Origin of the sequence: Brevibacillus ginsengisoli, from assembly GCF_050113715.1 — a bacterium.
Lineage (GTDB): Bacteria > Bacillota > Bacilli > Brevibacillales > Brevibacillaceae > Brevibacillus_H > Brevibacillus_H ginsengisoli.
Genome location: NZ_JBNJQR010000001.1, coordinates 343,314 through 458,656, shown reverse-complemented (window position 1 = coordinate 458,656; position 115,343 = coordinate 343,314). Strand labels below are relative to the sequence as shown.

The 115,343-nt window shown below is 46.2% G+C and carries 97 protein-coding genes, 2 riboswitches and 1 other annotated feature (2 of these 100 cut by a window edge); of the genes, 26 read left to right on the top strand and 71 right to left on the bottom strand.

Annotated features, from left to right (window positions below):
* From ACQCN2_RS02290 to ACQCN2_RS02270, 5 genes are all read right to left on the bottom strand, one after another.
* Positions 1–467 carry the 5' end (the start) of a type II secretion system F family protein gene (locus ACQCN2_RS02290; protein WP_426927265.1) on the bottom strand. Its footprint begins 742 nt before the window's first position, so 467 of the gene's 1,209 nt are visible here — the first part of the coding sequence; the start codon lies at positions 465–467; the stop codon falls past the left edge of the window.
* A gap of 62 nt (positions 468–529) precedes the next feature.
* Positions 530–1,579, bottom strand: a complete 1,050-nt coding sequence (locus tag ACQCN2_RS02285; RefSeq protein ID WP_426927264.1) for a type IV pilus twitching motility protein PilT — start codon at positions 1,577–1,579, stop codon at positions 530–532.
* A 12-nt stretch (positions 1,580–1,591) separates the two neighbouring features.
* On the bottom strand, positions 1,592–3,250 hold the full coding sequence (locus tag ACQCN2_RS02280) for a GspE/PulE family protein (protein WP_426927263.1): 1,659 nt from the start codon (positions 3,248–3,250) through the stop codon (positions 1,592–1,594).
* 45 nt (positions 3,251–3,295) lie between these two features.
* Positions 3,296–4,921 (bottom strand): VanW family protein, encoded by a 1,626-nt coding sequence (locus tag ACQCN2_RS02275; protein ID WP_426927262.1) that lies wholly within the window; start codon positions 4,919–4,921, stop codon positions 3,296–3,298.
* Positions 4,922–4,970: 49 nt separating this feature from the next.
* Positions 4,971–5,960 carry a hypothetical protein gene (locus ACQCN2_RS02270; RefSeq protein WP_426927261.1) on the bottom strand — a complete coding sequence of 330 codons (990 nt, stop codon included), beginning with the start codon at positions 5,958–5,960 and terminating at the stop codon, positions 4,971–4,973.
* 273 nt (positions 5,961–6,233) lie between these two features.
* Between ACQCN2_RS02270 and ACQCN2_RS02265 the strand changes: the two genes are divergently transcribed.
* The 3 genes from ACQCN2_RS02265 to ACQCN2_RS02255 are packed head-to-tail and all read left to right on the top strand — an operon-like array spanning position 6,234 to position 9,439.
* On the top strand, positions 6,234–6,710 hold the full coding sequence (locus ACQCN2_RS02265) for a type IV pilus modification PilV family protein (RefSeq protein WP_426927260.1): 477 nt from the start codon (positions 6,234–6,236) through the stop codon (positions 6,708–6,710).
* Complete coding sequence (locus ACQCN2_RS02260) at positions 6,707–7,459, top strand: PulJ/GspJ family protein (RefSeq protein ID WP_426927259.1); 753 nt, start codon at positions 6,707–6,709, stop codon at positions 7,457–7,459. The genes ACQCN2_RS02265 and ACQCN2_RS02260 overlap by 4 nt, the downstream gene beginning before the upstream one ends.
* Before the next feature lie 18 nt (positions 7,460–7,477).
* A complete protein-coding gene (locus ACQCN2_RS02255; RefSeq protein ID WP_426927258.1) occupies positions 7,478–9,439 on the top strand; it encodes a hypothetical protein in 1,962 nt (653 codons plus the stop codon).
* A 96-nt stretch (positions 9,440–9,535) separates the two neighbouring features.
* On the opposite strand, the gene ACQCN2_RS02250 is transcribed toward ACQCN2_RS02255, so the two are convergent.
* Positions 9,536–14,647 carry an Ig-like domain-containing protein gene (locus ACQCN2_RS02250; protein ID WP_426927257.1) on the bottom strand — a complete coding sequence of 1,704 codons (5,112 nt, stop codon included), beginning with the start codon at positions 14,645–14,647 and terminating at the stop codon, positions 9,536–9,538.
* Between the two features lie 243 nt (positions 14,648–14,890).
* On the opposite strand from ACQCN2_RS02250, the gene ACQCN2_RS02245 reads away from it, so the two are divergent.
* A complete protein-coding gene (locus tag ACQCN2_RS02245) occupies positions 14,891–15,214 on the top strand; it encodes a hypothetical protein (protein ID WP_426927256.1) in 324 nt (107 codons plus the stop codon).
* A gap of 81 nt (positions 15,215–15,295) precedes the next feature.
* Here the strand turns inward: ACQCN2_RS02245 and murC are convergent, their stop codons facing one another.
* From murC to ACQCN2_RS02170, 15 genes are all read right to left on the bottom strand, one after another.
* Entirely contained in the window at positions 15,296–16,684 is a 1,389-nt protein-coding gene (murC, locus tag ACQCN2_RS02240; protein ID WP_426927255.1) for a UDP-N-acetylmuramate--L-alanine ligase, read from the bottom strand.
* Between the two features lie 16 nt (positions 16,685–16,700).
* Positions 16,701–18,053 carry a bifunctional folylpolyglutamate synthase/dihydrofolate synthase gene (locus tag ACQCN2_RS02235; RefSeq protein ID WP_426927254.1) on the bottom strand — a complete coding sequence of 451 codons (1,353 nt, stop codon included), beginning with the start codon at positions 18,051–18,053 and terminating at the stop codon, positions 16,701–16,703.
* 49 nt (positions 18,054–18,102) lie between these two features.
* Positions 18,103–20,772, bottom strand: coding sequence for a valine--tRNA ligase (locus tag ACQCN2_RS02230; protein ID WP_426927253.1), 2,670 nt, complete (start codon positions 20,770–20,772; stop codon positions 18,103–18,105).
* Positions 20,773–20,824: 52 nt separating this feature from the next.
* Positions 20,825–21,077 (bottom strand) — a binding site (T-box leader).
* A gap of 58 nt (positions 21,078–21,135) precedes the next feature.
* Entirely contained in the window at positions 21,136–21,465 is a 330-nt protein-coding gene (locus tag ACQCN2_RS02225; protein WP_426927252.1) for an STAS domain-containing protein, read from the bottom strand.
* A gap of 126 nt (positions 21,466–21,591) precedes the next feature.
* Positions 21,592–22,818, bottom strand: a complete 1,227-nt coding sequence (locus ACQCN2_RS02220; protein ID WP_426927251.1) for an ATP-binding protein — start codon at positions 22,816–22,818, stop codon at positions 21,592–21,594.
* The gene (locus tag ACQCN2_RS02215; RefSeq protein ID WP_426927250.1) at positions 22,805–24,928 is read right to left on the bottom strand and encodes a PP2C family protein-serine/threonine phosphatase; all 2,124 of its coding nucleotides are present in this window, start codon (positions 24,926–24,928) and stop codon (positions 22,805–22,807) included. Before ACQCN2_RS02215 ends, ACQCN2_RS02220 begins: the two co-directional genes overlap by 14 nt.
* Before the next feature lie 167 nt (positions 24,929–25,095).
* On the bottom strand, positions 25,096–25,767 hold the full coding sequence (locus ACQCN2_RS02210; RefSeq protein WP_426927249.1) for an ABC transporter ATP-binding protein: 672 nt from the start codon (positions 25,765–25,767) through the stop codon (positions 25,096–25,098).
* Positions 25,768–25,770: 3 nt separating this feature from the next.
* Entirely contained in the window at positions 25,771–26,979 is a 1,209-nt protein-coding gene (locus ACQCN2_RS02205) for an ABC transporter permease (RefSeq protein ID WP_426927248.1), read from the bottom strand.
* 262 nt (positions 26,980–27,241) lie between these two features.
* Complete coding sequence (locus ACQCN2_RS02200) at positions 27,242–27,631, bottom strand: c-type cytochrome (RefSeq protein WP_426927247.1); 390 nt, start codon at positions 27,629–27,631, stop codon at positions 27,242–27,244.
* A gap of 13 nt (positions 27,632–27,644) precedes the next feature.
* Positions 27,645–28,133 (bottom strand): cbb3-type cytochrome c oxidase subunit II, encoded by a 489-nt coding sequence (locus ACQCN2_RS02195; protein WP_426927246.1) that lies wholly within the window; start codon positions 28,131–28,133, stop codon positions 27,645–27,647.
* 27 nt (positions 28,134–28,160) lie between these two features.
* Complete coding sequence (locus tag ACQCN2_RS02190) at positions 28,161–29,522, bottom strand: cbb3-type cytochrome c oxidase subunit I (protein ID WP_426927245.1); 1,362 nt, start codon at positions 29,520–29,522, stop codon at positions 28,161–28,163.
* Between the two features lie 566 nt (positions 29,523–30,088).
* The gene (locus ACQCN2_RS02185) at positions 30,089–31,084 is read right to left on the bottom strand and encodes a phosphotransferase (RefSeq protein WP_426927244.1); all 996 of its coding nucleotides are present in this window, start codon (positions 31,082–31,084) and stop codon (positions 30,089–30,091) included.
* On the bottom strand, positions 31,071–32,081 hold the full coding sequence (locus ACQCN2_RS02180; RefSeq protein ID WP_426927243.1) for a phosphotransferase: 1,011 nt from the start codon (positions 32,079–32,081) through the stop codon (positions 31,071–31,073). Before ACQCN2_RS02180 ends, ACQCN2_RS02185 begins: the two co-directional genes overlap by 14 nt.
* Before the next feature lie 12 nt (positions 32,082–32,093).
* A complete protein-coding gene (locus ACQCN2_RS02175; RefSeq protein WP_426927242.1) occupies positions 32,094–33,770 on the bottom strand; it encodes a LysM peptidoglycan-binding domain-containing protein in 1,677 nt (558 codons plus the stop codon).
* A gap of 86 nt (positions 33,771–33,856) precedes the next feature.
* Positions 33,857–34,294, bottom strand: coding sequence for an NUDIX hydrolase (locus tag ACQCN2_RS02170; protein WP_426927241.1), 438 nt, complete (start codon positions 34,292–34,294; stop codon positions 33,857–33,859).
* Between the two features lie 240 nt (positions 34,295–34,534).
* Here ACQCN2_RS02170 and ACQCN2_RS02165 point away from each other — a divergent pair, with 240 nt between their 5' ends.
* Positions 34,535–35,767: an MDR family MFS transporter gene (locus ACQCN2_RS02165; protein WP_426927240.1), complete on the top strand. Its 1,233-nt coding sequence runs from the start codon at positions 34,535–34,537 to the stop codon at positions 35,765–35,767.
* A gap of 255 nt (positions 35,768–36,022) precedes the next feature.
* Here the strand turns inward: ACQCN2_RS02165 and hemL are convergent, their stop codons facing one another.
* The 8 genes from hemL to hemA all read right to left on the bottom strand — a co-directional run bounded on the left by hemL (position 36,023) and on the right by hemA (position 45,194).
* On the bottom strand, positions 36,023–37,312 hold the full coding sequence (gene hemL, locus ACQCN2_RS02160; RefSeq protein ID WP_426927239.1) for a glutamate-1-semialdehyde 2,1-aminomutase: 1,290 nt from the start codon (positions 37,310–37,312) through the stop codon (positions 36,023–36,025).
* Between the two features lie 452 nt (positions 37,313–37,764).
* The gene (ahbA, locus tag ACQCN2_RS02155) at positions 37,765–38,823 is read right to left on the bottom strand and encodes a siroheme decarboxylase subunit alpha (protein ID WP_426927238.1); all 1,059 of its coding nucleotides are present in this window, start codon (positions 38,821–38,823) and stop codon (positions 37,765–37,767) included.
* A 1-nt stretch (position 38,824) separates the two neighbouring features.
* A complete protein-coding gene (gene hemB / locus ACQCN2_RS02150) occupies positions 38,825–39,805 on the bottom strand; it encodes a porphobilinogen synthase (RefSeq protein WP_426927237.1) in 981 nt (326 codons plus the stop codon).
* Between the two features lie 12 nt (positions 39,806–39,817).
* Positions 39,818–41,326: a uroporphyrinogen-III C-methyltransferase gene (gene cobA, locus ACQCN2_RS02145; RefSeq protein WP_426927236.1), complete on the bottom strand. Its 1,509-nt coding sequence runs from the start codon at positions 41,324–41,326 to the stop codon at positions 39,818–39,820.
* Positions 41,323–42,267, bottom strand: a complete 945-nt coding sequence (hemC, locus tag ACQCN2_RS02140) for a hydroxymethylbilane synthase (RefSeq protein ID WP_426927235.1) — start codon at positions 42,265–42,267, stop codon at positions 41,323–41,325. Before hemC ends, cobA begins: the two co-directional genes overlap by 4 nt.
* Entirely contained in the window at positions 42,264–42,917 is a 654-nt protein-coding gene (locus ACQCN2_RS02135) for a precorrin-2 dehydrogenase/sirohydrochlorin ferrochelatase family protein (RefSeq protein WP_426927234.1), read from the bottom strand. Before ACQCN2_RS02135 ends, hemC begins: the two co-directional genes overlap by 4 nt.
* Before the next feature lie 12 nt (positions 42,918–42,929).
* Positions 42,930–43,754 (bottom strand): cytochrome C assembly family protein, encoded by an 825-nt coding sequence (locus ACQCN2_RS02130; protein WP_426927233.1) that lies wholly within the window; start codon positions 43,752–43,754, stop codon positions 42,930–42,932.
* Positions 43,755–43,820: 66 nt separating this feature from the next.
* Positions 43,821–45,194, bottom strand: a complete 1,374-nt coding sequence (gene hemA / locus ACQCN2_RS02125) for a glutamyl-tRNA reductase (protein ID WP_426927232.1) — start codon at positions 45,192–45,194, stop codon at positions 43,821–43,823.
* A gap of 384 nt (positions 45,195–45,578) precedes the next feature.
* On the opposite strand from hemA, the gene ACQCN2_RS02120 reads away from it, so the two are divergent.
* A complete protein-coding gene (locus ACQCN2_RS02120) occupies positions 45,579–46,517 on the top strand; it encodes a DMT family transporter (protein WP_426927231.1) in 939 nt (312 codons plus the stop codon).
* 60 nt (positions 46,518–46,577) lie between these two features.
* Here the strand turns inward: ACQCN2_RS02120 and ACQCN2_RS02115 are convergent, their stop codons facing one another.
* From ACQCN2_RS02115 to racE, 13 genes are all read right to left on the bottom strand, one after another.
* A complete protein-coding gene (locus tag ACQCN2_RS02115; RefSeq protein ID WP_426927230.1) occupies positions 46,578–47,042 on the bottom strand; it encodes an SgcJ/EcaC family oxidoreductase in 465 nt (154 codons plus the stop codon).
* An 84-nt stretch (positions 47,043–47,126) separates the two neighbouring features.
* Positions 47,127–48,500, bottom strand: a complete 1,374-nt coding sequence (locus ACQCN2_RS02110; protein WP_426927229.1) for a protein O-GlcNAcase — start codon at positions 48,498–48,500, stop codon at positions 47,127–47,129.
* A 39-nt stretch (positions 48,501–48,539) separates the two neighbouring features.
* Positions 48,540–49,211, bottom strand: coding sequence for a ribosome biogenesis GTP-binding protein YihA/YsxC (yihA, locus tag ACQCN2_RS02105; RefSeq protein WP_426927228.1), 672 nt, complete (start codon positions 49,209–49,211; stop codon positions 48,540–48,542).
* The gene (gene lon, locus ACQCN2_RS02100; protein ID WP_426927227.1) at positions 49,192–51,546 is read right to left on the bottom strand and encodes an endopeptidase La; all 2,355 of its coding nucleotides are present in this window, start codon (positions 51,544–51,546) and stop codon (positions 49,192–49,194) included. Before lon ends, yihA begins: the two co-directional genes overlap by 20 nt.
* 169 nt (positions 51,547–51,715) lie before the next feature.
* Entirely contained in the window at positions 51,716–53,428 is a 1,713-nt protein-coding gene (gene lonB, locus ACQCN2_RS02095; protein WP_426927226.1) for an ATP-dependent protease LonB, read from the bottom strand.
* Positions 53,429–53,692: 264 nt separating this feature from the next.
* Entirely contained in the window at positions 53,693–54,958 is a 1,266-nt protein-coding gene (gene clpX / locus ACQCN2_RS02090; RefSeq protein ID WP_426927225.1) for an ATP-dependent protease ATP-binding subunit ClpX, read from the bottom strand.
* A gap of 20 nt (positions 54,959–54,978) precedes the next feature.
* A complete protein-coding gene (gene clpP / locus ACQCN2_RS02085) occupies positions 54,979–55,563 on the bottom strand; it encodes an ATP-dependent Clp endopeptidase proteolytic subunit ClpP (RefSeq protein WP_426927224.1) in 585 nt (194 codons plus the stop codon).
* 91 nt (positions 55,564–55,654) lie between these two features.
* On the bottom strand, positions 55,655–56,947 hold the full coding sequence (gene tig / locus ACQCN2_RS02080) for a trigger factor (protein WP_426927223.1): 1,293 nt from the start codon (positions 56,945–56,947) through the stop codon (positions 55,655–55,657).
* Between the two features lie 128 nt (positions 56,948–57,075).
* Positions 57,076–57,600: a metallophosphoesterase family protein gene (locus ACQCN2_RS02075; RefSeq protein ID WP_426927222.1), complete on the bottom strand. Its 525-nt coding sequence runs from the start codon at positions 57,598–57,600 to the stop codon at positions 57,076–57,078.
* Positions 57,597–58,217, bottom strand: a complete 621-nt coding sequence (locus ACQCN2_RS02070) for an XTP/dITP diphosphatase (RefSeq protein ID WP_426927221.1) — start codon at positions 58,215–58,217, stop codon at positions 57,597–57,599. The genes ACQCN2_RS02075 and ACQCN2_RS02070 overlap by 4 nt, the downstream gene beginning before the upstream one ends.
* Entirely contained in the window at positions 58,210–59,016 is an 807-nt protein-coding gene (gene rph, locus ACQCN2_RS02065; RefSeq protein WP_426927220.1) for a ribonuclease PH, read from the bottom strand. Before rph ends, ACQCN2_RS02070 begins: the two co-directional genes overlap by 8 nt.
* A gap of 173 nt (positions 59,017–59,189) precedes the next feature.
* Complete coding sequence (locus ACQCN2_RS02060) at positions 59,190–60,251, bottom strand: GerMN domain-containing protein (protein ID WP_426927219.1); 1,062 nt, start codon at positions 60,249–60,251, stop codon at positions 59,190–59,192.
* Positions 60,252–60,351: 100 nt separating this feature from the next.
* Positions 60,352–61,167: a glutamate racemase gene (gene racE / locus ACQCN2_RS02055; protein ID WP_426927218.1), complete on the bottom strand. Its 816-nt coding sequence runs from the start codon at positions 61,165–61,167 to the stop codon at positions 60,352–60,354.
* A gap of 151 nt (positions 61,168–61,318) precedes the next feature.
* Between racE and ACQCN2_RS02050 the strand changes: the two genes are divergently transcribed.
* The 3 genes from ACQCN2_RS02050 to ACQCN2_RS02040 all read left to right on the top strand — a co-directional run bounded on the left by ACQCN2_RS02050 (position 61,319) and on the right by ACQCN2_RS02040 (position 64,565).
* Complete coding sequence (locus tag ACQCN2_RS02050; RefSeq protein WP_426927217.1) at positions 61,319–62,248, top strand: superoxide dismutase; 930 nt, start codon at positions 61,319–61,321, stop codon at positions 62,246–62,248.
* A gap of 171 nt (positions 62,249–62,419) precedes the next feature.
* Complete coding sequence (locus tag ACQCN2_RS02045) at positions 62,420–63,607, top strand: aminotransferase class V-fold PLP-dependent enzyme (RefSeq protein ID WP_426927216.1); 1,188 nt, start codon at positions 62,420–62,422, stop codon at positions 63,605–63,607.
* Between the two features lie 211 nt (positions 63,608–63,818).
* Entirely contained in the window at positions 63,819–64,565 is a 747-nt protein-coding gene (locus ACQCN2_RS02040) for a glucose 1-dehydrogenase (protein WP_426927215.1), read from the top strand.
* Between the two features lie 72 nt (positions 64,566–64,637).
* On the opposite strand, the gene ACQCN2_RS02035 is transcribed toward ACQCN2_RS02040, so the two are convergent.
* A complete protein-coding gene (locus ACQCN2_RS02035; RefSeq protein WP_426927214.1) occupies positions 64,638–65,642 on the bottom strand; it encodes a copper amine oxidase N-terminal domain-containing protein in 1,005 nt (334 codons plus the stop codon).
* 151 nt (positions 65,643–65,793) lie between these two features.
* Between ACQCN2_RS02035 and ACQCN2_RS02030 the strand changes: the two genes are divergently transcribed.
* A complete protein-coding gene (locus tag ACQCN2_RS02030) occupies positions 65,794–65,958 on the top strand; it encodes a hypothetical protein (protein WP_426927213.1) in 165 nt (54 codons plus the stop codon).
* Between the two features lie 131 nt (positions 65,959–66,089).
* Here ACQCN2_RS02030 and yunB read toward each other — a convergent pair whose 3' ends face one another.
* From yunB to ACQCN2_RS02005, 5 genes are all read right to left on the bottom strand, one after another.
* The gene (gene yunB, locus ACQCN2_RS02025) at positions 66,090–66,728 is read right to left on the bottom strand and encodes a sporulation protein YunB (RefSeq protein ID WP_426927212.1); all 639 of its coding nucleotides are present in this window, start codon (positions 66,726–66,728) and stop codon (positions 66,090–66,092) included.
* 115 nt (positions 66,729–66,843) lie between these two features.
* Positions 66,844–67,713: an alkaline phosphatase family protein gene (locus ACQCN2_RS02020; RefSeq protein WP_426927211.1), complete on the bottom strand. Its 870-nt coding sequence runs from the start codon at positions 67,711–67,713 to the stop codon at positions 66,844–66,846.
* A 164-nt stretch (positions 67,714–67,877) separates the two neighbouring features.
* Entirely contained in the window at positions 67,878–68,795 is a 918-nt protein-coding gene (locus tag ACQCN2_RS02015) for a C40 family peptidase (RefSeq protein WP_426927210.1), read from the bottom strand.
* 235 nt (positions 68,796–69,030) lie between these two features.
* Positions 69,031–69,252, bottom strand: a complete 222-nt coding sequence (locus tag ACQCN2_RS02010; protein ID WP_019120228.1) for a helix-turn-helix domain-containing protein — start codon at positions 69,250–69,252, stop codon at positions 69,031–69,033.
* A gap of 149 nt (positions 69,253–69,401) precedes the next feature.
* Positions 69,402–69,917, bottom strand: coding sequence for a hypothetical protein (locus tag ACQCN2_RS02005; RefSeq protein WP_426927209.1), 516 nt, complete (start codon positions 69,915–69,917; stop codon positions 69,402–69,404).
* A gap of 412 nt (positions 69,918–70,329) precedes the next feature.
* Here ACQCN2_RS02005 and ACQCN2_RS02000 point away from each other — a divergent pair, with 412 nt between their 5' ends.
* A complete protein-coding gene (locus ACQCN2_RS02000) occupies positions 70,330–72,282 on the top strand; it encodes an acyltransferase family protein (protein ID WP_426927208.1) in 1,953 nt (650 codons plus the stop codon).
* A gap of 17 nt (positions 72,283–72,299) precedes the next feature.
* Here the strand turns inward: ACQCN2_RS02000 and ACQCN2_RS01995 are convergent, their stop codons facing one another.
* From ACQCN2_RS01995 to ACQCN2_RS01975, 5 genes are all read right to left on the bottom strand, one after another.
* Complete coding sequence (locus ACQCN2_RS01995; protein WP_426927207.1) at positions 72,300–73,223, bottom strand: ABC transporter permease; 924 nt, start codon at positions 73,221–73,223, stop codon at positions 72,300–72,302.
* On the bottom strand, positions 73,216–74,082 hold the full coding sequence (locus ACQCN2_RS01990; RefSeq protein WP_426927206.1) for an ABC transporter permease subunit: 867 nt from the start codon (positions 74,080–74,082) through the stop codon (positions 73,216–73,218). Before ACQCN2_RS01990 ends, ACQCN2_RS01995 begins: the two co-directional genes overlap by 8 nt.
* A 128-nt stretch (positions 74,083–74,210) precedes the next feature.
* Positions 74,211–74,669, bottom strand: coding sequence for a chemotaxis protein CheX (locus ACQCN2_RS01985; RefSeq protein ID WP_426927205.1), 459 nt, complete (start codon positions 74,667–74,669; stop codon positions 74,211–74,213).
* Positions 74,670–74,751: 82 nt separating this feature from the next.
* On the bottom strand, positions 74,752–75,138 hold the full coding sequence (locus ACQCN2_RS01980; RefSeq protein ID WP_426927204.1) for a hypothetical protein: 387 nt from the start codon (positions 75,136–75,138) through the stop codon (positions 74,752–74,754).
* A 40-nt stretch (positions 75,139–75,178) separates the two neighbouring features.
* Complete coding sequence (locus tag ACQCN2_RS01975; protein ID WP_426927203.1) at positions 75,179–78,988, bottom strand: S8 family serine peptidase; 3,810 nt, start codon at positions 78,986–78,988, stop codon at positions 75,179–75,181.
* A gap of 339 nt (positions 78,989–79,327) precedes the next feature.
* Between ACQCN2_RS01975 and ACQCN2_RS01970 the strand changes: the two genes are divergently transcribed.
* The gene (locus ACQCN2_RS01970; protein ID WP_426927202.1) at positions 79,328–79,876 is read left to right on the top strand and encodes a sigma-70 family RNA polymerase sigma factor; all 549 of its coding nucleotides are present in this window, start codon (positions 79,328–79,330) and stop codon (positions 79,874–79,876) included.
* A complete protein-coding gene (locus ACQCN2_RS01965; RefSeq protein WP_426927201.1) occupies positions 79,851–80,906 on the top strand; it encodes a DUF4179 domain-containing protein in 1,056 nt (351 codons plus the stop codon). Before ACQCN2_RS01970 ends, ACQCN2_RS01965 begins: the two co-directional genes overlap by 26 nt.
* A 117-nt stretch (positions 80,907–81,023) precedes the next feature.
* On the opposite strand, the gene sdhB is transcribed toward ACQCN2_RS01965, so the two are convergent.
* From sdhB to ACQCN2_RS01950, 3 genes are read right to left on the bottom strand one after another with little or no spacing between them, the layout of a single operon-like run.
* Complete coding sequence (gene sdhB, locus ACQCN2_RS01960; protein WP_426927200.1) at positions 81,024–81,773, bottom strand: succinate dehydrogenase iron-sulfur subunit; 750 nt, start codon at positions 81,771–81,773, stop codon at positions 81,024–81,026.
* A gap of 2 nt (positions 81,774–81,775) precedes the next feature.
* Positions 81,776–83,539, bottom strand: a complete 1,764-nt coding sequence (gene sdhA, locus ACQCN2_RS01955; protein ID WP_426927199.1) for a succinate dehydrogenase flavoprotein subunit — start codon at positions 83,537–83,539, stop codon at positions 81,776–81,778.
* 21 nt (positions 83,540–83,560) lie between these two features.
* The gene (locus tag ACQCN2_RS01950; protein WP_426927198.1) at positions 83,561–84,169 is read right to left on the bottom strand and encodes a succinate dehydrogenase cytochrome b558 subunit; all 609 of its coding nucleotides are present in this window, start codon (positions 84,167–84,169) and stop codon (positions 83,561–83,563) included.
* A gap of 486 nt (positions 84,170–84,655) precedes the next feature.
* Between ACQCN2_RS01950 and ACQCN2_RS01945 the strand changes: the two genes are divergently transcribed.
* Positions 84,656–85,120, top strand: coding sequence for a DUF2507 domain-containing protein (locus ACQCN2_RS01945; RefSeq protein ID WP_426927197.1), 465 nt, complete (start codon positions 84,656–84,658; stop codon positions 85,118–85,120).
* Here ACQCN2_RS01945 and metX read toward each other — a convergent pair.
* The 9 genes from metX to fadR form a co-directional block, all read right to left on the bottom strand.
* The gene (gene metX / locus ACQCN2_RS01940; RefSeq protein ID WP_426927196.1) at positions 85,101–86,174 is read right to left on the bottom strand and encodes a homoserine O-acetyltransferase MetX; all 1,074 of its coding nucleotides are present in this window, start codon (positions 86,172–86,174) and stop codon (positions 85,101–85,103) included. The two genes, ACQCN2_RS01945 and metX, sit on opposite strands and share 20 nt — an antisense overlap.
* Positions 86,175–86,299: 125 nt before the next feature.
* Positions 86,300–86,426, bottom strand: a riboswitch (SAM riboswitch).
* A 92-nt stretch (positions 86,427–86,518) separates the two neighbouring features.
* Entirely contained in the window at positions 86,519–87,760 is a 1,242-nt protein-coding gene (locus tag ACQCN2_RS01935) for an aspartate kinase (protein WP_426927195.1), read from the bottom strand.
* Positions 87,761–87,998: 238 nt separating this feature from the next.
* A riboswitch (Lysine riboswitch) is annotated at positions 87,999–88,188 on the bottom strand.
* A gap of 154 nt (positions 88,189–88,342) precedes the next feature.
* Complete coding sequence (gene uvrC, locus ACQCN2_RS01930; RefSeq protein WP_426927194.1) at positions 88,343–90,121, bottom strand: excinuclease ABC subunit UvrC; 1,779 nt, start codon at positions 90,119–90,121, stop codon at positions 88,343–88,345.
* A 148-nt stretch (positions 90,122–90,269) separates the two neighbouring features.
* Positions 90,270–90,590: a thioredoxin gene (gene trxA / locus ACQCN2_RS01925; RefSeq protein ID WP_426927193.1), complete on the bottom strand. Its 321-nt coding sequence runs from the start codon at positions 90,588–90,590 to the stop codon at positions 90,270–90,272.
* Between the two features lie 161 nt (positions 90,591–90,751).
* Positions 90,752–91,171, bottom strand: a complete 420-nt coding sequence (locus ACQCN2_RS01920) for a YfmQ family protein (RefSeq protein ID WP_426927192.1) — start codon at positions 91,169–91,171, stop codon at positions 90,752–90,754.
* A gap of 155 nt (positions 91,172–91,326) precedes the next feature.
* Positions 91,327–92,289, bottom strand: coding sequence for an electron transfer flavoprotein subunit alpha/FixB family protein (locus ACQCN2_RS01915; RefSeq protein WP_426927509.1), 963 nt, complete (start codon positions 92,287–92,289; stop codon positions 91,327–91,329).
* A gap of 16 nt (positions 92,290–92,305) precedes the next feature.
* A complete protein-coding gene (locus ACQCN2_RS01910; RefSeq protein ID WP_426927191.1) occupies positions 92,306–93,073 on the bottom strand; it encodes an electron transfer flavoprotein subunit beta/FixA family protein in 768 nt (255 codons plus the stop codon).
* A gap of 12 nt (positions 93,074–93,085) precedes the next feature.
* Positions 93,086–93,862: an enoyl-CoA hydratase gene (locus tag ACQCN2_RS01905; protein ID WP_426927190.1), complete on the bottom strand. Its 777-nt coding sequence runs from the start codon at positions 93,860–93,862 to the stop codon at positions 93,086–93,088.
* A 112-nt stretch (positions 93,863–93,974) separates the two neighbouring features.
* Positions 93,975–94,562 (bottom strand): fatty acid metabolism transcriptional regulator FadR, encoded by a 588-nt coding sequence (gene fadR, locus ACQCN2_RS01900; protein WP_426927189.1) that lies wholly within the window; start codon positions 94,560–94,562, stop codon positions 93,975–93,977.
* A gap of 167 nt (positions 94,563–94,729) precedes the next feature.
* Here fadR and ACQCN2_RS01895 point away from each other — a divergent pair, with 167 nt between their 5' ends.
* From ACQCN2_RS01895 to ACQCN2_RS01875, 5 genes are all read left to right on the top strand, one after another.
* A complete protein-coding gene (locus ACQCN2_RS01895; protein WP_426927188.1) occupies positions 94,730–96,118 on the top strand; it encodes a cbb3-type cytochrome c oxidase subunit I in 1,389 nt (462 codons plus the stop codon).
* A gap of 37 nt (positions 96,119–96,155) precedes the next feature.
* Complete coding sequence (locus ACQCN2_RS01890; RefSeq protein WP_426927187.1) at positions 96,156–96,686, top strand: cbb3-type cytochrome c oxidase subunit II; 531 nt, start codon at positions 96,156–96,158, stop codon at positions 96,684–96,686.
* 6 nt (positions 96,687–96,692) lie between these two features.
* Positions 96,693–97,133: a c-type cytochrome gene (locus ACQCN2_RS01885; protein ID WP_426927186.1), complete on the top strand. Its 441-nt coding sequence runs from the start codon at positions 96,693–96,695 to the stop codon at positions 97,131–97,133.
* 14 nt (positions 97,134–97,147) lie between these two features.
* Positions 97,148–97,660: a hypothetical protein gene (locus ACQCN2_RS01880; protein WP_426927185.1), complete on the top strand. Its 513-nt coding sequence runs from the start codon at positions 97,148–97,150 to the stop codon at positions 97,658–97,660.
* 385 nt (positions 97,661–98,045) lie between these two features.
* A complete protein-coding gene (locus ACQCN2_RS01875) occupies positions 98,046–98,201 on the top strand; it encodes a hypothetical protein (protein WP_426927184.1) in 156 nt (51 codons plus the stop codon).
* Positions 98,202–98,879: 678 nt separating this feature from the next.
* Here the strand turns inward: ACQCN2_RS01875 and ACQCN2_RS01870 are convergent.
* From ACQCN2_RS01870 to ACQCN2_RS01855, 4 genes are all read right to left on the bottom strand, one after another.
* A complete protein-coding gene (locus ACQCN2_RS01870; protein WP_426927508.1) occupies positions 98,880–100,604 on the bottom strand; it encodes a long-chain-fatty-acid--CoA ligase in 1,725 nt (574 codons plus the stop codon).
* 158 nt (positions 100,605–100,762) lie between these two features.
* Positions 100,763–101,770 carry an LCP family protein gene (locus ACQCN2_RS01865; RefSeq protein WP_426927183.1) on the bottom strand — a complete coding sequence of 336 codons (1,008 nt, stop codon included), beginning with the start codon at positions 101,768–101,770 and terminating at the stop codon, positions 100,763–100,765.
* Positions 101,771–101,873: 103 nt separating this feature from the next.
* Positions 101,874–103,046: a thiolase family protein gene (locus ACQCN2_RS01860; protein WP_426927182.1), complete on the bottom strand. Its 1,173-nt coding sequence runs from the start codon at positions 103,044–103,046 to the stop codon at positions 101,874–101,876.
* Between the two features lie 98 nt (positions 103,047–103,144).
* Positions 103,145–104,074, bottom strand: a complete 930-nt coding sequence (locus ACQCN2_RS01855; protein WP_426927181.1) for a 50S ribosomal protein L11 methyltransferase — start codon at positions 104,072–104,074, stop codon at positions 103,145–103,147.
* Positions 104,075–104,247: 173 nt separating this feature from the next.
* Between ACQCN2_RS01855 and csaB the strand changes: the two genes are divergently transcribed.
* Together csaB and ACQCN2_RS01845 are read left to right on the top strand one after the other, a co-directional pair.
* The gene (csaB, locus tag ACQCN2_RS01850) at positions 104,248–105,360 is read left to right on the top strand and encodes a polysaccharide pyruvyl transferase CsaB (RefSeq protein WP_426927180.1); all 1,113 of its coding nucleotides are present in this window, start codon (positions 104,248–104,250) and stop codon (positions 105,358–105,360) included.
* A 23-nt stretch (positions 105,361–105,383) separates the two neighbouring features.
* On the top strand, positions 105,384–106,232 hold the full coding sequence (locus tag ACQCN2_RS01845) for a class I SAM-dependent methyltransferase (protein WP_426927179.1): 849 nt from the start codon (positions 105,384–105,386) through the stop codon (positions 106,230–106,232).
* Between the two features lie 99 nt (positions 106,233–106,331).
* Here ACQCN2_RS01845 and ACQCN2_RS01840 read toward each other — a convergent pair whose 3' ends face one another.
* Positions 106,332–107,957: a putative polysaccharide biosynthesis protein gene (locus tag ACQCN2_RS01840; RefSeq protein WP_426927178.1), complete on the bottom strand. Its 1,626-nt coding sequence runs from the start codon at positions 107,955–107,957 to the stop codon at positions 106,332–106,334.
* 101 nt (positions 107,958–108,058) lie between these two features.
* Between ACQCN2_RS01840 and ACQCN2_RS01835 the strand changes: the two genes are divergently transcribed.
* Positions 108,059–109,438 carry a phenylacetate--CoA ligase family protein gene (locus ACQCN2_RS01835; protein WP_426927177.1) on the top strand — a complete coding sequence of 460 codons (1,380 nt, stop codon included), beginning with the start codon at positions 108,059–108,061 and terminating at the stop codon, positions 109,436–109,438.
* Positions 109,439–109,462: 24 nt separating this feature from the next.
* Here ACQCN2_RS01835 and murJ read toward each other — a convergent pair whose 3' ends face one another.
* The gene (gene murJ, locus ACQCN2_RS01830; protein ID WP_426927176.1) at positions 109,463–110,998 is read right to left on the bottom strand and encodes a murein biosynthesis integral membrane protein MurJ; all 1,536 of its coding nucleotides are present in this window, start codon (positions 110,996–110,998) and stop codon (positions 109,463–109,465) included.
* Positions 110,999–111,157: 159 nt separating this feature from the next.
* Here murJ and ACQCN2_RS01825 point away from each other — a divergent pair, with 159 nt between their 5' ends.
* The 4 genes from ACQCN2_RS01825 to ACQCN2_RS01810 form a co-directional block, all read left to right on the top strand.
* Positions 111,158–112,435, top strand: coding sequence for an O-antigen ligase family protein (locus tag ACQCN2_RS01825; RefSeq protein WP_426927175.1), 1,278 nt, complete (start codon positions 111,158–111,160; stop codon positions 112,433–112,435).
* Between the two features lie 50 nt (positions 112,436–112,485).
* Positions 112,486–114,132 carry a hypothetical protein gene (locus tag ACQCN2_RS01820; RefSeq protein WP_426927174.1) on the top strand — a complete coding sequence of 549 codons (1,647 nt, stop codon included), beginning with the start codon at positions 112,486–112,488 and terminating at the stop codon, positions 114,130–114,132.
* Positions 114,125–114,943 carry a hypothetical protein gene (locus ACQCN2_RS01815; RefSeq protein ID WP_426927173.1) on the top strand — a complete coding sequence of 273 codons (819 nt, stop codon included), beginning with the start codon at positions 114,125–114,127 and terminating at the stop codon, positions 114,941–114,943. Before ACQCN2_RS01820 ends, ACQCN2_RS01815 begins: the two co-directional genes overlap by 8 nt.
* Positions 114,944–115,160: 217 nt before the next feature.
* A protein-coding gene (locus ACQCN2_RS01810) for an HAD family hydrolase (RefSeq protein WP_426927172.1) crosses the window boundary here: on the top strand, positions 115,161–115,343 show its 5' end (the start). The gene runs 609 nt beyond the window's last position; 183 of the gene's 792 nt are visible here — the first part of the coding sequence; it begins with the start codon at positions 115,161–115,163; its stop codon lies beyond the right edge, outside the window.

The window sequence follows — 115,343 nt, the reverse complement described above, 5'->3', positions numbered from 1 at the left end:
TTCTCAAATTGATGAGCCAGCTTATCCAGCACCTCGTCCAAATTCCCCGCTGTTTCACCAGCCTTCACCATGTTGATGAAAATCGCCGGAAAAATCTTGGGATAGTCTCCTACGGCTGAGGATAAAGCCAAACCTTTGCGCAGCTTATCCGTTACTTCAACCAGTACCTGCCGAAGCGCCTTGCTGTCGGATTGGTTACTCAAGATTTGGGTAGCGTCCACAATGGATACCCCTGCTCGAATCAAAGTGGCAAACTGTCGGAGGTAGACGACGAAATCTTCCATCTTGACTGGCTTCCCAAGTGTGATCTCCATCTGCCAAACGGATTTCTGCTTCTCCTCAATGGTCTTGACCACATACCCCTTCTTCTTCAATTCCGCTATAGCTTGTGATTTGTTCGAAGCGCCCAGCATTCCCTTCTGAAGCTTGCCGCGTTCATCTATGACTTGGTAGGCATAGTTGGGCATTCTATCACTCTCCTTTCCAGTTTGAAGCAATCGAGCGAACTGCCATTTTCTTCAAACAAAAATTATAGGTCCGCATCTCCCAAGTAAAGCTTGGCTTTTTCTGGCGAGATCAGTCCCTGTTGCATGAGTTCCGTGATGGACATTTCCAGTGTGTGCATGCCGGATGCTTTGCCTGTCTGCATGACGCTCTTGATCTGATGCACTTTTTCCTGACGAATCAAGTTGGACACAGCTGGGGTGTTTACAAGGATCTCTGTGGCAGCTACCCTGCCTCGTCCCTCTGCTTTGGGGAAAAGCCGCTGAGAAACGACTCCCACCAAAACGGCTGCCAGCTGTATGCGGATTTGCGGTTGTTGATGTGCCGGAAACACGTCGATTATTCGATCAATCGTCTGAGCAGCATCCGAAGTATGTAAGGTAGCTAATACAAGATGTCCTGTTTCTGCCGCGGTAATTGCCGTATGTATGGTCTCCAGGTCACGCATCTCTCCGACGAGAATGACATCTGGGTCTTGTCGCAGGGCAGCTCGTAGCCCATTGGCAAAATTATTGGTGTCAAAGCCTACCTCACGCTGATTGATAATCGATCGTCCATGGCGATGCAAATACTCAATCGGGTCTTCGAGCGTGATGATATGGCGAGACATATTGCGATTAATAAAGTCGATCACAGCCGCTAGAGTCGTTGACTTCCCGCTGCCTGTAGGCCCTGTAACGAGCAGCAATCCCTGGGGCTTCTCAGCAAATCTGGTCAGCATCTCTGGCATACGGAGCGATTCCAGAGTAGGGATGGTCGTCGGAATGACCCTCGCGACGAGGCCGATGCAAGAACGCTGCATATAGGCATTAATCCGAAAGCGACTGACGCCCGGCACTCCATAGGAAAAGTCCAGCTCTCCCCGCTCGATAAAGTGTTCGTATTGATCCGGCTTTATCAACGTTTTTGCCATCTGCTCCGTATTTGCCGGAGTTAACAGCGTCTGTCCATATCTCTTCAAATCTCCGTCTACACGGAAGATCGGTGGGGCTCCGACGGTTATGTGAAGGTCAGAAGCATGTGAAGAGAATGCCAATTTTAACAAGTGGATAATATCAAGTGATTGCTCTTCCATCTAACCGCCCCCCTAATCATTTACCGCCACACGCAATACTTCATCAATCGTGGTTTGTCCCTGCAACACTTTTAACAAACCGTCATCCATGAGAAGAATCATCCCGTTTTTCACTGCATGGACGCGGTATTCACGCGCTGGGCGATTCTCCAAAATCATCCGACGCAAGCTATCATCTATCAACAGAACTTCCTGGATCGCAATACGTCCACGAAAACCTGTCATATTGCAATTACCGCATCCCTCGCCCTTAACCAACTTCTCTACCTTCAGCCCTCGACGTTCAAGCAAGGTTCGTTCGTACTCTGTAGGATGCACCTCTTTTTTGCACTCATTACATACACGCCTTACCAGCCGTTGAGACACGACTCCCGTCAATGCTGAAGCTATTAGAAACGGATGAATACCCATATCAACCAAACGTGTAATGGTGCTTACCGCATCATTGGTATGAAGAGTGCTAAGCACGAGGTGACCAGTCAGGGAGGCTCGAATGGCAATCTCGGCAGTCTCTATATCACGAATCTCCCCTACCATCACAATGTCCGGGTCTTGCCGCAAAATGGAACGCAATCCCTTAGCGAAGGTTAAACCAGCGGCTGTATTGACCTGTACCTGATTAATTCCGTCCAACTGATATTCCACCGGGTCTTCAACCGTAATAATGTTAACGTCGTCTGAATTCAGATAGTTCAGTCCAGCATACAGTGTCGACGATTTACCACTTCCTGTTGGTCCTGTAATGAGCACCATGCCATTCGGGTTATCCAACATTCGTTTGAACCACTGAAGGTTGCGCTTATTAAAACTCAGCTTGTCCACATCATTAATCGCTGTCGACAGATCAAGCAGACGAAGCACTACTTTCTCTCCATAAACAATCGGGAGAGTAGAGACGCGAATATCAATTTCCCGATGGTTAAACTCGATCTTCATCCGGCCATCTTGGGGGATACGCCGTTCGGCGATGTTGAGGTTGGCCATGATTTTGAGTCGGGCGCTCACAATTCCGATCATGTGTCTCGGCAAAGTACGCTCTGTCCGAAGTACACCATCCACCCGAAACCGTACTCGAAGAGAATCCTCCTGAGGATCGAAGTGAATATCACTTGCTCTCGTCTGAACAGCTTGCTGAATCAATTGATTGACCAGTCGAACGATCGGAGAATCCTCGTCGACAAGTTCTGTCTCCATCGTGGCCTGATCTTCTACCAGATCCTCCATTAGTTCAGAAATGGATTCAGTTACGCTATAGTAGCGGATGATGGAACGTTGAATCTCATCCTTTGAAGCGATCGCTGGTTCAATCTGAAATCCGGTAGACATCCGTAAATCATCAATCGCGAAGTAATCCAGTGGATCGACCATGGCTACCATGAGTTTATTCCCGTCTTTTTTGAGCGGAATACACTGATAGCGCTTCGCCATTGATTCATTGATGACACTGGTTAAGGATTGATCAAACTTGTATTTGAAAAGGCTGACGTGAGGGATTCCCAGTTGAAACTCCAACACTTCTATCAGCTGATTTTCTGTGATATATCCCTGTTGAAGCAGGACATCACCCAGTTTTTGTTTACTTACCTTTTGTTCTTGCAGGGCTTCTTGCAATTCTTCGTCCGTGATGAGACCGCTTTCTACCAGTAAGTCACCAAGACGTTTACGAATCATGGGCTCTCCTCCTTCCGGTCATATTCTCACTTGCCCACCACGAGGCTATGGTTGTAACACCGGAATATCCGCAGGTGCTCCACTATGGTTAGGAGTAGATTGTTCAGATGGTATGTCAGGTGGAGCAGATGAATTGCTTGGCGCCATGTTCGGATCATCAGCGAACCCACTTCCGCCTTGATTGTCCTTACTTCCCGTGTCACCTGAACTGTTACCGGAATTTGCCTGATCGTTTCCAAAGATATTCGCTCCGCTATTCCCACTTTGAATTAACTGAGGCGGAGGACCTATATATACAACTCGAGAGGTAGGTCTATAGTAGTCCTTCGACAAAAATATCTTGTTTTCCTTTTTACCTAAAAGGTTCTGTTGATTTGCAGGAGCTTGCGGTACAAGATCAGCCCGATACACCTCAACAAGCACACCTTCCTCTCCTGCTTGTCCCTCGCGACTTTCACCAGTCTGCAGGTTCCCATCAATCATGTACACAGTCTTCGGTTGAAACTTCTCCGGCGTTGTGACCACAATTTGCTGCTGCTTTTTATCCTCATGGTTGCCATAGAACCGAATCGAAAGCATGTTACCATTCACACGAGCATCCACATATACAGGTTGTTTGAAAGAATTCTGCAAACGTAAATCCAGCTTCTCATCCCACACAGCCGCATCCAGGCCTGGCGAGATATAGGCTTGAGGATGCAAATGCGGATGTCTTTCATTCACCTGAAGGTTAGAGCGTAAAGCCGCCCAGTACAAGGTAGAAGCGGTCTGTCCAATTCCAAACTGAACCCCACCTTGCTCGTTCAGAGGATGAGTGTCTGTTTGTGTCAAATACTCCTGATTCCCTGTAAAAGGCCCCGCTTTATGTACAAAAGAAAATTCCTCTTCTGGTTGAATAATCATGCCATTCAGCTTATTCACCAGCTTCATTACATTCTTCCTGACGGTTTCAAAATCATTCGGTAAGACCGTGGTCGCTTCCCCTAACAAGGTATCAATCGGTTGTAACTGGTCACTTACAATTGATGGTTGCTCCTCTTTTACAGTTATTGGAACAGTACGCTCCGCCTGAAAAGTGGCGAAGGAATTGTCAATCTGCTTGAGAGATTCTTCGATGAGGACCGTTTTCCCAACCTGGTGTGGTGTAAAATGCACCTGATCCCCTTGAATCTCTACACGCGCATTGGCACTTGGCTGATCCACTTCTCGCTTGATCTTCTCCAAAAGGCTTACGGCTGCTTTTTGATCCCAGCTATACTTGATTTCAACGACTGATTCAACCTGCTGGCCCATTAGTTCGTCCCAGATTTTGCGAATTCCCTGGCTTCGGTTGGAATGATAAAGAAGAGACTGATAGGTTGCTTCCAGATCATAGGTCAGGTGCAAATCCTGCTCAGTAAGTGTCCATTCTTTTTCTCCAATGACCAGACGAGTCGGTTTGGTTTCTGCCGCCTTCAACAATAGTTGCAATCGTTTATGTGCTTCCGCTGGTGTAAGACCGCCTAAAGATAGTCCCCCCAGCTGCACATCCTTGGATAAAGTGGTTGGCAAAATTACTTTTTGGACGATTTCTCCTACACTAAAAGTTAGTACAATGGATAGGATGACAATCACGAGGTAAAGGATTGGCATGTATGCTTTTTCTGGTATGTAAGAACGCGCAAAATTCATTTTCCTTCACCTCGGTTTCTATCCATCAATTACAATTTTTTTGAGCACTTCATCCGCTTTTTGGGTCATTCACAGCAACGTCCAGCAACTCGTTTAATTCAAAAAGTTGCCCTGACGGTTTCTCGTTGCTCACCGATGGTTGTGGATGAATTTCCACAGGGATGACTAACTCTTCCATTTTGAGAACTATCGAGCTTGGGGTTTCATTTGCTAGACTATTTTGATGAACAGGAGGCTGATAGGCTTCTCCTTTAGTTTCTGGTCTAGTCGGATCCTTCGTTGATTGTACAGCTATTTGCTCAACAGAAGCTCCTAGCTCTTCACGTAGCAAGCTGGACAAATCCGAGACAAGAATCTCCTCGTCCAGCTCAGATACTGCCTGTCGCCACGAATCACTCAGCAGAAGCTCGTCCTCTTCCAGGTTGGTATTCGCATTACGGGCCGATTGGTTCCCTTGCTCCCGATTCTCTTGGTTTATAAAAGACTGGACGATTTCTTCAATCTCTTCTTCTGTGACAGACGATGGAGTGCCTGACTGTACTTGCGAGGGGGTTGGATGGTCCTGTTCTGTATGTCGATAAAACTCCTGGATCATGGCATCAATCGCTTCCTGATCACTAGAATAACTCCATCCCTGTTCTTCTTCGTTGGAATCAGTCTTTTCCTCTATTAGCTCACTTACGACTTTCTCAGCTACCATTTCTTGTTGGTGTTCAACAGGTAGTTCCCTATGAACTTCCTCTTCTACAAGTCCCTCTAAACTCTCCACAATAACGGATTGCTCATCCAGATATTGACGATGTTGTCGAAGCATGAAGAGAACAATTAAACATCCACATACGACCAAAAGACCTAGTCCATACGTCGGATAAAGGAATCCATACTCATCGGTCACCCAAAAATAAAGCGCGACGGTCGCAAAGGCTAGAAGTATAGTAGAAGTGAACTTTTTATTTCTGCCAACTGTTATTGGCCACAGTCTCCTTGCTAATGCTGCGAGGCAAAAACTGATGAATAATCCAATGATGACGTGCATCATACTTGGGCACCTACCTTTTTCCGTTGAAAAGGATGTACCTTCCAATCTCAACTTCTACTAAACTATATTTTACATAAAATCACAGCAAACACGAACTAGAAAATCCGGAAATTGTGACAAAAATCCTCCAAATTCACAATTTAGTAGTATTTGCTATTCTCATCTACCATCATCTCATCATACAATAGTCCTAGCAATACTAAATATGAGAATGTTCAATCTTACATAGATATTGGGTGAGGTTATGTTTGGTGAGGAAAAGGGAGGTAAAAAATGAATGATTTCATAAAGTGGCGTTCAGAGAGAGGCTCCTCCCTCGTTGAGATCATCGCATCTATTCTGATTATTTCTGTTCTCTCTCTGTTTTTTATGAAGATGTTTTATCAGGCTGAGCAAACTTCTGCAACCTCGGATCGGAAGTTGATAGCGGCTAATCTGGCTAGGCAGATTGCAGTACAATATGAAAAAGTCGACTTTCAAACAACCCTTGGCAAATTGAATTCCGGTACTTTAACAGTGACGAGAGATTCTACTGATCCTACTCTGCCTATTCCGACTGATTCAGAAATTAATGGCACAACTTTTCATTCCCAAGTAGAGCTAGTCTCACTTGCAACTGACTCTCGTCTATCTTCCTATTCCGATCGAATGTTTAAGGCAAGGGTTACGGTATTCTGGGATGACGCTACAAACAAACGTACTTCCTCAACGGTTGAAACCTTCGTAACGAGGGAGGATATCCGCAGATGATGAAGAAGATCAGGCAGCTGTATAAGCGTATACATACACATGAAGAGGGCTTAACTCTCGTAGAACTACTTGCAGGTCTCTTCCTGTTTTCAACCGTCATCACCATGCTTTATGGAGTCTTGCACTCTGGTTATTCCCTCAAAAATAAAGTGACCCAACAGACAACCATCCTAAATAATGCGGATGTTCTGGTTAATTCCGTCTTACTCTCGCTACGCAATGTAGACGAAGTGATTGATGTGAAGCCGTTTTTTGATGCGGGGAAAACAATATTCAAATCAAATGAAATTACTGATTCTATTGATTCTAGCAAAATGCCTATCAGCGCAATTTGGACGACCCAGATTGTGAATGGCGGAACTAGAGATCAGACTCGTGTTAGTTATTTATATACGATAGTTCCAGATGGTACAGCTATCCCCCCAGCGCATCAGCATTATAAGTTAATGAGAGAGCGTTATAACGCTGATCGAGGCACTTACCTCGCTTTTCTGGATACGAATTATGGCAGCAGCTCAGGGAAACCACCTGACGAAACCCGACAGATTAGCGATCCAAGATTTCCGATTCTTGGTCCATTTACAGGCGGGAGTGTCAATTCTAACGGCTCCGGGTTTCTCTTAAATTATAAGCACGGCTATGACACTGAACATATGATCGATATTACCTTCACATTATGTGAGTACAACGCCGACATGAATACGGAATCCGCTCCATTCGAATTCCGTAGCCGCGTCAGCATCAACTAGCAAAGGGGTGGCAGAAAGATGAGAGTAAAAGAAGAACAAGGCTACGCTGCCCTCGTTGCGATTATGGTGATGCTCGTTCTCACAATCATTGGGACAAATCTGTTGAGTGTCGTCATGACAAGCCTTAATCAGGTACGAAAAACGGAGACACGCGGAGAGGCGGAATACTTCGCCAGAATGGGTATGAATGAAGCGATGGCAAGGTTATCGAAGACCATCGATGACGCCAATGCCCAAAAAGATGGCTCGACCTACGCTCAGATTCAGTCTAATCTTATGAATCGATTGAAGGAAAACTTCCACAATTTCACTCAACCCGTAAAAGACACTTCAGGTAATGCTACTGCTTGGGTGACGGACGGTCTTGTTCCGGTTACTTCTAGCGGGATTAACGGTTCCTATCAGATCATGATCAGAACTACTAAGATCAGAGACATCAAGGAAGATCAACCCTATGTAAATAAAGTAGAGATACGTGTCATCGGGAAATCAACTTCCCTTGCGGAAGAGCCTCGAACACTTGAAGCAGTCACTTATATCAACACTTATCCCGAAGAATTTCGATATGTTTTATCCACACCAGGCTCTATCCATTTGAACGGTTCTCCTTATGTGGAGGGAGATACGTTTGCAAGCTCTTACTACTTTCACAACTATGCGAATTACTATCTTGGAGTAACGGATTCACAACAAATAGCACCAAGCCAATATCCTGCGATGATTGGACAGTTGTGCATACCCTTTAATGGTAGTGAAACAGACAAAAATGCCATCAAGACGTCTCGTTTTTTTTACAAACCAAGTGAGCCAGGAACCTATGAAGCATTTGACCCGAATATCCATGACATCAGCAGCAAATCTTTATGGTACAAGGTTTTCACTTTGACTCCGTTCATCAATCTGACGGAAAAACCTGCGTTCTATCCATTAGGCACCTCGGATATTGATGATATTCCTACAATTATCGCTACCAAGAAGCCTGCCTATCCTCCAGTAGGCTATAAAGAGCTGGGGGATTCAATTCCAGGCACACCGTTAACGCTTCCTGTTAGCTGTCCGGATTGTGATACCAATCTACTGATTAAGGATGGTGTCAAGATAGAGTCTGGTTCTACTGTCGAAACCAAAGGTGATCTGTTTATCGATGGAACCATGTACATGGAGACCAGCTCTACTTCACAATTAATCTTAAATGGCACTATGTACGTAGACGGAAAAAGCAATCTTTCACAAAAGAATGATTCGACTTCAGATACCAAAAATACAGATTCAAACAATAACGTTAACCAAGAAGATTCGTATGCAACTGCAACGTTAAGTGGTGAAATCATCACAAATAAAGACGACTCGATCATCTTTATTAACGGTAACGCTGTTTTTGACCGTTTGACCATGTTAAAAGGTAAAATTTATGTCAACGGCAACTTAAGGATTCAAGGAAATTTCAAAATGAATGCTACTGTCTTCGTAAAAGGGAATGTTCAGTTTACCGAGGATGACGCACAAGCCGATTTTGATCCGGGAGAAAATACACTGGTCATTCTGGCCGGCGGTAAGGTAGAAGCATACAATTTGAATTTGGGTAAGGATACGCCACAAAAACTACATACGTTTATCTACAGTCAATATTTGGATAACACCCCAAACGATCCAGCAGATACTGGGATCGTTTTGTATGGAGTAGGCTCCAACTATCAAATAGTGGGGGGTATTTATTCCAAGCAAAACATTACGCTTAACGCGATAAAAGGGACAATTTCTTTAGACACGAACAGTAAACCCGTCAGTTTTAAGGATACCACTGCAATGAAGCCTGATACCGCTCGATTAAGTGTCCTGTTCAACAAAGAATTATTTGAAAATCCTCCACCTGGGGTCCCTAGTGCTAAAACAGGACATCTGAAAGTAACACAATATCAGCTGGATACTTTCAAGGCCGATGACCCAACAGCTGAAACTGCCAAAAAGTCTTCTCCCTAAGAAATTAAAATAAGACTAAAACAAAATCTGAAACTGAACCAAAACAGAGCCCTTTGGACTTCAAATCCAAAGGGCTTTATCGTTTACTCTGATCTTTTACAGCTTTTTCAAGTTCGTTTTAATTTGGACAGGTTGTGAAACTTGAGAATTTGTAACTGCCTTTGCTCCCCAATTGGTATAGTTGTCGGTTACCCTAAAGTAGATCTCCCATTCACCCTCATTTTGAATGACAATGTCTGAGGTTTGGAGCCGTTTCCATACGCTAGGCGCTTCCCCCTTCTTCACAATCGAATACTCAATCAAACTCACTTTCAGATCAAAGTTCGCCAAGCTGTTTAGTAAATCTTTTCGACTTTTTGCATCAAGTACTCGAACAACAGCTACTTGATCAGCAATCGCGGTCTTAAATGCTGAGTTGGTCGAACTGTCTTTTGCAAAAGATACTTTAATTGGCTTCGCAGAAAGAATAGGCTGATTAGAATTAATTGTTTCATTCGTTCCAAGCACGGTATACGTAATTCCTGCAAGCGTATATCCAGGGCTTACCATGAAAACGTCCCATTGTTCATCGACCTGCTTGGTCTTATTCCCAACTTTATCTGTCGCCGTAATAATCACTTTGTAATAGCCGGCTGCAGTCCGTGCAGTCCCTACATCCTCGGTTGCATACCAGTATCCATCTTTGCTCTGAAGGGAACCGCTAAATGAGGTTTTCTCGAATTTTAGCGTTGCTCCAGAAACAACAGCCTTTTCAATACGATAGGATACATCCAACACGCCACTTACATCATCCGTAACACTCGTCTTAATCGTAATGGCCCCACGATCACCGTTTGGTTGATGAATGAAACCTGGACCGATTGTTACTGTTGGCGGCTTTGAATCAAACACATAGGTCTGAGTTGCTATTGGACTCTCTTTCCCTGATTTACTTACCGCTTGTGCATAAACCGTTACACTAAGGTTAGTTGTTGCTGATGTGTTATAGATTACGGTTGATTGATTGTATTTGGCAGGAGGATTGTTATCCGTCCAAACAAGGATATAATCCAAACCGCTGGAACCATTCCCTTTTACTGAGGAATCCTTAGCAGTAATTGAGATATCCGTTACAACCCGGTCCGTCTGATTCACAGTACCACCAGTAATAGTGACCGCCAGGCTGATAAGATCCAGTTTAATCAATTGCTGCTTCATGCTAGAAGAACTTGGTTTCTCATAGTATTCAATTTCGTTGATTCCATTTTTATCGACGAGAAACAGTCCTGAGTAGGTTTTCTCTTCCACAGCACCCGTCTCTCTGTTCGTTACGCGATAGGTTTTGTTCGTTTCATCAGAATAAGTCAGTTTGACGTATACTGGACGATCCAGCCAAGTGTTATCATTTGGAACCGGTTTTGTTCCATTGACATCATAGAACACCTCATACAGTGTCTTATCTATGACTTTGACTGAGCACGTCGCTTTAAAATTACCGTCATCCGTGGAAACCGTGATGGTGGCAGTTCCAGCTTTTACTCCTGTTACATTTCCATTCTGGTCAACGGTCACAACCTGATCATTACTCGACGACCAGCTCACGTCTTGATTGGTCGCATCAGCTGGCTGGATGACTGCCGTCAAGTGCTTCGGATCGTCACCAACTACGAGTGTAATTGTGCTTGGATCAATTGACACTCCTGTAACGGGCTGCTTCACGGTAATCGTTGCTTGCCCCGTTTTCTTGCCATCCGCACTGGTGGCGGTGATAATTACTTTCCCGGGTTTCAGGCCAGTTACCAAGCCCGTATTTGAAACAGAGGCAATCGTTGAATTTGCGCTGCTCCAAGTTACATTCTTGTTCGTTGAATTAACAGGCAGAACTGTTGCCGTCAATTGAACCTTTTCTCCCACGTTGATAATCTTTTCGTTTGGTGAGACTTGTACTTGATCAACTGACTCTTCTACTGTGACCTTACATGTAGCGGTTTGTTGACTATCTACAGACGTTACTGTAATTGTTGCTTCCCCAGATTTCAATGCACGTATGGTTGACGAAAGTCCATTTGGCGTGATGGATAAAATACTGGAATCAGAAGAGCTCCATACTACATCTTTATTGGTCGCATTGGCAGGCATAATGGTAGCAGTTAGCGTATCTGTCTCTCCTACCCGAAGTACCACTCCTGTTTTATCAAGCGAAATACTGGTGACAGGAACTTTAACGGTAATGTTGCTCGTCGCTTTAATGGATGAATTCTCTGCGGAAGCAGCTGTAATAACGGCATTGCCCGCTGTAATCCCTGTCACGATGCCATTCTCATCTACAGTTGCCACAGATGGATTACTGCTCGTCCAGATTATCGCTTTATTACTCGCCGTATCAGGAGTGACAGTTGAAATCAGCTTGAACGTCTCTCCCACATTCAATGTTTTAGAGGATGGGCTAACTTGAATCGAAGTTACCCTTGTTTCCGCACGCAATGTGATCGGATTAAATTGGTCTCGAATCGTAGAACCGTTCAATCCCGTGAACGTGACATTCGACTGATCCAATACATAAACACCATTCTCTGTCGGATTCACTTGTACAGTAAACGTCAACGGTTGACTCGTGTATTGGGTACCGTTCTTGGTATACGTGATTTCACTTAATTTGCCGTTTAAAGTATAGCCAGTTCCTATCGTTCCGCTCTTGGTAAAGGATGCTGGAATCTGTGCCAGTTCAACTTTAGCCGGAAATTTCTCAGCTATCGCCAAATTGGCTACTTTATACACCGAAGCGGTTTGATAACTAAGTAACTGAGTTCGAATATGGAGATTGTCATCTATTTCAGTTACCTTCAAAATCGCGAAGCCGCGTACTTCAAGATCATAGCGCCCGTTGGATTTATCGTTGAGTTGTCTAACAATTGGTACTGAGATCACTTTGTCTTGCAATCCCTTAATTTGAGTTTGGGCACTATTGGCTTTATTACCCGGCTCTGTTTGAATGGGGTCACCGATCTTAATTTCATATTGGTAACCTGTTTCAATATCATTCCTGAAATTTTTGGCCCCATTCTTATCGAAAGCGACCGCTCCAAAGTTACCATGATCCTTCGTGTCCATCAAAACAATCTCTTGACCGATTGTATACGTTCCTTCCTCCAAGGAGAATGGACGCAATCCGGTCATCGTACTGATATCTGACGCTGCAAATGGTTGCGGTGTAATGGTATAGGTCAAGGTTGCAACACTGTTAGGTGCTACTATCCCAGATACAGGTGCAACGGTTCTGCTTAAACCCAAATTCGTTGCTGCGGGAGTGATTACTTCCACTTTGGTTTCTTTAATCACCTTGGCCCCTTTGTTGTCTTCAACCTCAATCCGAACAGTGATTGTTCCAGGGTTTGCTGTAACGTTCGGGATGCTTTGCTGAATAACATCTCCATTGTGGACAGTAGAATTGTTGTATTTTTCCACACCGTTGACAATAATCCTGGTTTTTAAGACATTATCCTTCAAATCCAAATCGTGAACTTGATACACCACATCCATATTCTGACCTTGCTTGATCTTGGTTGATTCTGTTGGTGTATACACCGTTACCAAAGGCGCGTGATTCGACCCAATGAACGCTCGGTACATGGTGTTGACAAACAGTCGCTGCTCTTCATCCGGAAAGGCATTGCTTGTATGACCTGTACCAGAATAGGTCACGTTACCCTTCGAATATGTGTAGTAGTGATACCAGCTATCGTTGGGATCCCGTGTCCCGCCCGTAATGTTGTACCACGGGATAATCGAGCTATCTTCCAGATCAAGACGATAATATTGGTCATGCGTAGTGGCAATGGAAACTTTATCACTGAGCAAGAACGGGAACTGATTCATGAGACCACTGTTCACTTTTAACGTGGTTTTAGAGGTTTGAGGCGCCCCTAGGCCCAAATCGTGCTTCTCGGTATTCAACTGTCCTGTATCATTCATGAAGTACTTCACCCAGTTGTTCCCCGATTCAAAAATCGTATCGTGGGTGAACATGACACTCTGTCCAGTTGCAATGAACTGCTCTACAGCTTTGGCTGCATCATCTGTAATTTTGGCATTGTTGTACACATCCGCAAATCCAAAAATGATCATGTCATATTTTCCATTAATGGTTGAATATACGGAAGAGTTAAACTGGGTCATATTCACTATATCGATGGTGATATCGTAATCGTCGGAATGAAGATAGCTTTGATTCATTCTTAAAGGATCTGCACTGAGCTCACTAGATACCCCTGGTTTCATTACTTGTAAAACCTTAACGGCTACCTTATGATCGCGAATTCGCAAAATACCTGTCTGATAATCTTTCAAGCCCGTTGCAGAATCTACTACTTCCAATTTCCAATACCGAAGACCCGAAAAACCTGGTGGGAGCACGTAACTAATTGATCCAGTACTTCCTGAAACAGGCGCTGATTTCATGATTTCGACTGTTTCATATTTGTGATTGTAATCCGTGTCAAAATATAAGTTTGCCGTTAATCGATTGCTGTTAAATGAAGCTAAATTGTTTACATTGTATTGGAATTTAACCAGATCGCCAGCATTGTATATGTATGACTGGTTAGACAGATACGATATAGGCGATTCAGTCAATTCAAACCGCGGTCGTTTGCTCGTGTAAGCGGATGAATTGGTGATTGCTTCTACGGCATCCTTAACACTTGAAACAACCTTGACGTTCTGTTTGGAATTGTTACGATACGTCTGAAATTTTTGATATAAGTTACTGGAGGACTGAGAAAATACGTCATTCTCAAGGACTACCAGTTGACCTTTGTTAATAAAGTCGTTGATGATCTCATTCGCTTTCAGCTGAGTAATGTCATTCATTTTGAGCGTGGTATCGTGGGCGGTGCTTCTGTCCGTTGTGTACGGAGATGCAGTTGCAGTAGAGTACATAGGGGATCGATTACTGGAACCAATATAGATCAGATCGTACTTTCCGTCCAGCTCTTCACGCAATGCAACGAATTTTTTCATACTATAGGTAGTAAGTTGATAATTGTGATTAGTACCGAGACTAGATTGAAGATCTGAAGCACCGCTGTCGGTAATCTCAAGAATTTTAGTCGGGGAAGTTTGTTCAGTTTGACTTGAAGTACTTGCTGATACTGCTTGATTGGGAAACCATGTCCCAAGAACTAATTGTAAAATAAGTAATTGATAGATGAAAACCTTACAATACCGCAATTGCATCCCTCCTTAATCCACTTCCCTATCTTTTATACAACACCTATACAGATCGAAAATGGACTACTTTTTACCCACTCCAATTGTACCATGATTTTCGTCACAGAAAATAAGAAACTCGTCCAAAAATTAGGCGAGATGGCAACATTTTTTCACATTTCTGCGTAAACGATTTTTCTGAAAGATGGCTCTATCATGTGCTAAACTAGAAATATGAGTAACGAAAGAGATGGAGTGATGCTAATGGAAGAAATGAAGCTTATGCTAAAAGCTTTAATCGAACGTGTAGACATCATGTCTGAAAAGTTAGCTCCGGTACCCGATAAAATTGATACTCTGACCGAGCGTGTCGATAACCTAACCGAACGAGTCGATACACTGACCGAGCATGTCGATGTTCTAACCGAGCGTGTCGATGTTCTTACCTTGGACGTAAAGGAGATCAAAGTGGACGTAAAGGAAATCAATCAAAAGTTTGATATCATGGAACGCCGGCAAGATAAGATGACTATACAGCTGGCAAAAATAGAAGCTGAAGTTGATCAGCTTAAAGAGCATACCAGGTAGACATATTGCCCTACATGAAGAAAAATCCCTCCAGAAAGCATTCTGAGAGGGATTTTTTATCTGTCCGTGATGATTCTTACCTTACTTCTCCAATCTTTCAGCCAGCCAATACGCCGACTTCCAGATATCTCCCGCTCCCATTGTCAGCACTAGGTCTCCTGGCTTAATTTCCTTGACCAAAATCTCCTGTACTTCCTCTTTGGTCGGGATGTACTTAGCTCGCGGATGGCTGTTCACGCGAATTTTATCCACTAGGATGCTTGAACTTACGCCTTCGATCCGTTTCTCACCAGCCGGAGAGAAGATATCGGTGATGATTACCTCATCCGCGTCTCCGAAAGCTCGGCTGAACTCTTCCATTAGGTAGTAAGTACGCGTGTAACGCTGCGGCTGGAAGATCGCAATGACGCGACGTCCAGACGCTTTGGCTCCGTTGAGTGTCGCCATAATCTCCGTCGGATGATGGGCGTAGTCGTCTACCACGAGGATATCGCGCGCCTCTCCAATGATTTGGAAGCGTCGTTTGGCACCACGGAAGGTTACCAGCGCTTGTGCAATCTGTTCAAACGTAAGTTCAGCGCGCAGACTGATAATAATAGCAGCAAGCGCATTGGCGATGTTATGCTTCCCTGGCAAGGTTAAGACCAACTCACCAAGCAGCTCATCACTATGCCAGATCTTGCACTTGGTTTGACGATCGTTGCACTCAATATCGGTTGCGTAATAATCTGCCTGATCACGGTAGGCTGGATCGATGCTATAGGCAATATGGTTACGTTCAATTTTTGGCAAAAGTTCACGAACATATTGATCGTCTACACACACGATTGCGCTGCCATCTGATTTGAGATGACCCAGGAATTCGACATAGGCCTTTTTCAGATTGGCGAAATCTCCGCCAAAATGCTCCAGATGGTCTGGTTCAATATTGGTAACGATAGCATAGGACGGACGATATTCAAGGAAAGAGCCGTCACTCTCATCCGCTTCAGCAACGACAAAATCACTCTTGCCCGCTTTGGCGTTGGTGCCTGCATTCATCAGCTCGCCGCCAATGATATAGGTTGGGTCAACACCGCACTCTTCCAAAACGTGCGCGATCATGGAGGTCGTGGTTGTTTTGCCATGCGCGCCTGCTACCGCTACTCCGGTACGTTCATTTAAAATACGCGCAAGCATCTGCGATCTGTGCAATAGCGGGATGCCTTTTGCTCGTGACGCGATAAGCTCCGGATTATCATCTGGAATGCTGGTTGAGTAGACGACGATGTCCGCTCCTTCAATATGTGCTGCCTCATGTCCGATTTGAATAACGGCACCTTTAGCTTCTAGTTTCTTCGCCAGTTCACTCATGGCTACATCGGAACCAGTTACGTGATATCCAAGGTCGACGAGAACTCGCGCAATCGCGCTCATTCCGTAGCCGCCAATGCCAATAAAGTGGACGTGATGGAATTTCTCCACCTTCATTCACCTGCCTCTTTTATTATGAAGATACGGAAAACAACGCGCGAACCTGAGCAATAAAATACAATGAGCCGCAAACGATTAACAGATCGTCTTCGTGCTCTTGTAAATGATTGCTCCACTCACGCAGGAAGGAACGCCAATCAGGAATGACTGTGATCCGATCTGATCCTGATTCTCCTGTGAGCCAAGCATCTTGAAGATACTCAATGGATGCAGCCCGTGGGAAATCAAAGGTAGTCAAGTAATACTGCTGAACGGGAATTTTGGCCCACTCTGAAGCCATCTTCGAGAGTGGTTTGTCGACGAGTGCTGCGATCAGTACATGAATTTTCTTGGGTTTAGGAACGAGTTTCGCAATACTTGCAGTCAACGCTTGCATACCTTCTGCATTATGTGCTCCATCAAGAAGAATGGCAGGATTGATCTGAATCATTTCAAGTCTTCCTGACCACGTTGTTGACTCCAACCCTCTGCTGATATCTTCATCCGTCAGGTGATAGGCATAATACTCACGAAGTAGATCCGTTACCATGAGTGCAACTGCCGCATTTTGTAATTGATGCTCGCCGTTCATGCGAATTGTAAAGCTTTGAGAGTCTCTGTGAAAAACACTTTGATACGAAAAATGCTGTTCTCCCAGTTGAACGCTCTCCTGTGACGCATACACGTCAAACTCATGCCCTGCTTGATACAGATTCGCATTCTTCTGATCCGCTATCTCTTTGACCACTTTTAACGCTTCATCGGTAAGCTTGCCGATCACAACCGGAACCCCTGATTTGATGATTCCGGCTTTTTCATAGGCAATCTGCTCATGCGTATCACCCAAAATATCGGTGTGATCCAACCCGACGTTGGTAATGACAGAGACCAGCGGGTGGACGACATTGGTTGAATCCAAGCGTCCACCAAGCCCTGTTTCCCACACCACAACAGATGGGCGAACTACCTCGGCAAAATAGAGAATGGCCAGTACCGTGATAACCTCAAACTCTGTTGGAGAACCGAACTCTGTAGTATCCGCACAACGCTGCACAAGTTGCTTCAACTGATTGACGAGTCGGAGAAGGTGATCGGGTGCAATCATCTCCTTATTGTGGCAAATACGTTCACGGAAATCGACTAAATATGGAGAAGTGAATGTCCCGACACTATATCCTGCTTCCATTAACATATGGGTCAAATAGGCGCATGTAGAACCTTTTCCATTGGTTCCTGCTACGTGGATAAATGCCAGCCTACGCTCTGGATTACCCAGCTCCTGTAAGAGCCACTCTACCCGCTCCAGACCTGGTTTCTGTCCAAATTTATGAAAACTGTGAAGCCAATCGATTGCTTCCTCATAGGAATGAAAATCTTCAGCCTTCATACGGTATGACTCCAATCTCAGAAATATGCCTGCCCACTATATTTGAGCCTTAATTTTTTAATTCTGCTAAACGAGCGACTACTTTTTCTCGTTTATCCATGTAATCGGCCATTTTCGCTCTTTCTTCCTCAACCACTTTCTCAGGAGCTTTGGCCATGAAACCTGGATTGTTCAGCTTCTTCTCGATACGCTCTACTTCACCGTTCAAGGTTTCCACTTCTTTTTCCAAGCGTTTCAATTCCTGCTCGATATCAATTAAACCAGCCAGCGGCAGGAAGAGTTCAGCCCCTGTGATCACGGCGGACATCGCTTTATCTGGTGTTACCAGATCCGCGCTGATGACCAAGTTCTCAGGGTTGCAGAAACGGCTGATTAAATCTTGGCCGCGTGTGAGACGCTCCAAGGAAGTCGCGTCGCTCGCTTTGATCAGAAGTTCGATCTTCTTGGACATCGGCACATTCACTTCAGCGCGAATGTTACGAACGCTTCGGATAATCTCCATCAACAGCGCCATCTCTGCTTCCGATTCTGTGTTTACCCATGCCTGATGAACAGTCGGCCAGCTTGCTACGGTAATGCTTTGGCCTTTATGCGGCAACGCCTGCCAGATTTCTTCTGTAATGAACGGCATGAACGGATGTAATAGACGAAGCGTTTGATCTAAGACGGTTACGAGAACAGATTGTGTGGTCTTCTTCGCTTTGGCGTCTTCTCCGTACAACGGAAGCTTCGCCATTTCGATGTACCAGTCACACAGATCATCCCAGATGAAGTTGTAGAGAATGCGGCCTGTTTCACCGAATTCGAACTGATCCATCAAGCGGGTCACGTCCGCAATGGTTGCCTGCAAGCGAGAGAGAATCCATTTGTCAGGAGCAGATAATTCACCGCTGAGATCGATATCGTCATACGTGAAGCCTTCCAGGTTCATGAGGGCGAAGCGAGACGCGTTCCAAATCTTGTTAGCGAAGTTGCGGTTAGCTTCAACTTTCTCCCAGTAGAAACGCTGGTCGTTTCCTGGAGAGTTACCCGTCGCTAATGTATAGCGAAGAGCATCCGCTCCATACTTCTCAATGACTTCCATTGGATCGACGCCATTGCCCAGAGACTTGGACATTTTACGTCCTTCCGAGTCGCGAATAATTCCGTGAATCAAGACATTCTCGAACGGAATTTGGTTCGTGAACTCCAAGCCGCTGAAGATCATGCGAGCAACCCAGAAGAAGATAATGTCGTAACCGGTAACCAACACATTGGTTGGGTAGAAATATTTCATATCCTCTGTCTCATCAGGCCAGCCCAAAGTCGAGAACGGCCAGAGTGCGGAGCTGAACCACGTATCCAATACGTCATTTTCTTGTTCCAAGCGATGGCTCTTGCAGGATGGACATTCCGTTACGTCCTCACGAGAAACAATCTCTTCCTGACAGTCTTGGCAGTACCAAGCTGGAATGCGATGACCCCACCAAAGCTGACGGGAAATACACCAGTCGCGAATGTTTTCAATCCAGCGCAAATAGGTATTCTTAAAGCGGTCAGGCACGAATTTTACGCCTTCTTCACTTGCTGCACTAGCCAAGGCTGAGTCAGCAAGCGGCTGCATTTTGACAAACCACTGGGTAGAAAGATACGGTTCAACAACCGCATCGCTTCGTTCACTGTGACCTACCTGGTGAATATGTTCCTCAATTTTGAACATAACCCCTTGTTCACTCAGGTCTTTGATGATCTGCTTGCGGCAATCGAAACGATCCAAGCCTTTGTATCCCGCTGCTTGCTCGTTCATGGTTCCTGTCTCATCCATGACAATAATTTGCGGCAGGTTATGGCGAAGTCCCAACTCAAAGTCGTTTGGATCATGTGCTGGCGTGATTTTTACCGCACCAGAACCGAATTCCGGATCCACATAATCATCGGCAACGATTGGGATCTCACGTCCAACAATTGGGAGAATCACCGTTTTGCCTACCAGATGCTTATAGCGCTCGTCTTCCGGATGCACAGCTACTGCGGTATCACCCAGCATCGTTTCAGGACGGGTGGTTGCCACTTCAATATAGCCACTGCCGTCTTTTAGCGGGTAGCGCATGTGATGGAGGGCACCCTTCACTTCTTTGTAAATGACTTCAATATCAGAGAGCGCCGTACGAGCTGCCGGGTCCCAGTTGATAATGCGGTTGCCGCGGTAGATCAAGCCTTTTTCATATAAACGAACAAACACTTCCCGAACAGCGCGTGAAAGTCCTTCGTCCATCGTGAATCGCTCACGAGAGTAATCAAGCGCAAGCCCCAGCTTCTCCCACTGTTCACGGATGTGATGGGCGTAGATGTGCTTCCATTCCCATACCTTCTCGATGAATTTGTCACGGCCCAAGTCGTGGCGGGAGATTCCCTCTTGACGCAGGTTAGCTTCTACACGAGCTTGTGTGGCGATACCGGCATGGTCCATACCAGGCAAGAATAAGGTGCTGTAGCCTTGCATTCTTTTGGCGCGGGTAATGATGTCCTGCAGGGTCGTATCCAGCGCGTGACCCAAGTGAAGCTTACCCGTTACGTTCGGAGGTGGAATCACAATCGTAAAAGGCTTCTTCTCAGGATCACGTTCCGCTTTGAAGAAATTGTTTTCGATCCAGTACGGGTACCACTTGCTTTCTGCAGCTTTTGGATCGTAGTTTTTCGGTAATTGGTTCTCCAACTTGTTGGTCGAATCTGTCGACATAATCCTCTGGCCTCCTTGGCAACATGAAAATAAATAAAAAAACCCTTCTCATCCAAAGGACGAAAAGGGCTTATTTTTCGCGGTACCACCTTTGTTAGTCTGAAGAAAACTCGCCTGACCACCAGGCGTAAGTTCCTCACACTCACTCCAACAAGATAACGGCTTGTGCCGATTCCGCCTACTTCATTCAACGGAATAACTCCTGGGCGACCTTCAACGTCTCCACCTTAGAGAATCTCGCAGCGACTGATTCTCCCTCTCTGATAAGGCGTATAACATTTACTCTTCCCATTCATCGTCGGTAATTTATGAACGTTGTGTAGAATACCTGTTGTCCATTATAGCGAAGAAAACGCTGGAAAGTCAAATTCCCGGGCTGTTGTCAAGTGATTTAATTTCAACGCCCAATGCGTCAGTGAATCCCAATACACGCAGTATATCAAGAATTTCTTCCAGTATATTCACAATCTCTACTTGTTTCCCCAAACTGAGCAAATCTTTTGTCGTGAAAAAAAGACTTCCAATCCCCGCCGAATCCACGAAGGTAACCTGACGGAAATCAAGCGAAAGTGTATCGTTACGTTCTCCTACCTCTCGGATCAAACGGCCAATCTTTTCACCGACTAACATATCCAATTCACCAGAGAGAAAAATCGTGGCATTCTGTTGCGCTTCAATTACCTGGTAGTCCATTGTTAACGTTCTCCTTTCTATCTGGTGAAAGTTTGCGGTCACTGAGTACTTACCTAATACATTCCCGCTCAAATCTACTATAAAACATTTTTTTATCAAAATAACTAATGTTTATTTCACCCTATTTTACGTTTGGATCTCGAGAACAATTTTGGTCCCTTCCGAGGAACTGTTAATGAGCACTTTATCCGCAAAAGTAAGCATGGCATGAAATCCTCTGCCTAATGAATCCCGTGTGGAATATCCTTGAATTAAAGCTGCCTTGGGAAGCTCGTAAAGCACAATTCCTTGGCCATGATCACAGATGACTATCCGGCATATCCCCGTTTCTTTGGCAAGATAATAGTCGATTTGTCCACCCTTACAATGACTTAGGCAATTAGACGCGGCTTCGTTGACCGCCACGGTATAGCGCAGAATCTGGGTTCTGCTTAGGCCACAGGGTTCAAGAATTTTGCACAGTTCATCTCTTATCCGCTTTAAATCATACACAGTGGTTATCGACTGTGCATACAGCTTTTCACTGTTCAGTAGAAGTCCATACAGTTCAAAATCTTGAATAAGTTCAAGCTTTCCATTGGTAAACAGCTGCAAGAGGACCTTGTAAGAATCCCATTCCTGTCGCTTGCGTTCATGTTCCTTCGCAATCACGCCGGTAAGGTTAATCATTCCGATTCCACACACTTCAGTTCCCAGCGGAAGGATATGGACATCATAAATCTGCTTGGTGCTAGGGGCATATAATTGCTCTCGGAGGGGTTTTCCACTTGTGAGGACCAATTGAATTAGCCGTCTTAGTTCAACCTCCTCCACTTCTCCAAGCACAAACTCATTCAAGTGGCGCAGTTTGCCGGCTTCATACATTAACATATACATTTCCTGCATTTGATGAATGATCGTAAGCTTTTCCAATTCTTGTTTCATTAACAATTGCTGTTCAGAGGTTGTGTCATTGGGCATGACACTGCCCGGCTCCAATTCGGATGAAAGATGCCAGGACTGGAACTCTTCCAGTTTTAAACGTGCGGAATACGTATCCTTCCGCAGGACTTTTTCAATATCAAGTACATGAAATGTAGCATCGCACAAACCTCCTGCTGTACTGACGATAATCCGAAAATCAGCAGCCAGCTCCACTTCATAGCGTCCTTGCGCAAGAGGTTCGTCCATGATAATTCCAATGGAAAGACGACTGACAGCGCACAACTCGGCTTGAACTGACTTCCGTGTATTCAGATGAATCAGGTTAACGCTACGTGGAGGTATCACTTTTTTAGCCGTACTGCCTGTTCCTAGCTGATCTAGGCAATTGGTGCAGTTTGGATCGGACGGACATCGCTCACATGGTTTCAAGCAAGTCTCCTCCTTTTTGTCCAAAGAATTGATCTTTCATCTCGATAATTAGAACTGTAATATCATCCGTTTGTTCACTCTGCTTCGTCTCCTCGAAGATCAGTTGTTCAACCGCAGAGATGCGATCCTGTGCTTGATTCAGCTCAGCGGTTTGTTGTATTTTTTTAAACCATTCGTCGATCCCGCTTACGCCTCGCTTCCGATACAAATCGGTTAAACCATCCGTGTATAAAAGTAACAGAAACTCTTCCTCAATGGATACTTCTTCCTCCTCGAAGATGGCGTCTTCCATAAGCCCCAGACCCATTCCACGTTTACAGGGCAAAGTCAACTGTTTGGTTGGAGATACATAAAGTGGACAAGGATGCCCGGCCCTGCTCACTCGCAGCACCTGATCCACCTGATCGATTACCACAACGAACATAGTGACATAGGACCTGGCGGCAGACAAATCTTCATAGAGAAGACGATTCAGTCGTGTCAATATAGCTGATGGGGAATGGGTTGTCTGAAGAACAGCCCGAAATAAAATCCGGATCCCTGTGGTTAACAGGCTGGCAGGCACCCCGTGTCCCGAAATATCAGCGATTAAAAAACAGCTGAACCGTTCATTCACCTTGACAAAGTCGACGTAATCTCCTCCCACGTAATCCATTGGAAGATAAACGGCTTTGGCTTGAACCATTCCCGTGCGCAGTCGTTCCATAGGGATGAGTGAGGACTGAATACGAGAGGCTATCGCCATCTCCTGCTCCATCAGACGAAGCTCAAGCGACTGCTGCGTCTGGATACAACGCTGGAACAGCCTCCTGACATGAACAGCCAGTTGCTGAACAAAAATTCGTTGCCCCTCGACGATTCCCCCTTCTACTTCTACCTCAACCATGACATATCGGGGATTACGGTGAGAGTCTCCCTTCTCATCAACAATTAGCCGCTCTACGATAAAATTGTGATTTCCTATCCCGCGTTTCCCCTGAGAGGTATCATAATACACCTCATGATCCGCGGATTCAAAAGTAAGTCGAACATAGTTAAACCCGACCATAATGGAGTACCAGACGTGGACATATTCTTCAATCAGCTGATAGATATTGTCGTAGTTAATTTGCTGGACATTCTGTTCATTGCTTAATTGCAAGACCTTCTCATATCGTTGTTTGACGTCGAGTAGATTGGTTAACGCCGTGTTTTGACTTTGGAGCTGTTCAAGATTCTGCGCAAAGTGATTTTCCAGATTTGACGAAATCGCAAGGAGATCGGAAAGAATATGTCTGTTTTGACGTCTTGTAATCAAACAGCGAATAAGAATTAACCCCCCAAACGCCATCATCCCGACCAAATATAGGAGGCAATATTCTTCCTTTTCAAGAAACACGATCAATATGCCAAATAAATACAACCAATGAACTCGCTCGTCACGAAGGATAAAAGTGAATCTCTGGTAGAGATATCGACTGTCATCGGCAAGGATTACCTTCTCGCACATGGTTCTCATTCGATTATGGCTGATAAGAATCATGGCAAACGTACACAAGGTCAAGCTAAACATGAGCACTGGCGGCAGTTTCGTACCTACCGCATCGATCAGCATAAACAGCATACAACCAATGAGAAGCAGATTATTCGGTTGATATCGTCCAATATTCCAGCTTGCCCGCAAAACCGTAAAGCACGTGCCTAGAATATACATACCTGTCTGAAAATGAAGAATCCAGTCAAGCCGTTCGTCCAGCTGCGGATTCCAATAAACCGCTAGAAAAATGAATACATGCAGCACAGTAATCACTGCTATATCCAGATTGTTTTTCCAACGATCGTAGTAAATGTGCGGCGGTAAAGGAAACGACCTAAATGCCAGCAGCAAAAACACATAGTAACCATAGGTAGCGAAGTGAGAAGTCAACTGATACCAAAAGTCAGGGTGCAAATCAAGTATATGGCTCAAACCCCAGAGCAGGAAGGCATTCCCTAAAATAAATGAAAAATCATACCATCGTTTGGACGTAACCAAGTGGCGCGAAGACAAGAGGAAATAGAGTGAAAAAATTAGCGCGATAATATAAACGATCGTGTACCAAACCACCGGATCACCCCATTCGAGCAGCAAGAAACTCTTCAGCTTACATTCCCTTAAATGACTCTCGTTAAACAAAACCACAGAATTTGCGGTTTAGCCTGTCCGATCATTTTCATTGGAATCATATTCTAAAATTTGTGACATGTCGAGCCAATCACCGAAAAAACCCCGCACTCGGCGGGATTTGGCTGTTTTCTCTACGATTTGGTGAGTATCTTTCCTTGATGAATGTGAATCATTCGTTGGGTCCTTGAAGCCAGCTGTAGGTCGTGTGTGACCATGACGACCGTGCAGCCCTCCCGGTGGATATCACGGAACAGCTCCATGATCATATCGGCGTTCTCTTGATCGAGAGCACCAGTAGGTTCGTCAGCCAATAACACTTGCGGATGATTAATCAACGCTCGGGCAAGAGCAATTCGACGCTGTTCCCCTCCACTTAGCTGAAAGGGAAGGTGATCTTTTTTATCGTTTAGCCCAATCCTTTCCATCAGTTCATTTACTCGTTTATGGTCTTCTTTGGAATAATTGCCTTGTACCGTCTTTGGCAAAATGATATTCTCCCACGCGGTCAAGGTAGGAACCAGACTCGGGAATTGATAGATGAACCCGCACTTCTCGGCTCGAAATCGAGTTCGCTCCTTGTCCGAGGTATTCGCAATCGCCATTCCATCCAACCACAGCTCTCCTGACGTTGATCGATCCAGCAGCCCGGCAATCGCTAAAAATGTGGATTTGCCGCTGCCAGAAGGCCCCACAACCGACACAAACTCGCCGCGCTCGATCGTGACATGAATGTCCTCCAGAGCCGAGACGTATTGATCATGGGCAATCTGATATTTCTTGTTGATCCCTTCCATTCTGATCATCGGTTACTCTCCTTCACGAATCGCTTCATAGGGCTCTACTTTAAGAGCGCTGCGCACCGGGAAATAGGCTGCGCAGATGGCGATGAGCACCGTTACGGCACTCACGATCAACCCGATCCCAACTCCGGAAGATACATTGGGAAACAAGAGCGGCAGCTTCACCAGCTGAAGGATTAACGCTCGATTATCGTACAGCATAGCGGCGCTCAAAACCGATCCGACCACTCCTCCGATCATGGAGGCAAGTCCCGCTTCCCAGAGAAGCAGCTTGTAGGTCGTCCCTTTCGTAGCGCCCATGGCACGAATCATCCCAATCTCTTTGCGGCGCTCACTGATAATTGCGGAAAACATCGTGGCTACCTGCATCGCGCTCATGATAATCATCAGGACAATCATGGTATAGCTTAAGAATTTGACAGGAAACAACTGATTGGTTAACGCTTCTCTAAGTCCGCTTCCTTTGACGACATCTATCGGAAGATTCATTCTCTCAATTTGGCGTTTGACAAACTCTTCCGTATTCGGCTTGGTTTTAATCAATAACACGGAGATGTCATGTGGTCCCACATTCAACTCGCTTTTTTGTTTGCTGGCTATCTCTCTCGCTGTAGCCAGGTTCATAAATATCGTATGATCCGTTCCCATTCCTGTTGGAAACAACACGTTCTGGACGAGAAATGTCTCATTAAACAAGACAACTTTTTCTTGAACCGCTTGATAGTCCAAATGATAGATAAAGTTCTTGCCTCCCGCGTTGGAACCAATTAACAGGTCGTACGGCTTAAATTCACGGTTAGAAGCCATCCAGGCTTTCAAAGTAAAATCTTTAGTTGGATCAAACGCAACAATCGGGAAGTCCCCTTCTACTCGACAGCAGACGGTTTTGACCGTTTCCAAATAGAGTTGCGGAGCTACTTGTTCCACCTCAGGCAATTGTTCAATCTTTGGTATGATATCATCTTTCATGTAAAATTTCGTAGGGTTACCAGAAATCATCATCTCGCCGGCTTGTGAGCCGAAGCCATCTGGCACAACCAACAAATCTGCTCCAAGTCTTGCACTGGAAGCTGTCACGCTTTGTTCCATCGAATACAGAAAAAAATAGCTAGCGAACAACAAAAATGCCGTCATTGCAGCACTACCCGCAAGAAGCACGGTTCGAGCGGGTTTTCTCTTTAAGTTGCGCCAAGCAACCGTTGTAACCTTTTGCATGTGTTTGTCCTCCACCAGTACAATGAACGGCTATTTTCTAGTAACGACGCATGAGAATACGCAAAATCCAAATCCCTAATCCCGCCAAACATAGAAACCACAAAATGTGATAAATTGCTTCAGGAGTACTAAGCACAGTCTCATCTCCAATTTCACTGATGTTTTCCTTATTCTAGCCAATATGAGACAGAAAGTACATCTTCTGGAATGAAGATGTACTTTTGATTCACCCATACGAATCCCTGGCTGGCAGATGATCCGCTTATTGTAAAGTTTTTAAGAACTCAACGACGGCTTTACGTTGATCTTCCGTTAGGTTGGCTTCAAAAGAAGGCATCGCATTGCGGCCCTTGGTAATGACCTCCATTACCTTATCTTCTCCGCCCAGTTTACCTATTACACCGTGAAGATTTGGACCCATTCCGCCTTTAAAGTCTTGACCGTGACAAGCCGTACACTGTTGACTCATCACTTTTTTGCCTGATTCCGCGTCCACTTTAACCGCAGCTCCTGCTACTGTTTTGGTGTCATCAATTCGTTCTGCTAGAAAAGCATATGACACAGCCCAAACCGCGAGAGCCACGTAGACAACAATTAGAAATTTAGGAATCGGTGCATGGCCAGCTGCTTGATCGTGGTCATGGTTACTCATGTCGCTCTCCTCCTTATTGTTTTGCCGGTTTAAGGCTCATCAGATATGCTACCAAGCTATCAACGTCTTCTTCAGACAAATACGTGTATTTCGGCATGATCGAACCTGGAACCATTCCTTGTGGATCACGCAAATGCTTTTTGTTCCATTCTGCACTTGTCCGCATACCTACCCACATCAAGTCTGGGCCTGTACGGTTAGAACCGAACAAGTGTGGTTTGTCATTAATGTAGTCCCCTGGCACAGTTACTGGACCAAGTGGTTGATTCAAATCAGCCGCAACAGAACGAACGACTTGTGTATGACAGGTGTTGCAACCTTCACGAATATAAATTTGACGCCCTTTTGCTTCAGGAGAATCTGGCGCATATGCGCGTGCCTCCGCGTTAGCCGTAGGTTTTACCATCGCATCATCGAAGAACGGCAGGATAATGGTGGCAAATACGCCTACGATGAAAAGGAAGAGGGACGCAAGAAAGATGCGCAGAGCACTGTGTTCCATGATCTTTCCTCCTAGCCGACAACCCGATTAGGCTGCCACCGTATTAGATTTGGAAACTGGTTGACCTTTTTTCACAGTTAACCAGAGATTTGCTGCAAAGAAGAACTGTCCAAGAATCATCATTGTACCGCCAACAATACGAACGAGAAGGAGTGATTTCACTTCACGAACAGTGTCAATGAATGGTACGCCTGCGATCCAATCGAATCCTTGCATGATACCTGCTGTCCATAATGAGAACGCAAATGTCAAGAAACCGATTACAGACAAATAGTAATGCCATTCGCACATAGCCTTGCTGTACAATTGACGACCAGACATGCGAGGAATCGCATAGTACATGAACGCAAAACCTACGAACGAGAAGGTAGCGAACGGCGCCATGTGCGCGTGACCTACTACCCATTGCGTGAACTTAACAACCGCACTTACGGCCATCAAGGATTGGAATGGACCTTGCAAACAAGTCAGTACATAGAAAATTGAAGCGGTTGCAATAAATTTGAGAGCGATGTCGTTTTTCATCTTTCCCCAAGAACCTTTTAACGTTCCGAAGATGTTGGCAACTACTGTCCACACTGGAATGATCAACAGAAGGGAAGGAATAATACCAGCTTTCATCAGCCAGGTAGGGATCGGACCGTTAACCAAGTGGTGAGGACCGTTCCATACGTAGAACGTGGCAATTGTCCAGAAGCCGATAAGTGAAAGCTTGTGGCTATACAGCGGTCTGCCAGTCAATTTAGGCAAGAGATAATAGATTTGGGCAATACCGAGAGTCGTGAACCAAAGACCAAGCGCATTATGGCCGTAGAACCAGTTCATGTTGGCTTGAGCAGCTCCACCAATATATTGAGATGGGATATTTCCTACGATGTATAAGAGCGGTAACCAAACAAGAGAACCTACTGTATACCAAATGGATACATACAACTGTTTTTCCTGACGACGATTAATCGTTGCAAAAACATTAAAAGCTACCAGAATAACCGTAACTGCAACTAAAATATCAATTGGAAGAATTAATTCGGCATACTCTACACCAGATGTTATCCCCATAGCCAGGGTAACAACAGCGAGAACAATAACAATATTCCAGAGGATACCAGTGATATGGCCAAGCTTCTCGCTATAAAGCGGAACGCGGCACAAGCGTGGGATCATGTAGTACATCCCACCGATAAAATTGGTGGTCAACCATGCAAATAGCACGCCATTGGTATGAATTGGTTTAAGATGACCGTAACTAAGGAAACTAACGCCACCCATAAAATCAGGGAAACTTTGCTTCATAGCTACGATTAATCCTACAAGCATCGAGATCAGCAGCCATACAACTGAGGAGTACCAGAAGTGCTTCACTGCACTATCAGGTGCTTTGCTGAACATAAACAAATCCCTCCTTTGATTGTTTGTAAAAACGGAATAATGCAAATCTTCATGTCGAATTTTGTCGTTCATCCCTCCTTAACAAACCAAACACCCTTAACACTATTGGCATGTTTTTTATGTTTGGCACACTGCATTTGTTTGTTTGTGATTTTTTTCACATACCACAAACTCAGAATAAAGGGAGTTCATGGAAAAATCAACTCCCAGACTATGTATGAAATGTGACGATTATGTATAATCTTATTAAAATTGTGAATCACCTCCCACTATTTTTCGGCATATTCTAGCAAGAGGTGATACAGAATGCGACATCGTTGGAGGTACAACCCCACTTACATCAGAATCAAATGTAACTGTAAGAATATTCTCTTGCCGTTAATCATTTTTCAATTTATCCGAGCCATCCTTCTTCCGGCATCCTTTGATATATTTCTCCTCGGATTGCTTGCTCTTTGTTTCGTGGCGATTACACTTGACTGGATATAAACCCCATCGAGAATCTTTAACCATACACTCATACTTTTCCACGAAAAAAAGGCCCCTTTACTTGAAAGGTGCCTCCGTTAAAAAGCCCGTTGTGTCCAGCGGCTCAAGCGAATAAAACGATCTAAATCCTTTTCCAGCCTTCTGACCGCGGTAAGCTCATTCCAGTTTTTGGATCCCGTGTAGTAGATCTCAATATCTCGCATAATTCTTTCCGGATACTGGAGAAAGGAAGCCAATAACTCAACTTCATCTGAACGAAGCGGAAAAATATCCACATACTGATGATAAAGCGACGATGCTGCCACTTCATCTCCCATCGCATAAAAGAAGCTGCGATAGAACATGGTCAAATCTCGAACTGGCGTATCATATACAGCCCGATCAAAATTAACGAGCTTCGCTTTCCCCTGACTGTTCATTAAGGAATGCGACGGATGAGGATACCCATGAATGAGCGAGAGCCTGAAATGGGCATAGGTCTGGTGCTTTTCTTGCCAGACTTTTAGCGACTCTATCGCCGACTTTGCCATTTCCTTGATATAAGAATAATTAGCCAAAAAGACTACATCGAACGGAGATGGATAGGTAAGAGATTCGGCGTGTTTCTTTTGTTGCTCCATAAGATTCACCCACATGGTCCATTTTCCAATGAGTGAATCAATGAGTGGTTCTACCTGCCTTGGATCCTCGTAACGATAGTTCTGTGTATAAAGGTGAAGCTCCCCTAGTCTTTCAATAGTAGAACCCGCCCACTTCACCAATCCTGCCTGATCGAACGGATTAGCCGATAGCCAAGGTGTCAGATAATACGATGACTCCCCATGTTTGACACAGGGTTCATCGTATTTGGTGTATAGAACCGGCACAGCTCCATCCCAACCGCGATGCTGCAAGTGGCGCAGTATCCCTGTCACAAACCTTAGTCTCCCTTGCGGCGCCTCGGTTTTTTTGCAGGCAAAGGCTCCATATGGAGTGTTGATTTTATACACATTGGGTTCCTTCACTATCTCAATGGACTGGGCGAACATATCATATTCGGGAAGAATGGGATAGATTCCGTCAAATCGGCTCATATACTTGGCCTCTTCCCAAACATTCTGCACGTACCGCGATATGCTGAAGCAGACGATCAAGAGCTTGCTGTTCCTGCAGGGAATTCTTTATCTGCAAAACGGCCTCGTCTGTTCTCATCTCTGTTGGCAACGAAAAGAATTGTTCGATCTTTTTCCAGGAATCTCCCGGGAAGAGAATAAAGGAAAGCAGCAGCACATAATCTTGATACTTGATCTCCTTCTGCTTCTCGTAACCATTCAATACCTCTTCCACTGCATCCAGACTTCCTGTTGTCAGAAAAATCTGTTTGATGAAATCGGCTGTATCCCGATGTTGGATGGACAAGACTGGTCGGTAAAATCCTTTCAAAAAGAGTCTGCCGCCATCTATTAAACAAAAATTATCGGGCTTCAGACTGCGATGGGAGACAGCCAGCAGCGATTCGTCAGAGACTGCGCCTTCCAAAAGCTCTAGGCTTTTTCTCATTCGCTCAAGAAGAGGATTAAATTGACAGAATACCCATTTTTCACCGTCTGTCAATTCTTCGTATTGATTGTGCAGAACTTGGAGGTGTTCGTAGGCCCGGTTTTCCTCTAGCGAAAACAACGCCATTTCCTTTTGAAACAGTTCAATAGCAACAGGAAATCTCTGCGACAGTTGAGCTTGATGCATCCTGGCCACGATTGTCCCGCACTCCACAAGCTGCCCCTCGACTGGACTAAACTCCTGCTGTTTATGCAAATGATCGGTTAACGTGTACCCTTTCCGACCAGCTACAACATATGCCTTGGCGTCTCTTGTGCGAAGAAACCGCTCAACATCCCGAAACCCTTGTCTGGCAAGCTGTTCACGCCAAGCAAATGACCAGCGCATCACATCGACACGCGGCCATTCTCTTAATTCCTTGGTTCCCCGATTGGTTTCCACAAGGTAGTAGTCATGAACAGGTTTAATTTGGAAAACGCGCGCTTTGTAGCGCCCGCATATCTGTCGAAAGTCTGCACGTTGCTGGTTCAACCCGCTCACCCCTTACTGGGGAATATAAAGCACTTGCCCTGCAGCGATTCGATCCGTGGATAATCGATTCACTTCTAACAATCGCGAAACAGGCAGCGCATATCGATCAGCAATCACCTGAATGGTCTCTTCTTTTTGGATAATACACATTTTTAATCGACTAAATTGTTGATCGTTCTCCCGTACAAACGAACTTAAGCCGCTTTTTAACTCTGAGGCTGCTGACTGGACTGATTCGTTTACATACCGGCCTTGGGCGCCTAAAGACTCGCGTTGTCTTTCTTCAACAGCTTGTTCTGCCTTCGATCGATCTGTTTGGGTAATCAAGGATTTGATACTGACTCCCGTTTCTTTATCTGTCGATGGCTTGGAACTGATCGCCACCTTCATCTCTTTCATTTCTGCTTGGGCGGTTGTTTGCTCAAGCGGTTCGGCTAGCGCTTCTATTTTCGCTACCTCAGCAGTTTCCATTTCCGATGCCAATTCCTGCGCGTCATCGAACGTCTGGTGCTCCTGGTGCTCCTCCTGCTCCGCTTGGCGTTCATCGTAGGCCTGTTGAAAATCGATTAAATTGTCCTGTGAGGAATATTGTGCTTCAATATGCTCGGGTACTGCCTGCGTAGACACATCAGGTTCCTCATGGGCTTCTTCATGGTCTTCAGCCAGAACGTTGTTTTCGGCACCCGTTTGAACCGCTTCAACCGTTTGATATGGGTAATCCGCATTCACCTCTTGGTAAGCTGTTCCTTGTTGGTCGTACTGGTGTTGGGCAAATGATGGGGGATTTTGGTGATAGCTCCATTGGTACTGATTTTGCCATTGTTCCTGAGATTGCCATTGTTCCTGAGATTGCCATTGTTCCTGAGATTGAACTTGATCGCCTTCATAGGGAGAAGGACTTAACTGTTTGGGGGAGTATGATTCCTCGTTATACGTTAAGGGCGTTGGAGTGAATGGCGATTGTGAGTAGGGTGCGTATTGTCCTGAATTATAAGCTTGGAATTCGTAGGGCGATTGCGGGACAAGCGGCTGTTCAAACATTTGATACTGCTGTTCCCTTGCTTCCACTTCGCGCTCCAGCTCTCCGAGTTTCCGCTCGATCTCCTCGAGGCTAGCCGGCTGATCGCCTTCTTGAAGATTGTTCGAAATATGGACAAACTCCCAGGATTCTTCTTCAACTCCCCCGGCAGGAGCAACATCCTCGGCAGGCTGTGCTCTCTCCATATTTTTGAGATGAATTCCGGAGATTTTAAGATCGGCCTGGATTTGTAATTGATGCGGCGTTTTCACTTCGTAATCAAAGCTGTCCACAATCGCATAAATTTCGCTTAACTCCGAAATCCGGGAGAGGGGAATGGAGACATTGAGCGGTATCCGATGAACCAGTTCCGCATCCTGAGCGTACAAGTGGTGTTTCGCTTCCTCATCCTGCAGATGAAAAGGGGTAAACTTCATCGCTTCCAATAAGGAGTCCGTTCCGCCCGCCTCACTTACTTGGGGCTCCCTTATCGGTTCGTAGCGTCCATGCAGGTGCAAGCAACCCGTGATGGATATCTCATTACTGTTTTCCAGAATTTCCACATCGGGAACAAGCGCTAACTCTTTCATTTCGCCTATATTCGCTTTATCCGATGAGAGGAAAATTGTCTCCTTAATCTGAAATGAAAGCAAATCATCTTGTAATGACACGTGTGCTCCTCCTTTCAAGTGCAAGACATTTCCCTACACTATATGGACAGAAAGAAGAATATAGACCTGAAAAATCCACGTGGTGCCTACTTCCACCCGAAGCTGTCAAACCATTTGCCGCTGTTCGTGTAGTTCTCGATGGCCTGTCTTACATACGGTATGGTGTTAACGGGCAATGCATGAAGAGGAAACCAGGACAAATCATCGCATTTGTTGGGTTCCCGATTGATAATCTCTCCACGCCATTTGCTAGCCATCACAAAAAAGTCTATTCTCTCATCAGATGATTTGCGATGCATTAGGCCAACCACCTCAATATCTTCCGCGTTTAGTTGAATGCCTGCTTCTTCATACGCCTCTCGGATCGCTGCCGCCTTAACCTCTTCATTCCCGTCTAGATGACCGGCGACTACACTGTAGTTCCCATCTTCATAGCCTGTGTTGAACCGGCGAAGGAGCAGAATATGAGAATCTTGGATGAGAAACAAATGAACGGCTACAGGCATTGTAAATCTCTGTTGCATTTTTTTACCACCTTTGTATATGATAGACTACGAACATACATTCGTTTTACATTTCATTATATCAACAGGATCGAAGGATAGACAAGTCGATTGAATATTTTCTGATTTTAGGAAAAATTTGATCGATAAGATCTTGACAATTGGCATTTTTGCCCTATGCTGTTCTTTATCACCAAAAAACGGTCGTGATCGTTTTTAAGGTAAAACCACAGTTTTTCAGAAAAAGACAAGGGGGCTCAAATGAATAAGCTTAAAGAATTACTACTCCGTTATGATACTGCCATCTGGGTGAGGGTTTTTGGAACCATGCTAACCACCACGACTGGCTTCATGCTTCGTCCCTTTCTTGTTCTGTACCTGTACGACAAGTTGGGTGGGTCCGTCCTGCTCCCGATGGTCATTGTCGGACTTCAGCCATTGATGGGTATTTTGATCAGCTTATGGGGTGGGGGAATGACTGACCGCTATGGACGAAAACCGCTGATGTTGATTGCCTTGGTCATTGAAGCCCTTTCCATGACCGGATTCGTGTATGCGCAAAGCGTCTGGGAATTTGCCGCGCTTACGATCTTAAATGGTCTTGGTATGGCCTTGTTCTACCCTGCAGCGAATGCCCAAATCGCCGATATCATACCGGAGGAGCAGCGTGCTGAAATTTTTGCGCTTTTGCATACAGCACTTAACGTTGGAGCAGCGGTTGGGCCTCTACTCGGCTTTATTGTCTTTACTAAAGACCCCTCATTCGTCTTCGGTATCTCCGCCGTGGCGTTTGTCATTTATGCGTTAGTCGTATGGTGGAAGGTGCCGGAAACCATGCCAGTCAAAGAAAAACATGAACATTCAGCGGTTAGACAATCGCAACCGTTTCGAATTGCGGATCATAAGACTCTTTTCCTCATTACTTTCTTTGCCATTCCGGTCAGTCTTTTGTACGCACAAACGGAAGCCACCTTACCGCTTCATCTAAAAACCTATTTTGCCAACTACCAGTCTGTCCTTGTCACACTGATGACGATCAACGGGGCTGTCGTAATTCTCCTGCAACTCTGGATCGCCAAACGAACTGAGAAGCTAAATCCAGCCAAGGTCATCCTTGTATCCTATCTGTTGTTTGCCATTGTCTCATACGGTTATGGCTGGCTGCCCGTTCTTTCTCTGCTTATTGTCAATGAAGTCCTCTTTACGATTGGTGAAATGATGAACGGCCCACACATCCAAAAAGCGGTTTCTTTGCTCGCGCCATCCGAAATGCGTGGACGTTATTTCTCTATCTTCGGCATGAGCTGGCAAATCTCCAAAGCGGTTGGACCGTTGCTTGGTGGCGTGTTGATGACAAAATTTGGCGGAGCCGTCATGTTCTCCTGTATTGGCCTTCTGTTGTTCCTATCCGGAATGGCCCAATATCGAATCTTAAACTCTGTCGAGAAGAAGCGCGTTCAGACTTCTTCAGATAATGTCGCGGTAAGCAATTAAACTAAGAAAAGACTTCGTCCCTCTATGCTCTGTTTAAGCTCGCGTGTAGCATTTGCTGTCCGCTCCGTTCACTACGCTTTGTTTCGCTTAAAATGAGCGACGAGTGGACGAAATCTTTTCTTGGCTGGCTTACACGTATGGAAGAAATGTTTAATCACTTTACCTCTGTAGAGCAATTAAACATTTCCATTTTAGTATAAAAACGGCATCAGACTCATCGTCTTGATGCCGTTTTTACTATAATTGCTATTTTATCTACAAACGCTTCATCGCGCGATACGCTGCTTCAATCGTACGTTCGATATCTTCCTCTGTATGAACACAAGAAACGAACATCCCTTCAAATTGAGAAGGCGGAATCATGATTCCTTCTTCTAACAGATAACTGAAGTACTTCGAGAAGCGCTCCAAATCGGCTGACTTGGCCGTTTCATAGTTCACCACTGGCGTATCCGTAAAGAATAAGCAGACCATCGAGCCCACACGGTTGATCGTGTGTGGAATACCCAACTTCTCGGCATTTTCCTTCAAGCCCTCAGCAAGTCGCTTGGAGCGCGCTTCCAGCTGCTCATACACACCAGGCTGTCCCAATTCTTGCAGCATCGCCATACCGGCTGCCATAGCCAATGGATTTCCTGACAATGTCCCCGCTTGATAAATCGGACCTGCCGGAGCGATATGTTGCATGATCTCTCTCTTGCCGCCATAGGCACCTACTGGAAGCCCCCCACCGATTACTTTTCCCATGGTGGTCAGATCAGGCGTGATTCCGTACAGCTCTTGTGCTCCACCGCGGGCAACTCGGAAGCCTGTCATTACCTCATCTAAAATCAGCAATGTGCCATGAGCCTGGGTGATTTCGCGAAGTCCTTCCAAGAACCCTTCCGCTGGCGGTACAACCCCCATGTTACCTGCAACCGGCTCTACAATGACCGCTGCCAAATCGTCCCCATACTTCTCGAAAGCGAGACGAACACTGTCTAAATCGTTATATGGAACAGTAATTGTATGGATTGCCGTTGCTTCTGGAACCCCTGGGCTGTCAGGCAGACTCAAGGTAGCAACACCTGATCCCGCTTTAATCAGCAAACTGTCCGCATGTCCATGATAGCAGCCTTCAAACTTCATGATTTTATTGCGTTTGGTATAGCCACGCGCCAGACGCAAGGCACTCATGGTTGCTTCCGTACCGGAATTCACCATTCGCACCACTTCTACAGATGGTACAATCTCACAAACTAGTTGAGCCATCTCGGTTTCCCGTTTGGTAGGGGCACCAAAGCTGGTTCCGAGTACAGCCGTTTCTTGAATGGCTTGAATAATACGAGGATGTGCATGCCCAAGAATCAAGGGACCCCATGAGCCAATGTAATCAATATATGTATTGCCGTCTACGTCCGTGATCTTGGAGCCTTCCCCTTTTTCGATGAATACAGGGTTGCCGCCAACACTTTTAAAAGCGCGAACCGGGCTGTTTACACCACCAGGAATATAGTGTTTTGCTTCTTCAAAATACTTGGCAGAAGTTTCGTAATGACGACTCACGTTTTTCACCTCTTGGTTTTATTGTCGAAGAAGAAAAGACTTCGTCCCTTTTCGCTCTGTGGAAGTTCGCAATGAAGTGGGAAAGTCCGCTCTCTCAATCCGAAAGGGAGTCGCCAAACGCTTCGCGCCCCTTCGGGGTTGGGTGGCGACTCTTTTCCCTTTCTCCTTTCCTTCGCTAGGCTTCACTTCCAAGGAGACTGCAAGCGGACGAAATCTTTTCTTGATGGGCTTGCGCGAATGGATAAGTTTCAATTACTTTACAGTGGTAAAGAAATTAAAACTTTCGATATTACCAAAGAAACTTGGCATGCCAAGTCACTGGCCTCGAAAGAGCCTTAGTTGTGCTACACAGCCGACCAATTTAGATCGATAAGAAATTTAATAATTTCTTATCGAATTACCGAAAAAACGCTTGTTTGAGCGAAGACAAACAAGCGCATTTCGTATAACCGCTACAAACCTAAACGTTTGGCAGTTTCTGCTTCCCACTCGTAAATCTCGGGGGTGAAGTAGGATACACGGGTTTTCTTGTATTCCTTGGTGGAATAAAGCGTGATCCGATCCGTAATACCTGTTTCCTCTTGAATCGCATTCAGGATGGCTTCACACTCTTCCATGTCGCGTCCATGAACCATGGTAAAAATGTTGTATTTCCAGTCTGGATAGGTTGGGCGCAGGTAGCAGTGGCTAACAGCTCGGAAAGAGCCCATTTGAAGACCGATCTCATTAGCCTTCTCTTCCGGAACAGCCCAAACACCCATGCCGTTAGCGCGGAAGCCCGCTTTGCGATGATTGAGTACCGCAGAGAAACGGCGCATTTGGCCTTTCTCCACGAATTTATTTGCGTGAGACAAGAATTCCTCTGTGCTCATGTTGACATTCTTAGCCAACTCATCGTAAGGACGAGAAACGACTTGTAGGTCTTTTTGAAGCTCCAGAATTACTTGAATATCCCGCTCGGTTACACCTTCTTCAATCGCAGCATTACGCATTTCTTCGGTGTAGTTCGGCTTCGCTTTGGCATTGTGATCGCTCTCATTTTTCACATCGAGCTGTACGCCGATTTTAAACAGCTTCAAAGTTGGGAGAATGCGGATGGATTCCACCCCAGCCATTTCACCCAGAATCTCCACTGATTTCTCCAAACCAAAGCGACTATTGGGCGGCAACGCGATGGTGAACCAGAGATTGAACTCATGATTGCGTTTATAGTTATGCGTAATTCCCGGATGTTGATTAAATACCTCAACGGCCATCTTATCCAATTGATCTGGAGCAATTCGGGCAGCTACCAGGCTGGATTTATACCCGAGCGCTTTGGTATCAAAAATTGCGGACATCTGGCGAATCGCATCACCCTTCATGCTCGCTAGACGCTCCAATACCACATCCTCGGTAGTGCCAACCGCTTCAGCAATTGCTTTATAAGGTTCAGCTACCAGTGGGATTTCTTTTTGTACAATGTCGAGTATTTCTTTATCCAATTCATCCAAAAGTTCGATAGACGCCATACTATTTCCCTCCTCGCAGCCATTTAGCGATATCTTTGGCATGGTACGTGATAATCATATCAGCACCCGCGCGTTTAAAGCCAACCATCGTTTCCATCACGATGCGTTCTTCATCAATCCAACCGTTAAGAGCAGCAGCCTTCACCATCGAATACTCGGCGCTTACGTTATAGACCACAACCGGAAGATTGAAGTTCTCGCGAATACGCATCACCATGTCCATATAAGCCAAGCCAGGCTTCACAATCAAGAAGTCAGCGCCCTGCTCAACATCTGCAGCGGCTTCGCGAATTCCTTCACGCGAATTGGCCGGGTCCATCTGGTAAGTTTTGCGGTCGCCAAACTGTGGAGTCGAACCAGCCGCATCTCGGAACGGACCGTAATAGGCAGAAGCGTACTTCACCGCATAGGACATGACCGGAATATTCTCAAAGCCAGCTTCGTCCAGCGCTTCACGAATTGCCCAGACGAAACCGTCCATCATGTTGGAAGGAGCGATAATATCCGCACCGGCACGCGCTTGCGAAACAGCCGTTGCCGCGAGCAGCTTCAACGATTCATCGTTTTCGATAATGCCGTCGTGAACAACTCCGCAATGACCATGGTCTGTATATTCACACAGGCAGGTATCCGCGATGACAAGCATCTGGGGATAACGTTCTTTGATCATGCGAGTGGCTTGCTGCACAATGCCTGAATCGGCATAAGCCTCTGTTCCAACAGCATCTTTATGATCGGGAACGCCAAACAACAACACGGCTTGAATGCCTAATTCCGCAATCTCATCCAATTCCGCTTCGAACTGATCGAGCGAGTAATTATAAACTCCTGGCATGGAGGGGATTTCATTTTTAATTCCAGTACCTTCAACAAAAAACAGCGGATAAATCAAATCCTCCAGTCGGACGTGATTTTCACGCACCAAATTGCGCATGGCTACACTGCTGCGCAGGCGGCGATGTCGCTCAAATTGCATTACCATATCGATTCCTCCTTACCCACGTATGATACAGTCAACCAACCCTTGAATTGTTGAATCATTCGCTACCAGGTCAACGTTAAGTCCTAAGCTTCTTGCTGTATCAGCCGTGATGGGTCCAATACAAGCGATTTGAACCCCATCCAGCAGTTGTGAAAGGTTCTGACCTTGCATGGCCTGCACGAAATTCTTCACCGTGGAAGAACTCGTAAACGTAATGATCTGAATGGCTTTATCCTGCAACAATTCAATCGTTTCTTCAACATTGCCTGCATCTATAACCGTATCATAAGTATCCACTTCCGTCACCTCTAGTCCGAGGTTTGAAAGCTCTTTTGGGAGAGTTTTACGCGCGATATCAGCACGCGGCAGAAGAACCTTCTCTCCTGCTTTCAGTTGCCCTTGCAAGCTGTTCAGCAATCCCTCTGCATGGTACTCGCCTGGAAGGACGCTTACCGTCAAGCCCTTTTCTTCCAGTGATTCTGCCGTTTTGGGGCCCACTGCGGCGATTTTGGCTTTCATCGTCCGAATGTCCACTTTCAGCTCACGCATGCGTTTAAAGAAGAAAGCAACGCCATTCATGCTGGTAAACATCACCCAATCATAGCTTCCCAGATCATGGAGAGCCTCGTCAAGCGGCTGACTCTCGCGCGGCGGCATCATTTTAACCAATGGGAATTCGTACGCTTCTCCGCCCAGCTCCGCAATCCGCTCAGACAAATCACTTGCCTGGCTTCTTGCGCGAGTGACGAGAATGCGCTTGCCAAATAGCGGCTTCTTCTCGAACCATTGTAGCTTCTCTCTTAATTGCACCACTTCACCCACGACAATAATCGCTGGGTTAGTGAGTCCCACAGCTTCCCGTTTCTCGACGATATCCTCTAAAGTTCCCACCAACGTCTCTTGCTGCACAGTCGTTCCCCAACGGACAAGTGCTACAGGCGTTTGCGGTGAACGTCCATACTTCATGAGTTGCTCACGAATAAATGGAAGATTGCCTACGCCCATGTAGAAAATAATCGTCTCTACAGCAGTCGCGAGCTTCTCCCAGTTAATGCTCGTTTCTGTTTTCTCAGGTCGCTCATGACCTGTCACAATCGCGATGGAAGAATTGAAATCGCGATGAGTCACTGGAATACCCGCGTATGCTGGCGCAGCGATACCAGAGGTAATACCCGGTACGATCTCAAAAGGAATGTCGTGTTTGACCAGTTCCTCAGCTTCTTCACCCACACGTCCAAAAATGGAAGGGTCTCCACCTTTAAGGCGAGTCACCACTTTGCCCTCCAACGCTTTATCCACCAGCACCTGATTGATTTCTTCCTGTGTCAGGGTGTGGCGATCAGGCAGTTTCCCGCAATATATCAACTCAACATCCGGTTTGGCATGCGCCAACAGTCGCGGACTTGCCAAACGATCGTAGACGATGCAATCTGCAAGCTTGATGGTTTCCAGACCACGCAATGTAATCAGCTTCGGGTCCCCTGGGCCTGCGCCAACCAGATATACTTTCCCTTTACTCATGAGCGATTCTCCTCCAATACCTTCGCTAGTACTTCTCCGGCTCCGCTTGCAAGTAATTTATCCGCAATCATTACACCAAGCGCGACCGGATCATGACCTGTTGCCGTCTCTTTAAAAATTGACTTTCCGTCTGGCGAACCTACCATACCGGTTAACGTAATCAAAGGATGTTCTCCACGATCTTCTTGTGCAATTGTAGCATAGGCGCCAATTGGAACCTGACAGCCTCCCTGCATTTTGTGCAGGAATGCGCGCTCAGCAGTTACTGCCAAGCGAGTCGGCAAATGATCAAACTTCTGAAGCAGCTCTAACATCTCTGTATCATCCGAACGGCACTCAATGGCAAGTGCGCCTTGACCAACTGCCGGCAGACTGATCTCTACAGGCAAGAACTGAGTCACTTCTCCAGCCCATTTGACACGCTCCAGCCCTGCTGCGGCGAGGATAATCGCATCAAAGTTGTCCTCGCGTAAGCGGCGAAGACGGGTGTCAATATTTCCGCGAATCGATTCAATCTGAAGATCGGGACGATACGCGAGAAGCTGGGAAGAACGGCGAAGACTGCTTGTGCCGACAATCGCTCCCTGCGGCAATTCATCAATCGTTTTTCCGTCTTTGGAGATCAGCACGTCACGAGGGTCAACTCGCTTCGGAATGGCTCCAATGACCAATCCCTGTGGCAATTCAGAAGGCATATCCTTTAAGCTGTGAACCGCCATATCGGTTTCATGGTCGAGCAAAGACTGTTCAATCTCTTTCACGAACAGGCCTTTACCACCCACCTTGGAAAGCGTAACCTCGACGATTCGATCTCCCTTGGTCACGATCTCTTGTTTTTCAAATGTGGACTCTGGGTCAAGCGCTTTCAATTGCTCAATGACCCAATCCGTCTGAGTAAGCGCCAACATACTTCTGCGCGTTCCAACTTTCCAATTTCTCATGATTGCCTCCCTGCGCCCGCCTGTTTCGTATGATCAAGTAAGGCGGCTACCTTAAGATTTCGCTCTTCATCCGTTGCTGTGAGATACTCTTCATTCAATAATTGACGGAAGATGGCACGACGTTGCTTGGGATCATCCACCGTTTGCAGCACATGTTCCCGAACCTCGGCTAAAAAATTGACGTACCCTTCGTATTCAGGCCCGAATTCCTGGTCAATCTTCTGTCTAATCCTGCTGGCCAGACCAGGACTCGCACCTGACGTAGAAATCGAAATGACAAGCTTCCCCCGGTGAACAGTGGAAGGAACTATAAAATTGCACAAGTCCGGTCGATCCACAATATTGATCCAACCGCCCACTCGCGTCACTGCCGTATACACGGACAGGTTTACCTCGGGGTTATTGGTAGCGGCTACTACCAGTTTGTACTGGTCTACCCCTTCATCGATCATGAAGCTTCGTTTTTCCCATTGAATGGACCCCTGGGCACTCCACTCCTCCAATATGGTAAGTCCATCAGGTGAAATGACTGTCACGATTGCCCCAGCTTCGAGGAGTGATTCTACTTTGCGGGTTGCTACCTCTCCGCCTCCCACAACCAGACAGAATCGTCCTGTTAAATCAATCATCAGGGGATAATGTTTCTTCATCCTGACTCCCCCTTAAGTCCAATAGTGAAATTTGGAGATATCTGATAATAAGAAATTAATGAGCAACACGACAAACGCAATCATATTCCAGGTTGCAAGTTTGCGTCCCTGCCAATCATTCATCATCCATTTATAAAGCCAGAACGAATAGAAGATCAGCACGATCACAGAGAGCCAAACCTTTGAATCCAACCAATATTGGCCGTGCAAAACGAGATGGGCCCAAATAGTTCCCAAGATAATGGATAAAAGAAGCAAAGGAACTCCTAACATGTTTAATTGGTGAGTGAACCGTTCCAATTGATCAAGACTGGGCAATCTCCTGATTAGTGGAGACCATCGTTTCTGCTTCAACATTTTATGTAACAGCAAAAACAGTCCCGAGCAGATCATCGACAATGAAAAAGCGGCGTAACTGATAATCGCCATCGTGATATGGATAAACAGTAGCTCTGATAAGGCCGCTTCCGGATGAGCAATTGTAGGTCCTGCCGGGCTGGAGATGAACATAGAGAGCGCCATTACCGAAAATCCAATCAAATTCGTAAAAAATACCAGCAAATCAATCCGAAAGAAGTAATTGATTAATAAGGAAAGCGTTACCAGTATCCAAGAATAAAAAAAGAGTGTCTCAAACAAGGTAAGTACGGGAAAGTACGCCTTGGCAGACATCTGCGAGATAAAAAAGACCGTTTGCGTGACCCAGACACCAGCAAGCAATCCGAAAGCAATCCGGTTCGCTCGCTGGTTTCGGTGTAAAAAGTCGTGAAAATAAAAGAGGACACTAGCTGCGTAGAGAAAGATCGTCAAATCGTAGATCCATCTCGCTTCCGCCATACTCTGTCTCCTCTCTTTCTGCTGCTATATTTTTATGATGTTTACATTCTGATCAAGCTGACCGCATTAGTCATGCAGTGACTTCACCGCCGCTTGAGCGCCAAGCGCTTTATCGCGAACCAGACGACGTTCTTTCTCCTGATCCCATACATCTTCTTGTTTATTGCGATCTAGAATTTCTTCCAAAGCAAAGATCGTGGAGAAAATCTCTAATACTTCACTGCCACTCTTCTCAACAGCCAACTCTTTTAATCTCACGACAGGGTCATGAAGCAATTGATTAATAATACCTTTGGTGTGCTTGCGAATAATATGCAGCTCACGCTCGTCCAGATTAGGCAGCTTGTTCTCAATTTTACGCATGGCATCTCCATGGATCGCAAACGCTTTCTCACGCAGCGCAGAGATCATAGGCACAACGCCAAGTGTCTGGAACCAAGCTTTGAACGCCGCAATTTCTTCCCGGATGAATTCTTCAATTTTCTCCGCTTCCTTGGAACGCTCCGCCATATTGCTAGCCACGATGCCTTCCAAATCATCAATATCATATAAAAAGACGTTGTCCAGCTCGTTAATCGCCGGATCCAAATCACGTGGGACGGCAATATCAATCATAAACAGTGGACGGCTTTTACGCAACTTCATGAGAGGCTTCAAGTGCTCTTTGGTGACCACATATTCGGAGGCCCCCGTAGAGCTGATCACGATGTCAGCCGATTGCAGCGCGGAAGACAACTGATCCAAGGTGCAAGCTTCTCCTTGAAACTTCTCAGCCAGTCCTCTTGCTCTCTCCAGTGTGCGATTGGCGACAACAACCTGGGCTACACCATTGGAGTGCAGATGCTTGGCGGTTAATTCGCCCATCTTACCGGCACCAAGAATCAGAACCTGTTTGCCGGAGAAAGAACCGAAGATTTTTTTGCCAAGCTCAATCGCCGCATAGCTCACAGAGACCGCATTCTGACCAATCGCCGTTTCGGTATGCGCTCGCTTCGCCAATGTAACCGCTTGCTTGAACAGTGTGTTAAAAACCGTTCCAGTTGTTTCATATTGCTGGGCGAGCAAGAACGACTCGCGCACTTGCCCAAGGATTTGAGTTTCACCCATCACCATGGAATCCAGTCCGCATGAAACACGGAACAAATGGTCAATCGCATCTTCGTTTTCTTTCATATACAGATGTTCTTGGAAGGAGTCCTTATCCACTCCAAACCACTCCGCCAAAAAGTTGCGTGTGTAAAATCTCCCCGTATGCAGCTGATCACACACGACATATACTTCCGTACGGTTACAAGTACCCAATATCACACATTCCAGGATGCTCTTCGTCTGGGAGAGGAGATGAAGCGCACGAGGTGTGCTGCCGTCGCTAAAAGTAAACTTTTCGCGGATTTCAACAGGTGCAGTTTTATAATTAAGGCCCAACATTAAGATTTGCATAGCCTTCCTCCCAGAAATTTCTTGCTTTTTCGATCATAAATAGCACTACTATTATAACATCATCCCGCATGTAGATTCCTATAAAATGTGAAAAGTTTTTTAACGCTTCTATACTTTTTCCTTCTATTTTTGGGTTAATGTAACAAACCGGTCATGACCGGTTTGTTGACCTCTATCGGGTCACATCCAATTTTATGAAAAACGTCGAGACGTTTTTCACAGAATAAAATAACAAAACTTCCCATGTTATGGTGTGATCAACTTCACAATAAATTATTCGAAAATTTGTGAATTCCTATTCGCCTTATTGGTTATCGCTGATATACTAGGAAAAGTTATCATTCATCAGAGAAAAATCCGGATGGGAAGAAAAGAGGGAGAGTTGTGAAAAAACCATTAATTGCTGATCTTACACTAATTCTGGTCGCAATCGTGTGGGGGACTACGTTTGTCGTTGTGCAGAATGCTGTGGCCATTCTCCCACCCAATACATTCAACGCCGCTCGTTTTTTTATTGCGGCCTTGTTCTTAATGATCGTCTATTGGTTCTCGCCGAATAAGAAACCACTGCTAGACGCGAGGCTGCTTCGTTCCGGAGCCTTTCTAGGTTTGTGGCTATTCGCGGGATACGCGCTACAGACGATGGGTCTCGTGTATACTTCTCCGTCCAAAGCGGGTTTTATTACTGGATTATGCGTGGTTCTTGTCCCGTTGCTCGCTATGATCATTTTAAAAGAAAAAGTGAAGTGGCCGGCAATCGTAGGGGTTCTGATGGCGATGTTCGGATTGTTTTTATTAACAGCGAAAGGATCTATGGAACCCAATCTCGGTGATTTGTTAGTCTTTGGATGTACGATATGCTTTGCCTTGCAGATCGTGTTTACGGGTAAATACGCGCCCCTTTTTGCGGCTTTGCCACTCGCCATCGTGCAGATTTCTACAGTGGCTGTCCTCTCCTTTTTATATGCGCTATTTTTTGAAAAATGGCAATTGATGCTTGATGCAAGTGTAATGTTCAATCCTGATGTCGCCTGGGGCCTGTTTATCACCTCAATTCTCGCTACGGCACTTGCTTTTTTGGCTCAAACCGCCTTTCAAAAGCAAACGTCCTCTACGCGCGTTGCTTTGATCTTTTCGCTTGAACCCGTTTTTGCCGCGGTCACCTCTTATTTGTGGATCCACGAGATTCTAAACGGCTTGCAGATTCTCGGCTGTTCTCTCATTTTCTTTGGCATGATCCTAGCAGAGCTTCCGTTAACCGTCTGGATCGCCAATTGGCGCAAAACGCAGGTGAGCGAGAAAGATCAGCGCTCGGTCATTTGAATTCGTTGAAAAAAAAACAACCAGTTGCCCAGTCGCAATTGGTTGTTTTTTGTTGCTTATTTAGGCGTCACGAATTGATTTCAGCTGCTCCCTTAATTCTTCCGTCATCTGCTCGACCAGCTCCGGCCTTCCATGAAATTGAGCCGGGGTATTCTGAAAGAGCTGAATTCGCCACTTCTCATTCTGATTAACGACAACCAGCGTGTGATGCGTGTTGACCTGTGGATTAATGTCGGATTGTCCACGTGGTACCATGCCTGCGATGGCTCGCAAAATGCCTACATTCAAACTGAGCACTCGCACATCTTTTACTTTGCATACAAATCTCGCGGTAGGATGGTTCTCGAAGATTGGGTGAACATGCTCAAATATCTTCTTGGGCCCTATCTCCTGACTCCCATCGAATCCGATAAGTTCACCTTCCTCCAGGAAAAGCTCCGCCATCCCGCGAGCATCTTGATTGTTCCAAGCCTCTACCAATCGATAATACACGGATTGAATCTCATGTATTCCTTCAGTTGTCATCTCGCTACCTCCTGATCAGGGAACTTATCTGGCGCTTCGTTTAAAAAAGAGCCAATTTGTCTAATGACAATTGACTCTTTTGTTTTATCCCCGTTGCTTCTGCACTTCCTGGAGTACGATATCCGTAAACAGTTTCACGACATTGCCGCAGACCTTGCGCGGGATCTTCTCCGTTCGCTTCAACCACAACTTCAATCGAACCAGTTGATATGCGGCTCGAATGAGCTTTCCCTTCCTGCCCTGATCGATCAGAGAAACAGCCGCTTGCCCAACTTTGGCCCAATGCCAGTACTTATTCAGCCAGCTTTTTACCTCGCTCGCAAGCTTCTTGTTGCTCATTCGATGCAATAAATACGAGGCGGTCTGTTCCATCTCCCGGAAGGTTCTCATTAAGCGGGAAACCGCAGCCTCCTGATCGTGGTGCAAATAACGAAAGCGAAACTCATGAAAAGCTTCCAATAATTGCGGCGATTCCTGATCGTTGAGAAACGAACCGCGGACGTTATCCGCAAAACGTTGAAAAGCCTCGGCGTCACTCGCCCCCACCACCTCGCGGATGGCTCGCGACCACGATTCCTCAGGATCGTAGTGTTCGGGATCCCGCAGATAATCTGCGATGGTAATGAGCGGAATCTTGGAGCTTTCCGACAGTTCCATGGCATTGGCTACATACCCACAGGCATGACGGTTAAGATGCGGATCACGATGAAGCAAGGGGCCGATATGAAGCTCATCCGCCATAAGCAGATCATTCACCGGATAATTATCCCAATATAACGGAGGATGCCCCGTATAGGCTTCGAATCGCTGTGCGTCGTGCTCTGTTAAGAATGGAGAGCAGATAAACCTCCCTGTCCAGAAGATCGGGATCTCTGGCGGCAGATTCTGACCCAAATATTGAATGTACGGCTCTCCACCCATCCCGAAATACTGGGTGGGACAGACAATCAAGCGAGTCTCCTCGGACCAGTCCTGCAAATGCTTCCAAAGAGCCAGCGTCACTTGAACATGAGCATCTGCCAGGTCCTGAAAAGACTGTCGATCCTCAGCATGCAAAAGCGTACTTGGAATATCATCGTATAATATGCTGAACTGTCGAACGCCCTCATCAAACACACGTCTGTATTTATGAAGCAGCTTATTGAAATGCTCTTCACTCGAATACTTCATGCTTAATCCCGGGCTGATGCAATAGGTAAAATCCAATCCTAATTGCGTTGCGTGCCTGATCAGTTGTTGAAGCAACTCAAACTGTCGGGTGGGATGATCCTCTTGCCATCGATCACGCAAATACGGATCATCCTTCGGAGCATAGAAATACGTATTGTAGCCGTGACGATGGATGAACGTCATCATCTCCAGGCGTTCTTCCATGGTCCATGGCTTGCCATAAAATCCCTCGATTACTCCCCGGAGTCTAAATACAGGTGATTCATTTAGACCTTGATGTTGGTTCAACTACTTCCCCTCCTTTGTGGAAAAGAAAAGCAGCCTTCTCTAAGAATCGGTATTTCCATCGGTTGCGGCTTGCACTTCGGTAGCAGCTCTTTTCTCTGCTTCTTTCACGGATTCTCCAGTGGGTTCACCGCGCAATCTGCGATTAATCTCGCCCCATAATTCGTCTCGCCCTTGTCCAGTCTCCGAAGAGAAAACAATCATGGAATCCCCTTCACGAAGCCGCAGGGTCTGGCGAATGACTTTGGTATGTTGCAGCCATCTGCCTCGGGCAATCTTGTCGCCTTTGGTCGCTACGATGACAGTCGGTAGGCCAATCTCCTTGCACCAGTCGTACATCGCTACATCGTCCTTGGTAGGAGGATGGCGAATATCGATGAGCTGAACGACAAATTGCAAGACTTCGCGTTTCTTCAAATAGGTCTCGATCATGGATCCCCATTGACCCTTGATGGACTTGGATACCTTGGCGTATCCGTATCCAGGAAAGTCAACGAAGAAGAGCGACTGGTTGACCAGATAGTAGTTCAACGTTTGTGTCTTCCCCGGTTTTGAGCTGATCCGGGCAAGCGACTTACGGTTCATCATTTTGTTAATAAGCGAAGACTTACCGACATTGGAGCGACCTACCAGAGCGATTTCTGGTAGGCCATCTGTCGGATATTGCTTCGGTGCTACTGCACTAATTATGAATTCAGCGGACGTAATTTTCACTTTTTTTCACCAATCTATTCTTTATCAAAGCATGAGCGAGAACTTCATCCATGTGCTCAACCGGGATGAACTTCATTTCTGCTCTCACGCTTTCTGGAATGTCTTCAATATCTTTTTCATTATCCTTTGGCAGGATGATCGTGGTAAGACCCGCGCGGTGGGCGGAGAGTGATTTTTCCTTCAGACCACCGATTGGAAGCACTCTGCCTCTTAGCGTAATCTCGCCTGTCATTCCTACTTCCTTGCGCACAGGCACCCCAGTCAACGCGGAAACTAGGGCTGTGGCCATCGTTATCCCCGCTGACGGACCGTCTTTGGGAATAGCTCCTTCTGGCACGTGGATGTGGATGTCGTTCTTCTCATGGAATTCAGCATCAATCTTCCACTCAGAAGCTCTGGATCGGATATAACTAAACGCTGCCTGAGCAGACTCCTTCATCACATCACCCAATTGACCGGTCAGCGTGAGCTTGCCTTTCCCCGGAAGAATGCTGACTTCCACGTTCAGTGTATCTCCGCCTGTTTCTGTCCACGCCAGGCCCGTTACAGAGCCGACCTGATCTTCTTTTTCAGCCAGGCCATAGCGGAATCGCGGTTTACCCAAAAGCTGCTCGACCGTATTGGCGGTGATCACAACTTTCTTCTTCTCACCGCTTACGATCACCTTCGCGGCTTTCCGACAGATATTAGCCACTTCGCGATTGACGTTGCGAACACCAGCTTCTCGGGTGTATTGACGGATGACTTTTAGCATCGCTTCTTCATTCATTTGAAGCTTATCTTTGCCAAGTCCATGTTCTTCCAATTGTTTTGGAAAGAGATAGCCTTGCATGATTTTCAGCTTCTCCAGCTCGGTGTAGCCGGAGATATGAATCGTCTCCATGCGATCCAACAACGGGCGAGGAATCGTGTGAAGCGAGTTGGCTGTCGTAATAAACATGACATTGGTCAAATCGTAAGTCTCTTCGACATAGTGATCGCTGAACTTGTCGTTCTGATTCGGGTCCAGCACCTCAAGAAGAGCGGATGCAGGGTCTCCGCGGAAGTCAGAGGCGAGCTTGTCGATCTCATCTAGCAGGAATACTGGATTAACCGTACCCGCTTGCTTCATTCCCTGAATGATTCGACCTGGCATCGCGCCGACATAGGTGCGACGGTGACCGCGAATTTCCGCTTCATCGCGTACACCCCCAAGGGAGATTCGGACAAATTCACGTTCCAGAGCACGAGCGATGGAACGGGCAAGCGAGGTCTTCCCTACCCCTGGAGGTCCTACAAGGCAGAGAATCGGGCCGCGCATCTTATTCACCAGCTTTTGCACAGCAATGTATTCCAGCACGCGTTCCTTTGGCTTTTCCAGTCCGTAGTGATCTTCGTTTAATACCTGTTCGGCGTGCTTAATATCAAGATTGTCGATTGTTTTCTTCGTCCATGGCAACGCCAAAAGAGTGTCTATGTACGTACGGATGACACTTCCCTCCGCAGAGGTGGAAGGCATCTTCTCCAAACGCTCCAGTTCTTTTTCAATTTTTGTCTTGATGCGTTCAGGAGCGTCGCTTTTATCGAGCTGTTCTCGAAGCTCGTCAATTTCGCCCGCGCGTCCTTCTTTGTCACCGAGTTCTTTCTGGATCGCTTTCATCTGTTCACGCAGATAATATTCTTTTTGCGTTTTTTCCATCTGCTTCTTTACTCGTTGACCAATCTTGCGCTCAAGCTCCAGCACTTCACGCTCGTTATTTAAGATGCCCAGCAAGATTTCCAAGCGCAGTTGAACCTCTGTCGTCTCCAAAATCTCTTGCTTGTCTTTCATCTTCAGCGGCAAGTGCGAAGCGATCACATCGGCAAGTCTGCCTGGTTCATCAATGTCACTAACGGAAGTAAAGGTCTCGGGGGAAACCTTTTTGGACAGTTTAATGTACTGTTCAAAATGACTGAGAACCGTACGCATCAGAGCTTCCACTTCGTTCTCATCGCCTGTTGTCTCGGACAAATAGCTGATGGATACTTCGAAGTGCTCTTCTTCTTGCAAAAATTGCTCAATCCGCGCGCGCTGCAACCCTTCTACAAGGACACGGATCGTGCCATTTGGAAGCTTGAGCATCTGCTTGACGCGTGCCACTGTTCCTACGCTATATATCTCTTTTGCTGTTGGTTCCTCAATCGATACCTCTTCTTGCGTGGCCAACAGAATATGATTATCATCGACCATAGCCTTCTCTAACGCTTTAATCGACTTTTCACGACCTACATCCAAATGAAGCACCATACTCGGATAGACGAGCAAACCGCGTAATGGCAGCAATGGAATGTCGCGTTTACCGGAACGTTCCTCCATGGCCATGCACCTCCCAATCCTCTTGTCAAATGGTTCTATTTTCTAGCCTTTGAGGCGTTTTCGTACCATTTTAGCGCAAACGAGTACGAAAGTAAAATTTATGGCTCGATTTCAGCAGTTTCCGCTCATTATATTCCATTATCTAACAGTAAAGGGAATTTACCCAATTTTACATTGGCAGATTGGGAGAGGCGATTACCTCGGCAGTTTGCATGGATAGTGTGATTGGCTCTATGACCTCAACTAACTCACTAGCCATCTCAGGGACTGTAGTGAGGGCTAAACGAAGGGCCTCTTCCACATTAGAAATTGAAATGACTTCGATGCCTTCTTGCGTTGAAAAGATCGATTGCCAGTTTTCTTCCGGAATCAAGACCCGTTTCACCCCAGCTTGCTTGGCCGCCTCCACTTTGGCAACGACTCCTCCGACCGGCTTAACCTTGCCGTGAATGCTGACTTCACCTGTCAGAGCGACAAAATTATCTACCGGAATACCACGGATCGCCGAATAAATGGCAACCGCGATAGTTACCCCTGCCGATGGACCATCGACTGGAATCCCCCCTGGAAAATTAATATGCAAGTCGTAGTCAAACGGCTTCTCACCCAAGCGTTCCAGTACGGTTAACACATTTTCAATCGAACCTTTGGCCATGGATTTGCGGCGAATGGTCCGACTTCCACCACCCATCTCTTCTTCCTCTACGAGTCCGGTCATGTTGATTCGACCTGCTCCTGCCGCTTTGCTTCGTGTCGCTGTCACTTCAAGCTCCATAACTATACCCATATTGGGACCAGACACAGCTAACCCGTTCACCAGACCAATTTGCGGTGTTTGATGCACTTGTTTTTCATGACGCGGAGACTTCTGGCTGCTATGAACCACCCACTCTACATCAGCTTGCTCAATTGAAGTACGATTCTCGGTAAGCGCAATTCCAGCGGCAATTTGCAATGTGTTAATGGCTTCGCGTCCGTTCGTTGCATACTTCTCAATGACATGAGCCGCTTCCGTTTGCAAGGCAATCTCCATTTTCTCCGCTGCTGTTAAAACGATGCTGCGAATCTCCAGTGGTTTGAGCGATCTGAAGAATATCTCCAGACAACGAGAACGCAGTGCGGGAGGCAATTCCTCCGGAGTGCGAGTAGTAGCCCCGACCAATCGAAAATCAGCCGGCAATCCATATTGAAAAATATCATGAATATGTGAAGGGATTTGGCTATTATCTTCGCTGTAATACGCACTTTCCAGCATCACTTTGCGATCTTCCAATACCTTAAGTAATTTGTTCATTTGAATGGGATGCAATTCGCCGATCTCGTCGAGAAATAGGACACCCCCATGCGCTTTGGTAACAGCGCCTGGCTTCGGCTGAGGGACCCCCGCTTGCCCTAATTGACCTGCACCCTGATAAATCGGATCATGAACAGAACCAATTAACGGGTCAGCAATCCCTCTTTCATCAAATCGGGCGATTGTCGCGTCCACTTCAATGAACTTGGCGTCATTCTTGAACGGAGAGAATGAATTCTTCTTCGCCTCTTCCAACACGACACGAGCCGCTGCTGTTTTCCCTACTCCTGGAGGTCCATAGATAATCACATGCTGTGGATTGGGTCCACATAACGCGGCACGCAAGGCTCGAAGTCCATCTTCTTGCCCAACGATTTCTTCCAGCTTGCTCGGGCGTGTTTTCTCTGATAACGGCTCTGTTAACGCAATCATCCTCAATTTCCGCAGCTGATCCACTTCTTTGCGAGATTCTTTGTCCACAGAGGTTTTGGTTGTTCGCTGCGATTTCAACAAGTTAAAAAAGTACGTCCCGATAATAATCCCAACAACTACTTCAATTACCGCAATGACTAAGGTTGTGTACTCCATCTGTATTCCCTCCCGCTCTTTCCGATGTATGTACCCTTTCTCTCAAAACTATATTGAGTAGTATTGCCTCAGGAAGAGCGGAGTAAACAGAAAAGACTTCGTCCCTCTGGTGCTCTGTTTAAGCTCACTAGAAGCATCAGCTGTCTGCTTAAAATGAGCTGTGAGTGACGAAGTCTTTTCTGTTAGGCTTACGCGAATGGAAAATAAAAGGAGCAAGGCCCCACTAGGTGGCTGCCTTGCTCCTTTTATTTATTTATTTTTTTCTTATGCGCTTTCGCTTTGAACCTCTTCGCCCTCTTTGTTGGTTAAGAGCGGTTTCACCTTGTCACGGACGGTTTCTTCCGTGATTTGGCACTTGTTGATATCCTCGCGAGACGGCAATTCGTACATCATATCCAGCATAATCTGCTCGATAATGGCACGAAGTCCACGAGCGCCTGTGTTACGCTTAATTGCTTCTTTAGCAATTTGGCTAAGGGCTCCCTCGGAGAATTCAAGCTCCACACCGTCCATGCTAAGAAGCTTTTGGTATTGTTTGACCAAAGCGTTCTTCGGCTCAGTGAGGATGCGGACGAGCGTCTCTTCATCCAACGGCTCCAGTGTAGCGAGAACCGGCAGACGTCCGACGAATTCAGGAATTAACCCGAATTTCAGCAGATCTTCAGGGAGCACATATTTCAAATATTCCCCTGTTTTGAGATCGCCTTTTACGCCTTCCACCATTTCGGCACCAAATCCAATCACTTTTTTACCGATACGGCGCTTGATGATTTGTTCAATACCATCAAAAGCACCGCCGCAGATAAACAAGATGTTGGAGGTGTCGATTTGGATAAATTCCTGATGCGGATGCTTGCGTCCACCTTGAGGCGGCACACTTGCTACCGTACCTTCGAGAATTTTCAAAAGCGCTTGCTGAACACCTTCACCGGAAACATCGCGAGTGATGGATGGGTTCTCGGACTTGCGTGCTACTTTATCGATCTCGTCAATATAGATAATACCTTTCTCGGCTTTCTCTACATCGTAATCCGCAGCTTGAATTAGTTTCAGCAAAATGTTCTCTACGTCTTCACCAACGTAACCTGCTTCTGTCAAAGAGGTGGCATCCGCAATTGCAAAAGGTACATTGAGAATGCGCGCCAGTGTTTGGGCAAGCAAGGTTTTACCGCTACCAGTTGGTCCAATGAGCACGATGTTGGATTTTTGCAATTCCACGTCCTCGATTTTGGCTCCAGTGTTGATGCGCTTATAGTGATTGTAAACGGCAACGGACAAGGATTTCTTTGCCATATCCTGACCAATTACGTAGTCGTCCAGAATTTTGCGGATTTCCATCGGCTTGGGGATTTCCTTCAAGTCGATTTCTTCATCGCCGCCTAATTCTTCTTGAACGATTTCATTGCAGAGTTCAATACATTCATCGCATATGTAGACTCCAGGTCCAGCTACCAGCTTACGAACCTGCTCCTGAGATTTCCCGCAGAACGAGCATTTCAGCTGGCCTTTGTCGTCGTTAAACTTGAACATTCGCTTCACCTCTCATGCAGTTATTTTCCAACAGAAGAAATGACGTCATCAATTAATCCGTATGCTTTTGCCTCTTCTGCACTCATGAAGTTGTCACGATCAGTGTCGCGTTCTACTTTCTCATAAGGCTGACCGGAGCGTTCGGCAAGAATTTCATTGAGTTGACGCTTGGTTTTCAAGATCCAGTCCGCATGAATACGAATATCCTCGGCTTGGCCGCGAACTCCGCCCAACGGTTGATGAATCATGACTTCACTATTTGGCAAGCAATAGCGTTTGCCTTTGGCGCCAGCTGTTAAGAGAACAGCGCCCATGCTTGCTGCCATACCAATGCAGATCGTCGAGACATCCGGCTTGATAAACTGCATCGTATCGTAAATGGCCATACCGGCGGTTACGGAACCACCTGGTGAATTTATGTATAAGCTTATGTCTTTATCTGGGTCTTCAGCTGTTAAAAACAACAACTGCGCGACAACCAGATTGGCAACTTCATCATCGATTTCGCTGCCTAAAAAAATAATTCGATCCTTTAACAAACGGGAATAGATATCGTATGCGCGTTCGCCACGATTAGATTGCTCAATGACCATAGGGATTAACATTGTCACTTTCCTCCTTTACATTAAGTTCTTATGTATGGGTGATTTTTGGAAAAACAAGGCACGAAAGAAACATTCGTGCCTTGTACTTAGATTATGCGTTTACTTTGCTTTCTGCAACCAAGAAATCTACTGTTTTACGAGTTTGAATGTCGCGATAGAGACCAGCCAAACCGTCTTGAGCAGCAAAAATCTTACGGAGTTCATCCGCTGGGCGGCTGTACATGCTAGCGAGTTTATTCAATTCTTCTGTCGCATCTTCTTCAGCTACTGTGATGTTCTCAGCTTTGCCGATTGCTTCAAGCACCAATGCGGAGCGTACGCGAGTTGTTGCATCGTTACGGAATTGATCGCGAAGCATGCTCTCATCCATGCCAGAGAATTGGTAGTACAGCTCAATATCCATGCCTTGGTATTGGAGGCGTTGAGCGAACTCGTTTACCATTTGATCCAATTCTTGTTCTACCATTACGTCTGGAAGATCGATCTCAGCGTTTTCAGTCGCTTTGATCACCAATTGCTCACGAATAGAGTTGTCTTTTTCTTGAGCTTTGCGTTCTTCCAATTTCTTGGTAGTATCTGCTTTCAACTCTTCAAGGGTATCGAATTCGCTTACGTCTTTAGCGAACTCATCGTCAAGAGCTGGCAGGTTTTTGCGTTTGATTTCGTTCACAGTTACTTTGAATACCGCTTCTTTACCTGCAAGGTTTGGAGAATGATATTCTTCTGGGAAAGTTACTGTGATTTCTTTTTCTACGCCTTTAGAAAGTCCAACCAATTGCTCTTCGAAACCTGCGATGAATGTGCCGGATCCGATTTCCAAAGAGTAGTTCTCCGCTTTACCGCCTTCGAATGCTACTCCATCTTGGAAGCCTTCGAAATCGATCAGCAAGTTATCACCGTTCTCAACAGTACCTTCTTCTACAACTACCAGTTCAGCGTGACGCTCTTGCATGCGTTTCAATTCATCGTTGACATCAGCTTCGGAAACGGAGAAATCTTTTGCTTCGATTTCAAGACCTTTATAGTCACCCAGTTTCACTTCTGGTTTTACAACAACAGTTGCTTTGAAGATGAGGTTTTCGCCTTTACCCATTTGCTCTACGTTTACTTCTGGGCGATCTACTGGCTCAATACCAGTATCACGAACAGCTTGTCCGTAAGCAGTTGGAAGCAAAATATCGAGAGCGTCTTGGTAGAGAGATTCTACGCCAAAACGCGATTCAAACATCTTGCGAGGAATTTTACCTTTACGGAAACCTGGCACGTTTACTTTTTGAACTACTTTTTTAAATGCTTGATCCAAGGCTTCATCTACTTGACCGGATTCAACTTCAATCGTCAATACACCTTGGTTACCTTCTAACTTTTCCCATTTTGCTACCACTTAAACTTCCCCTCCTACATTGGATCCAAAAAAATGCTTCCGACACTGGATGACACCTCGTGTCAGAGTGCATTTAGCAGCCATTATAACCATTACAGTATATCACATACGAAAAGAATTTCAAGAAGTCAAGCACGAATGTGAAATTCCCCGCCTAATTCTGTAACCGGATTCCCCTGATCGTCATAATAGCTCACTTCTACCGTTACTTGCTCAGGAGTAGAGGCAAGCTGATCGAGTATGACATAGGTAGGAACACGGAACCCTCTTGGAAGCTGCAAACTTCCTGGGTTGAGAAACAGGATTCCCCGCTCCACCGCACAGGTCGGCACGTGTGAATGTCCGAAAATCACCAGATTGGCGTTGGTTTCTTCCGCGCGATAATGCAGCTTCAAAAGAGAGCTTTTGACATTGTACAAATGCCCATGTGTCTGATAGATCCGCAAATTCCGCCAAGTCCACTGAGCCTCTTCTGGCACCATCCTATCCATATCGCAATTCCCTCTAACCATCTTCATTCTCTGGAAAGGTTCTTTCGTCCGATCAACGCAGAAATCGCCACAATGAAAAATCTGCTCCAGCTGGTGCCTTTCTACCACTTTGTTCACTTCATGGCGCAACCCGTGCGTATCACTAAGAATCAGGATACTCACACACCCATCCCCCTGATTTGTTCAACTAGGCTATGTAAGGCGTTGGCACGATGACTGATCTTGTTTTTGACCGATGGATCGAGTTGTGCCATGGTGCATAAACGGTCAGGCAAAAAGAACACAGGATCATATCCAAACCCGTTCGTGCCAGCCGGTTCGCGCAGGATAACCCCTTCGCACTTGCCGTCAGCGATCATTGTTTCTTCACCCGGTCTCGCAAAAGCTAAGGTACAACGGAAACGAGCGGTTCTTTGCTCATTGGGAACCCCTTGCAGTTCTCGGAGCAGTTTCTGCCAATTGTCTTTATCCGTTGCCTTTTCTCCTGCGAACCGCGCGGAGTAAACACCTGGCTTACCTCCCAAGACATCCACTTGAAGTCCCGAGTCGTCTCCCACTGCCGGCATATTAAGGAAGCGAGAAACCGTCTCAGCCTTTTTACGGGCATTGGCCTCAAAGGTTTCGCCATCCTCTACCACTTCCGGCACATCAGGGAACTCAGCCAGGCTGACTGCTTCCCATCCCAGCTGTTGAAACATGAAATTAAATTCACGCACTTTTCCTTGATTGCGTGTAGCGATCACAACTTGCATTTTCTTATTCTCGTTTTCTTTAGACATTGCTGGTCTCTCCACTTTTCCGGGCTGTTGACCCCTTCTCTGTTGTTGGCTGGGCTTGTTGGGCTGCTTGGCCGTATAGTGTTACTTCTCCCAAAACTTCCTTCTGAGCGGCAATGAGACTGTGGATTCCACTCGTACCCAGTGAAAGAAGTTCCTGCAATTGTTCGTAACTGAACGGAGAATCTTCCCCGGTTCCTTGCAGCTCCACAAACTTGCCCGCTCCGGTCATAACCACGTTCATATCGACGATGGCTGATGAATCTTCCTTATAGTCAAGATCGAGCATCGCTTCTCCGTTAATAATGCCAACAGATGTTGCGGCGAGGAAATCGGTGATCGGAAACTCTTTCCAGGTTCCCGCTTCCACCAGCTTGCGCATCGCGTCGACCATCGCCACGAATGCGCCGGTAATTGAAGCTGTTCTGGTTCCTCCATCCGCTTGAATGACGTCACAATCTAACCAAATAGTGCGTTCCCCCATTGCCTCCAGCTTCACAACCGAACGCAAGGCTCGACCAATCAATCGTTGAATCTCCATGGTTCTGCCGCTTAATTTTCCCTTGGCCGCTTCACGGGCATTGCGGGTTTCTGTGGCGCGGGGAAGCATGGCGTATTCGGCTGTTACCCAGCCTTTGCCACCGTTACGCATAAACGGAGGAACACGATCTTCAATTGTCGCTGTGCAAATTACTTTGGTGTCCCCTACCTCAATCAGGCAAGATCCTTCCGCATGTTTATTATAATTACGCGTAATTTTTACAGGGCGTAACTGATTGTTTGCTCGTTCATTGTGTCTCATTTATGTTCCTCCTAGCTTGCTGTCCATTTCATCGTGAAATTCCGGAAGACAGCCATTCCCGCTCATTATACCAAAGGCTCTTAACTGAATGCCAGTTTCCTCCTCGGGCACCAATATGTAATCAAGAAATCCACGCAGTGAAGGCGTGGATTTCCTTTAATGCGGATTGACGGTTAAAACGGCATCGCGTTGATTTGGATGGGACGCGATACAGGCTTCGTGAAGTTCATAGAACCTGCAGCGGTAAGCGGTTTGCCCTCGACCATCACCTGTACTTGTTTCACTCCTGTATTTTCAGTTAGCGAGAGGACAAGCGATTCCATGGCCTCTGGGTTGGCTTCCTTGCCATTGTCGAATTTCAGTACATCTTTGCTCAAGTTGATCACAACCGTACCGTTGCTGTTCTTCACATCAAGGACTTTGGTGGAAGGCATGAAGGAACTAAACAACTGCGAATCGCTCTTCGGTCCTTTGATCAATTCCTCAACCACTGCTTTGGTTACGTCTTCGGTTTGAGGAATCAACCGTGTGACAGGTACAAAGTAGCTTTTTTTGTCATTCGCTTGCGCTTGGAAGTAAAGTGTGACTGGAGTCGTTCTTCCAGGTATAGCATGATCGGCCAATTCTACATTGATCCCGTTATCGCGATTCAGTGAAAAGACGGGAGTGTGATCAGATGGCATCTCGGATACAGGCTTTCCGTTGACCCAAATAGAGATATTTTTAATCGCCTGGAACTCGGTTAGTGAACGGGTAACCGCGTCAATGATTTTCTTTTCTTCTGATGGTTGGTATTTCTTGAATTCTTTAGAGAAGTCCACGGTTGCGGTACCGTTCTTGATATTCAACCCTATTACTTTGGTTCCTTCAGGCAGAATCGCGTGGAAGCCCTCAGGCAACAGCGACTCGACTGGTCCGCCTTTTACCATATAGGCCAGTACCTGCTTCGCCGCCCCTTCTGACTTAGGTAATGTCATCGAGACAGGAACCACGAATCCGTTGTTATCAAGCAAGTAGACCATGCGATCGACCGTGCCTTGCTTTTCAGTAGTAGTAATTCCTTCCTGACCGGCGGCGTTGGGATCATTCGTCCCAGTCAAATTGGCATCCTGCGTGAGCTGTGGCGGATCCATACTCATACTTTCCTTTGCAGGCCCAAAAAGACCGCAACCCGATAAAAGCAATGCGCTTAATCCCAAAACGGCCGTAACTTTTCCTATACCCTTCGGTGTCATGTCTGCATCCTCCTCGCAACACTTTGTACTATCATGTATACGAGCAGGGCTTGGGTTTATGCTTGCTTTGTCCTAAGATTCAGCCAAAAGGGAAGAAAAGCTAAACCTGAAAAATCTCTTCTAATGTTTGAGAGGTCACCTCTATCTCAAATCCCAGCCACTCTTCCCCGATTTCTCTAAAAATATCGGCATCTCCACTGGTAAAAAAGCGATGGTTCACGCTGGTAAAAGATGAATTATGGAGGTTACGCATGGATAGGATTGTACTTAATTCCCTTGCCGTTTCCTCTGCTGAACTGATGATCGAAATACTATCTCCCATCACTTCCGATATCAGCGGAGCCAGTAACGGATAGTGCGTGCAACCTAGAATCAATGTATCCAACTCTTCATAACAAAGGGGCTTCAAGGTATCCGCAACGATTTTCTTAGCTTCTGGTGTATGCAGCAATTGATTTTCCACCAATGGGACAAACTCTGGACAAGCCAAGCCTACAACATATAAATCGGGATTGATGCGATACAAGGCGCGCTCGTATGCTCCGGTACGTATCGTCGTTTCCGTGCCAATAATACCAATTCGACTTGATCTTGAAGTCATAATCGCTGTACGCGCACCGGGCTCGATTACGCCAATGATCGGTAGCGTGGCCTGAGCTTTGACCTTCCCAAGCGCGACAGCCGTTGCCGTATTGCAAGCGATCACGAGTGCTTTTAAATGGAACTGGCTCACAAACTGAATCATCTGATTCGTAAACGTTTGAATTTCTTCCGGAGATCGTGGTCCGTATGGGCATCTTGCATTGTCACCGAAGTAAACAATTTGCTCTAGTGGAAGCTGGCGGATCACCTCTTTGGCAACCGTCAAACCGCCTACCCCGGAATCAATGATGCCGATTGCTCTCCTGTTGTCCATTCTCAAAACCCCTTTGGGTAGTTACATACGTGATCATAAAATATGCGAAACAAGATGTACACGCTACTTCACGTACACCCAGTTGAACCCAATTTGGGCATTGAACATATAGTGAATGGGGTTTAACTGTCTAGATTAAGGAGGAATCAGTTTGGAGGATCGTGTACAACATCTCGTGAACTGGAGTGAGTGGGGGAAACAGTGGGTGCAGTATTTGCAGCATAAACCACAGATCAAAGGAGATGTGAAGCGACAACTTCATAAGTTTCACTCTGCTTTTCAAGAAATAGGAGAAAAAGCCACGTTATTTAATACCTCGAATAAGACTGAATCTGAGATTGTCTTGTTAAGCACAAAGGCAGAAGATGTTCAGAAACACTTTCAAAAAATTCTCAAGCTGGTGCAAGAATCATCAGTGGATACCACACAGCGTCAACAAATCCCTGTGGCGCGCCCCGTACCTGTCGGCGGGCATAAATTGCCTCCGCTTCCCTACTCCTACGACGCATTGGAACCTTATATCGATGCGGAAACCATGCGAATCCATCATGATAAACTTCATCAGAATTACGTGAATGGTTTGAACAAAGCCGAAATGATGATTGCTCAGGCACGCGCAACGAACAATTACGACCTAATCAGATATTGGGAACGAGAAGCAGCCTTTAACGGAGCAGGACATTATCTGCATACGATTTTCTGGGATGTCATGAGTCCTAAAGGAGGCGGCAATCCCCAAGGAGAATTAGCGGATCAAATTATTCGTGATTTTGGTTCAATTGATGCCTTTAAACGGCAATTTTCTCAAGTCGCAGAAAATGTTCAAGGGCCAGGTTGGGCAATTCTGGCCTGGTCACCACGCGCCCAACATCTTGAGATTTTGCAAGCAGAGGAGCATCATCTGCTTACCCAATGGGAGTCAATTCCACTGCTTGTCTTGGACGTCTGGGAGCACGCATACTGGCTCGGGTATCGCAGCGATCGCAAACGCTATATCGAGGCATGGTGGAATATTGTGAATTGGCCTGCTGTGCAGGAGCGATACTTACAAGCTCGTCGCTTAAGGTGGCAACCGTACTAACGACCAATGAATCGCTTAACCTAACTTAGTCATCGTCTGGTGAATACCTATAGCATGACAAGAGCAGTTGATCCCATAAGATTAACTGCTCTTTTTTATAGATGAAAACAGGATTTATATCTATATTCTGGAATATATCTATCAAAATAAAGATAAAAAAGGAGTCCGACCATGAACCTCGATATCTCTAAACTTCGTCAGGATACCCCAGGCTGTGAGCATGTCCTTCATTTTAATAATGCGGGAGCAGCTTTGATGACACGACAAGTAGTGGAAGCCATGAACGAGCATCATCAATTAGAACTTCTACGTGGTGGATATGAAGCACAGGCAATAGCTGATTCACGAATCAACCGTGTATACCATGCCATCAGTCAACTGATTCATTGTCTTCCCCATGAGATTGCCATTCTTGAAAACAGCACAGCAGCTTGGGATATGGCCTTTTACTCCATTCCGTTTCAGCAGGGAGACCGTATTCTCACCAGCATGTCTGAATATTGCAGTAACTACATTGCCTTTTTGCAAGTAGCCAAGAGAACGGGTGCAGGTATAGAAGTCATCCCCAATGACGAGTATGGCCAAACCTCGGTAGAAGCCCTTCGACAGATGATGGACGAACGCGTCAAGCTGATCGCAATTAATCACGTCCCGACAAATAGTGGTCTCATTAATCCTGCGGCGGCAATCGGGCGAATAGCACAGCAATCAAACGCATACTATCTGCTTGACGCCTGCCAATCAGTTGGCCAAATCCCCATTGATGTAAATGAGATTCAATGTGATTTTCTGACTGCTACAGGCAGAAAGTATCTACGCGGTCCTCGGGGAACAGGTTTCCTGTACGTTCGGGAAGCGTTGATCGAGCAATTGGAGCCTCCTTTCTTGGATTGTCATTCTGCTGAATGGGTTGCCAAAGACCGTTATGTGATCCGCCCAGATGCAAGTCGCTTTGAGAATTGGGAGTCCAATCAGGCCATCAAAATCGGGTTTGGTGTTGCCGTTGATTACCTGTTGGATCTCGGGATTGAAAGAGTATCCACACGAATTGTCACTCTCGCTGAGCAACTTCGATCCAAGCTTGAAGAGATTTCAGGCGTACGGGTTACGGACATTGGAGAGGAGAAATGCGGCATTGTAACATTTACCAGCGAACAGCTAGATACCGTAAGGATCAAGCAAGAGCTTGCCTCTCAAAATATGAACGTTCATTCCATCGGTCCTGGCTCCGCTCGTCTTGATATGGAAGATCGACAGCTTGAACGATTAATCCGCGCCTCCGTCCATTATTACAATACTGACGAAGAAATTGATCGTTTCTGTACAGTTCTCTCCTCTATCTTGAATCGTCGCGGTTAAATAATGCTCCCCTTCGCCTCGAAGCCTCCGTTCTAGTAGACGGAGGCATTTTTCTTTCGAAGGGTATATTCTTGCTCATTGTTTCACGTTCGTGATACCCTGATCGTATATTTGATAAAGCGATTGTAACCGCAAAGCGGACAAATATATTTCACCCCCTAGCTTAGAGGGGGTCATGGTCATGACCGTTTGAATGCAAGGAGGAAGTGTGATGAAACTATCTGGGCAAGTTGTTCTCGTGACAGGGGCTGGCCGAGGAATTGGGCGCCAAATTGCTATTAGCTATGCGCAAGCGGGTGCAATGGTGCTGGTGGCTGACATAAACCAATCAATTGCGGCCGAGACTGTTCACTTGATTGAGTCTGAGAAGCTACAAGCAGCTTTGCTGCAATTGGATGTAAGTGTTCCAGAAGAGATCAGTAAGGTGATACATGGAATAGAAGATACATATGGACGCTTGGATGTACTCATAAACAATGCTGGGAGGTCCTTCTGGAAATCTCCGTATGAAATCACTGTGGAGGAATGGGATGCCATTCTCAATACGAATTTACGGGGCGCGTTCCTCTTGGCGCGTGAATCGGCCAAGCTCATGCGTGAGAAATCTCGCGGTGCCATCATTAATATTGCCTCGACAAGAGCCCATATGTCCGAACCGGATACGGAAGCCTATGCGGCGTCCAAAGGCGGTCTTCTCTCCTTGACCCATGCACTGGCCGTATCGCTTGGACCAGACGGTATTCGCGTGAATTGCATCAGTCCTGGCTGGATAGAAACGGGCGATTATACTGCCCTTCGTGACGAGGATCATCTCCAACATCCCGCCCAGCGTGTGGGGACTCCCGAAGATGTGGCTCGTGCCTGCCTATTTCTGACGGACAGTTCCAATGACTTTATCACCGGAACCGAGTTAATTATCGATGGCGGCATGACGAGAAAAATGATTTATTATCCCTAGACAGATTCATCGTAAAATCGAAAAACGCAAAGAACCCTCGCCATCAAAGCGAGGGTTTCTTCATGGAATCTACTATTGTTGTGTGGTAGTACTTGTAGAGCTTACTGTGCTAGTAGAATCCATCGTGCTAGTAGTTGCATCAGTAGTAGATGTGCTTGTTGTATCTGTAGAAGTTCCTGTTGTTGTTCCTGTTGACGGAGTAGGGTTACTAGTTGAAGTGCTGCTATCGTCAATAATAATAATTTTGCCTTCTTCTTGGTAATTGACAGTAGCTTGCAAGTTCTCGCTTACAAAACGCAACGGCAGGAAAAGACGTCCTTTTTTAATTACAGGTGTCGCATCCAATGTTACGGTTTTGTCTCCAACCGACGCTTCTTTCTTATCCAGATACAGTGTGATTGTATTGTCACCGCGAGTAATGACGACGGTACGTGTAGTCGGGTCCCATTTCACATCAGCCTTCAAAGCGGCGCTAATTGCACGAATTGGAACCATCGCACGACCTTTTTCAACAAACGGTTTCACATCAAATTTCGGTTCCTCGCCGTTCACGAATGTATTCAAATCAGTGGAGTCTGCTTTTTTGTACAGTTCCCCCAACTTTACAAACTGTGAGTAGTCACCTTTTTGATAAACGCGTTGCAGAAGCTCTTTTTGTACCTCAATCGCTTGTCCAAGATCAGACGAATCTTTCAGAGATGAGATTAGCGCTTCATATGTAGCTTTCAATTCTGGTGTAATTTCATCTGCTTTTTTCAGCTGTTGGCGAAGTTCGATTAACTGTTTTTTCGTTTTTACGGCTTCTTTTACTTTTGCAGAAATCTCTTTATTGGTATCCGCATTTACTTCTGAAGATGTGTTGCCAGTTGTCTCTTCATCAGTAGTACCTGGTTTTTTGCTTTCACTACTACCGTTATTGTGCTCGGTTCCTTTTTGACCCTTGGCTCCATTGTCCTTCACACCTTTGTCGCTGACACTAGCTTTGGAATCAACGTGAAGTTCTGCGTTTGCAAATGTCGCTGGAGCGCTTGCCATAAGAAGTGCTACTGCTAATGTTACGGATGCTGCTTTTTTCATGTTTAGTTCCTCCTTCTCGTGCTGTACCTTTTAAACGTGCATATCCATTAAAAGGTTGCAGGAGATTAAAATTTTCTGGCTTTTTTTGCATGATACTTAAAAAGACCACAGATAATAAAAGCGTCCGTCCGAAAGAGAGGAGTTGAAAATCGTGACGCAAAACAACCTGTCTTCTTCCATTGAAAAAGAAGAACTGAAGAATCTTGGCACTCATGCGACTGGCTCGCCCGATCAATTCAAGACACGTAAAACCGCTGAAACCCAGACCATACATCCCCCAGAGGAACCCAACTCAGGCTCTACCTCGGCGTACTAACACCTTCATTCGAATCACTCAAAAACTCAACTATACCCATTTGAAAACTCAGCTATTAGACGAGCCTTGGCGACAACAGAGCCGAGTTGCCCAAAAAGGCAGACCCATCATGTGGTCTGCCTTCCATCTTTTTATTTCCCCTTGAGAACCGGAACATTTGGTTTTCCAGAAGGATCGTTGTATAGATACTGGGGCACGTTCCCCACGATGAGTGATTCAGTGATAGGAATCCGTGTGGTAACGGTTTGCTGTTCAGTGGCAAATGGAATGACAATTCGCAAATCTGTCTCGACAAAAATGTAGACCGTGGCGAGAACCATATTAATTCCTGCTTCTTTCACATCGGTTTCCAATCTTGTGCGGACAGACCCGATCGGCATGAACGAAACCGGAATCTCTGGGCCAAAATGCTCCAAAAACACACTCTTCGTTGCCACTCCCAGCGGAATATGAATTTGAACCTTGTCTTCCTCATATTCTTTCAAGCTATTCTGGATTCTGGAGGTCGTCTCCCCTACGATACGGGCGTATTCTTTGAAGTTAAACTCCAACGCCTGAATTTTCCCCTGATTATCCTTGCGCACATTCACAATTTGATTAAAATCAACCCCTTGCTGTACAATTCTCTTGGTCACAGAGTCCGCCATAGCTTGTTTAGCAAGCTGATCCGTCTTTTGCGTCGCGATGAGCAGTAGGGTCGGCTCAATTCGCTTTTCTGCCAAGAAAAAAGTAATCACCAGTAGGATCACGATGACAATCAACATTGTCATCAGTTTTTTTCCCCGATTGATGGGCCTTCGGATAGACCTTCGCATTGCACTCACTTTGAACCCTCCCCCCACATCCAGTTTATTTTCGGGTGGAAGGATTCAGTACAGCTTGACTCTACTTCCAAATTCCAAGAATAGGCGCTACAGAAGCACTCTTCCCTGCATGTCCCAGACCATACATATCTTCAATCGTACGAAGCAGATTAAAGTGGTTTGCTTGATCCTTAAACTTTCCTTGCTTTACCATAGGCCCTACAAAGAACGTGGGAATCTTGTTTTTTTGCGATCGATCATCCTCGTCCCAAGTCACGATGAGCAAGCTGTTATGGGATTTGGCCCACTGGACATAGGAGCCCAGATGGTTTTTGAGCCATACGTCCGCTTCTTGAATCGATCCATCATGCATGTCGTGTTTCATATTTGGAATAACGAAGGAGACGGTAGGAAGTTTTGTATAATCGGTCGAAAAAAGACTCAAGGGCTTGTTCGCTTCCACTGGTATATTCGTAAAGTTTACCCAGGGATTATGCTTGCGAGCATAAATTCCTTCCCGGGCACTCCCCGCAGAAAAACCGTTATAGCCCGCTTGGGGCAGGCCCTCCGAATAACCCGCGAAGCTGTAATGATGCTTGATTAACTCTGCTCCAAGATTATCAGTCGAAAATTTATTTTGGGGCTGTTTATCGTTGGTCACGCCTTGATTGGAACCCGAGAACAAGTCCAGGTAATTCGGTTGACTTGGGTGTTCAATGGCATAATAATTGGTCAGAGATGCCCCTTCCTTCATTAAAGAATTCATATAAGGGGCCTTGGGATTTCCTTCAATTTCTTGCTGAGAGTGGTTTTCTTCCACTACAACGACAATGTGGTCGATTTTCTTAGGCAGCAGAGATTTCCCTTGTGGCGCACTTGCGGAAATAGCTTGGGAACAGGCAATCGATGTAAATACTCCGGCAAGAAGTAGTAGGCTCCATTTTTTGCTCATCTTAAATTTCTCCCCCCATCTTCACGTACAGATTTCATAGGTTAATCTTGACCTTCTGACCGGATCTTTTCAACCTCTATTTTACTGCTGATCCCAGATGTTTATAGACTTGAACAGATAACAAATATGCTCTATCCAATGCGGACAGAGCATATTTTCTAGCACTATTTAATTACACGAACCGCCCCAACGTAATGGGTATCCCACCAACCTGAGAGATTGCTGTAGGTAACCCCTGGTTTTCCGTAGGTGTGCAGAATTTTGTTATTTCCAGCGTAGATTCCAATATGTCCAATTCGCTTAATAGAGTCAGCTGGGTATTTCATTGTGGCTCCTGTAGAGAAGAAGACCAAATCCCCTACTCGCAAATCCTGACGGGAGACTGGAGTTCCTTTGAGGTATTGAGATCTTGCTCCACCTCTACCCAAATCGATTCCTGCTCCTTCTTTAAATGCCCACATCGTAAATGAAGAGCAATCCATCGTCGACTTACTGGAGCGGCTGGCACCATATTGATAAGGAGTACCCAAATATTTCTCTCCGGCTTTAATCACCTGATTTCCGATTGCAATGGCATGACTTGCCGAAGTATCCACTGCAGGTGCGCTATTATTCGTTGTTGGAGCCTTGAGTGTGTCTGTATTGCTCGGTGTACTTGGTGTTGGAGTACTTGGAGTACTTGGAGTACTTGCCTTGCTTGGTGTGCTTACATCACTCGTATTTCCTGTATTGCTTGTATTGCCTGTTTTGCTTGTGTCAATCGTATTGTTCGTGCTGTTATTATCGTTTGTTTCGCTAGGAATACTGAAATTAAATTTCAGGTTCTGCAGATCTTTCAGGTTTTGTAAATCCAGAAAGTTTTGTCCGATTAATTGGTATTCTCCAATTTGTAGGTATCCTCGATTTTCTTGGCCTTCTCGAGCTTCTTGGCCTTCTCGATTTTGTTGGTATGTTTGTGAGAGGTTATGACTGGAAGATTTATGAATTGACTCGCTTTCAGCATGGGCTTGTCCACCTACGAAAAGTGATGCGCATACCAGCGAAGCAAGAATTGTATTCATCTTTACCATTTTTTTCGTCACGTTGTTCATCCTCCTTGTAATTGACTCACTTGTTACAAGGACAATATTAGAGGAGCAACCTGAGATTTCAGAAAAAGAAACATGGGAATTTGATGAGAAAACCAAAATAATTCAATGAAAAAAATGAGCTACGCGCGGACGAAGTCTTTTCTTTAGCGGGCTTACGCGAATTTCCCATAATAAAAAAGTCCTCCCTTCCTTAAAGAAAGAGAGGTACTTACGGAAAAGTCCGGGCTCAAATTTTCAACTCTCCAAGTCGAACCAACTCGACTACTGCTTGAGACCGTCCTTTCACGCCAAGTTTCTGCATGACATTCGAGATGTGGTTTCGTACTGTCTTTTCGCTGATGAAGAGTTGTCCGGCAATCTCTTTTGTCGTTTTATCTTGTACCAGGAGCTCAAATACTTCTCTTTCGCGATTAGTCAATAACGGTTTGGTTTGGTCGCTACCCTTCAATCGTGCCACCCCTCCTTGTGGGCTCTACAGGGACAAGGTCGAGGGATTTTACAGTCACCTTATCCTATGACAGAAGGTGGGTGGTGGTGTCGGTGTTAAGGCGATTTTAGGCTTTTGCCTTATAGTCTATTCCTTTTTAAAGCAATGGGTTACTCGGGTGCTTTCACTTTTTCAAGCGGATGATATTCAGTCGAAATAAGTTGTTTATTTCCGAACCACTTAATCAAGTTCATGGAGTGTTTGATTGTCAAGCTGTTCTGATTCTTTGCCTGATCATAAAAATATTGGATTCGCTCACTCGCCTGTGTATCGTATTCAATTTGGAAAGAGCACTGGCTGATGCCACCCCTATTCAAATCTGCTTGTCCTTCAACAAAATCACCTTGAATTGCATCGATGAGGAGGCTCTGGTTTTGACCGATCATTGGTATCTGCTGAATACATGTATGCTTTTCCTGATCATCTTGAAGAGTCCACGCGCAAATGACCGTACAGTTAATCATATGACCCGGACCTAGATTCCTCAGCTTTATTCTGGTTACTTCCCCCTCCACATTCTCAATGGAAGGAAAACTCCGTACTTGTTCACGATAATGCCTCTTCTCCCTTTCCACTTTGAGCAAAAACAGCAATAAAAACAGAAGAATCACAACAAGCAGTGGCACTATTCATAATCCCCTCTCTTTTTTGACACCATTCAACATGAAACACACGGAATATTTTACCATAAATATCCATTCGATAAAAAATTTAAATCCTTCGCATTCTTATGAAACAAGACAAACCCTCCATGCGTCTCCTATACGTGTAGCAATTTAGCATTTTGTGCGGACCCAATCGGCACTTATCAAAAAAGTGCAGTTTAGGAAGAGAATACTATCATTTTTTATGCCTATCTCCTGTCGGATTATGTTACATTTATGAATGTCAGTTTTTCGACCTAGAGAATAGAATTTGGTGAGTAGAAGGGCAGAATCAACATGGAAAGCATACGAATGGTGCAAGCAAAGTTTTTTAGGGGAAGGCAATGCAGGATTTTTTTTACAAGCGGGTACATAATTAGAGGGGGTAACTGGCATGCCTAAGCCGCTCAAAGGAAATGGGAGGTACATGGCTGGCTTGGACGGATTGCGTGCAGTGGCAGTGCTCAGTGTTATCGCTTACCACCTTCACCTGGGGTGGGCACCTGGCGGACTTTTGGGTGTTGGCATGTTTTTTGTACTGTCAGGATACCTCATCACCGATTTGCTCATAGCCGAATGGAGTCGGAATGGGCGAATTGATTTAAAGGATTTCTGGATACGCCGTGCCAGACGGTTACTTCCAGCCATGTTCATTATGTTGGCAATCGTCGGTATGTGGACGATGTTGGCAGATCGTTCAATGCTCCCGTCATTACGCAAGGATATGATGGCAGCTGTATTGTACGTGAGCAACTGGTGGTTCATTTTTCACCAGGTTTCCTATTTTGAAAGCTTCGGGCCTCCCTCACCGCTTGGCCATCTTTGGTCGTTAGCCGTGGAGGAGCAGTTTTACCTGCTGTGGCCGTTATTGATTGCAGTGGGACTTCGTTTTATTACACGCCGAGGTCCGTTGGTCATAATGACACTCGGATTGGCGGCATTATCGGCAGTCGCTATGGCTTGGCTGTATGTACCAGGGACGGACCCAAGTCGGATATACTACGGAACAGACACCAGGGCCTTTGCTTTATTAATCGGTGCAGCGCTCGCCATCATTTGGCCGAGTCGAAAACTAACCAACAACATTGCTCCCAAAGCGCTCTTCATCCTTGATCTTGCGGGGAGTCTTGGATTGGTTTTTGTGCTCTTGGCAATTCTGCAAAGCAATCAGTATGAGGATTTTCTATATGAAGGTGGCATGGTGTTGGTTTCGATCGCTACAGCCCTAGTGGTTGCCACACTTGCACATCCTGCCAGTCGCCTCGGAAAACTAATGAGCGTGAAGCCTTTACGTTGGCTAGGAGTTCGTTCTTATGGAATTTATTTATGGCACTATCCTGTCATTGTAATGACCAGCCCGGTAAGCAATGCTGACGGAATTAGTTACACCCTTGTAATTATTCAGGTAATGGCAACCATCTTACTCTCCGCAATCTCCTGGCGGCTTATAGAGGAACCCATACGCCATGGTGCTCTCGGTAAAATATGGTCACAGATTAAATCCCGACAATGGCGCAGACACAAAATCACCTATAGTCTAGGGGTTGCATCGGTAAGCGCGCTCCTCCTTTTCTGCGGGTTAAGCATTAACGCAGACAAGTTTTTTCCGGTCGCTACCGCCAGTTCAACGGGGTCTGTACAACCAGAGATTTCGGATCATCAAGAACATCAGTTAATTGTGGCCAAAAAAGATTCGAAGCCCTCTGAACAACCAGATCACCCAATAGCCGAGACAATCAAAAGCGAGACCAATAGAACAGGACAGAAGTCACCTAGCAAACCGATCCCTCCTTCGTCCAATAAAACGAATCCACAATCCATTCCGAAAAATGTGGGTACTCCAAAACCTATCTCCGGTCAAGGAGTTACGGCAATCGGCGACTCCGTCATGGTCGACATCGCTCCAGAGTTGACCAAACTAATGCCTGGCATTGTAATAGACGGTAAAATTGGACGTCAATTTAATCAAGCGCAGGCGATCGTGGATCAGCTTAAGTCGGAAGGTAAACTGGGCAGCCGTGTGATCATCGAATTGGGGACCAACGGAGCATTCACAGACAAACAACTCATCTCGTTGATCCAATCACTTGACGGTGTCGAGCAGATTATCCTGGTCAACACACGTGTGCCGCGACCATGGGAAGAAGTGGTCAATACGACATTGGCCAATGTGGCTAGTACCTTCCCCAACACGACACTGGTTGACTGGTACTCTGCAAGCGCCGGCAAAGGCGCTTACTTCTATCCAGATGGAGTTCACCTCAACCCGGATGGTTCTCTAGCCTACGCTTCTCTTCTGGCTAAAGCCGTCAAACCAGAGGCTTCTAAAGAAAAAACCGCTCCGTAACACGGGGCGGTTTCTTTTTACATATAGGGAGTTCGAGAATACGCTTGCTGGAAACGGTCACGCAACCCTTTGGCAAGAATCGTGAACGATGTAATAGCAACCACGAATGCCCCTAGTGGTGCCAGGAAGATCCACGTGCTTCCGTAAATAAAACTGCGAGCTTGCCCAACCATGCCCGCCCACTCATGTGTATCCGATATATAGATGACCGGATCGGTTGTCATGGTCGTCCCTCCAATAAACAGGTTGAACAGTCCCAACTGTCCCATCAAGGTCATGACCGAGATGATTTCAGTCACAAACACGATAATCACCTGTTCCTTCAATTGAGGCAAGACATGCAGAAAAATCAAACGGTTTTTATCCGCTCCAAGCGATGTGGCCGCCAAAATGAATGGCATCTCTTTGATTTGTTCCGTCTTCTGCCTGATCGTCGAAACCACGCTAGGCATACCCAATATCGCCACAATTCCGCAAAACAATATCACCAATTGTGCCTGAGACAACGGAGAGTTAATATTGACACCCAACAGAATGAAGTAGACCGGCAAAATCAGCGGGATATGACTCCAGGCATTCTCCAAAGCGAGCCACCAGTTCTGCCTCCGCTCCGCCATTCCGATATACAAGCCAATACAGGTTCCGAGCACAATGCGCATCGCCGCAATAACAACCGTTACGAATAATGTATACTTGGCTCCGTGCAGAATCAGGGTGAGAATATCGTACCCCCATTTGTCCGTGCCAAGCAGATGAGTACCCGAGGGAGGCAGAGGCGGATTAATAATGGTCGCCTTGCCGTTCACCATCACGTTTTGTACTTTTTCTTTAAAATTGACATCATAGGGTGCCACATAAGGTCCGATTATTGCAAGGACAAACAAAAAAACAACCAACAATCCCCCAAGCCAGAGTGTCAATCGATTCCCAACTCTATTCATAAATGAAACCTCGCTCGAACAGATATAATATCAACCAAATCAGCACATAAACAAACAGTGATAAGAGCAAAAGGATCATTAACCCGATGGAGGCGGTAGTAAATTGGTACGGTCCGAAAATAAATCGGGTAATCCCCACGACGTTCAGCAGGTACTCAACAACAAACAGGTTGGCGACTGTAATCGAGATCGCTTTTTTGAGATCCGCGATGAGAAACGGTTTCACATTTTTAAACACATGGTGCAAAATAATGTACCGAACGCTCAACCCCTTGGCCAAGGCCGTACGAATGTAATCCTCCCCGCAGGTCTGATAATATTTGAGACTGACCACTTTCATCAGGTACAGGGTGGGCCCTACTGACAGGACCAAGGTTGGAAACCAGTTGTTGTTTGCGTCACTAAACGGCGACAAGGTGATCAGCCGTATATCCGTTGCCTTGTAGAACGCGATGGCTGCCAGCATGAAGAACAACACCTGTACAAAATCAGGGATAGCTGAAAATAAATCCAGAATTCTCTGATAGATATGAACAGCCTTGAACCGATGCAAGAACAACCCAAAACAAATACTGATAAAAACGGCGATCAACAAGCTAAAAAAGAGCAGCAAAAATGAGTTCTCGGCGTAGGGGAGAATATCTCCCGCAATATCACGTTCATTTCTTCCCAAGTAATAGGTTCCCAGCGTACCGCTCGAAATACTGTCCAGCAAATAAGCTGAATTTGACACAAACCTCTCCGGTTGAAAGTAAACCTCTTCCCCTCTGGCTTGCAGTATAAGCGGTGCGCCTGCGACTACAAGTACGAGGAAAAAAATAGCCAAGATTTGTTGCAAGTATTTTAACAATTCGCACACCTCCTGCTAAACCATAAAATACTACAAGTTGTCCTGTACTAGCTATAAATCAAAGAAGATTTTATCATTTTTTATTTTTCTGAAAAATAAAAACCCCCCCTGCCAACGAACAAGGAGAGTTCCGTTCATCACTGAGCAACAACGACTTGGATCTCTAGTTTTCCGATTTCACCCAAATTAAGAGGGACACTTAACGCCTTCCCGTTTACTTTCAAGACCTTGTGATCATCCACAAGCTCAGGAGGCGTAATATCAATCGCTACTCCCTGATTAAATAAAATCGTGCTGGCGTTCCCTGAAATCATGTTGCCTAATTCTGAAATCGCACTTCTCCCCATCTCGTCAATCTCCTGAATGGGGAATCCGCCCATCATTGCGGAAATAATGCGGATCGCGACCTGATTGTGAATTCCAAAAATTACGTCGCCCTTCAGTTGACCTGTCAACCCGATTTTGATCCAGACATGGTCGTCATGCAGTTGTACGTCCTTAATGTCCAGATCACCACGTGTCGGTGCAACATTACACATCTGTTGAATCACAAAAGACGCCGATTCAAGAAACGGATTAAGATACTGAGCTTTCATGTCACACTACTCCTTTCGTGGTGATGTTCGACACATTTAAACCTATTATAGTGTCGGAATTTGGCAGAAACAAGCTTTTTCCTTAAATCTTTCCTTTTATGAATGAGATTCGAGCGGAATTGAACAGCGTAAGCAGTGATTCGTCAAGAAGCTGCACATAAACCATTGTCGCTTTTCTTACATCCAGTACGATTGTTCCGACTTCATGACGGCTTAATTGCCACATGGGGTCTGGTAAACTTGCAAACTCCAGTACCGTATCGCCAAATTCCAAGCACACCTCAATACATCTTTCTTTAGGGTAATCCTGACTTGACTCAAGAAGATGAATTGGTTCAATCCCCAGCTTTTCAATGAGATGCTGCCGATCGAGACGCTCCTCCTGATTTTTTTGGGAAACACTTCTTCTTGGTGAAAGCACCGGGTACTGCTGATGAATATATTCCCGATTAATCCCGTGATAAAACATGTAATCACTCCGTTTTCTACCTAAAGTTAAAAAAGGAATGCTAGCGCGCATTCCCTTTTCTTTGTTCTTCTTCTTTTTTCCCGATTACGTTAGCGATCACTTTGCTTTCTCGGCCTAACAAGTCAGTGACCACTAAGGTGACGTCTTCTTTCCCCAACTTGTCGACGCTTAGTGGGAGACGAAATTCGCCCTGATCATTTACATCGGCCATCAGTGTATGCTCCTTGTAATACACAAACAGCTGCACAGGGATCGTGGAAGTGACTCGTCCTTGGGCCATAATCGTATCACCTACTTCCCCCTCGTAATTGGCTTGGGTAAATCCGACGAGGGGTGGAGGTGTGGTTTTGGCTTGATACTTGATTTGTTTATCCTTATTGTACAGCACAAGCGTTCCTGCCCGAGGCTCGGCGTAAACACGAAGCGGAAGCGACGTCAGGTTGCCGGAATCATCTCTTCCTTCAATTAATAATTTGTTATCTCCCTGCCGTAAGGAGACAAGGTGAGTGAAGCTTTTGCTTGACGGAAGCTCCAACTGCTCTTCTTCCCAGTTGGACAACATTTCACCATTCACCCGAATGCTTCCTTTATAATTCTTGTCCTTGTAGCTGATACGGATTGGCAGAACCATTTTATTCGTACCAGAGTCTACCAACACCGACTCTGTTCCATCGTTTTGCAATAGAACCTCTGGTGGCGTGGCATCAATCAGGATTCGTTGAGTAAACTGACGGTTGTTTCCGTACACGTCCGTCGCGCTGTACGTAACATAATTCAGTCCTTCCGGCAAAGTAAGCACGGTTTGAAAGCTGCCGTCTTCCGCTATCGGTATCGGGTGCCCAGCTATAGACAGCTTCACGCGATCCAGCATATCCTCCCCTGTGATTTTGCCTTGAATTGGCACATGCGGTTCCTTTCTTACCACGACTGCCTCATAAATATTGTTGGGAAAAGTAATCGCTGGAGGCGTCCGATCACCTTGTCCACGCACGTGTTTAATCGTGATATTTCCAGCGTAATCGTATGCGACCAAGGTGATTTTCTTCTGAGCTTGGGTAACCATTGAAGTTCGCTGGGTAGCAGAATAGGGTCCGCCTATTTTTTTACCGTCCGCATACAGGACGAATCCTTGAACGTCCTTGTCCCTGGTGTCCCAGCTTAATCGATTGCCACTGATGGAGGCTGTAAGCGACGGAGCTTTGGTATCCACATAGATCGGCAACGAGATAGATTGCCAGTTTGCGCGGTGACCATCATTCTTGGCACGGATGAAGAATTGGTAAGCACCATCTTGAACCGTTACATATTCACCCTTTTCGGCATCATAACGTTGTCCATCCCAGCTCCACTCTTTTTTCTCCGTGTAATAATAAGGGACACCCAGTTTGGATTGATCAAATTTCGAAACCTTCACATCATGAACCAGTGACCGCACAAGCTTGCCATTGGAGTCGAGGATATCAATGGAGATTTGACGCGCATTTCGTAAAAAGGTAATGGACGGTGCCGCTATGTCATAATGCCCGTCCTGATTGGGGGAGAAAGCGATATGCGTCGGATCGATTTGGACAATGCCGTTCTCATCCACACCGGTTACCCCTAGATAATCCCGATATTTCCACTTGTCGTTTTCCTTGTCCCGATACCAGGTGGTTTTGACACCCGTGCGCTTCTCTTGGCTATTCTTGTCCCACATCGGAGGATCAATGATACGAGGCTCTTCCCAATCCCCGAAAAAGGCAAAATAGGGTACATGAAGCTGCGGCACATTCTCCTGATCGGGTGTAAAGTTGATAAAGCCTTCCGCAAAGATGTTTTTCTCCGTTTCTTTTGGGATAAAGAGCGTCACCTTCACTTCCTGGCGCTGTCCAGGCGCAACCGTTACTTTATTGGTCGAAAAGCTGACCGCTGCCCCTTGAATCGCTGCCTCCTGCATAAGGTTTACGCCCGCTTTTTTCAGATCAGTAAGTACCCCGTACGGATCGTTAAGCGTATACGTGATCGGTTTCTTGCCAAACTTGTTTTCAATAAAAAGCGAAAAGGTTGTGGATGTCCCTACTTCTCCCAAGGCGACACCCGCTTTTCCTTTGCGGTCGGTGATGACCACAGGTGATTGAATCGCTTTGGCGAGCTTCAACATCCCTGCTCCCTGGACACGCACAGAATACGGATACTCCTTGTCGCTTGGAAGCTGCTTGGCTTTATCATTCGATGAAGGGCTTTCACGTGGATCCATAATGGGTTCTGCCGTATTCATCGCAACAGCTTTCAGCGTTTCTACCAAAGCGCGTCCCTGTAGAGTGGGGGCTTTTTTCTTGTACGCCTCTTTTAATAAAGCCATTCCGCCTGCCACGTGGGGGGTTGCCATCGAGGTTCCGCTTTTGACCGCGTAATCATCCTGTAACACCGTTGAGAGAATTCCTCCGCCTGGTGCGGTTATTTCCGGTTTGAATTGCAAATCTGGCGTTGGACCCCATGAAGTGAACAGCGAGATTGTACCGCCATTCGGATAGGGAAGACTGTTCTGAGCGTACTCACCATCAAATTTGATCTTAAGCTTTTTTCCTTTCTTCAAAATAGCCGCCATCGCTTCTCCTGGCTGCTTCAATATCGATACAGCTGGGATTCCCTTCGTTTCATTCGCGCTCATGATTATCGGACCTGTCTGATTGTTATAGACGATGACACCTGACGCTTCCGCCTCCTTGGCAAACATCAGCTTCTCCTCAAAGGAGATATCCCCCCGCTCAACCAAAACAATTTTTCCTTTGACGGAGATGTTGTAATCCTCCTTCTTGCCTTTGCCGACAAATACCACTTCATGTTCCTCCGGCAGGGACTGTGTGGGCTTCAAAGGATCACCAGTGGTAGGGCGTCCTACAAGATAAACGACACGATCCAGATTCACCGCCCCGAATACTTTGAAGCTGACCCCTGCGAGAACGGTTGCGTTAGCAGAAGCTACGGACAAGGCATCAGGAGCAATTCCTGGAGAACCGATCATGGCATAGTCCGGGTTCTCCGCTCGCACCTTGTCGCTTCCGAAGTATGCGTCATTACCAGCCGCAGCCACCACAACCACGCCATGGTCTACCGCCTTTTTGATCGCAAACTGTTCCACACTTGTCTCATCGACATATCCGGCAGAGGAGCCCAAGCTTAGATTGATGACATCGGCATTCTTGGAGATGGAGTCGTTTATCGCAAATAATATGGACTCACTTAATCCAGAGACCTCTCCTTGGTAATTGCTAAATACTTTTTGGCTAAGCAGCTGGGCTTCAGGAGCGACTCCTTTGAGCTTGCCATTCGCCGCTACGATTCCCGCCACATGCATGCCATGCTGAGAGTCTCCGACGTCTACGGTTTGTTGGTTGCGGTCGGCCCAGTTGTAGCCGGTAATCACTTTGTTGGGGGTCCCTGTTTTTTGCATGGCTAGCCGTTTATCCTTTGGTGCCGCCATGTCCGGATGTTTGGGATTCACGCCAGTATCGATGATGGAAACAAGCATTCCTTCTCCTTTTACACCAGCTGTTTCCCATGCCTTACGGGCCTCAATCATATCCAATGTTGTAGATGAGGCATGCTGCACTTCTTCTCCCTGGATAACAGGCCCAAGCGTATCCCACTCGTCTGACTGAGACGGCTGATTTCCTCGGGAGTGCTCAGGAACGACTTGTCTAGGCATCGTCTCATACAAATCAGAAATGACTTGCTTACGAAGCGCATCATCGGGATTTGCTTTTGCCGTCACATGATTGATTACTTCAACTGAATTGAGTGTGGATACTGTACGATTTGAGTATAGAACGAGGGATAAGATCAGACAAAAGAGAACCAATTTTTTCATTCCTGCCTCCTGCGACTCTTCATGTCAACAGTTTTCCATGGAAAGGGAGGAGGTATACAGGAGGGGAGAAAAGAGTTCGTCCCGTTTAGCTCTGTGGAAGTTCGCAAGGAGGCTGCAGTGACGAACTCTTTTCCCCGGCGGACTTACGCGGGCGGAAGTAACCTAAAGTACATTACTTTCGTAAAACACTTTAGGTTTTGAAAAATTTCCAAGCCTAGAATAAGCACTTGGGCTTGTTACTTATTAAGAAAGAACAGTGAATCTCAGTATATACACAAAAATTTGAAACGTTTTACTGCCCAGCTTTCTCTAATAAGGGAAAAAAGGAGGTGTAATCGAATGAATTCAACTTTGGATCTAGTCGCTCGCGCCAAGAAGGGCGATTCAGATGCTTTTCAAAGTCTCATTCATGAAGAAAAAGAAAAATTGTACAAGATGGCCTTTGTGTACATGCGGAATGAAGAAGACTCGCTGGAGGTCTTTCAAGAGACGGTCTATAAAGCCTTTGTGTCTATCTCCACACTTCAGGAGAATCACTATTTTTCTTCGTGGCTCGTGCGAATTCTCATTAATACAGCGATTGCCCATATCAAAAAGAAACGAAAAGTAGTTCCGATGAGTCATGAAATACTTGAAGGCGTTGGAAGTACCAGCCATTTGAAGCTTGAAGAACAGATTGACCTTCTTCAAGCCATGGAGGAGCTTGAGGAAAAATATAAAACAGTTTTGCTTTTGCGTTACTATAAAGATTTTACGATCAAGCAGATCTCAACGTTTTTAAACTGTCCTGAAGGAACCGTAAAAACCAATCTTCACCGTGGGTTATTACTTTTAAAAACAAAACTAAAGGGGGCTTATGACGATGAGAGAAAAAGTTCGTTTGTTTAAACAAGAAATTGATGATATCCAAGTCCCAGTTGATAAGCTTGACGCCATTATTTCGCAAACCATTAAGGAGGCTACTATGAAAAAAAATCAACCGAAACGAAAAAAAATTCTGTATGGAACTGGCGCAGCCGTTGTTGCTTTTGGCCTGTTCCTTAGCTCGGCTGCCGTGTCACCAGCTATGGCAAGCATTGTCTCTAAAATTCCAGTAGTAGGTTCGATATTTAGTCAATTCGGGGATGTCGGGTTGAAGGAAGTTAGCAAGCAAGGTTTAACCACTGTAGTTGGCCAGCCACAGGTCGTGGGAGGCACCGCCCTTACCATTGATGAAGTATTCTGTGATGGAACACGATTCTCTATCGGCTACTCGATAAAAGCAGATAAGGCAGTTGGAGAGCTTTATTTAAATCCAACTCTCTCAATCAATGGTGAGACGATTGGATTCGCTGGAAGCTCTAAAGAAGACCAAATAACCCCGACCTATCGAACTGGTATTTTAGAAGTCACTCCTCCTGCTAATCTGCCTAAAGATTTTCAACTTGGTTTAACCTTCCAAGCTGAGAACGGCAATAAGTGGAACTTCAATCTCCCTGTAAAACTTAACAATGACGTGAAGCTCGTTCCCATTGATTATAAGCGGCAGGGAGAAGCCTTTGACCTTACCGTTTCGGATTTAAAAGTAGGTCCAGCGGGCATCCTGCTCAATTTTAATACAGTATCCAAAGACACTGATTATAATTCCAGTTATTTGGAATTTAAAGCGGTTGATGCAGCGACAGGCAAAGAAATTGGTTCTCATTCAGGCGGTAGATCGGGTCAAATCATCGATGGAAAAGCATATCTGACAGGCAGCTTCCGTTTCGATCCGGTTGATAAGCAAGTGAAAAAGTTGAAAATCACTCCTTATATGTCCTTCCCTACGAATGGTGGCGGGGTCGAGTTTGATCAAAATGGGAAAGAAAAAGAAATCAAATTTAAGCCAGTGCAAGGAAAAGAGATTAAATTTGACAGCTTCACCGTTACCCTTCCTTAAATTTAAGCAAACAGCTCCAATAATCATAAAAACCCAGTCTACCTAGTTGGTGGACTGGGTTTTATTTAACAAAAAAAAACCTGAGCCGAAGCCCGGGTTCTTTTGAAGCTGCAATTCTTAGGAGAAGAAGAAAGATTTGATTGCGTGTCTGGTTGTCTCTTTGTTCATGTGCGCAATCGAAGTAGTCAATGGAATACCTTTCGGGCAAGAACGCACACAGTTTTGAGAGTTACCGCAATCGCCGATACCGCCATCAGCCATCAACGCTTCCAAGCGCTCATGTTTGTTCATTTGACCAGTTGGATGTTCGTTGAACAAACGAACTTGAGAGATTGCGAACGGACCGATAAACGCGGATTTCTCGTTGACGTTAGGGCACGCTTCCAAGCATACGCCGCAAGTCATACATTTGGACAATTCATATGCCCATTGACGTTCTACCTCTGGCATACGTGGTCCAGGACCCAAATCGTACGTACCATCGATTGGAATCCAAGCTTTAACACGTTTTAAAGCATCAAACATACGGTTACGGTTAATGGACAAGTCACGCATAACCGGGAAGGTGCTCATTGGCGCAATGCGAATTGGTTGTTCCAGCTTGTCGATCAAGGAGCTGCATGCTTGACGCGGCTTGCCGTTGATTACCATGGAACAAGCTCCGCACACCTCTTCCAAGCAGTTGGATTCCCAAACTACTGGTTTGGTTTTTTGGCCTTGCGAGTTCTGTGGGTTACGTTGAATCTCCATCAATGCGGAGATGACGTTCATATTTGGACGATATGGGATTTTGAATTCTTCTTGATAAGGTGCACTCTCAGGACTATCTTGGCGAGTAATGATCAGATGGACTAACTTATCAGCCATGATTAATGTCCTCCCTTTTTATCAGATGAGTAGTCGCGTTTACGTGGAGGAATCAAGGAAATGTCTACATCCTCATAGTAAATGTCAGGTGCAAGAGTGTTAGGGTTGAACTTCGCCATAGTTGTTTTCAGGAATTGCTCATCGTTACGCTCAGGGAAATCTGGTTTGTAATGGGCACCACGGCTCTCGTTACGGTTCAAAGCACCCAATGTGATGACACGAGAAAGCGCAAGCATGTTCCACAGGTGACGAGTGAAGGAAGCGCCAGAGTTGCTCCAACGTTGCGTATCGTTGATGTTGATGCGCTTGTAGCGATCCATCAGCTCTTGAATTTTCTCGTCTGTTTTCTTCAGGCGATCGTTGAAACGAACAACCGTTACGTTATCGGTCATCCATTCACCCAATTCACGGTGAATGACGTAAGCATTCTCAGTGCCATCCATTTTCAGGATGTTGTCATATTTATCTTGTTCTTTTTGGGTGTGGCTGTCATATAGTGTGCTAGCAATATCACTGGAGTGTTTATCCAAGCTATTGATATAGTTGATCGCATTAGGACCTGCTACCATACCGCCGTAGATTGCGGACAAGAGGGAGTTTGCTCCCAGACGGTTCGCACCGTGTTGAGAGTAGTCGCACTCACCTGCAGCAAACAATCCAGGGATGTTGGTCATTTGGTTATAGTCAACCCACATTCCGCCCATGGAATAGTGAACGGCTGGGAAGATTTTCATTGGAACTTTGCGTGGATCTTCACCGACGAATTTTTCATAAATCTCGATGATACCGCCAAGTTTAACATCCAATTCTTTCGGGTCTTTGTGAGAGAGGTCAAGGTATACCATGTTCTCTCCGTTGATTCCCAATTTCATATCTACGCACACGTGGAAAATCTCACGGGTCGCGATGTCACGCGGTACAAGGTTTCCGTAAGCAGGGTATTTATCTTCAAGGAAGTACCAAGGTTTACCGTCACGATACGTCCATACACGTCCACCTTCACCGCGAGCAGATTCGGACATGAGGCGAAGCTTGTCATCCCCTGGAATCGCAGTTGGGTGAATCTGAATGAACTCACCGTTTGCGTAAATAACGCCTTGTTGGTATGCGGTAGAAGCTGCAGTACCTGTGTTGATGATGGAGTTGGTGGATTTACCGAAGATAATTCCAGGTCCACCCGTTGCCAAGATGACAGCGTCGGAAGCAAAAGATTTGATTTCACTTGTACGCATGTTTTGTGCGGTAATCCCACGGCACACGCCAGCGTCATCCAAAACTGCCCCTAAGAAATCCCAATATTCGTATTTGGTAACCAAGCCCTCCGATTCGTAACGGCGAACTTGCTCGTCCAAAGCGTACAACAATTGTTGACCGGTTGTAGCGCCTGCGAATGCTGTACGGTGGTGCTTGGTTCCCCCGAAACGACGGAAGTCCAAAAGACCTTCAGAAGTACGGTTGAACATGACGCCCATACGGTCCAGCATGTAGATGATCCCTGGAGCCGCTTCACACATTGCTTTAACAGGCGGTTGGTTCGCGAGGAAGTCTCCTCCGTAAATGGTGTCATCAAAGTGCTCCCAAGTGGAATCCCCTTCCCCTTTGGTGTTAACCGCACCATTGATGCCCCCCTGAGCACAAACCGAGTGAGAACGTTTCACTGGTACGAGGGAGAATAATTCTACTGGAACACCTTTTTCTGCCGCCTTGATGGTAGCCATTAAACCAGCCAAACCACCGCCGACGATTATAAGTTTGCCTTTGGCCATGATTGCTTCCCCCTATTCCTATTAAACGAATGCCGACAACGCGCGCAATCCGATGAAAGAAACGACAACGAACACACCTACAGTGAAGTATGCTGCAATTCGCTGCGAACGCGGTCCAACAGTAATTCCCCAGTGAACGAGGAAGGACCAAATACCATTAGAGAAGTGGAAAACCGCAGCCACGATACCCACTCCATAGAAGATTCTCATCGCTGGATTCGCTAAAATATCATGCATCATGTCAAAGCTTACTTGAGCACCAAGAGCTTTTTGAATTCTGGTTTCCCATACGTGCCAGGAAATATAAATAAGTGTAATTACACCTGTAATCCGTTGCCACATGAACATATGGTTGCGGAAATAGCCATAATTGTTTACGTTATGCTTCGCTTGGAAGGCAATGTACAAGCCATAAACCGCATGGAAGAAGATTGGCAGATAGATCAGAGCAAATTCGAGAACAAGAATAAATGGAACCTTGTCGATATTACCTATTACTTCGTTGTAAGCTGCTGCACCTTTAGTTGCCTGGTAGTTTGCCACTAAGTGAAACACCAAGAACAAACCAATCGGTAGTAAACCTAGTAAAGAATGAAGCCTGTGATGTACAAATTGCCGGCTATTAGCCATGCATGGGTCCCCCCTCAGTGAACTATAGTCTTTGTAAATCCTATACTCTCTCTTTCTCCTCGCAATCCTGTCCCAAAATTAATTGGGTTGACACGTCCTTTCACATGTTTGTCACAAGCAACGAATCGAGTGCACCTCCATTATAAAGGTAGGCGCTTACAAATGAGTTGCTTGTTAATATTATGTAAAATTGTGTCGGATTACGGAAAAAAGATTGTCCAATATGTGACCAAAACTATTGTACTCCTGTACCCTGAGAGCGTCAAGCCAATGGATAGACTAAATCCATCGATAGAATCATATTAGTTGCAAAACAAAAAACCCTCCTATACACCTGTTATGACAGGCTTTTATAGGGGGGATCTCATTCTATCTAGAAAGATTTTTCTCTTTTTTATATGAATATTGTCATCAGATTCTCAAAATTCTCATAGATTGGAATATGAAAACTAGTAAATCAACTCTATGAGCAAAGGAGAAATCATCATGCGCATAGTCGATCCGCTCTACACATTATTTTCTGGACAAACAATGTCTCATTTGGAGCAAATGAATATGCCGTACCTAGGTTTCCATATGTTGAGAGATTGCTTGACACGCAAACTTTTAGGCGAGAGCGAAGGCCCCATTCTGTACTGGTTAGGAAAAGATGTGGGATCGCAAATTTCGATAAAAAATGCGGATGACCTGATCCTGCCGTTCATTCGTCTCGGCTTGGGGAAGCTAGAGCTCCTTGAAGAGACCGAGCATTCCTTTCGTTACTCGTTGACACACTCCGTATTTTCTCATATTGAAGTAGACAGACTGACCTCTTCGTTAATGCTGGAGTGCGGGATCATCGCAGGTGCAATTAGCCAATGGTTACAAAAAGAATTGGAAGGCCATCTGGAAGTCGTCAAGTCAGAGGATTCTAAACAATCGGAAGTCCTGATCACGATCTTACTTTCTTGACGTACGGTGTGACAATCCGCCCCATACGAGAAAACTCCACCAAAAAAGCGTCATGCCCGAATTTGGATTCAAGTGTATGAAATTCAACTTCCACACCATTCTGGCGCATCAGATTGGCCATTTCCTTTTGATGCTCTAGCGGGTACAAGAGATCATCGGTAATCCCGATCATAAGTACCGTAGCTCGAATACGGGAGATGGCATGCTCTGCACCGCCACGTCCTCTGCCGATATCGTGAGAGTCCATTGCCCGCAGCAGGGCGAGATAGGAATTGGCGTCAAAACGTTCGACCAACTTCTCCCCTTGATAGCGCAAATAGCTTTCGATTTGGAAGGTAATATCCAACGCGTGATTCTCTGATTCTTGCTTGAAGCTGCGCCCGAAGCGCTCTTCAAATAATTCAGCCGTCCGATAGGTTATCATCCCAAGCATCCTGGCAACCGCAAGGCCCTTAGATGGCCCTGCGCCCGGGTAATAGTCTCCGCCGTTCCATTCGGGATCGTTCTTGATCGCCTGCCTGCCGACATCATTATAGGCGATGGCAATAGCCGAGAGACGGGAACAAGTAGCGATGGGGATGACCAGATTCATCATCTCCGGGAATTCAACTGCCCATTCGTACACCTGCATTCCACCCATGGAGCCACCCATTACCGCATACAGATGGTGAACACCGAGCTCACTCAGTAAACATCGTTGCGCTCGCACCATGTCGCGGATCGTGACCATCGGGAAGCTGGAACCATACGGGCGATTCGTCTCAGGATTCAAGCTGGCTGGCCCCGTAGAGCCGTAGCATCCACCGAGAACATTGCTGCAAATGACGAAGTATTCGTTTGTATCAATCGGCATGTCGGGCCCTATAAGTCCTTCCCACCAGCCTGGACGACTCCCGTCACCTACAGCATATACGTCTCCCGTTAGAGCGTGGCAAACTAGAATCGCGTTATCACGGTTGGGATCATAGGTACCATACGTCTGATAGCCGATCTCCACTTGCTTAAGGACTTCCCCCGATTCCAGCTGCAAATCTCCAATGAATGCTTTTTGCACAACGCTTTCCCCCTTACTATCCGACGAAAAGAATTCGTCCCTCACCTCTCTAGCGGGCTTACGCAAATGGTAAAAACCCCTCTTCGAAGAGAAGAGGGGTTGATTTCTGAATAGACAGATACCCGCTCTTATCTTCCAAACGCGTCCATTGCAGTTCTTCTGCGTCGCGCGTCTGCTGGATTTAGCACCTCTCCGCTACTGCGGGGTTGCCGGGCTTCATCGGGCCAGTCCCTCCACCACTCTCGATAAGAGAATCCATATTATTTCATTCATCATACGATTTGGAAGAGGAAAGTGTCAATATCTAACACGAGCTTCTTCCAGTCTTCTTTGTGTGTGTTCTCTTACATTCCGTGTACCACAGCAGCTTCTTCCACATCCAGGCCAAAGGCTGTGTGCAATGTGGTCACCGCAAGCCCAGTGAACTCTGCTGGGATGACGCAGGAGATTTTGATATCTGAAGTGGAGACCATTTTAATCGAAATCTGTTGCTCCGCCAGCTGTCTGAACATCTCCGCTGCCACACCTGGATTGGTCACCATGCCCGCGCCTACAATCGAGACTTTGGTTAATCCCTGTTCGTATTCAACCGAATCAAACCCTAGTTCGGCTGATTTCTGATTTAATACCTCCAGCGCATGCGTCAGATCATCCGCTGAGACTGTAAAGGAAATATTGGTTTCAGCCGCATCATACGAGCTTTGAATAATGATATCGACATTCACTTGAGCACAAGCCAATGTGTTGAATAAAAGGGATAATGTTCCTACTTTGGCCGGCATGCCGACAACCGTAATCTTGGCAACGTCCTCGTCATGCGCAACACCGCTTACCACTCTTCCTGTTTCCATTGACGAACCCTCCTCCACATAAGTACCCTCTTCATTCGTAAAGCTAGAACGTACGACTAAACGCACTTTATATTTTTTCGCTGTCTCCACGGAGCGTGGATGAAGCACGCCTGCACCGAGATTTGCCAGCTCCAGCATTTCATCATAGGAGATACTGTCCAGCTTTTGAGCTGATTTAACAACTCTTGGGTCAGCTGTAAATACACCAGACACATCCGTAAAAATCTCGCACTTATTCGCTTCCAGACTGGCAGCCAGCGCGACAGCCGTCGTGTCGGATCCACCTCGACCTAATGTCGTTATCTCTCCTGCTTCCGTAATTCCTTGAAACCCGGCCACGATCACGATGCGCCCTTGGCTAATCGCCTCTCGAATTCGCTGATTATCAATGTCTTGGATACGGGCTTTGGAGTGTACGGAATCTGTCATAATCCCCGCCTGCCATCCGGTCATCGAAACCGCCGCATGACCTTTGCTCTCCAATGCCATCGCGAGCAGCGCGATCGATACCTGTTCACCCGTTGTCAGCAGCATGTCCAGCTCACGGGCCGGTGGCTGTTCACTGATTTGTTTCGCCATGTCAACCAACACATCGGTGGATTTGCCCATCGCGGACACAACAACTACGACGTCATTTCCTTGCTCTTTCGTCTCAATAATCCGGTCTGCTACCCGCATAATCCGTTCAATCGTTCCAACTGAGGTTCCTCCGTATTTTTGCACGATCAATCCCATCTGGTTTCTCTCCCCTATCGAATAATCACTGATCCTATCCTGATACCATAACTTCCACGTAAGCTTATTTATTATTCACGCAATATTTTCGGTTGATGACCTAAACAAAAAAGGCAACAACAAGGTTAGACCTGTCGTTGCCCTACTTATGGACATACCAGTGCCTCCCTCCCTTGGACACGTCGGCGAACAACTCCGCATTATTCACAACACGTGAATACACGAAGTCCTTCATCCTCTGTGAGATAGCTCTCCAACGTTGTATTAGGATTTGATACAGCGTTGACAGTTCTGTGCTTCTTCAACACAGACCCAGCACAACAAGCATCGGGCCGCCTGTTGCACTTCGGCGAATTCCCCTTTCCCACACCCTGCTAATGCCCGCATCTTCGGGGGGTACTCTTGGTTTTCGCGCCTCTACCTCACTCCAGTTATGGGAAGTGAGGTTACTTATTTAATTGTTTTGGATTATAGCATGCGTTTGTGGCATGTTCAACCTCTATTTTTGCAAAAAACATCTCAACGTTTTTCATTAAAGTCGAGATGACCGCATGGCGGACACCTAAAACGGTCATGACTGTTTTAGGTGTCCAGCTTGCGCAGCTTCTCGATGATCTCTCGCGCCAGCTTGTCACCTATACCGATTTGCCGGAAATCCTCTACGCTTGCCTCACGCATTTTGGTGAGTGAACCAAAATGTTTGAACAAGAGCTTGCGTCGCTTCTCGCCAATTCCCGGAATCTCATCCAATTGGGAGCTCAGCATTGTTTTTCCGCGCGACTGGCGATGGAAGGTAATCGCAAAGCGGTGAACCTCGTCTTGTATCCGCTGTAACAAGTAGAATTCGTAACTGTCCCTCTTTAAATCAACGGGCTCTGGTGGGTCTCCAAACAACAGCTGTGCCGTTTTATGCTTCTCGTCCTTCGCCAAACCACAGACGGGTATATAAAGTCCAAGTTCATTCTCGAGCACGTCCATCGCCGCCGATATTTGTCCTTTTCCGCCATCAATGACAATCAGGTCAGGAAGCGGTTGATTTTCTTTTAGCAAGCGGGTGTAGCGCCTGCGCACGACCTCCCGCATAGAGCCGTAATCGTCGGGGCCCTCAACGGTTTTTATTTTGAACTTGCGGTATTCCTTCTTATCCGGGCGACCGTCAGTAAAGACAACCATCGCGGATACCGGCTCAGCTCCTTGAATATTGGAGTTGTCAAACGCCTCAATCCGCTTGGCTACCCCTATTCCTAGAACGTGCCCAAGGTTGTGTACCGCCTGAATAGTTCGCGCCTCATCTTTGGACATTAAAGCGAATTTCTCCTGCAAAGCGATGCGCGCATTCTCGTCGGCCATCTTCACCAGCTCGTGCTTTTTCCCTCGCTTAGGAGTCAGTACCTTGACATTCAGCCACTCTGACAGCAGTTCAGCCTCACTTCGTTCCGGCAAAAGAATTTCTCTTGGCAATGCCTGCTGTTTATCGTAATAAAACTGGGTAACAAACGACATGAAATCTTCTGTCTCATCCCCATAGTATGGGTACATCGTGGTTTCCCGCTGGATCATTTTTCCTTGGCGCATGTAGAAGACCTGAATGCACATCCAGCCCTTCTCCACAGCAAAGCCAAAAATATCCCGATCCACCGTATCCGTAAAGGTCACCTTCTGCTTCTCCATAACCGCCTCAATATTGCGAATCTGGTCTCGCAGCTCCTTCGCCCGCTCGAATTCCATCTCTTCCGCTGCTTGGTGCATGCGCTCGGTCAGCTCTTTTTTCATCTCTTCATGCCCGCCGTCAAGAAACTTGGCGATTGCCTCGACGATTCGCTCGTTCTGTGCCGCGTCCACTTCATATACGCAGGGAGCAAGACACTGACTTAGATGGTAGTACAAACAAACCTGCTTCGGCATCGTCTGGCATTTTCTTAACGGGTAGAGTCGATCTAACAGCTTCTTCACTTCTTGAGCGGCTCCGGCATTCGGATAAGGACCAAAATACTTGGCTTTATCCTTCAGCACTTTGCGTGTGATCTCTAGTCGTGGATGAGCTTCGTTAGTGATTTTAATGTAAGGATACGTCTTGTCATCCTTCAGCAAGACGTTATATCTCGGATTGTATTGTTTGATTAAATTACACTCCAGAAGCAGAGCTTCAATGGGGGAGGAAACGACGATGTATTCAAAATCAGTAATTTCACTGACCAACAGCTGCGTCTTGCCGTCATGACTGCCTGTGAAATAGGAGCGAACGCGATTTTTCAATACTTTGGCCTTGCCGACGTATATGATTTCACCATTCGCGTTCTTCATCAGGTAGCAGCCTGGTTTATCCGGCAGAACCGCTAATTTGTCTTTGATCGTCTTCATCCTGGTCCCTCCTCTCATTTCAGATGAACAGTTTCAACCTCTTTATCGTAGCACAAACGTTCCCGTCGAAACCACTGTAAAGCAATTCGACTTTTCAACAATATAAAAAACAGCCCCGCCATATGGCAAGGCTGCTCAACACTATCTCTTACAGATGTTTGTTAATAGTAGAAAGAAGTGCTTCTTTTGGTTGGAAACCAACGATTTTGTCTACTGGTTGACCATCTTTGAACAACAACAAAGTTGGGATGGACATGATACCAAAACGTCCAGCAGAATCTGGGTTATCGTCAACGTTTACTTTCACGATTTTTAATTTGTTACCGATTTCAGAATCGATTTGTTCAAGGACTGGAGCAATCATCTTGCAAGGACCGCACCAAGGAGCCCAGAAATCAACAAGAACGGTTCCTCCGCCTTGCTCTACTTCTTGAGCAAAATTTTGATCCGTTGTATTAAGAATAGCCATGTAGGAATCCTCCCTCATTTTTCACATAAAAACTTCCACCGTGTTAAAGTATACCATTCAATATTAGAATTGACCACGTCAGTTGACACTTTATCTGCTTTACCTATTTTGTCCCGTTACCTTGCTTTTATCAAGCCAATTCTTATCTGTCCTTTAGGAAATTAGGCATTCAATTCACTCGAAAGAAAGGGGCTTCTCACCCAGTACGATTTCGTTTTGCCCTTTGAATTGACCCGCTCAATGTACATATCTTCTTGATCTTTGTGATATAGATGGATGATTTCGTTGTTCGTCTGTATCCGCAGATGCTTTTCACCGTTTGGAAGTTCGCTGGACGGGACCTTTTGAATGAAGATATCTCTGTTAAACTGTTGAATAATCTCGTCCTTTTTCGGGGCAGAGTAAGGCTGAATCGATTCCCCTGCGACAAGGTCGACAGCTTGTACTTCTTCAAGTTTCAGTTCCCGATGAATAGCCACCTTCTTAGCCATCCAAATCAGCACAAAACTGGGCAATGAAAACGCTACAATGAGCAACATACCAATACTATGAGATAGCCAGTTCACCATCGTTTCAGACATGCTATGCACCTTTTTCTATCGAATTTTTACCATATTTATAATAATAATGGTAAAAACATTCAATTTCAAACAGATAATCTACGACTTACTTTAACCAACTTAAAATAAAAAAAGCCGAGGATATTCTCCTCGACTTCATTTCAATAGCGGGTGGATTACACCAATACTTTTTTGAATTCTGCTGTTAAAAGTGGAACGACCTCGAACAAGTCTCCCACGATCCCATAGTCAGCCACTTGGAAAATTGGCGCTTCTGGGTCTTTGTTGATGGCGACGATTACTTTGGAATTGGACATCCCAGCCAAATGCTGGATCGCTCCGGAGATCCCGCATGCGATGTACAGGTCAGGCGTAACCACTTTACCGGTTTGACCGATTTGCAACGCGTAGTCGCAGAAGCCGGCGTCGCAAGCTCCGCGGGAAGCTCCTACTGCCGCGCCCAACACTTCAGCCAACTCATCCAACGGCTTAAAGCCATCCTCGCTCTTCACGCCACGGCCACCGGAGATGATGACTTTAGCTTCAGAGAGGTCTACTTTACCGGAAGTTTTGCGCACTACTTCTTTAACAATGGTACGAAGGTCTTTAATCTCAGCGTTGAATGAAACAGTCTCCGCAGTTTTGGTGCTGTCCGCTTCGCCAACCGGAATGTTGTTCGGACGGATAGTTACGAAGATTTTGCTATCTGTGAAGTTGCGTTTTTGGAACGCTTTTCCTGCATAAATGGGACGAGTGAAAATTCCGCCAGCTTCCACCGCAGTTACGTCAGACACCAAGCCTAAGCCAAGGCGTGCCGCTGCGCGAGGAGCCAAATCGCGGCCAATCGCTGTATGACCCAAAATGATTGCGTCTGGGTTCACATCCGCAACCACTTGCGCTAACGCTTGGGTGAAACCATCTGGTGTGTATTGCGCCAAAGCGTCATTCGCTACGACATACACTTTGGATGCTCCATAGGAAGCGAGTGCGGATACATGTGATTCCCCGCCTGGTCCAAATACGGTTGCAATTACTTCGCCGCCTTCAGCAATAGTTGCCGCTGCCGCAAGTGCTTCAAATGAAACGTTACGAAGTTGACCGTCACGTGCTTCTGCTAGAACGAGTACTTTTTTCATAATGAATCCCCTCTCTCCCTTAGATTACTTTCGCTTCGTTGCGAAGTAAGGATACTAATTCTGCCACTTGGCTTGGCGTATCGCCAGAAAGAACGCGACCTGCTTGTTTTTTCGGAGGCAGGTATTGATCGACAATGGCTGTTTTTGCTTGTACCGCATCAGGAGACAAGCCTAAATCATCAGCGGATAGACGATCCAACGGTTTCTTTTTTGCCTTCATGATACCAGGCAGAGAAGGATAACGAGGCTCATTCAAGCCTTGTTGAGCGCTGATCAATACAGGAAGAGAGGTTTCTACTACTTCCAGGTCACCCTCGATGTCACGCTCTACGCGTACAGAAGAACCGTTCACTTCAAGCTTCACAGCGGTAGATACGTGGTTAATGCCCAATTCTTCAGCCAGACGTGGTCCGCCTTGTCCAGCGCCAGAATCAACAGCCATTTGACCGCCGATAATGATATCGTATCCAACTTTGTTAGCGACGGCTGCAAGTACCTTAGCTGTCGTATATTCATCACCGAAGAGAGCTTCGTCATCTACGAGAACCGCTTTGTCAGCTCCCATAGCAAGCGCTGTGCGAAGCGCGTTTTCTGCGCGATCTGGTCCCACAGAAACAACCGTTACTTCTCCGCCGTGTTCTTCTTTCAATTTAATCGCTTCTTCTACCGCATATTCATCATAAGGATTGATGATGAACTCAACCCCGTCTTCACTGATTTTGCCGTCAGAAATCACGATTTTTTCTTCCGTATCGAACGTCTGTTTCAAAACTACTAGAATGTTCATACGATTTCCTCCTTATCGATCCTTAAATTGGGGTTTGCGTTTTTCTAAAAAGGCATTGACGCCTTCCTTCATATCTTCAGAACGGAATACCTCTCCAAAAAGCTGCGCTTCCTGTTGAAGACCTTCCTCAAATCCTTTATTAAAACCAGCTTGTACGGCACTAAGCGCATAACGAATCGCTACACTGCTTTTGGTAGCGATAGCAGCTGCCAGCTTCTTGGCTTCCTCCAGCAGTTGCTCCAAAGGATACACCGCGTCAGCTAAGCCAATACGAAACGCTTCCTCGCCGCCAATCATTTCTGAGGTCAAAATCATTTTGGTAGCTGTGCCCCGACCGACCAAACGCGGCAAACGCTGTGTACCGCCGTATCCAGGAATCAGTCCCAGATTGAGCTCGGGAAGCCCCAGTTTGGCTTCTTGCGCAACATAACGAATATGGCAAGCCATCGCCAGTTCCAGTCCTCCACCCAAGCATGCGCCGTTAATTGCGGCAATAATTGGTTTTGGGAAAGTTTCCAGACGATTAAAAATCTTTTGGCCAGCTTCAGCCATCTGATGAGCTTGATCATTGGTCAGTGTTGTGAATTCATTAATATCTGCACCCGCGATGAAGAAGCGTCCTTCACCAGTCAATACAATCACTTTTACCTGCGAGTCTTGCTCCAGGTGATCAAGTGCAGCTTGTAAGCCTTCCAACGTTGCTTTGTTTAACGCGTTGGCTGGTGGATGATTAATTGAGAGAACAGCTACTCGTTCCTCAACCGCCAACGACACATTGGAAAATTGCATCTACTTCCCCACTCCCCTCTATTTGGCACGTCCTACCATATGAGCGGTCGCTCAATTCAGGCATAAACTCATTGTATCAAATGAGGAATGCCAAAAAAAGCGTTTTCTTACGCTATTTTTTCATCAAACCGTTTAGGAAGAGGTTATGAATGGGGTCAACGAGAGAAATGAGATCGTACTTGAATTGTTTCATGATCCAAGAAGTAGCCGCTTGATCAATCGTTCCGAAAATCATCACGCGAGCCATCCGTATATCCAGCTCTTCACGGAAGATCCCGTCTTCTATGCCTGAGCGGATGACGTCTTCAATCAGATTGAAGTATCTTTTCAAAATAGCGCCAATCCCTTGATTTACTTCCGGATTGGACTGACGAAGCTCAATCTGCGTGACAATCGCCATCTCTGGATCTTGGGCCATCAAACCCAAGTGAGTCGAGACCAACTCGCGAATTTTCTGATCCGCTGATTCGGCTTGTTGGATACGTTCATGACATGTGTCAATGAATTGCCCCATCTTCTCGTTGAACAGAGAAATCAGTATGTCATCTTTGTTCTCAAAGTAGAGGTAGATCGTACCGTCCGCTACTTTCGCCTCCTTGGCGATACGCGATACCTGGGCATTGTGATACCCATGCTTCGCGATTACGCGTACAGCCGCATCAATGATGGCTTCATATTTTTCCCCCGTCTTCTTAGCCATAACAAACCTCCACATAAGTTTCCAAAAATTCATACTAGAATGAATGACTATTCATTCACTTACAAGTTTAAACCATCAGCTGAATCAGTGTCAATCCCTCTCCGGTGCATAGTCCAAGAGCGTTTGGTAATACTTACATCAGAGCACAAGGAAAGGAGAATTTGCCAATGACTACTACTCAAGACGCCTCGTACAAAGCGGTGCGCTACCTTTACTATTCCGCACTCTTTTGGCTGACCCTTGGCATGTTAGTTGGTTTGACGCTTGCCTTCAAGTACGTATGGCCAGACTTCCTGGTGATAGGTGCTTTACAAAAATATCTGTCATACGGACGGATCCGCCCCATTCATACCAATTGTGTCCTGTATGGCTGGCTTTCCATCGCCCAAGTTGCTGGACTGTTCTATGTCATCCCGAAGTTAACAAGGTCTCCGCTTCAACATCCCCGACTGGCGATGATTGTCGGATATTTATGGAACATCGTTGTCGGTGTTGGTGTCATTACCTTCTCCCTTGGCTACACCACCGCAATTGAATATGCGGAATTTCTCTGGCCGATTGACATTGTTCTCGCTGTACTGTTTATCTGCATCATTTTCATCTGCTATCGAACAATCATCAATCGAAAAGAAAAGCAGTTATACGTCAGTCTGTGGTATTTTATGGGCTCCCTTTTGTGGTTTCCCTTTTTGTACATCATCGGCAATATACCAAACGGATGGATTGGCGGTATCCCCCAAGCTCTGGCCGCATGGTTCTTCGGACACAACGTGATTGGCTTATGGTTTACCACGGTAGGCGTCGGGTTCATCTACTACCTGCTCCCGAAGCTTACCAAGAATCCTTTATATAGTCATAAGCTGTCGTTAATCGGATTCTGGACGATTGCCACCTTCTATGTCTGGAATGGACCCCATCATTTACAAAACGGCCCGATTCCCGCTTGGGTGATGAAGGCAGGCACCATCCCCTCTATCTTGTTGATCATTCCGGTATGGACAGTACTTGCTAATGTATTTGGCACCATGAAAGGCAAATGGCAGGTTGTTGCTGAGAACATATCGCTAAAATTCGTGATTACAGGCTCGATCTTCTATTTGATTACCTGCTTGCAGGGTCCTTTTCAAAGTTTGATGGGCCCAAGCTCCGTGTTGAAATTCACCAACTGGATTGTTGGACATGCCCACATGCCATTGTTTGCAGCGTTTTCTTTTATTAACTTTGCCCTGATCTACTATAGCTTTCCGGACTGGGCTGGACGAGAGATATACAGCCGCAGATTGCAAGAGACTCACTTCTGGTTTTCAATCATTGGCTTTTTGTTGTTTGCCTTTAGCACCTGGACGCAGGGCGTCATGCAAGGATTGGGCTGGGCTGACGGCAAACAGTACGGGATTCAGTTTGTCGAGTTAATGACTGCCCTTCGCCCCTTCTCGATCATCCGGGCTACAGGCGGGATCATGATGTTCATTGGCACCCTGGTTTTTCTTTACAACATTTACCGTTCCGCGAAAGACGGCAAGATTGTGGTCACCTCCGGCCAAAAAACAGCGTGAGCGTTGTTTGGATTTCGAATAGAAAGGAGCAATTCGTTTGGCACAAAAGGAGACGAACATCGCCCCCTTTGTCGTTGGTTCCCTCGTTATTTTTTTCATGGGGACGCTCGCTACCGTGTACCTGCCGTTCTACGATCCATCCATGAGCCAACCGAACGCGACGGCGATGAGCCGCAACTACAGTCCGGATTCTGCCGAGTATCGCGGCCGTCAAATCTATATCCGGGAAGGCTGTCACACCTGCCATACCCAGTACGTCCGAGCGGTAAAGGCGGACACCTCTTTGGGACCGGTATCAATCCCCCAAGATTATTACTACGATTCTCCCGTCATGCAAGGGACGGTTCGGACAGGCGGAGATTTGATGTGGGTAGGGAAAAGGACGAGTCCGGAATGGCATCGCAAGCATCTTGATAACCCGCGAAGTGTTCTCCCAGGCAGTATCATGCCCTCCTACAACTATTTAACGGTGAACGAGCGGGAGGATTTAATTGCCTATCTGATGAGTCTCAAACCTGCTCCTTCAACCGCTGGCACCACCTCTTCGCCCACAACGATCGGAAGGTGATCAAGGATGCCGACAGATAAAAACGATCAGAACCAAAAGAAAGACCTGACCAAGCAGAGATACCACGAAGTCTCGGGGATTCGGATGGGCAACGCCAAGGTTCCCAAGTTTCTTATCGCTGTCTACATTGTGCTGGGAATATGGGGGCTTGGATATGCCACGTTTGCTACACCAATCAATGACCGGCTGGAATCAACAGGTCCGGGCGGCAAGAAGAACGCGTCCTATGACGGAGCCCAACTTTTTCAGCAGAACTGTACAGCGTGTCATAACGTAACGCATGAAAAGCTCGTCGGGCCCGGACTTGCTGGGGTCTCCAAACGGTTGACGGATGACCAAATACGCCACACTTTGTTAAACGGACGCGGTCAAATGCCTGCCCTGCCTAATCTGGGATTAGATACAGAGCAAATCAACGCGATCTTTAAGTACCTGAAATCCTTGTAGGAGGTGTGAGCGTAATGAAATCTCACGTTATCGCTACTTTTGATTCACCCGAGAAAGCAGAGCAGGCGTATTATGCCCTCCAAGCCTACGTGAACCGGGAAGACATCTCGATTGTTCACATGTCGGACGACAAAAAAAACTCCAGCGATTTAAGTGCAGACACGATTGCTGACGGGATTGGTTATGGAGCGTTGATCGGCGGTGGATTTGGACTTGCGATTGGGATGACCACCCTTTTAATCCCCGGTATTGGGCCGATTCTTGCTGTCGGACCGATTCTTTCGGCTTTAACGGGTGTGACGGCGGGAGGAATTGTAGGCGGGATCGTTGATTTAGGAATTAACCGCTATACAGCAGAGTCAATGGCTTCCCATGTGGAACGCGGATTAGTAGTCATGACGGTCGGAATCGCCAACCCCGCACTACGAGAAACCATACTTGACATGCTCAACGTGTACGGCGCGATTGATGTACATGATGAGGATGTGGAGATTTCGCGGGATCAGGAGCCTCCCATCTATAGGTAAGAAAAAGGAAGGGTGCACTTAAAGTAGATTAGCGCTACTTGTAAGGCACCCTTATATTTCTTCATGCTATCTTCTTCTCGTAATCGTCCCGCTACTCCCGCTTGAGGTATTGGGTGGTTGAGAACGGCTTGGCGTTGACAGTGAAGATGAAAACGAACTCGGAGATGAGCTTGAAATCGATGAAGATTTCGAAACAGAAGATGAATTTGATGAAGTAGATGAAGTTTTAGAGGTTGAAGATGATGAACCTGTATTGTAATTGCTTTCTTTAGGTGCTGTAGTGTTTGTTTGACCTTTTGGTTGAGATGTACCTCGCTTGGTTATCGATCCGGTTTCTTGTACAGTTGCAGGTGGTTGTTGATCTTGCTTTTTCTCAGAAGTTGATTTGTTTGTCGATGTTGCGGGCTTCGTCTGTGCAGGTTTAACACTTCCCGATTTCGGGCTTACAGTAGCCTTTGGTACAGCTGAATACGTCTGTGTCGGAGCATTTACCTGTGATGGCGTTGGGATACTCGATGAGGTATTGCTTGGAGTAGTGTAGCTTGAGACAGGGCTGCTTACTGGGATCGAAACTGTTGTTGTAACAGTGCTAAAAGTTGTTTGTTCGTTCAATTTGAAGCCATAGTGTATCGACATGAGTATTGCAACGATTAGTAACCATATTCCCAAAAACTTGCGATTAAACATGAAACTCTCCTCATTCCGTTTGCGGTAATTTATCTATATTTTAATCTGGAATATTATACCACATCTCGAACTTGACAAGTGACATTGTGATTACTCCATATACGCACACCCGGAACCTAAATCATTTGATATTCATTTACAAAAAAAGAAGGGTGTTGTGGCCCCCTCCTTTTCTACATGCAAATCTTCTTCCGGTAATCGTACCTTTTTATTTCGTCATACACTCAATTACTGGATAGGAAATGATATTTCGATCACGATACGTCTGATTGATCACATCAGCTTTTGTACTTAAAATTCCATTCTGCAACATCACAGTTTTAAAACCTCTTTCGATTGCGCCATTATGTACGAAGCAAGTCAGCCACATAGTTTATGTATTCACAAGCTCTTTCGACATGAAGCGATTCCTTTTGATCTTGTAAAAAATTTTTTTGCATATCTACAATCAAAAATCCAATTTTCATTTTATCTCACCTCTATATTGTAGTCCGTGAAAAACGGTGCCCATGTGGACACCGATTTTTATTTGTTATACGGTTTGCTGATGATTATCGTTAGGTTCTCCATGGTTCGCCGCTTCTTTCGCCTGCTTCTTGCTCTCTTCCTGCAAATGACGGCGTAGTACTTTGCCCACCATTGTTTTGGGAAGCTCGTCACGGAATTCGTAGAGGCGGGGAACCTTGTAGGCAGCCAAGCGTTTACGGCAGAACTGATTCAAATCTTCTGACGTTACGTCCTGATCTTTTTTCTTCACAATAAACGCTTTAACGGTTTCTCCACGATACGGATCAGGCACGCCAACTACCGCCGCTTCCTGAATCGCCGGATGCTCAAACAGCACTTCCTCAACCTCGCGTGGATAAATATTGTACCCGCCCGCAATGATCATATCTTTCTTGCGATCCACGATGTAGAAGTAGCCATTCTCGTCCATATAGGCCATGTCCCCGGTTAACAGCCAGCCATTCTTGAGCGTTGCCGCCGTATCTTCCGGTCGATTCCAGTATCCTAACATGACTTGCGGACCCTTCACGGCAAGCTCACCCACCTGCCCTTGCGGAAGTTCTTCCCCTGTGCCCGACTCAAGAATCTTGGCGTCTGTATCTGGCCAAGGAAGACCGATACTTCCGTTGATGCGGTGCCCCCATATCGGGTTCGCATGTGTCACCGGCGATGACTCCGTTAAGCCATACCCTTCAACCAATTTACCTCCTGTCAATTCTTCAAATCGCTGTTGCACCTCTACAGGCAAAGGCGCCGATCCGCTTATACAAGCCTCAACCGAGGATAAGTCGTATTTTTTCAGATCTGGATGGTTGATTAAAGCGATATACATCGTGGGAGCGCCGGGGAAAAGTGTTGGTTTCTCCTTGTGGATGGCCTCCAGTATTTGCTTCACGTCAAACCGAGGAATCAAAATGGTTTCGGCAGCAAAGAGAATCCCCAAGGTCATGATCGTGGTCATTCCATACACATGAAAGAACGGCAAGGCTCCGAGAATTTTTTCCTGTCCTCGCTTCGACTTATAAAGAATCGCTCTGCACTGTGTAGCATTAGCAACCAAATTTTTATGTGTGAGCATAACCCCTTTGGCAATACCCGTTGTACCACCTGTGTATTGCAGCAACGCCAGATCCTTCTCGGGATCGATCTGTACCTGTACAGGAGTGGTAACGCTTTCTTTTATCAATTGAATAAAAGATTCCACACCGTTCGTGTATGAAATCTTAGGGATAGGAGCTTGTTTACGTTGGGCGAATGGATACAAAAGTTTCTTAATAAGAGGCAAGTAATCCGAAATGCTCGTGACAATCACTCGAGTAAGTGAAGTTCGGGATTGGATGGCCATCACACGATTGTACAAAACATCTAGGGTGATAATCGTTTCGGCCCCGGAGTCAGCCATCTGATGAACAAGTTCGCGCTCTGTGTACAAAGGATTGGTTTGCACCACTATCGCACCGACAAACAACGCTCCGCTGAAGGCAATCACCGCCTGCGGGCAGTTCGGCAGCATGATGGCAATTCGATCCCCTTTTTTTACACCGCGTTTGATTAACGCATGCGCAAATTGATAAGACATTTCCAAAAGTTCTGAATACGAAATCCGTCGACCCATAAAGTATAGAGCATTCTGATTTGGAAAATCCTTTGCCGCCTGCTCTAAGAAGTGCGTAAGAGGAACACGGGGGTATTCCAATGACGCTGGGATTTCTTTGGGGTAACTGGCGATCCAAGGCTTGGCATTTGACATGTAAATCCCTCCACCTTTGAATTGCTCATTTTCCCGTTCGATACGCATTCATAACCTCTTCCTTTTGTTATTGTATTCGAAATATAAAGAATTTTCCAACAAAAATTTCACAAAAGCCCAACCATCCTCCTCTTGGGCAGAAAAGTTGAGCTTAAGAGTCACGGAGCTAACGCTTGTTTAAATCTCTGATGAATTCTCGTCCGTTCCTTTTCAGTGACCAAGTAATACCACCCGCGAATGCCATGTCTCCAGATGCGCTCGTCTGATCCTTTTAACGTATCGGTCTTGAGGGTGTTGTTTTTAGGATCGTAGTAGGTGACTAACAACGAGGCAATTTCCTGATCCGTTAAATCTGTTTTGACGTGCTGTCCAAGAACATCCATCAGCTTAAACGCTTTGACAAAGGCTTGCACAGAATCCCCTTTGTTAGCGAGCGCACTCAAAATCTCTTGCTGACGGACAATCCGTTCGTAGTCACTGTCATCCGCTCCTTGGTCGCTCTTGCGGTATCTTGCATAATCAAGCGCCTGCTTGCCATTCAGTGTTTGCCGACCGGCTTTCAAATCAATATAGGTATCATCTGTCGGGTCGGTATATTTCATCGTTTTTTTCACATTGACTTCCACGCCACCCAGTTCATCCACAATTTTGCGAAACCCTTCAAAGTCGATCGTCATGTACTTGTCGATTGTTAAATGAAAATAGCTTTCCAATGACTGCTTGACCAGCTTGGGACCGCCAAAGGCCATTGCATGATTCACTTTGTCATACCCTCTGCCTGGGATATTCATGAAGGTGTCGCGAGGGATGGAGAGCAAATAAGCGCGTTGATTCTCGGGGTGAACAGCAGCAAGAATCATCGTATCGGAACGAGCCCGTTCACCGTCTCGACTGTCAATGCCGATCAACAGCAGCGTAAAAGGCTTGAGTGGCGCTGGTTTGCTCAATAGTTCCAGAACGGGCGGCTTTGCAAAGAGGCGGGGAGGATCTGACGGTTGTGTTTGGGATTGTGCTTGGGCACCGTTGGTTAAGGGTTGATACCAATTCCTCGTCATTTGATTAAAGGAGAACATTGTATAAAAGATCGTGCCGACCACTCCAACAAATACGAAAAGAGCAATGACCCGGATAATACGCCGACTGCGATTAGCGGTTTGAGACTTCATTCTGAACAGCCAACCTCCCAAATCAAAAGAAAACCCCATCTTCTTGAATAGGACGATGGGGTTTCACTTCCATTCTTGCCGGAAGCAAGAGGTTTTATTCAGTTTATCGTTCAATGATCATGGTCATTCCCATGCCTCCGCCCACACAGAGCGTTGCCAGTCCGCGCTTCACATCCCGCCGTTGCATCTCATGCAAGAGGGAAACGACAATTCGACTACCGGTCGATCCGACTGGGTGGCCAAGCGCAATTCCACTGCCATTGACATTGGTGATCTCTCTTGGCAGCTCCAACAGCTTCTCTACCGCCAGATATTGTGCGGCAAATGCCTCATTCACTTCAATCAAATCGATATCGGCTAGGGTGAGATTCGCTTTGGCTAGGGCTTTTTGTGTTGAGGGAACAGGACCATAGCCCATCAAGTCAGCTTCCACTCCCGCCCAAGCGTAGGAAACAATTCGAGCCAGCGGGGTTAATCCTAACTGATTCGCTTTGCTCTCTTTCATTAGAAGCACGGCAGAGGCGCCATCATTGAGACCGGATGCATTGCCGGCCGTTACTGTGCCGTTATCACGAAAAGCAGGTCGCAAGGTGGCTAGACTCTCAAGGGTCATATCGTTACGAGGGTGTTCATCTGTCTCAAACAGGACCGTCTCTTTTCGTTTCTTTAAAGGGACGGGTATGATTTCTGGCTGGAAATATCCGTTCTCGATTGCCCGGATCGCGTTCTGATGACTGCGATAGGCGATTTCATCCTGCTCCTCTCGTGTGATTCCATATTTGTCCACCAAACGCTCTGCTGTTTCACCCATCAGAATGTTGTGATGGGGGTCAGTTAAAAGCTCCCACATGGAATCCGTCATCTCACCGTGCATGAGTCTCTTGCCCCAGCGAGAGTTTTTGAGGACGTAAGGAGCATTGCTCATGCTCTCTACTCCACCCGCAATCACTACTTCCGAGTCACCCAAGAGGATTTGTCCAATACCGCTCACGATTGCTTGCATCCCGGAAGAGCATTGGCGTTGTACAGTATGACCTGTCACTTCTTTGGGCAATCCAGCGTCAATGGCCGCTGTTCGCGCAATATTAGGTTCATCTGTCCGCTGGATGCAGTTCCCGAGAATCACTTCATTTACTTGTGAAGGATCAATGCCCGAGCGATCCATCACACCTCGAATCGTTACTTCCGCCAGTTTGCGAGCGCTTACATCTTTTAGCGAGCCGCCAAATGTGCCAATTGGCGTTCGGCCCGCAGCAACAATCACTACGGATTCCACCAGACACTCCCCCTCGAATGATCGAAATAGGTACCCAATCGGTTTCTGACTTGGCATCGGACAAACTCACAAATTTTCCGTTCGGGTACCTCTGAAGATTATTCTTTATTTTCGCACAACTTGGTTACAAGTGTCACCCACTCATTACTGGTCGTCTCTTGTACAAGCTCAAACCCTCCATCCGCGTAGGCTTGGATCACTTTTTCCTTATTCCATGTCACGATCCCGGATAAGATCGCGGTACCTCCGATTCGCAAAGAATTTCGTACCACGGGGAGCATGGTGATATCTTCATCGCCGCCAATGTTGACCATCACCAGATCCATTTCTTTCGGCAAGGGTGTAGAATCTTGGGCAAGCGGGTCTGTAATGATGACCTCAACAGCTTCCCCTGGCAATTGGTTCAGCGTGAGGTTTTGATTGATCTGCCAGTCCGATTCCGGATTAATATCGACGGCAACGACAGGAGTGGCGGCTCCCAGTTTGACACAGAATAAGGAGAGAATACCCGAACCTGCTCCAATATCCAGTACTTGTTGATTATTAAGATTTATTTTTTGCAAATACGTGATCATATCCTGCGTCGTCACATGATAACCGGTTCCAAAGGCCGCTCCGGGATCAATCCACATAATATGGGAGGAATCTGGCAACTCTTCCGCTGGTGTCCAAGATGGAGCAATGGCCCACTCCCCCACCGTAACGGGTTGAAACTCGTCTTTCCACGATTCGTTCTCTTCCTCTACAAGCTCGTGAGCCATAAGACTTACCTGGTTTTCCCAGCGTGACAGATAATCACGGAACTGCTTAACTGCCTGCTCCACGGAATCATGTAAGGGTTCAAACACATACCCAATCAACGGCTTCTCCTGTTGTTGCGCGAAATCATAGCCATTATCCGTTACAATAACTTCGATTTGGGGTTCAGTCCACCCTAATGTATAGTTGCTTTCTAAAAGGGAGGCGGTAAAAATCTCCTCCACTTCCTCGGAAAGCACAAGCGTATATTTTAACCACATGGATGCCATGTCTCGTTCTCCTTTCTTTTGGACCATTCAATCGTCATCGATGCTTAGGCTGGGTGGGGATTCTCTTTACTTCTTTCTATTTTTTCTATTATACTTGAGGATGTGCCTACGAATTAGACAAGCTCTCCTGATGAGCCTGTTGTTGATTTTGATTGAAGAAAGAAGGTTCTCTCATGCCGCGAATTTTGATCTCCGGGTATTATGGATTCAATAATGCCGGGGACGACGTCGTTCTCTATGGAATTATTTCCTCGCTTAGACGGGAACAACCTCATATCTCACTCTCTGTCCTGTCTAATCAGCCAAAACGCACGACATCGCTGTTTGGGATTCCTGCTTTTGATCGCTGGAACTTGAAGACTATTGTCCGCGAATTAAAAAAGAGTGATCTTCTCGTAATGGGCGGCGGAACCTTGATGCAGGATGTAACAAGTCCTCGCAGTGTACTATATTACCTCGGAATCGTCACGATTGCCAAGATGCTGGGTAAGCCGGTGGTATTCTACGCGCAAGGATTCGGTCCGATCCTGAAATCGTTCAGCCGATTTATGATTAAGCAAGTTGTCAACCGCGTGGATGTGATAACTGTCAGGGATTATGAGTCAGGTGAAGACTTCAAACGCTGTGGTGTAACCAAGGCTCCACTTTACGTGACAGCAGATCCGGCTTTGACCATCCATCCTTCTGAGGTCCCGATTGAACGTGGCAAGGAATTGCTGGAGGGGCTCTTTGATGATTTGACCAAGCCGTTGATTATTTTTTCCGTGCGTGACTGGAAGCAGGAGCAACACTTCAAATCCGTCATTGCCGAGGCGGCTGATACTTATGTGGAAAAAGGCTGGAATGTTCTTTTCCTGCCCATGCATTACCCAAGCGATATCGCTCCGTCCCAAGAGATTCTTGCTCAAATGAAGAATCCTGGGGCCGCTCTCATAGAAGAACACCTCAATTTCCATGATATTATGAGTTTGTTGAAGCTTGGCAGCTACGTCGTTGGGATGCGTCTTCACTCGTTAATTCTGGCGTGTATGCTGCATGTTCCATTCTTGGGGATTTCCTATGATCCCAAAATTGATCGCTTTGTTCAGCGCTCCGAAATGCCTTGCGCGGGCCATATTACAGAGCTGGATACGAAGTCGTTCATTTCGCTGTTACACGAGCGTACCGAAAATCGAGAGCAGGAACAGCAAATTGTTATTAAAACCTCTCAACTGCTGGCCAAGGAAGCCAAAAAGAGCAGTGAGCTGGTATTACAGGCTCTGTCCCATAAACCAGAGCAAAACTAGTTGTGCAAGAGGAGGAAATCATCTTGTCTGTTGCTTCAAATCTGTTGATATCCATGAATAAACTATTTTCCCTTCCCGTTCATCCGTTTAACCTGGCGAATGACGGCAAGATGAGTTATACCGAGTGGCAATTCGTCAAGGGAGAGCAAACGATTCAATTCTTTCTTCCCTACCATACCCAAGAGCAGATGTTCACAGGAAAAACCGTCCTGGATATCGGGTGCGGCGGTGGCGGTAAAACGTGCTACTACGCAACACATCAACCAAAGAAAATTATCGGTATTGATATCGTGCCCCACTATGCGGAAGAAGGCAACGCGTTCGCGCGTGAAAAAGGGCTCGGTGATATCGCCGAATTCATGACAGGTGACGCGTCCAATATGCCGTTCCTTGATGAAACCTTTGATACTATCATCATGAACGATGCCATGGAACATGTGGATCAACCGGAAAAAACGTTGGAAGAATGCTTCCGCGTCTTGAAAAAAGGTGGACACATCTTCATTAACTTCCCACCTTACTACCATCCGTACGGGGCGCATCTCTCTGATGCGATTGGAATCCCTTGGGTGCATTCCTTATTCTCTGAACAAGCGATGATTGATGCGTATAAACAGCTAGTCAGTCATCTGCCGGACGGGAAAGATCGAATTGGGTTTCGGATCAGCCGCAAAGCCAACGGTCGTGAATATTTCTCCTATATCAACCGGATGACGATTGCCCGCTTCCGTCGAATTCAAAAGGGCGTCCGCTATCCAGCCGTATACCAGTCGGAGATCCCTCTTCGCTCTGTCGTTGCCGGTTTGGCAAAACTGCCGGGACTTCGCGAGTACTTAGTGAAAATGGTCGTGTGTGTGTATCAAAAGAAATAAAATTTTATCGATAGAATAGGAAAGACCCGCAGATCTCTGCGGGTCTTCTGTCTTTTAGGAAGGAAAGCAGGCGGTACCGAAAACATTAGCGCCGCAAGCTTATCTTCGTCTTTCAATGGATTCAAGAACTCTAGAGAAGTAAGTAGAGCCGGGCAGCCATTCCAGCTCGCTTTTGTCTAGTAATGGAACAATGAAAGCCATTCCCAAGTAAAAAATCAATCCGACTCCCACTCCGGCTACCGTCTGGACGGCTCCAAGGAGGCGTTGCCCCAAATGAACGTGATGGCTGAGGTAAAACATGACTCCATTAGAAGTTCCCCACGCCAAAACCAGCATCAGAATCGCCACAATCAGCGGATAGACAAAATCCTTACGCACATGAATCTTAATTGGAACCAAACGACGAATGACACGGATATTCAACGCACAAGTAAAAGAAGTAGCAACCACCCATGATAATGCCAGTCCATCCATTCCAAGCCAGGAGGTAAATACGAGAGTAGCAACGATTTTCATTCCAACCCCGTATGCGAGATGACGTGCGGGGACTTTTTCTTGTCCCAACCCTTGCAGAATTCCATTGGTGGCGAGCAACATGGACAGGGTTATCGCGCTAATCCCCAGTATGGCCATGGCCCCAGTCCCATCTGTATCGCCATATAAGGCAAGGTTGGCTCCTTTTGAGATCGCTGTCAGTCCAAAACCAGCCGGTAATCCAATCAACCAAGCAAATCGGTAAGAGATTCGAGTGAGTCCCTGAATTTCTTTCTGATCTCCCTTCTGCTTCGCTATCGCAATCGCAGGCACAATGGAGAGCGCGATGGAAGCACCGAACAAACTGGCTAGCTGAAGCAACGGGCCGCCACGACTGTAAATGCCAAACCAGGTGTCGGCCATCACAGCGTCCAAATGCCAAATGGAGCGAAAAATATTAATAGCCAGAAAAGAATCCACCAAACTAAAAATCGGAATCACCAATGCGCTGACACAAATCGGCCAAGAGATTTGCCACATTTTACGATAAAATGGCCGATCTGCCCACCAAGCTTGTTTTCTCCAATCACTTGTCTGAGGAAGCGGCTCTCTGCGCAGGTGCCATACATAAAACCCGATCAAGATCACGAAGCTAAGTGACGAACTGATCACGGTCCCTATATTCACTCCGGTAATGACCGCATCCGTATCTTCCCCAAGCGACACCAGATAAAGCGACGCGATTAGAATAAAGCTGACGCGCAAAGCCTGCTCAATTACTTGCGAAACACCGATGATCAGCATCTTCTGTTGTCCATAAAAGAACCCGCGCAGTACCGCGATTAACGGGACAAACAGAAGGGATAGCGAGATCGCTCGAATGGGAGAGACAAGATGGGGATTGCCCATTGCCATCGAGATAAATGGAGAACTTACGTATAGCAGGGCGAATAAAATCACCCCAATGCCCCCCATCATCAGCATGCTTCTGGCAAGAATCGGCTTGATCTCTTCTTGCTTCCCCTCCGCCAGCACCTCCGCAATCATCCGCGACAACGCTACTGGAACCCCTGCCGTCGCCAAAATCAGAAAGGTCAGATAGAGCGGATAAACCTCTTGATATAACCCCAATCCATTATTTCCAACGATGCTTTGCAGCGGGATGCGGTAGAACATTCCAATCACTTTGGACAGAATGCCGGCCGCGGCAAGTATTAAAGCGCCGCTAAGAAAATGACTTTTTTTACTCATTAGTTAACTCCTTCGGTAGAATGCACCCTTCCATCCAATGGCAATACTAGGGTTATGAGGGGACGACTCCCTGTCTATTTCCTGTTAGGAGAGATTACGAGATGTCGATACACGGATGGTTGATTCGCAATATTCAATGGCCACTTATGGAAAAGCGCAAGGGCAACCAGATACGCCAATTTATGCGTGAAATGGATATGCATGGACGCAAGCCTGTTCATGAATTGGAACAGATCAAGCGACACAGGCTAACCAAACTATTGGCGCACGCTGTACATCGTGTTCCGGCCTATCAGCGGTATCAAAGCGCCTTTGAGAAGGCGATCCATCGACCCGATTGGGACCCTGTTCGTTTTTTACAAGAAATCCCGGTGTTGACCAAGAAAGATTTCAACCATGACCCGTATGCTTATATGACCAAAGGAATCCAGAAAGCTTCACTCATCGCCAATCGAACCGGGGGCTCCACTGGTGAGCCAACCCGCTTTTATCTGGATCGACATACGATCGAGCACTATGAAGCCGCACGCTGGACTGGCCTTTCCTGGCACGGAATTCGCATAGGTGATCCAAGTGTCATGATTTGGGGTTCACCCATTGAGCTTTCCCAGCAGCAATCCAGAAACTATGCGTTAAAAGAACGGCTGCTGAAAAATCGTAAGTTCATTCCAGCCTATGATTTGCAGGAGACCAAGCTTCACTCCTATGTCGAGTTGCTCAGAAAATATCGTCCGATGTATTTGTACGGATATGCTTCTGCACTCGCCCTGTTTGCCAAATTGCTAGAGAAACATCAGCTTATCCCAAAGGTTACTCGTCTGAAGGCTGTAGTCTCGACCGCCGAAAACCTTCTCCCTGAACAGCGTGAGGTAATTGAGCGAGTATTTCAATGCCCTGTTGTCAATGAGTATGGAGCTCGTGATGGCGGCATCATAGCGTTTCAATGTCCGCAGCGACAAATGCATCTATTTGAAAACAACTGCTTGGTTGAAGTAGTAGATCTCACTTCCAAGAAGCCTGTACAAGCTGGCGAGCACGGTTTGATTCTGGTAACCGATCTGCACAACTACTCCATGCCGCGACTTCGCTATCAGCTCAACGATGTTGTGACTCTTTCTCCCAAACCGTGTTCGTGCGGTTTAACCTCCCCCGTTCTTGAGCGAATCGAAGGACGGGAAGATGACGTCTTCGTCAAATCGAACGGTGAATATGTGCATGGTCACTTCTTTAATCATATCGCAAGGAATTTGAGTGGAATCGAGTCCTTCCAGATTGTTCAGCATTCCCCTGAAGCGTTTACGTTGCAGGTAGTGAAGAATCCGGATCACTGCGAATCTCAAGCAGAATCACAGTTTGTCGAGCGAATCCGTCAATCCTTTGGAGATGTTTATATCAACGTCCAATATCAGGAGCAGATTCCTGCCACCCCGTCTGGTAAAATCCGCTATGCGATCCGTGAATTCCCGCTGACTACCGTGTAAAGTTTGTACGATTGACTTCCTGCCTTAAGCTTGGTTGGCTTGTTGATTACGACGAAGCAGCTTATTCAGTATTTCTCCCAGCAACGGTTCCTTGGTGACTATCAGGACAAGCAGATAAACGATGGCCCCACCTGATACGCCAATAAGTAGATGCAGCCAAACCGGCAGTCCCGCAAGGATTCTCTCTCCCGCAATGATCGCCGCTGCCATGAGAGCACTGGCGACGGTTGCTTTGAGACTGGTAATCCAGAAGGATCTTGTGAGAGGCTGCCCGATTTTTTTCCATAAGAACAGATACAACAGGATGGTCTGGAAGCATAACGATACGGAATAGCTAAGCGCTACACCCCCGTGAGATAGATACGGGATACTGATATAAGCGGTCAATAGATAAAATCCAATACCAAACACCCCGATGATCACGGGAGTACGCGTATTCTCCAGCGCGTAAAAAGCGCGTGTCAGCATGTCTTGCGCTGCCAGAGCGAATATACCAATGCTGTACATCACCAATCCCCAGGTCGTCCAAATCACGGATTGTTCATCGAAGCTTCCTCCTTGACGCACAAAGAAGAGGCGAATGATTGGTTCTCCGTACAGCATCATCCCCACTGTCATCGGAAGAAGCAGGATAAAGAGGTACTGAATGCCTTTTTGCAGGATGGATTTCATTTGATCCATCTCACCGCGTTTGACATAGCTAGCCAACAGCGGAAATAACGGCATCGTAAAAGCGGCCACGAAAAACACCGTCGGAAGCTGGGCAATTTGCTTGGCGTAGGAAAGCGCCGCTACTTTTCCCTCTCCTAGTCCCGCCGCCAGATATCGTTCCAAAAAGGTGGTAATTTGACTAATCGTTGAGCCGATCAAAATGGGGATGACGCGCTCCCCCATACTACGCATAATCTCATCATTTACCAATCGAGATGGCGCACCAATGGAGTAACCAAATTTGCGAATTGTTGGCATCATTACAATCGCTGTCGCCACAAATCCCAAGGTTGTCCCAATGGCTACCCCATCAATGCCCCAAAACGGAACCAATAAATAGAAAGCAAGAATAACCATCGCTCCATTCGCCACACTGCCGAGCGTAGGCGTGAAGAAGTGATGATGCGCGTTGCAAAAGCTGGTCCATAAGCCCGCCCAGCCGATGAAGATAACAGATGGCCACATCCAGCGAAGCAATTGTGTGGCGAGAGCTGCTTTGGCGCCTGTTAATCCCAGCATCGAGCTAATCCATGGAGATGCCCAGATCCCCACTACGGTAATGACAAGGAAAATCAATGTCACAATCAAGAGCATTTGATTATAGAGAGACTGAGCCCGCGCCGCGTCTTTTTTCTCCAGTAATCCGCGCAGGGTGGGAATTAATACAGCATTCATCGCCCCGGGAATCACCAGAAACAACGTCATCGGAATGGTTAACGCCGTAAAGTAAGCGTCAGCCTCCATCCCTGTTCCATAATAATTCGAAATATAAATGGTCCGAATAAATCCGAGAAATCGGCCAATTATCGTCAATATCAAGATCATCATCGCTGTTTTCGCAATATTCATCAGTTAAACTCCCATCTCGCAAAACTATTTGTATCATATAGCATTTTCTACGGATCGACCAGCTATTTAGTTGAAGAAGAAATTGTCTTTTCTTGTAGATGTATTGACTGATACCGTATAATGGTTAAGTTCAACATACTTGTAGGGGGACGAGTCCCAATGAAACAAAAGATATTCTCACTAGCTAGTGACTCAACCAATTGGCTTTACTTACTCTTGTTTTATCCGATAATCGACTTTTGCTTGCGCAAGTTCTTGCCACTCCCAGGGCTCACCTCTTTCTGGGATGAAACGGTGCTACTTGTATTGCTCGCCTTTATGTTCGGTGCGTATCTAAGCAGAGACCGAGTATTGCCCAACATTAAACACGTTTTGATCGCGTTCATCATCTTTGGAATCGGACTGATGGTCAGCGATATGACGAACTTCGCAGCAAGCGTCGAAGGTTTCCGGGCGATCTATGAATACCTGGTCGCATTCTACATCGGGTTTTACCTGATCAGAAGCGCCAACGACTTCGACAAATTCATCAAGATTCTGGTCTTCGTCGGATTTATCGTGGCCTTGATCGGGGTACTTCAGGTCGTGTTTCATGTTCAGACTTCACAAGGCTGGGTGAATGAAGGAGAAACGATGAAAACCCGCGCCTTCTCCATCGTGACAAGTCCCAACGTTTTGGGAAGCTACATGGCGTTTATTTCCCCGATTGCACTTGGATTGGTGCTGAAAAGTAAAACGAACAAAGAACGAGCCATTTGGATGGTCATGGCTCTCACGATGATTGCCGCCTTGCTCTTCACTGGTTCTCGCGGTGCCTGGTTTGCTTTTGGCGTTGTGATTCTCTTCGGCTGCTATTTATGGAACCGCAAAACCGCCTTGTACCTGTTTATCGCTTGCATCATCGGACTTGTCGTATTATGGGTCGCTCCCGAAAATACGCCGTTACTGGGTCAAGTGAAGAATCGTCTGGGTACCCTTTTCACCTGGGAATACCTACAGAAGAGTACCTCTGATGGACGGATTGCCCGCTGGACCAACGCTTATAACCAGATGCGCCTGGAGCCGCTTTTCGGTACCGGACTGGGACATTATGGCGGAGCTGTAGGTTCTCGATACTTCGGAACCATCTATACAGACAGCTACTTCTTCAAAACAATTGCCGAGACTGGACTGATCGGAATCGGACTAATGATCACATTTGTGGCCATGATTGTTCGTTATTGTCGAGCTCTAGTCAGACGCTGGACAAACACTCCGAATTACTTTTTGGCATTGGGAGTGCTTTGCGGAATGCTCGCGGTTGCTCTCCATAACCTGGTGGAAAATATTTTTGAAGTGCCGTTCATGCTGATTTATTTCTGTTTGATTGGCGGATTCGTGACAGGCCTTCTGCACGATGAGAATAAAAAAGCCTCCGATCAATCGCTTTCTAAGTAAAAAAACAACAGCTTGACTGTTATATCCTTGACAGGAAAAAGGTGAATGCCATGCGCCAGTTTTTCAGATTACAAACGCTTTACTGGGCGATTTACGCCTTAGCCTTGTTTCTGATTTACCATTTAATTATCAAAATTGCATTTCTTGAAGGTTCATGGATTGCCTTGGTGATCTTCGTACCGTTCATGCTGCTCGCCAGCCTCTTGATTCACCGAGACGAACGCAAGCAGGTGATCGTGTTCACACTTGGCTTCTTGCTCCTTGATCGTTCCTTAGGTCGAGTAGATACTACCTCTACGATTGCCCTGATGTTTGGTGGGGTGATCGCAATTCTTGTAATTGCGCTGCTCGCTAAACTCTATGGTCGACTCGCCTGGAATGCGATTCTTGCCCTCATCTTGGTTGCCGTTGGCGTCAATGCCGGGATCAATCAGGATAATCTGGCAGCCCTAAACCATTTTTACCTCAAGTGGGAGTCAGATCGTCTCTATACCGGGAATTGGGTTGATTACTTCCCTACCACGTTGTACGACGTAGACCATGATGGCAAGATGGAAGTCATCACGTTCGGAAACGTAGACGAAAAACAGAACCAAGAAGAAAAAAGACCATCCACTGACCAAGAAAAGAAAGAACAGGCAGAAAAGATGGTTCGACTTGATCCAGAACCAGTAGAGATGTACGTCTTTGGATGGAAGAATGGACAGATGGAACGCATTCCTGTTTCTTCGATTAAGCCGGAAGATATGGCCAAGATCAAAGAACAGATGCCGATTGATTATCCAGGCTTCCCGTACTACTTGATCAAAGACAAACAATTAGTTCCTACTGTTCAGCGACAACAGTTTGCTGAATCCATGCTTGAGACAGGTACAGGTCCATATCGCGCCTTCCTGTTGGACATGCAGAACATCGATCATCAGCTGTCTGTCAATCAAGGAGCAATGGATCGCCGTCAACAGTTTAGCAAACCGAGCAAGTTCTCCAATATCGTTATTCAAAATGGAGTGCTTTCGGGTAGCTACGAGAATCATCCGTTCCATACTGCAACGGATGCGACGAAGATTCTCGACACGATGAAGCTTCCGGATGGACGCGAAGGTTTGATTGTGTTGGGTGAGCATCTGGCCGTACTAACAGTTGATGCTGCCGGAAACGTTCAGGAAGCTTACAAACTGGATCGCAAAGAGATTAACGGCTTAGCTACAAGTGATGTAATTGTGTCTGACATTGACCATGACAATACAGATGAACTTTTGATTGCCAACACTCCGTCTTACATCCTGAAACCAACAGCCAAAGGCGATTGGCAAATTCTTTGGGTGAGCAAAAACACGGAAAAAGATCTCGATAAGAGCTTCCGCTTCTCCAACGTGTCAGCCGTAGGGGCTAACCAACAACCAGAGATTATCGCTAAGGCCAAAAGCTGGGTAAGTGAGCAGGGAACACGTTATCTGACGGGCTATCAGTACACTCCAGCCGGATTGGAACAGACCTGGCGGATCTATTTGCCTCTGATCAACGTTCAGGTAGGCGATATTGACGGTGACGGTCAGAACGAAATTGTAGCTGAAATCTACAATACCCATCGCCTGTTGATATTTGAGCGCCACGACGTGCCTGTCCTTATGCTGACTATACTCTTGTTTATTGGCCTTGTAGGATATGGTTTCGTAAGGAGGTTCCGCCATGCGTAAGCTGCATCTGAGTGTGCTTGCCGTCATCGCGTGCGCCGCCCTGTTAAGCGGATGCACCTATGAATCAGGCACAAAACAATTCGCCAATACATTGAAGCCGGAGAAAACCGAACAACCTATTGCCACTGCTCAAACCGAATCTGGCCTCGAATGGTTTAAAGCCTCTTTGAAAAACGCTGAGACGAACAAAGATGCTCAACAGTTCTGGTACAACGGCTACATCAAAAACACCATCCTCTCCCGTCAAACAAACGGTATGTTTGATGGGGTCGTGATGAAGCCTACGGGATATCTGGTGAACGCATCGATTGCGACGCAGAAGTATCAGTATCTGGTTCGCGATGGCAAAGGGTATATTCGCGCTTCCGACAATTGGCTGGAAACGAAGGAAAACCCGCTCCCGATCAACGTCATGCAAGGCTATGAGGATTGGCTCCCCTTCCTTGACAAGGCGGTTCAGCTAGAAGACGAGAAAGTTCTCGGCACCATGTGTGTTCCTTTCCAAATTAAAATTTCTGGAGAAGAATGGCTGGCGAAAAGCAAAACGGATTTGTTGGCTCCATTCAAGAAGGAGTTGGCTAACCGTCCCGATCTACAACAAATCCTGAAGAACTCTACCGTGAAGATGACCTTCTGGATTGGCAAAGATCCGACTGACCGCCTGCTTCATCAATACCAGACGTGGATTATTCTTCCGATTCCTGGTGCTGGGTACATGGATCAGGAAGTCATCTATCGCTTCTTCAAATACGGTGATCCAGGGATTAAACTGACTGATCCTAAAGAAGTCGAGAAATATTTGTTAAAGTAGCGAAAACTTTTTATTGCTTATGTGAAAAAGGACTGTGTAACCCAGGTCAGCCTGAACACACAGTCCTTTTTTAGTAGATAGGAATTTATAAAAATTCCTATCTACATAAGTGCAACTACGGCTCTGCTGTCGCCAAAGGCTCTGCAATCGCCGAGTTTTCTAATCATCGTACCTCAACGTTTAGCATTGTTGAACTATTAGAGAAGAGGAGAAAATCATGATCCGACTACTTGCCCTTGATTTGGACGACACACTGTTATCCCGCGATTTATCCATTTCCCCACGCAATTTCACGGCAGTTCAAGCTGCGAGACAACAAGGAGTTGAAGTGATTCTGGCTACCGCTCGCGGCTGGTTTGGCACCCGAAATTACTATCAACAACTACAACTGAATAGTATG

Bases quoted from the DNA above. Each gene is read 5' to 3' on its own strand.
- clpP (WP_426927224.1), bottom strand. From the start codon at position 55,563: ATGTTAATCCCTATGGTCATTGAGCAATCTAATCGTGGCGAACGCGCA.
- ACQCN2_RS02280 (WP_426927263.1), bottom strand. From the start codon at position 3,250: ATGATTCGTAAACGTCTTGGTGACTTACTGGTAGAAAGCGGTCTCATC.
- ACQCN2_RS02195 (WP_426927246.1), bottom strand. From the start codon at position 28,133: ATGGAACACAGTGCTCTGCGCATCTTTCTTGCGTCCCTCTTCCTTTTC.
- uvrC (WP_426927194.1), bottom strand. From the start codon at position 90,121: ATGAAGACGATCAAAGACAAATTAGCGGTTCTGCCGGATAAACCAGGC.
- ACQCN2_RS01880 (WP_426927185.1), top strand. From the start codon at position 97,148: ATGAAATCTCACGTTATCGCTACTTTTGATTCACCCGAGAAAGCAGAG.
- yunB (WP_426927212.1), bottom strand. From the start codon at position 66,728: ATGACAATGTTGATTGTCATCGTGATCCTACTGGTGATTACTTTTTTC.
- clpX (WP_426927225.1), bottom strand. From the start codon at position 54,958: ATGTTCAAGTTTAACGACGACAAAGGCCAGCTGAAATGCTCGTTCTGC.
- ACQCN2_RS01945 (WP_426927197.1), top strand. From the start codon at position 84,656: ATGCGCATAGTCGATCCGCTCTACACATTATTTTCTGGACAAACAATG.
- cobA (WP_426927236.1), bottom strand. From the start codon at position 41,326: ATGAGTAAAGGGAAAGTATATCTGGTTGGCGCAGGCCCAGGGGACCCG.
- hemB (WP_426927237.1), bottom strand. From the start codon at position 39,805: ATGGTAATGCAATTTGAGCGACATCGCCGCCTGCGCAGCAGTGTAGCC.
- ACQCN2_RS02230 (WP_426927253.1), bottom strand. From the start codon at position 20,772: ATGTCGACAGATTCGACCAACAAGTTGGAGAACCAATTACCGAAAAAC.
- ACQCN2_RS01815 (WP_426927173.1), top strand. From the start codon at position 114,125: ATGCGTAAGCTGCATCTGAGTGTGCTTGCCGTCATCGCGTGCGCCGCC.
- ACQCN2_RS01980 (WP_426927204.1), bottom strand. From the start codon at position 75,138: ATGTTTTATCACGGGATTAATCGGGAATATATTCATCAGCAGTACCCG.
- fadR (WP_426927189.1), bottom strand. From the start codon at position 94,562: ATGGCTAAGAAGACGGGGGAAAAATATGAAGCCATCATTGATGCGGCT.
- ACQCN2_RS01835 (WP_426927177.1), top strand. From the start codon at position 108,059: ATGTCGATACACGGATGGTTGATTCGCAATATTCAATGGCCACTTATG.
- ACQCN2_RS02275 (WP_426927262.1), bottom strand. From the start codon at position 4,921: ATGAATTTTGCGCGTTCTTACATACCAGAAAAAGCATACATGCCAATC.
- ACQCN2_RS02210 (WP_426927249.1), bottom strand. From the start codon at position 25,767: ATGATCAGAATGGAAGGGATCAACAAGAAATATCAGATTGCCCATGAT.
- ACQCN2_RS01840 (WP_426927178.1), bottom strand. From the start codon at position 107,957: ATGAGTAAAAAAAGTCATTTTCTTAGCGGCGCTTTAATACTTGCCGCG.
- ACQCN2_RS01895 (WP_426927188.1), top strand. From the start codon at position 94,730: ATGACTACTACTCAAGACGCCTCGTACAAAGCGGTGCGCTACCTTTAC.
- ACQCN2_RS02020 (WP_426927211.1), bottom strand. From the start codon at position 67,713: ATGAGCAAAAAATGGAGCCTACTACTTCTTGCCGGAGTATTTACATCG.
- ACQCN2_RS02045 (WP_426927216.1), top strand. From the start codon at position 62,420: ATGAACCTCGATATCTCTAAACTTCGTCAGGATACCCCAGGCTGTGAG.
- ACQCN2_RS02170 (WP_426927241.1), bottom strand. From the start codon at position 34,294: ATGCAACAGAGATTTACAATGCCTGTAGCCGTTCATTTGTTTCTCATC.
- ACQCN2_RS02255 (WP_426927258.1), top strand. From the start codon at position 7,478: ATGAGAGTAAAAGAAGAACAAGGCTACGCTGCCCTCGTTGCGATTATG.
- ahbA (WP_426927238.1), bottom strand. From the start codon at position 38,823: ATGGCGTCTATCGAACTTTTGGATGAATTGGATAAAGAAATACTCGAC.
- ACQCN2_RS02035 (WP_426927214.1), bottom strand. From the start codon at position 65,642: ATGAAAAAAGCAGCATCCGTAACATTAGCAGTAGCACTTCTTATGGCA.
- ACQCN2_RS01970 (WP_426927202.1), top strand. From the start codon at position 79,328: ATGAATTCAACTTTGGATCTAGTCGCTCGCGCCAAGAAGGGCGATTCA.
- sdhA (WP_426927199.1), bottom strand. From the start codon at position 83,539: ATGGCCAAAGGCAAACTTATAATCGTCGGCGGTGGTTTGGCTGGTTTA.
- ACQCN2_RS02000 (WP_426927208.1), top strand. From the start codon at position 70,330: ATGCCTAAGCCGCTCAAAGGAAATGGGAGGTACATGGCTGGCTTGGAC.
- ACQCN2_RS01920 (WP_426927192.1), bottom strand. From the start codon at position 91,171: ATGTCTGAAACGATGGTGAACTGGCTATCTCATAGTATTGGTATGTTG.
- ACQCN2_RS02260 (WP_426927259.1), top strand. From the start codon at position 6,707: ATGATGAAGAAGATCAGGCAGCTGTATAAGCGTATACATACACATGAA.
- lon (WP_426927227.1), bottom strand. From the start codon at position 51,546: ATGGAGGAACGTTCCGGTAAACGCGACATTCCATTGCTGCCATTACGC.
- hemA (WP_426927232.1), bottom strand. From the start codon at position 45,194: ATGCAAATCTTAATGTTGGGCCTTAATTATAAAACTGCACCTGTTGAA.
- ACQCN2_RS02200 (WP_426927247.1), bottom strand. From the start codon at position 27,631: ATGAGTAACCATGACCACGATCAAGCAGCTGGCCATGCACCGATTCCT.
- ACQCN2_RS01965 (WP_426927201.1), top strand. From the start codon at position 79,851: ATGAGAGAAAAAGTTCGTTTGTTTAAACAAGAAATTGATGATATCCAA.
- ACQCN2_RS02115 (WP_426927230.1), bottom strand. From the start codon at position 47,042: ATGACAACTGAAGGAATACATGAGATTCAATCCGTGTATTATCGATTG.
- csaB (WP_426927180.1), top strand. From the start codon at position 104,248: ATGCCGCGAATTTTGATCTCCGGGTATTATGGATTCAATAATGCCGGG.
- ACQCN2_RS02235 (WP_426927254.1), bottom strand. From the start codon at position 18,053: ATGAAGGCTGAAGATTTTCATTCCTATGAGGAAGCAATCGATTGGCTT.
- racE (WP_426927218.1), bottom strand. From the start codon at position 61,167: ATGGACAACAGGAGAGCAATCGGCATCATTGATTCCGGGGTAGGCGGT.
- ACQCN2_RS01855 (WP_426927181.1), bottom strand. From the start codon at position 104,074: ATGGCATCCATGTGGTTAAAATATACGCTTGTGCTTTCCGAGGAAGTG.
- ACQCN2_RS01975 (WP_426927203.1), bottom strand. From the start codon at position 78,988: ATGAAAAAATTGGTTCTCTTTTGTCTGATCTTATCCCTCGTTCTATAC.
- ACQCN2_RS01935 (WP_426927195.1), bottom strand. From the start codon at position 87,760: ATGGGATTGATCGTGCAAAAATACGGAGGAACCTCAGTTGGAACGATT.
- ACQCN2_RS02040 (WP_426927215.1), top strand. From the start codon at position 63,819: ATGAAACTATCTGGGCAAGTTGTTCTCGTGACAGGGGCTGGCCGAGGA.
- ACQCN2_RS01820 (WP_426927174.1), top strand. From the start codon at position 112,486: ATGCGCCAGTTTTTCAGATTACAAACGCTTTACTGGGCGATTTACGCC.
- hemC (WP_426927235.1), bottom strand. From the start codon at position 42,267: ATGAGAAATTGGAAAGTTGGAACGCGCAGAAGTATGTTGGCGCTTACT.
- trxA (WP_426927193.1), bottom strand. From the start codon at position 90,590: ATGGCTATTCTTAATACAACGGATCAAAATTTTGCTCAAGAAGTAGAG.
- ACQCN2_RS01825 (WP_426927175.1), top strand. From the start codon at position 111,158: ATGAAACAAAAGATATTCTCACTAGCTAGTGACTCAACCAATTGGCTT.
- ACQCN2_RS01985 (WP_426927205.1), bottom strand. From the start codon at position 74,669: ATGAAAGCTCAGTATCTTAATCCGTTTCTTGAATCGGCGTCTTTTGTG.
- ACQCN2_RS02135 (WP_426927234.1), bottom strand. From the start codon at position 42,917: ATGAAGAAACATTATCCCCTGATGATTGATTTAACAGGACGATTCTGT.
- ACQCN2_RS01910 (WP_426927191.1), bottom strand. From the start codon at position 93,073: ATGAACATTCTAGTAGTTTTGAAACAGACGTTCGATACGGAAGAAAAA.
- lonB (WP_426927226.1), bottom strand. From the start codon at position 53,428: ATGGAGTACACAACCTTAGTCATTGCGGTAATTGAAGTAGTTGTTGGG.
- ACQCN2_RS02225 (WP_426927252.1), bottom strand. From the start codon at position 21,465: ATGGACTACCAGGTAATTGAAGCGCAACAGAATGCCACGATTTTTCTC.
- murJ (WP_426927176.1), bottom strand. From the start codon at position 110,998: ATGAATATTGCGAAAACAGCGATGATGATCTTGATATTGACGATAATT.
- ACQCN2_RS01950 (WP_426927198.1), bottom strand. From the start codon at position 84,169: ATGGCTAATAGCCGGCAATTTGTACATCACAGGCTTCATTCTTTACTA.
- ACQCN2_RS02190 (WP_426927245.1), bottom strand. From the start codon at position 29,522: ATGTTCAGCAAAGCACCTGATAGTGCAGTGAAGCACTTCTGGTACTCC.
- murC (WP_426927255.1), bottom strand. From the start codon at position 16,684: ATGAAGGTGGAGAAATTCCATCACGTCCACTTTATTGGCATTGGCGGC.
- ACQCN2_RS02265 (WP_426927260.1), top strand. From the start codon at position 6,234: ATGAATGATTTCATAAAGTGGCGTTCAGAGAGAGGCTCCTCCCTCGTT.
- ACQCN2_RS01885 (WP_426927186.1), top strand. From the start codon at position 96,693: ATGCCGACAGATAAAAACGATCAGAACCAAAAGAAAGACCTGACCAAG.
- sdhB (WP_426927200.1), bottom strand. From the start codon at position 81,773: ATGGCTGATAAGTTAGTCCATCTGATCATTACTCGCCAAGATAGTCCT.
- rph (WP_426927220.1), bottom strand. From the start codon at position 59,016: ATGAGACACAATGAACGAGCAAACAATCAGTTACGCCCTGTAAAAATT.
- ACQCN2_RS01905 (WP_426927190.1), bottom strand. From the start codon at position 93,862: ATGCAATTTTCCAATGTGTCGTTGGCGGTTGAGGAACGAGTAGCTGTT.
- ACQCN2_RS01870 (WP_426927508.1), bottom strand. From the start codon at position 100,604: ATGTCAAATGCCAAGCCTTGGATCGCCAGTTACCCCAAAGAAATCCCA.
- ACQCN2_RS02185 (WP_426927244.1), bottom strand. From the start codon at position 31,084: ATGAGCCGATTTGACGGAATCTATCCCATTCTTCCCGAATATGATATG.
- ACQCN2_RS02130 (WP_426927233.1), bottom strand. From the start codon at position 43,754: ATGGCGGAAGCGAGATGGATCTACGATTTGACGATCTTTCTCTACGCA.
- ACQCN2_RS02270 (WP_426927261.1), bottom strand. From the start codon at position 5,960: ATGATGCACGTCATCATTGGATTATTCATCAGTTTTTGCCTCGCAGCA.
- ACQCN2_RS02070 (WP_426927221.1), bottom strand. From the start codon at position 58,217: ATGTCTAAAGAAAACGAGAATAAGAAAATGCAAGTTGTGATCGCTACA.
- ACQCN2_RS01995 (WP_426927207.1), bottom strand. From the start codon at position 73,223: ATGAATAGAGTTGGGAATCGATTGACACTCTGGCTTGGGGGATTGTTG.
- ACQCN2_RS02285 (WP_426927264.1), bottom strand. From the start codon at position 1,579: ATGGAAGAGCAATCACTTGATATTATCCACTTGTTAAAATTGGCATTC.
- ACQCN2_RS02245 (WP_426927256.1), top strand. From the start codon at position 14,891: ATGGAAGAAATGAAGCTTATGCTAAAAGCTTTAATCGAACGTGTAGAC.
- ACQCN2_RS01865 (WP_426927183.1), bottom strand. From the start codon at position 101,770: ATGAAGTCTCAAACCGCTAATCGCAGTCGGCGTATTATCCGGGTCATT.
- ACQCN2_RS02165 (WP_426927240.1), top strand. From the start codon at position 34,535: ATGAATAAGCTTAAAGAATTACTACTCCGTTATGATACTGCCATCTGG.
- ACQCN2_RS02060 (WP_426927219.1), bottom strand. From the start codon at position 60,251: ATGACACCGAAGGGTATAGGAAAAGTTACGGCCGTTTTGGGATTAAGC.
- ACQCN2_RS02205 (WP_426927248.1), bottom strand. From the start codon at position 26,979: ATGCAAAAGGTTACAACGGTTGCTTGGCGCAACTTAAAGAGAAAACCC.